The sequence below is a fragment of the Azomonas macrocytogenes genome, assembly GCF_014191985.1.
GTDB lineage: Bacteria > Pseudomonadota > Gammaproteobacteria > Pseudomonadales > Pseudomonadaceae > Azomonas > Azomonas macrocytogenes.
Genome location: NZ_JACHXI010000001.1, coordinates 1 through 115,343, shown reverse-complemented (window position 1 = coordinate 115,343; position 115,343 = coordinate 1). Strand labels below are relative to the sequence as shown.

Annotated in this window: 101 protein-coding genes, 1 tRNA gene, 2 pseudogenes and 1 CRISPR repeat array (1 of these 105 running past the window's edge); of the genes and pseudogenes, 56 read left to right on the top strand and 48 right to left on the bottom strand. The window is 57.0% G+C overall.

What is annotated here, in order from left to right; all coding sequences use genetic code 11:
- The 4 genes in view from FHR87_RS00520 to FHR87_RS00505 are tightly spaced (at most 26 nt apart) and all read left to right on the top strand, a layout consistent with a single transcriptional unit that may run on beyond the window.
- A protein-coding gene (locus FHR87_RS00520) for a TetR/AcrR family transcriptional regulator (protein ID WP_183164743.1) crosses the window boundary here: on the top strand, window positions 1-432 show its 3' portion. The gene continues 276 nt to the left of window position 1, outside the view; 432 of the gene's 708 nt are visible here — the last part of the coding sequence; its start codon lies off the left edge, out of view; the stop codon is at window positions 430-432.
- Between the two features lie 26 nt (window positions 433-458).
- Window positions 459-983, top strand: coding sequence for a L,D-transpeptidase (locus FHR87_RS00515; protein WP_183165105.1), 525 nt, complete (start codon window positions 459-461; stop codon window positions 981-983).
- A gap of 10 nt (window positions 984-993) precedes the next feature.
- Window positions 994-1,995: a beta-N-acetylhexosaminidase gene (gene nagZ / locus FHR87_RS00510; protein WP_183164742.1), complete on the top strand. Its 1,002-nt coding sequence runs from the start codon at window positions 994-996 to the stop codon at window positions 1,993-1,995.
- Between the two features lie 25 nt (window positions 1,996-2,020).
- Window positions 2,021-2,764, top strand: coding sequence for an S-methyl-5'-thioinosine phosphorylase (locus FHR87_RS00505; protein WP_183164741.1), 744 nt, complete (start codon window positions 2,021-2,023; stop codon window positions 2,762-2,764).
- 13 nt (window positions 2,765-2,777) lie between these two features.
- Here FHR87_RS00505 and FHR87_RS00500 read toward each other — a convergent pair whose 3' ends face one another.
- The 3 genes from FHR87_RS00500 to mfd are packed head-to-tail and all read right to left on the bottom strand — an operon-like array spanning window position 2,778 to window position 9,131.
- Window positions 2,778-5,141 carry a DEAD/DEAH box helicase gene (locus FHR87_RS00500; RefSeq protein ID WP_183164740.1) on the bottom strand — a complete coding sequence of 788 codons (2,364 nt, stop codon included), beginning with the start codon at window positions 5,139-5,141 and terminating at the stop codon, window positions 2,778-2,780.
- A 19-nt stretch (window positions 5,142-5,160) separates the two neighbouring features.
- The gene (locus tag FHR87_RS00495) at window positions 5,161-5,679 is read right to left on the bottom strand and encodes a CsiV family protein (protein WP_183164739.1); all 519 of its coding nucleotides are present in this window, start codon (window positions 5,677-5,679) and stop codon (window positions 5,161-5,163) included.
- Between the two features lie 5 nt (window positions 5,680-5,684).
- Window positions 5,685-9,131 carry a transcription-repair coupling factor gene (mfd, locus tag FHR87_RS00490; RefSeq protein WP_183164738.1) on the bottom strand — a complete coding sequence of 1,149 codons (3,447 nt, stop codon included), beginning with the start codon at window positions 9,129-9,131 and terminating at the stop codon, window positions 5,685-5,687.
- Between the two features lie 149 nt (window positions 9,132-9,280).
- On the opposite strand from mfd, the gene FHR87_RS00485 reads away from it, so the two are divergent.
- The 12 genes from FHR87_RS00485 to cas2e all read left to right on the top strand — a co-directional run bounded on the left by FHR87_RS00485 (window position 9,281) and on the right by cas2e (window position 23,106).
- Entirely contained in the window at window positions 9,281-10,747 is a 1,467-nt protein-coding gene (locus FHR87_RS00485; protein ID WP_183164737.1) for a glyceraldehyde-3-phosphate dehydrogenase, read from the top strand.
- 349 nt (window positions 10,748-11,096) lie between these two features.
- On the top strand, window positions 11,097-12,122 hold the full coding sequence (locus FHR87_RS00480) for an FAD:protein FMN transferase (protein WP_183164736.1): 1,026 nt from the start codon (window positions 11,097-11,099) through the stop codon (window positions 12,120-12,122).
- A complete protein-coding gene (locus FHR87_RS00475; protein ID WP_183164735.1) occupies window positions 12,119-12,460 on the top strand; it encodes a hypothetical protein in 342 nt (113 codons plus the stop codon). The genes FHR87_RS00480 and FHR87_RS00475 overlap by 4 nt, the downstream gene beginning before the upstream one ends.
- Window positions 12,461-12,470: 10 nt before the next feature.
- Window positions 12,471-13,865: a Si-specific NAD(P)(+) transhydrogenase gene (sthA, locus tag FHR87_RS00470; protein WP_183164734.1), complete on the top strand. Its 1,395-nt coding sequence runs from the start codon at window positions 12,471-12,473 to the stop codon at window positions 13,863-13,865.
- Between the two features lie 425 nt (window positions 13,866-14,290).
- A complete protein-coding gene (gene cas3, locus FHR87_RS00465) occupies window positions 14,291-17,029 on the top strand; it encodes a CRISPR-associated helicase Cas3' (RefSeq protein WP_183164733.1) in 2,739 nt (912 codons plus the stop codon).
- Window positions 17,030-17,227: 198 nt separating this feature from the next.
- On the top strand, window positions 17,228-18,802 hold the full coding sequence (casA, locus tag FHR87_RS00460) for a type I-E CRISPR-associated protein Cse1/CasA (RefSeq protein WP_183164732.1): 1,575 nt from the start codon (window positions 17,228-17,230) through the stop codon (window positions 18,800-18,802).
- Complete coding sequence (casB, locus tag FHR87_RS00455) at window positions 18,799-19,440, top strand: type I-E CRISPR-associated protein Cse2/CasB (RefSeq protein WP_183164731.1); 642 nt, start codon at window positions 18,799-18,801, stop codon at window positions 19,438-19,440. The genes casA and casB overlap by 4 nt, the downstream gene beginning before the upstream one ends.
- Window positions 19,437-20,471: a type I-E CRISPR-associated protein Cas7/Cse4/CasC gene (cas7e, locus tag FHR87_RS00450; protein ID WP_183164730.1), complete on the top strand. Its 1,035-nt coding sequence runs from the start codon at window positions 19,437-19,439 to the stop codon at window positions 20,469-20,471. Before casB ends, cas7e begins: the two co-directional genes overlap by 4 nt.
- Window positions 20,472-20,474: 3 nt before the next feature.
- Window positions 20,475-21,239 (top strand): type I-E CRISPR-associated protein Cas5/CasD, encoded by a 765-nt coding sequence (cas5e, locus tag FHR87_RS00445; protein ID WP_183164729.1) that lies wholly within the window; start codon window positions 20,475-20,477, stop codon window positions 21,237-21,239.
- Window positions 21,236-21,892: a type I-E CRISPR-associated protein Cas6/Cse3/CasE gene (gene cas6e, locus FHR87_RS00440; protein WP_183164728.1), complete on the top strand. Its 657-nt coding sequence runs from the start codon at window positions 21,236-21,238 to the stop codon at window positions 21,890-21,892. Before cas5e ends, cas6e begins: the two co-directional genes overlap by 4 nt.
- Window positions 21,892-22,806 carry a type I-E CRISPR-associated endonuclease Cas1e gene (gene cas1e / locus FHR87_RS00435; RefSeq protein WP_183165104.1) on the top strand — a complete coding sequence of 305 codons (915 nt, stop codon included), beginning with the start codon at window positions 21,892-21,894 and terminating at the stop codon, window positions 22,804-22,806. The genes cas6e and cas1e overlap by 1 nt, the downstream gene beginning before the upstream one ends.
- Window positions 22,807-23,106, top strand: a complete 300-nt coding sequence (cas2e, locus tag FHR87_RS00430; protein ID WP_183164727.1) for a type I-E CRISPR-associated endoribonuclease Cas2e — start codon at window positions 22,807-22,809, stop codon at window positions 23,104-23,106.
- Window positions 23,107-23,172: 66 nt separating this feature from the next.
- A CRISPR array of direct repeats spans window positions 23,173-25,643; the repeat unit is 29 nt; unit sequence GCGTTCCCCGCACATGCGGGGATGAAGCG.
- 367 nt (window positions 25,644-26,010) lie between these two features.
- Here the strand turns inward: cas2e and FHR87_RS00425 are convergent.
- Complete coding sequence (locus tag FHR87_RS00425; protein ID WP_183164726.1) at window positions 26,011-26,709, bottom strand: YebC/PmpR family DNA-binding transcriptional regulator; 699 nt, start codon at window positions 26,707-26,709, stop codon at window positions 26,011-26,013.
- A 195-nt stretch (window positions 26,710-26,904) separates the two neighbouring features.
- Window positions 26,905-27,189, bottom strand: a complete 285-nt coding sequence (locus tag FHR87_RS00420) for a peptidylprolyl isomerase (RefSeq protein ID WP_183164725.1) — start codon at window positions 27,187-27,189, stop codon at window positions 26,905-26,907.
- A gap of 471 nt (window positions 27,190-27,660) precedes the next feature.
- On the opposite strand from FHR87_RS00420, the gene FHR87_RS00415 reads away from it, so the two are divergent.
- Window positions 27,661-27,927, top strand: coding sequence for a hypothetical protein (locus FHR87_RS00415; RefSeq protein WP_183164724.1), 267 nt, complete (start codon window positions 27,661-27,663; stop codon window positions 27,925-27,927).
- A 141-nt stretch (window positions 27,928-28,068) separates the two neighbouring features.
- Here FHR87_RS00415 and FHR87_RS00410 read toward each other — a convergent pair whose 3' ends face one another.
- The 14 genes and pseudogenes from FHR87_RS00410 to FHR87_RS00345 all read right to left on the bottom strand — a co-directional run bounded on the left by FHR87_RS00410 (window position 28,069) and on the right by FHR87_RS00345 (window position 43,005).
- Complete coding sequence (locus FHR87_RS00410; protein ID WP_183164723.1) at window positions 28,069-28,518, bottom strand: DUF421 domain-containing protein; 450 nt, start codon at window positions 28,516-28,518, stop codon at window positions 28,069-28,071.
- A gap of 9 nt (window positions 28,519-28,527) precedes the next feature.
- A complete protein-coding gene (locus tag FHR87_RS00405; RefSeq protein ID WP_183164722.1) occupies window positions 28,528-29,082 on the bottom strand; it encodes a hypothetical protein in 555 nt (184 codons plus the stop codon).
- Window positions 29,083-29,278: 196 nt separating this feature from the next.
- Window positions 29,279-29,773: a CinA family protein gene (locus tag FHR87_RS00400; protein ID WP_183164721.1), complete on the bottom strand. Its 495-nt coding sequence runs from the start codon at window positions 29,771-29,773 to the stop codon at window positions 29,279-29,281.
- Between the two features lie 54 nt (window positions 29,774-29,827).
- Window positions 29,828-30,502, bottom strand: coding sequence for a phosphoribosyltransferase (locus FHR87_RS00395; protein WP_183164720.1), 675 nt, complete (start codon window positions 30,500-30,502; stop codon window positions 29,828-29,830).
- A 2-nt stretch (window positions 30,503-30,504) separates the two neighbouring features.
- Entirely contained in the window at window positions 30,505-31,866 is a 1,362-nt protein-coding gene (locus FHR87_RS00390; RefSeq protein WP_183164719.1) for an erythromycin esterase family protein, read from the bottom strand.
- 325 nt (window positions 31,867-32,191) lie between these two features.
- Window positions 32,192-33,124, bottom strand: coding sequence for a methyltransferase (locus tag FHR87_RS00385; protein ID WP_183164718.1), 933 nt, complete (start codon window positions 33,122-33,124; stop codon window positions 32,192-32,194).
- Entirely contained in the window at window positions 33,117-34,538 is a 1,422-nt protein-coding gene (locus FHR87_RS00380; protein ID WP_183165103.1) for an iron-containing redox enzyme family protein, read from the bottom strand. The genes FHR87_RS00385 and FHR87_RS00380 overlap by 8 nt, the downstream gene beginning before the upstream one ends.
- A gap of 202 nt (window positions 34,539-34,740) precedes the next feature.
- Window positions 34,741-35,454, bottom strand: a complete 714-nt coding sequence (locus tag FHR87_RS00375; protein ID WP_183164717.1) for a DUF3618 domain-containing protein — start codon at window positions 35,452-35,454, stop codon at window positions 34,741-34,743.
- Window positions 35,451-35,900 carry a phage holin family protein gene (locus FHR87_RS00370; protein WP_183164716.1) on the bottom strand — a complete coding sequence of 150 codons (450 nt, stop codon included), beginning with the start codon at window positions 35,898-35,900 and terminating at the stop codon, window positions 35,451-35,453. The genes FHR87_RS00375 and FHR87_RS00370 overlap by 4 nt, the downstream gene beginning before the upstream one ends.
- Window positions 35,897-36,652: a hypothetical protein gene (locus FHR87_RS00365; protein ID WP_183164715.1), complete on the bottom strand. Its 756-nt coding sequence runs from the start codon at window positions 36,650-36,652 to the stop codon at window positions 35,897-35,899. The genes FHR87_RS00370 and FHR87_RS00365 overlap by 4 nt, the downstream gene beginning before the upstream one ends.
- Before the next feature lie 263 nt (window positions 36,653-36,915).
- Window positions 36,916-38,841 (bottom strand): annotated as a pseudogene (locus FHR87_RS00360) (peptidase U32 family protein); the annotation flags it as partial.
- 192 nt (window positions 38,842-39,033) lie between these two features.
- Window positions 39,034-41,397, bottom strand: coding sequence for a TonB-dependent siderophore receptor (locus FHR87_RS00355; protein ID WP_183164713.1), 2,364 nt, complete (start codon window positions 41,395-41,397; stop codon window positions 39,034-39,036).
- A 184-nt stretch (window positions 41,398-41,581) separates the two neighbouring features.
- Window positions 41,582-42,514, bottom strand: coding sequence for a DUF4880 domain-containing protein (locus FHR87_RS00350; RefSeq protein WP_183164712.1), 933 nt, complete (start codon window positions 42,512-42,514; stop codon window positions 41,582-41,584).
- Window positions 42,511-43,005: a sigma-70 family RNA polymerase sigma factor gene (locus FHR87_RS00345; RefSeq protein WP_420826712.1), complete on the bottom strand. Its 495-nt coding sequence runs from the start codon at window positions 43,003-43,005 to the stop codon at window positions 42,511-42,513. The genes FHR87_RS00350 and FHR87_RS00345 overlap by 4 nt, the downstream gene beginning before the upstream one ends.
- 295 nt (window positions 43,006-43,300) lie before the next feature.
- Between FHR87_RS00345 and FHR87_RS00340 the strand changes: the two are divergent.
- Window positions 43,301-43,411: pseudogene (locus FHR87_RS00340) on the top strand (IS110 family transposase); the annotation flags it as partial.
- Window positions 43,412-43,708: 297 nt separating this feature from the next.
- Here the strand turns inward: FHR87_RS00340 and FHR87_RS00335 are convergent.
- The 5 genes from FHR87_RS00335 to FHR87_RS00315 form a co-directional block, all read right to left on the bottom strand.
- A complete protein-coding gene (locus tag FHR87_RS00335; RefSeq protein ID WP_183164710.1) occupies window positions 43,709-44,332 on the bottom strand; it encodes a hypothetical protein in 624 nt (207 codons plus the stop codon).
- 104 nt (window positions 44,333-44,436) lie between these two features.
- The gene (locus FHR87_RS00330) at window positions 44,437-45,690 is read right to left on the bottom strand and encodes a ribonucleotide-diphosphate reductase subunit beta (RefSeq protein WP_183164709.1); all 1,254 of its coding nucleotides are present in this window, start codon (window positions 45,688-45,690) and stop codon (window positions 44,437-44,439) included.
- Window positions 45,691-45,899: 209 nt separating this feature from the next.
- Entirely contained in the window at window positions 45,900-48,779 is a 2,880-nt protein-coding gene (locus FHR87_RS00325) for a ribonucleoside-diphosphate reductase subunit alpha (RefSeq protein ID WP_183164708.1), read from the bottom strand.
- Between the two features lie 490 nt (window positions 48,780-49,269).
- Entirely contained in the window at window positions 49,270-49,998 is a 729-nt protein-coding gene (locus tag FHR87_RS00320; protein ID WP_183164707.1) for a 4'-phosphopantetheinyl transferase family protein, read from the bottom strand.
- A 108-nt stretch (window positions 49,999-50,106) separates the two neighbouring features.
- The gene (locus tag FHR87_RS00315) at window positions 50,107-52,842 is read right to left on the bottom strand and encodes an ATP-binding protein (RefSeq protein ID WP_183164706.1); all 2,736 of its coding nucleotides are present in this window, start codon (window positions 52,840-52,842) and stop codon (window positions 50,107-50,109) included.
- A gap of 172 nt (window positions 52,843-53,014) precedes the next feature.
- On the opposite strand from FHR87_RS00315, the gene cysM reads away from it, so the two are divergent.
- The 8 genes from cysM (at window position 53,015) to FHR87_RS00275 (ending at window position 65,908) form a co-directional block, all read left to right on the top strand.
- Entirely contained in the window at window positions 53,015-53,917 is a 903-nt protein-coding gene (gene cysM / locus FHR87_RS00310; RefSeq protein WP_183164705.1) for a cysteine synthase CysM, read from the top strand.
- 93 nt (window positions 53,918-54,010) lie between these two features.
- Window positions 54,011-55,363: a 23S rRNA (uracil(1939)-C(5))-methyltransferase RlmD gene (rlmD, locus tag FHR87_RS00305; RefSeq protein WP_183164704.1), complete on the top strand. Its 1,353-nt coding sequence runs from the start codon at window positions 54,011-54,013 to the stop codon at window positions 55,361-55,363.
- Between the two features lie 83 nt (window positions 55,364-55,446).
- On the top strand, window positions 55,447-57,705 hold the full coding sequence (gene relA / locus FHR87_RS00300) for a GTP diphosphokinase (RefSeq protein ID WP_183164703.1): 2,259 nt from the start codon (window positions 55,447-55,449) through the stop codon (window positions 57,703-57,705).
- Window positions 57,706-57,859: 154 nt separating this feature from the next.
- Window positions 57,860-58,567 (top strand): response regulator transcription factor, encoded by a 708-nt coding sequence (locus tag FHR87_RS00295; protein ID WP_183164702.1) that lies wholly within the window; start codon window positions 57,860-57,862, stop codon window positions 58,565-58,567.
- 52 nt (window positions 58,568-58,619) lie between these two features.
- Window positions 58,620-59,960 (top strand): histidine kinase sensor domain-containing protein, encoded by a 1,341-nt coding sequence (locus FHR87_RS00290; RefSeq protein ID WP_183164701.1) that lies wholly within the window; start codon window positions 58,620-58,622, stop codon window positions 59,958-59,960.
- A 235-nt stretch (window positions 59,961-60,195) separates the two neighbouring features.
- Window positions 60,196-61,575, top strand: a complete 1,380-nt coding sequence (locus FHR87_RS00285) for an efflux transporter outer membrane subunit (RefSeq protein ID WP_183164700.1) — start codon at window positions 60,196-60,198, stop codon at window positions 61,573-61,575.
- Window positions 61,572-62,774, top strand: coding sequence for an efflux RND transporter periplasmic adaptor subunit (locus FHR87_RS00280; protein ID WP_183164699.1), 1,203 nt, complete (start codon window positions 61,572-61,574; stop codon window positions 62,772-62,774). The genes FHR87_RS00285 and FHR87_RS00280 overlap by 4 nt, the downstream gene beginning before the upstream one ends.
- On the top strand, window positions 62,771-65,908 hold the full coding sequence (locus FHR87_RS00275; RefSeq protein WP_183164698.1) for an efflux RND transporter permease subunit: 3,138 nt from the start codon (window positions 62,771-62,773) through the stop codon (window positions 65,906-65,908). Before FHR87_RS00280 ends, FHR87_RS00275 begins: the two co-directional genes overlap by 4 nt.
- An 84-nt stretch (window positions 65,909-65,992) precedes the next feature.
- Here FHR87_RS00275 and FHR87_RS00270 read toward each other — a convergent pair whose 3' ends face one another.
- On the bottom strand, window positions 65,993-66,388 hold the full coding sequence (locus tag FHR87_RS00270) for a diacylglycerol kinase (protein WP_183164697.1): 396 nt from the start codon (window positions 66,386-66,388) through the stop codon (window positions 65,993-65,995).
- 488 nt (window positions 66,389-66,876) lie between these two features.
- Here FHR87_RS00270 and mazG point away from each other — a divergent pair, with 488 nt between their 5' ends.
- The 3 genes from mazG (at window position 66,877) to FHR87_RS00255 (ending at window position 68,614) form a co-directional block, all read left to right on the top strand.
- Window positions 66,877-67,704, top strand: coding sequence for a nucleoside triphosphate pyrophosphohydrolase (gene mazG / locus FHR87_RS00265; RefSeq protein WP_183164696.1), 828 nt, complete (start codon window positions 66,877-66,879; stop codon window positions 67,702-67,704).
- A 106-nt stretch (window positions 67,705-67,810) separates the two neighbouring features.
- Window positions 67,811-68,350: a DUF2058 domain-containing protein gene (locus FHR87_RS00260; RefSeq protein WP_183164695.1), complete on the top strand. Its 540-nt coding sequence runs from the start codon at window positions 67,811-67,813 to the stop codon at window positions 68,348-68,350.
- Window positions 68,351-68,464: 114 nt separating this feature from the next.
- Window positions 68,465-68,614 carry a hypothetical protein gene (locus FHR87_RS00255; RefSeq protein WP_183165152.1) on the top strand — a complete coding sequence of 50 codons (150 nt, stop codon included), beginning with the start codon at window positions 68,465-68,467 and terminating at the stop codon, window positions 68,612-68,614.
- Window positions 68,615-68,640: 26 nt separating this feature from the next.
- Here the strand turns inward: FHR87_RS00255 and folX are convergent, their stop codons facing one another.
- The 6 genes from folX to FHR87_RS00225 form a co-directional block, all read right to left on the bottom strand.
- Window positions 68,641-69,015, bottom strand: a complete 375-nt coding sequence (folX, locus tag FHR87_RS00250; protein ID WP_183164694.1) for a dihydroneopterin triphosphate 2'-epimerase — start codon at window positions 69,013-69,015, stop codon at window positions 68,641-68,643.
- Between the two features lie 19 nt (window positions 69,016-69,034).
- Window positions 69,035-69,745, bottom strand: a complete 711-nt coding sequence (gene folM, locus FHR87_RS00245) for a dihydromonapterin reductase (RefSeq protein ID WP_183164693.1) — start codon at window positions 69,743-69,745, stop codon at window positions 69,035-69,037.
- Between the two features lie 39 nt (window positions 69,746-69,784).
- Entirely contained in the window at window positions 69,785-70,408 is a 624-nt protein-coding gene (locus tag FHR87_RS00240) for a PilZ domain-containing protein (RefSeq protein WP_183164692.1), read from the bottom strand.
- Between the two features lie 225 nt (window positions 70,409-70,633).
- A complete protein-coding gene (locus FHR87_RS00235; protein ID WP_183164691.1) occupies window positions 70,634-71,203 on the bottom strand; it encodes an acyl carrier protein phosphodiesterase in 570 nt (189 codons plus the stop codon).
- A gap of 34 nt (window positions 71,204-71,237) precedes the next feature.
- Window positions 71,238-72,014, bottom strand: coding sequence for a lysophospholipid acyltransferase family protein (locus FHR87_RS00230; protein WP_183164690.1), 777 nt, complete (start codon window positions 72,012-72,014; stop codon window positions 71,238-71,240).
- Between the two features lie 11 nt (window positions 72,015-72,025).
- Entirely contained in the window at window positions 72,026-72,775 is a 750-nt protein-coding gene (locus FHR87_RS00225) for a GNAT family N-acetyltransferase (RefSeq protein ID WP_183164689.1), read from the bottom strand.
- 404 nt (window positions 72,776-73,179) lie between these two features.
- On the opposite strand from FHR87_RS00225, the gene FHR87_RS00220 reads away from it, so the two are divergent.
- Complete coding sequence (locus tag FHR87_RS00220; RefSeq protein WP_183164688.1) at window positions 73,180-74,343, top strand: phospholipase D-like domain-containing protein; 1,164 nt, start codon at window positions 73,180-73,182, stop codon at window positions 74,341-74,343.
- A 142-nt stretch (window positions 74,344-74,485) separates the two neighbouring features.
- Window positions 74,486-75,067 carry a DJ-1/PfpI family protein gene (locus tag FHR87_RS00215; RefSeq protein WP_183164687.1) on the top strand — a complete coding sequence of 194 codons (582 nt, stop codon included), beginning with the start codon at window positions 74,486-74,488 and terminating at the stop codon, window positions 75,065-75,067.
- Between the two features lie 62 nt (window positions 75,068-75,129).
- Here the strand turns inward: FHR87_RS00215 and FHR87_RS00210 are convergent, their stop codons facing one another.
- A complete protein-coding gene (locus FHR87_RS00210; RefSeq protein WP_183164686.1) occupies window positions 75,130-76,653 on the bottom strand; it encodes a fumarate hydratase in 1,524 nt (507 codons plus the stop codon).
- Window positions 76,654-76,979: 326 nt separating this feature from the next.
- On the opposite strand from FHR87_RS00210, the gene FHR87_RS00205 reads away from it, so the two are divergent.
- Window positions 76,980-77,357 (top strand): tetratricopeptide repeat protein, encoded by a 378-nt coding sequence (locus FHR87_RS00205; RefSeq protein WP_183164685.1) that lies wholly within the window; start codon window positions 76,980-76,982, stop codon window positions 77,355-77,357.
- Between the two features lie 11 nt (window positions 77,358-77,368).
- Here the strand turns inward: FHR87_RS00205 and FHR87_RS00200 are convergent, their stop codons facing one another.
- Window positions 77,369-77,872, bottom strand: a complete 504-nt coding sequence (locus FHR87_RS00200; protein ID WP_183164684.1) for a L,D-transpeptidase family protein — start codon at window positions 77,870-77,872, stop codon at window positions 77,369-77,371.
- 293 nt (window positions 77,873-78,165) lie between these two features.
- Here FHR87_RS00200 and FHR87_RS00195 point away from each other — a divergent pair, with 293 nt between their 5' ends.
- Together FHR87_RS00195 and FHR87_RS00190 are read left to right on the top strand one after the other, a co-directional pair.
- On the top strand, window positions 78,166-78,771 hold the full coding sequence (locus FHR87_RS00195) for a CoA pyrophosphatase (protein WP_183164683.1): 606 nt from the start codon (window positions 78,166-78,168) through the stop codon (window positions 78,769-78,771).
- Window positions 78,772-78,773: 2 nt separating this feature from the next.
- Window positions 78,774-79,298: a DapH/DapD/GlmU-related protein gene (locus FHR87_RS00190; protein ID WP_183165101.1), complete on the top strand. Its 525-nt coding sequence runs from the start codon at window positions 78,774-78,776 to the stop codon at window positions 79,296-79,298.
- A 240-nt stretch (window positions 79,299-79,538) separates the two neighbouring features.
- Here FHR87_RS00190 and FHR87_RS00185 read toward each other — a convergent pair whose 3' ends face one another.
- Window positions 79,539-80,339 carry a cytochrome C assembly family protein gene (locus tag FHR87_RS00185; protein ID WP_183164682.1) on the bottom strand — a complete coding sequence of 267 codons (801 nt, stop codon included), beginning with the start codon at window positions 80,337-80,339 and terminating at the stop codon, window positions 79,539-79,541.
- Window positions 80,340-80,500: 161 nt separating this feature from the next.
- On the opposite strand from FHR87_RS00185, the gene ffh reads away from it, so the two are divergent.
- The 10 genes from ffh to FHR87_RS00135 all read left to right on the top strand — a co-directional run bounded on the left by ffh (window position 80,501) and on the right by FHR87_RS00135 (window position 89,919).
- Window positions 80,501-81,877, top strand: coding sequence for a signal recognition particle protein (ffh, locus tag FHR87_RS00180; RefSeq protein WP_183164681.1), 1,377 nt, complete (start codon window positions 80,501-80,503; stop codon window positions 81,875-81,877).
- Window positions 81,878-82,053: 176 nt separating this feature from the next.
- Window positions 82,054-82,308: a 30S ribosomal protein S16 gene (rpsP, locus tag FHR87_RS00175; RefSeq protein ID WP_183164680.1), complete on the top strand. Its 255-nt coding sequence runs from the start codon at window positions 82,054-82,056 to the stop codon at window positions 82,306-82,308.
- A 5-nt stretch (window positions 82,309-82,313) separates the two neighbouring features.
- A complete protein-coding gene (rimM, locus tag FHR87_RS00170; protein WP_183164679.1) occupies window positions 82,314-82,847 on the top strand; it encodes a ribosome maturation factor RimM in 534 nt (177 codons plus the stop codon).
- Window positions 82,848-82,860: 13 nt separating this feature from the next.
- The gene (gene trmD / locus FHR87_RS00165; RefSeq protein ID WP_183164678.1) at window positions 82,861-83,604 is read left to right on the top strand and encodes a tRNA (guanosine(37)-N1)-methyltransferase TrmD; all 744 of its coding nucleotides are present in this window, start codon (window positions 82,861-82,863) and stop codon (window positions 83,602-83,604) included.
- 42 nt (window positions 83,605-83,646) lie between these two features.
- Window positions 83,647-83,997: a 50S ribosomal protein L19 gene (gene rplS / locus FHR87_RS00160; protein ID WP_183164677.1), complete on the top strand. Its 351-nt coding sequence runs from the start codon at window positions 83,647-83,649 to the stop codon at window positions 83,995-83,997.
- Between the two features lie 88 nt (window positions 83,998-84,085).
- On the top strand, window positions 84,086-84,982 hold the full coding sequence (xerD, locus tag FHR87_RS00155; RefSeq protein WP_183164676.1) for a site-specific tyrosine recombinase XerD: 897 nt from the start codon (window positions 84,086-84,088) through the stop codon (window positions 84,980-84,982).
- A 75-nt stretch (window positions 84,983-85,057) separates the two neighbouring features.
- Window positions 85,058-85,789 carry a DsbC family protein gene (locus FHR87_RS00150; RefSeq protein WP_183164675.1) on the top strand — a complete coding sequence of 244 codons (732 nt, stop codon included), beginning with the start codon at window positions 85,058-85,060 and terminating at the stop codon, window positions 85,787-85,789.
- Window positions 85,790-85,933: 144 nt separating this feature from the next.
- On the top strand, window positions 85,934-87,235 hold the full coding sequence (locus FHR87_RS00145; protein ID WP_183164674.1) for a homoserine dehydrogenase: 1,302 nt from the start codon (window positions 85,934-85,936) through the stop codon (window positions 87,233-87,235).
- Between the two features lie 53 nt (window positions 87,236-87,288).
- Window positions 87,289-88,713: a threonine synthase gene (gene thrC, locus FHR87_RS00140; RefSeq protein ID WP_183164673.1), complete on the top strand. Its 1,425-nt coding sequence runs from the start codon at window positions 87,289-87,291 to the stop codon at window positions 88,711-88,713.
- 147 nt (window positions 88,714-88,860) lie between these two features.
- Window positions 88,861-89,919, top strand: a complete 1,059-nt coding sequence (locus FHR87_RS00135) for a quinone-dependent dihydroorotate dehydrogenase (RefSeq protein ID WP_183164672.1) — start codon at window positions 88,861-88,863, stop codon at window positions 89,917-89,919.
- A 64-nt stretch (window positions 89,920-89,983) separates the two neighbouring features.
- Here FHR87_RS00135 and rmf read toward each other — a convergent pair whose 3' ends face one another.
- Window positions 89,984-90,199 (bottom strand): ribosome modulation factor, encoded by a 216-nt coding sequence (gene rmf, locus FHR87_RS00130; protein WP_183164671.1) that lies wholly within the window; start codon window positions 90,197-90,199, stop codon window positions 89,984-89,986.
- A gap of 270 nt (window positions 90,200-90,469) precedes the next feature.
- On the opposite strand from rmf, the gene rlmKL reads away from it, so the two are divergent.
- Entirely contained in the window at window positions 90,470-92,647 is a 2,178-nt protein-coding gene (gene rlmKL, locus FHR87_RS00125) for a bifunctional 23S rRNA (guanine(2069)-N(7))-methyltransferase RlmK/23S rRNA (guanine(2445)-N(2))-methyltransferase RlmL (RefSeq protein WP_183164670.1), read from the top strand.
- A 36-nt stretch (window positions 92,648-92,683) separates the two neighbouring features.
- Here rlmKL and dacB read toward each other — a convergent pair whose 3' ends face one another.
- From dacB to FHR87_RS00090, 7 genes are all read right to left on the bottom strand, one after another.
- Window positions 92,684-94,126 (bottom strand): D-alanyl-D-alanine carboxypeptidase/D-alanyl-D-alanine endopeptidase, encoded by a 1,443-nt coding sequence (gene dacB, locus FHR87_RS00120; RefSeq protein WP_183164669.1) that lies wholly within the window; start codon window positions 94,124-94,126, stop codon window positions 92,684-92,686.
- Window positions 94,127-94,289: 163 nt separating this feature from the next.
- Complete coding sequence (locus FHR87_RS00115; protein ID WP_183164668.1) at window positions 94,290-95,372, bottom strand: FUSC family protein; 1,083 nt, start codon at window positions 95,370-95,372, stop codon at window positions 94,290-94,292.
- Between the two features lie 5 nt (window positions 95,373-95,377).
- Window positions 95,378-96,709, bottom strand: coding sequence for a deoxyguanosinetriphosphate triphosphohydrolase (locus FHR87_RS00110; protein WP_183165099.1), 1,332 nt, complete (start codon window positions 96,707-96,709; stop codon window positions 95,378-95,380).
- A gap of 190 nt (window positions 96,710-96,899) precedes the next feature.
- On the bottom strand, window positions 96,900-97,214 hold the full coding sequence (locus FHR87_RS00105; protein WP_183164667.1) for a hypothetical protein: 315 nt from the start codon (window positions 97,212-97,214) through the stop codon (window positions 96,900-96,902).
- Window positions 97,211-97,591, bottom strand: a complete 381-nt coding sequence (locus FHR87_RS00100; RefSeq protein WP_183164666.1) for a phage holin family protein — start codon at window positions 97,589-97,591, stop codon at window positions 97,211-97,213. Before FHR87_RS00100 ends, FHR87_RS00105 begins: the two co-directional genes overlap by 4 nt.
- 17 nt (window positions 97,592-97,608) lie before the next feature.
- On the bottom strand, window positions 97,609-98,010 hold the full coding sequence (locus FHR87_RS00095; RefSeq protein WP_183164665.1) for an ElaB/YgaM/YqjD family protein: 402 nt from the start codon (window positions 98,008-98,010) through the stop codon (window positions 97,609-97,611).
- Entirely contained in the window at window positions 98,007-98,249 is a 243-nt protein-coding gene (locus FHR87_RS00090) for a hypothetical protein (RefSeq protein WP_183164664.1), read from the bottom strand. Before FHR87_RS00090 ends, FHR87_RS00095 begins: the two co-directional genes overlap by 4 nt.
- 394 nt (window positions 98,250-98,643) lie before the next feature.
- Between FHR87_RS00090 and FHR87_RS00085 the strand changes: the two genes are divergently transcribed.
- The 10 genes from FHR87_RS00085 (at window position 98,644) to FHR87_RS00040 (ending at window position 111,089) form a co-directional block, all read left to right on the top strand.
- Window positions 98,644-99,921: an OprD family porin gene (locus FHR87_RS00085; RefSeq protein WP_246335750.1), complete on the top strand. Its 1,278-nt coding sequence runs from the start codon at window positions 98,644-98,646 to the stop codon at window positions 99,919-99,921.
- 527 nt (window positions 99,922-100,448) lie between these two features.
- A complete protein-coding gene (locus FHR87_RS00080) occupies window positions 100,449-102,677 on the top strand; it encodes an NADP-dependent isocitrate dehydrogenase (RefSeq protein WP_183164662.1) in 2,229 nt (742 codons plus the stop codon).
- Window positions 102,678-102,841: 164 nt separating this feature from the next.
- Entirely contained in the window at window positions 102,842-103,282 is a 441-nt protein-coding gene (locus FHR87_RS00075) for an NUDIX hydrolase (protein WP_183164661.1), read from the top strand.
- 15 nt (window positions 103,283-103,297) lie between these two features.
- Entirely contained in the window at window positions 103,298-104,407 is a 1,110-nt protein-coding gene (gene mnmA / locus FHR87_RS00070; RefSeq protein ID WP_275944054.1) for a tRNA 2-thiouridine(34) synthase MnmA, read from the top strand.
- Window positions 104,404-105,030, top strand: coding sequence for a high frequency lysogenization protein HflD (gene hflD / locus FHR87_RS00065; RefSeq protein ID WP_183164660.1), 627 nt, complete (start codon window positions 104,404-104,406; stop codon window positions 105,028-105,030). The genes mnmA and hflD overlap by 4 nt, the downstream gene beginning before the upstream one ends.
- Before the next feature lie 73 nt (window positions 105,031-105,103).
- Window positions 105,104-106,474 carry an adenylosuccinate lyase gene (purB, locus tag FHR87_RS00060; protein ID WP_183164659.1) on the top strand — a complete coding sequence of 457 codons (1,371 nt, stop codon included), beginning with the start codon at window positions 105,104-105,106 and terminating at the stop codon, window positions 106,472-106,474.
- 76 nt (window positions 106,475-106,550) lie between these two features.
- On the top strand, window positions 106,551-107,714 hold the full coding sequence (locus FHR87_RS00055) for a ribosomal protein uL16 3-hydroxylase (RefSeq protein WP_183164658.1): 1,164 nt from the start codon (window positions 106,551-106,553) through the stop codon (window positions 107,712-107,714).
- Window positions 107,707-108,147 carry a GNAT family N-acetyltransferase gene (locus FHR87_RS00050; protein ID WP_183164657.1) on the top strand — a complete coding sequence of 147 codons (441 nt, stop codon included), beginning with the start codon at window positions 107,707-107,709 and terminating at the stop codon, window positions 108,145-108,147. Before FHR87_RS00055 ends, FHR87_RS00050 begins: the two co-directional genes overlap by 8 nt.
- A 132-nt stretch (window positions 108,148-108,279) precedes the next feature.
- Window positions 108,280-109,086, top strand: coding sequence for a secretin N-terminal domain-containing protein (locus tag FHR87_RS00045; RefSeq protein WP_183164656.1), 807 nt, complete (start codon window positions 108,280-108,282; stop codon window positions 109,084-109,086).
- A 407-nt stretch (window positions 109,087-109,493) separates the two neighbouring features.
- Window positions 109,494-111,089, top strand: a complete 1,596-nt coding sequence (locus FHR87_RS00040; RefSeq protein WP_183164655.1) for an isocitrate lyase — start codon at window positions 109,494-109,496, stop codon at window positions 111,087-111,089.
- A gap of 213 nt (window positions 111,090-111,302) precedes the next feature.
- On the opposite strand, the gene FHR87_RS00035 is transcribed toward FHR87_RS00040, so the two are convergent.
- The 6 genes from FHR87_RS00035 to FHR87_RS00010 form a co-directional block, all read right to left on the bottom strand.
- Window positions 111,303-112,280, bottom strand: coding sequence for a glycosyl transferase family protein (locus FHR87_RS00035; RefSeq protein WP_183164654.1), 978 nt, complete (start codon window positions 112,278-112,280; stop codon window positions 111,303-111,305).
- The gene (locus FHR87_RS00030) at window positions 112,277-112,612 is read right to left on the bottom strand and encodes a TusE/DsrC/DsvC family sulfur relay protein (protein WP_183164653.1); all 336 of its coding nucleotides are present in this window, start codon (window positions 112,610-112,612) and stop codon (window positions 112,277-112,279) included. The genes FHR87_RS00035 and FHR87_RS00030 overlap by 4 nt, the downstream gene beginning before the upstream one ends.
- Window positions 112,609-112,914, bottom strand: a complete 306-nt coding sequence (gene tusB / locus FHR87_RS00025) for a sulfurtransferase complex subunit TusB (RefSeq protein WP_183164652.1) — start codon at window positions 112,912-112,914, stop codon at window positions 112,609-112,611. The genes FHR87_RS00030 and tusB overlap by 4 nt, the downstream gene beginning before the upstream one ends.
- On the bottom strand, window positions 112,914-113,273 hold the full coding sequence (gene tusC / locus FHR87_RS00020) for a sulfurtransferase complex subunit TusC (protein ID WP_183164651.1): 360 nt from the start codon (window positions 113,271-113,273) through the stop codon (window positions 112,914-112,916). Before tusC ends, tusB begins: the two co-directional genes overlap by 1 nt.
- The gene (gene tusD, locus FHR87_RS00015) at window positions 113,273-113,671 is read right to left on the bottom strand and encodes a sulfurtransferase complex subunit TusD (RefSeq protein WP_183165097.1); all 399 of its coding nucleotides are present in this window, start codon (window positions 113,669-113,671) and stop codon (window positions 113,273-113,275) included. Before tusD ends, tusC begins: the two co-directional genes overlap by 1 nt.
- A gap of 203 nt (window positions 113,672-113,874) precedes the next feature.
- Complete coding sequence (locus FHR87_RS00010; RefSeq protein ID WP_183164650.1) at window positions 113,875-114,543, bottom strand: Bax inhibitor-1/YccA family protein; 669 nt, start codon at window positions 114,541-114,543, stop codon at window positions 113,875-113,877.
- 159 nt (window positions 114,544-114,702) lie between these two features.
- On the opposite strand from FHR87_RS00010, the gene FHR87_RS00005 reads away from it, so the two are divergent.
- Window positions 114,703-114,790 (top strand) — tRNA-Ser (locus FHR87_RS00005).
- The last annotated feature ends 553 nt before the right edge of the window (window positions 114,791-115,343 follow it).

Sequence of the window (115,343 nt, the reverse complement as noted above, 5' to 3'; positions counted from 1 at the left end):
CTGGTCGAGCAAGCGCTGGTCGCCAGACTCGGCCGAGACGACGATCTTTCGACCTTCATGCGCTTGGTTGGGCTGGCTTTCAGCGAAAGCCAGGGCCACCTGCGCTATTACCTTAATGATATGTATGGCAGGGTTTTCCGACGATACATGGCGCTAGTTCAAGAAGCAGCCCCGCAGATACCGCCGGTCGAACTGTTCTGGCGAGTATATTTCATGCTGGGAGCCTCGGCTTTCAGCATGTCCGGCAGTAAAGCCTTGCAGGCGATGATGCAAAGCGATTTCGGTATCGATATTTCTATCGATAAGGTAATTAAAATGATGGTGCCTTTCCTGGCCGCAGGTATGCGAGCGCCGAGCAGTTTGCTGGAATCGTCGCTGATCGACGCACAAGCGTGCCTGTGCAAGTCGCCTTCACGGTCGACCAAGCCTTGATATCCCCCTATGAAGCCAGGTTGCGCATGAATTTTCTCGATCTGCTGCATATTTCCCTTACCGATCAGGTGCTCTACGGTTTTTCTGCCGGCAGGTTGGTGGTGCGCTTGCCGGTATCGACTGCTCTGAATGGAGCCGGCGAGCTCAATGGCTCCAATTGCACGCCGCGTGGTTTGCACCAGGTGCGCGCGTGTATTGGTGCCGGGCTGCCTACCGGTGCAGTGCTGCGCGGGCGGCGCTGGACCGGCGAGATCTGGTCTAGCGAGTTGCACGAAGCCTTTCCCGGTCGCGACTGGATTCTCTCCCGTATTCTCTGGCTCAGCGGTTGCGAGCCAGGGTTCAATCGTATGGGCAAGGTGGATACCTTTCGCCGTTATATCTATTTGCACGGCACGGCAGATGTCGAGCCGATGGGCGTGCCGCTTTCGCATGGGTGCATTCGGCTGCGTAACAGCGATCTGATCGAGCTTTTCCCGAAGGTTCCGGTACATTGCCCGGTGCGTATCGAGCAAGCATCCTGCCCGACGTGGTTGCAAGCTGTCATCGAATAAGGATTTAGCAATGCAAGGCTCTTTGATGCTGGATATCGCCGGCACCTGGCTGACTGCCGAAGATCGTCATCTGTTGCGTCAGCCGGAAGTAGGAGGACTGATTCTCTTTGCCCGCAACGTCGAGCACCCGTTGCAGGTTCTTGATTTGTGCCGCTCGATTCATGCCATACGGCCAGATTTGCTGTTGGCGGTGGATCAGGAGGGCGGGCGTGTCCAGCGCTTGCGCCAGGGATTCGTCAGGCTACCGCCCATGTGCAGTTTTGCCGGACGGTCGAACGCCGCGGAACTGGCCAGAGCCTGTGGCTGGCTGATGGCAACCGAGGTGCTGGCAGTCGGGCTGGATTTCAGCTTTGCACCGGTGCTGGATCTGGATCACCAGCGCAGTGCGGTAATCGGGACGCGGGCCTTCGAGGCCAATCCTGAGCGAGCCATAGCGTTGATCAGTGCCTTTATCGAGGGGATGCATGCCGCTGGTATGGCTTCGACCGGCAAGCACTTTCCGGGGCATGGTTGGGCTGAGGCAGATTCGCATGTGGCGATTCCAGTGGATGAGCGCAGCCTCGAAACCATTCGTGGCCACGACTTGCTGCCTTTCGCCAGGCTCGCCCACCAACTCGATGGCGTGATGCCGGCCCATGTAATTTTCCCGCAGGTCGACGCACAGCCGGCCGGCTTTTCCAGACGCTGGTTGCAGGACATCCTGCGTAGCGAGCTGGGTTTTACCGGAGTGATTTTCAGCGACGATCTATCCATGGCTGGCGCGCATGTCGCTGGCGATGCCGGGGAGCGTATTCAGGCAGCCTTGCAGGCCGGTTGCGACATGGGGCTGGTCTGCAACGACCGGGCCGCCGCCGAGCTGGCATTGAGCCGCCTGCAAAAGTTGGGCGTCACCCCTTCGCCGACACTGGCGAGCATGGCTTGCCGCGCTCGGGTCGGGCGTGATTACAAGCAGAATCCACGTTGGCTGGAAGCGCTTGGCCTGCTGCGTGCCGCCGATCTGATCGATCCGTGAACCCACTGTTTTTCAGGAGTTTTTCATGACTGTCCACGCCATCATCGGCGGTACCGGGCTGACCGAGCTGAACGGTCTTTCCCTGCGCGATGCGTTTTTTCAGGAAACCCCCTACGGCCCGCCGTCCGCCAATATCCTGCGGGGAGAGTATGCCGGGCATGAGGTGCTGTTTCTTGCCCGGCATGGGCATCCACACCGGATTCCGCCGCATCAGGTCAACTATCGGGCCAATCTCTGGGCGCTCAAGCAAGCCGGAGCTCAGGCCGTGCTGGCCGTGAATGCGGTGGGTGGTATTCATGCCGCAATGGGAGCCGGGCATTTCTGCGTGCCACACCAGTTGATCGATTACACCTACGGGCGCGAGCACACGTTTTTCGCTGGTGACCTGGAGCATGTCACCCATATCGATTTCAGCTATCCTTACGATGAAGCGCTGCGCAAATACTTGATTGCTGCCCTGGCGGCCGAAGGTTATGACTTCAGCGGGCATGGCGTGTATGGCTGCACCCAGGGGCCGCGTCTGGAAACCGCGGCGGAAGTGGTGCGGCTCGAGCGTGATGGGTGCGATATCGTGGGGATGACCGGTATGCCGGAGGCAGCCCTGGCACGCGAGCTGGAGTTGCCCTATGCCTGTCTGGCTTTGGTGGTCAACCCGGCGGCAGGTAAAGCGACTGGCGTGATCACCATGGCCGAGATCGAGGCTGCTTTGGCCGAAGGCATTGGCAAGGCGCGCAAGGTTCTGGCGCGAGTATTGGCCGGATCGGCCTGATTTGCTGAAATATTCAGGGCAACGGTGCCAATAGTGCATCGATGTCGCTCTGTTCCAGTTGCCAGTCGCTGCTGCCGTCCTGTTCCAGTACGTTAGCGGCGAGCGCTGCCTTGCGTTTCTGCAACTGCTGGATCTTTTCTTCCACCGTGCCGCGCGCGATCAACTTGTAGACGAACACAGGCTTGTCCTGCCCAATACGGTAAGCGCGGTCGGTCGCCTGGTCCTGGGCTGCCGGATTCCACCAGGGGTCATAGTGGATGACGGTGTCGGCGGCGGTCAGGTTGAGCCCGGTCCCGCCGGCCTTGAGGCTGATCAGAAACAGCTGCACTTCGCCGTTCTGGAAGCGTTTCACGGGGGTGCGGCGGTCACTGGTCTTGCCGGTGATCTGGACATAGTGCAGGCCGCGTTGCTCCAGTTCCTCGCCGATCAGGGCCAGCATCGAGGTGAATTGCGAAAACAGCAGTACGCGACGCCCCTCGGCCAGTAGTTCTTCGAGCATTTCCAGCAGGCTGTCCAGCTTGCCAGAGCTGCCACCGCTCGGCCGCTTGGTCATTGTCTTGATCAGGCGCAGATCACAGCAAACCTGCCGTAATCGCAGCAGGGCATCGAAGATGACGAGCTGGCTGCGGGCCAGCCCCTTGTGTTCGATTTCGTCGCGAACCTTGCGGTCCATGGCCAAGCGCACGGTCTCGTAGAGATCGCGTTGCGCCGGACTGAGTTCGACCCAGTGCACGATTTCGTTTTTTGGTGGCAATTCGCTGGCCACGTCTTCCTTCCTGCGTCTGAGCAGGAAGGGTTTGATCCGTGCGCTGAGGTGCTGCAAGCGGGTATTGTCGCCGTGCTTTTCGATCGGGGTGCGATAGTCGCGCTTGAAGGTGGCCGTGTCGCCCAGCCAGCCTGGCATGAGGAAGTGGAATAGCGACCAGAGTTCGCCCAGGTGATTTTCCAGGGGGGTGCCGGTCAGGCACAGGCGATGTCGTGTAGGAAGCCGACTGACAGCCAGGGCCGCTTTGCTGGAGGCGTTCTTGATGTTCTGCGCCTCGTCGAGAATCAGCAGGTGCAGGGGATGTTCGGCCAGCTTTTCGATATCTCTGGGCAGTAGGGCATAGGTGGTCAGCAGCAGGTCGTAGCTGGCGAGCTGGCCGAAATATTGCTGCCTGGCCGGACCATGCAGGGTGAGTAGCTTGAGTTGCGGGGCGAAACGGGCGGCCTCGTCTTCCCAATTAGGAATCAGGCTGGTGGGCATGACCACCAATGCCGGTCGGTCGAGCCTGCCGGCCTGTTTTTCCGTCAGCAGGTGAGCCAGTGTCTGCAGCGTTTTACCCAGCCCCATGTCGTCGGCGAGGATGCCGCCGATTTCCAGGGTGCGCAGGGTTTGCATCCAGCGCAGGCCTTCCAGTTGATAGGGCCGCAGCTCGGCCTGCAAGCCTGCCGGTGTTGTCACTGCCTGCTGGCGGTAGTCGCGCAGGCGGCGGGCAAAGTCGAGCAGCTGTTCACCGCCCCGCCAGTGCAGATCGAGCCTGTCGAGCTGGGCGAGGCGCGCGGCATCGGCGCGGCGCATGCGTAGTGTCGGTTCGCTTGATTGTTCGCGCAGGTGGAACTCGGCAAGCAGGCCCAGGATAGGTTTCAGGCGCCCGAAAGGCAGTGCTACCTGTGGTGCGTGAGCGTCATCGGCGCGTTTGTGCAGTTGCAAGCGCAGCGGTTCGTCATCGTTTTTGCGAGCAAGAAAGGTAGGGTCGAGCAAGGTCGGTGTGGAGCGGATCACCTTGAGCAGGATCGGCAGCAGACTGAGACGTTCGCCTTTCACCACGATGCCTACTTCCAGATCGAACCAACTCGATTCGCTGGATTCCGTCACGTCCGCATACCAGTCATCCACCGTCAGCAGCTCGAAATTGAAGCCGGGCTGGATATCGATCCGCCAGCCCTGGCTGCGCAGAAGAGGCAACTGTTCCTGGGCGAAGCGCAGCCAGGCCGCGTCGTTGGGCAGCTCGTACATTTCTGCCGAGTCTTTGGGCAAGGCCTGGCTCTGGCGCAAGGCAGGGCTGAAACCGAGCGCCTGCAGCTCCTGGCGCAAGGCCTGCTCGCTTTTTGGCTGGCGAGCGATGCTCAGAGAGTGCTCATCCGTTCTGTAGCGGATTTGTTCACCGGCCTTGGCCTTGCCCCAGACACGAATGTCGGCATATAGAAAACTGAGGCCGGCCCGATGCTGCTGTTCATTGACCATGCGCCTGTTACCGGGCTGGTAATTGATGAAACGATGGGTACCAAGGCTGAGTTGGGCAGTCGGTTGCAGATCGTCGAGAGACGTTTCTTCGGTTGCGTCAGCTGCCGATTGACTGGCTGGTGGCGAATGCTGCTTGGAAGCGTCGGACATTTCGCGGGCCTGTGTTTGCTTAAAGTCGGGTTACCTGGATCAGCAAGCCCAGGCTGCCATGATCCAGGTAATACAGCTCGCCCGAATGTAGCAGGCGCATTTTCTGGATCAGGCTTTCGGTACCGATGAGCCGACCCTGGGTATCAAAACGATTGACCCAGAAACTGGCGTCGGCATCGATCTGTTTCGTTACATTGAGGCGCAGTTTGCCCTGCACCGGAAAAAGCTCGAGCCGGGGATTTGTGCCATGTACGGCAATATTCACCGGTATCTCGGACAATTCTTGCCGCCAGGCCTTGTGCAGCAGGATCGTGTAGCCCTTTTCGGCGGTCAGGCCCAGGGTTTTCTGCACCAGCCTGGGGGCTTGAAGATTGCTTGCAGCGAGCGGCTCGGTACCCTGCGCCCAGTCGTCAGGTGCCGGCTGGCCGTTGTCCAGTGGGGCATGCGTATACCGGAAAAAGACCAGCTCGACGTGAAAAAACTGCTCGGCCTGCGCCAGTGGACTGCCCAACGTTAGAAGAGCAAGAAAAAGGCGCATCCCTTTCATTCGTTTTTGTCCGCAGGATTAAGGCGTTCCACGAGAGCTTCGAGGATATCGAAGCGATCTTCCGGACGCTCCATGGGTACCTGGAACTTGAATAGCGTAGCGCCTTCCAGTCGATAGCGGTTGGGCTGTGTCTGGATCAGTTTGACCAGAACCAGCGGATCAACGCAGGTGTTGCCGGTGAATTCGATGCGCCCACCCTGCGGCCCGGCATCGATTTTGGCGATTCCCAGTCGTTCGGCATGCTGTTTCAATGCCGTCAGGCGCATCAGGTTCTTGGTCGGTTCGGGCAACAGGCCGAAACGGTCGATCATCTCGACCTGCAGTTCTTTCAGTGAATCTGTGCTTTCTGCCGAAGCGATGCGTTTGTAAAGAATCAGTCGGGCATGCACATCTGGCAGGTAGTCCTCGGGAATCAGTGCCGGCACGCGTAGATTGATGTCCACGCCGCTACCCAGTGGCTGCTCCAGGTTCGGCTCCTCGCCCTTGCGGATGGCCTTGACCGCGCGTTCCAGCATTTCCATGTAAAGCGTGAAGCCGACGGCCTGGATCTGTCCGCTCTGACCTTCGCCGAGCAACTCGCCAGCACCGCGAATTTCCAGATCGTGAGTAGCGAGGATGAAACCGGCACCCAGGTCCTGGGCACCAGCGATAGCCTCTAGGCGCTTTTGCGCATCGTCGGTCATCTGCTTTTTCGGTGGCGTGAGCAGATAGGCGTAGGCCTGGTGGTGGCTACGACCGACACGACCACGCAGTTGATGCAACTGGGCCAGGCCGAACTTGTCGGCGCGCTCGATGATGATGGTGTTGGCGCTGGGCACGTCGATGCCGGTCTCGATGATGGTCGAGGCCACCAGCACGTTGAAGCGTTTGTGGTAGAAGTCGCTCATCACGTGCTCGAGGTCGCGCTCGCGCATCTGCCCGTGGCCGATGGCGATGCGTGCTTCGGGCACCAGTTCGGCCAGATCGCGGGCGCATTTCTCGATGCTTTTGACTTCGTTGTGCAGATAATAGACCTGGCCGCCGCGCAGCAGCTCGCGCAGCAGCGCTTCCTTGATCACGGCGTTTTGCTGTTCCATGACGAAGGTGCGTACCGATAACCGGCGCGCGGGCGGCGTGGCGATGATCGACAGGTCACGCATGCCGGAAACCGCCATGTTCAGGGTACGCGGGATCGGTGTGGCAGTCAGCGTAAGGATATCCACCTCGCTGCGCAGAGCTTTTAGCTGCTCCTTGTGGCGTACGCCGAAACGGTGCTCTTCGTCGATGATCGCCAGGCCCAAATTCTTGAACTTCACATCGCCTTGCAGCAGCTTGTGCGTGCCGATGACGATATCGATCTTGCCTTCGGCCAACTCGGCGATGGCCTTGTCTACATCTTTGGCCGATTTGAAGCGGCTCATGACCTCGACCGTCACCGGCCAGTCGGCAAAGCGGTCGCGAAAGCTGTTGTAGTGCTGTTGGGCGAGCAGGGTGGTGGGTACCAGCACGGCAACCTGGCGGCCGCTGTGGACAGCGATGAACGCGGCGCGCATGGCAACTTCGGTCTTGCCGAAGCCGACATCGCCGCAGACCAGGCGATCCATGGGCTTGGCGGCAAGCATATCGGTGCGTACTGCCTCGATGGCCGTTTGTTGGTCGGGGGTTTCCTCAAAGGGGAAACCGGCACTGAAGGTTTCGTAGTCGGCTGTCGGATCCATGAAGGCGAAGCCCTTGCGGGCGGCGCGGCGGGCATAGATATCGAGCAGTTCGGCGGCTACGTCGCGCACCTGTTCAGCGGCCTTGCGGCGGGCTTTCTGCCATTGCTCGGAACCGAGGCGGTGCAGCGGGGCGAGGGCGTCATCGCTGCCGGTGTAGCGGGCGATCAAGTGCAGATTGGCGACCGGAACGTAGAGCTTGGCCTCTTCGGCATATTGCAGCATGAGAAATTCTGCCGCCTGCCCCTCGACCTCCAGGGTCACCAGGCCCAGGTAACGTCCTACGCCATGATCCAGATGCACCACCGGGGCGCCTTCGCGCAGCTCGGTGAGGTTCTTGACGACATTGTCGCCGCTGTCGCGACTCTTTTCCCGGCGGCGGCGCTGCATTACCCGTTGGCCGAACAGCTGGCTTTCGGCGATGACCGCCAGCTCTTCGAACTGCAGTCCCTGCGCTGGAGCGGCAATGGTAATCGCCAGGCGTTCGGGGCTGGCCAGAAAGCCCGGCCAGCCGTCGACTTCCTGCGGGCGGATCTTCAGGCGTGCCAGCAGTTCCAGCAGCACTTCGCGGCGACCGGCCGATTCAGCGGTAAACAGGACCCGGCCGGGAAAGCTGTCCAGATAGCGGCGCAAGGCACCGAGCGGCTCACTGGCTTTGCCCTCGATAGAGAGCTCCGGCAGGGTACTGGCCGGAAAGCGTTCGCACCCGACGCCGGGTTCCACGTCGCCTTGGTCGGCTACCACGCGCGGCCAGCGTTTGAGGCGGGCGAAGCAATCCTCCACCGGGACGAACAGGTCTGCCGGCGGCAGCAGCGGGCGTTCCAGATCGTAGCGGCGTTCCTCGTAGCGATTGCGTACGTCGCTCCAGAAGTTTTCGGCAGCCTGCTCTATGCCCGGCAGGGAAAACACCTGGGTATCGGCCGGTAGATAATCGAACAGGGTCGAGGTTTCGTCGAAGAACAGCGGCAGGTAATACTCGATACCGGCAGGCGTGATCCCGCTGGTTAGATCCTGGTAGATCGGGCAGCGGCGAAAGTCCACATCGAAGCGCTCGCGGAAGCGGGCCCGGAATCCGGTGATCGATTCCTTGTGCAGCGGAAATTCCCGAGCCGGCAGCAGGCGCACTGATTCGACCTTGTCGATCGAGCGCTGGGTTTCCGGTTCGAAGGTACGCAAGGTTTCTATTTCGTCGTCGAACAAGTCGATCCGGAAAGGCAAGTCGCTACCCATAGGGAATAGATCGACCAGCGCACCGCGTACAGCGAATTCGCCATGTTCGTAGACGGTTTCCACGCAGCGGTAGCCGGCCGCCTCCAATTGCGCGCGCATCTGCTCGACATCCAGCCGCTGGCCGATATCCAGAACCAGGCTCGAGCCCAATAGAAAGCGTGCGGGCGCCAGGCGATGCAGCGCCGTGGTGATCGGTACCACCAGCACACCGTTGCGCAGGCCGGGTAGCTTGTAGAGGGTATCGACGCGCTGGGAAATGATGTCCTGGTGTGGCGAAAACAGATCGTAGGGCAGGGTTTCCCGGTCGGGAAAATGCAGGACAGGCAATTCCGGAGCGAAGAACGCCAACTCTTCTTCGAGACGTTCGGCGCTCTGGCTATCCGGAGTGAGCAACAGCGTGAAGCGTTCAGCAGCACTGGCTGCCTCGGCGATGGCCAGGCTGAGCGTGGCTCCGGACAGATTTCCCCAGTGTTGTTTGCCACTGGCGGCGGGCATAGGCGGAAGGCGCAATACGGACACGAGGCGGCATGGCTCCGGATAATAGGTGAATCGGTGATTGTAACTATCGCGGCTCTCGGCTGTCAGTGTCCGGGATAGCTGGTCCTGATTGCGGATTGCCGGCGACACGAGGGAATGTCATGATGTAGTCCCTTTTCATAAGCCACTACATGTGGAAGGAACTGCCTGTGACTCAGACGACCGACCAGTGCCTTGGAGAATGGATCGACCGCGAAGCCCAAGCCGAGGCGATGATCCCGCTGATAGGCCAATTGTATCGTAACAACAATGTAGTCACTTCGATTTACGGTCGTGGCCTGATCAATCGCTCGGTGATCGCCATCCTCAAGGCGCATCGCTTTGCTCGTCATCGTGTCAGCGATCACGAAGAGCTGTCGGTACACGATACCTTCCAGATACTCAAGACCATGAGCGACATGGCGCTGGGAGCGGCCTCGGTGGATCTGGGCAAGTTGGTGGGCAAGTTCAGGGCAGAGGGCAACGGCCGCAATCTCGACCAGTTCGTGCGTGAAGAGCTGGCCGAGATTGCTGGCAAACGCAACACCAACCCACGCAAGGGAACCGATGTGGTGCTGTACGGCTTCGGCCGTATCGGTCGCTTGCTGGCCCGCATCCTGGTCGAGAAGACCGGCGGCGGTGACGGGTTGCGCCTGCGGGCCATCGTTGTACGCAAGGGCTCGGACGACGATCTGGTCAAGCGCGCCAGCCTGTTGCGTCGCGATTCCGTGCATGGCCCATTCGACGGTACCATCACCGTTGACGGAGAGCGCAATACGCTTACGGTCAACGGTAATCTGGTCCAGGTCATCTATTCCAACGACCCGTCCTCAGTGGACTACACCCAGTATGGTATCGAGCAGGCCTTGCTAGTGGACAACACCGGCAAGTGGCGCGACGCCGAAGGGCTCAGCCTGCATCTGAAATGTCCTGGCGTCGACCGGGTGGTGCTCACTGCACCGGGCAAGGGTGCGTTGAAGAATATCGTACATGGTATCAACCATGGCGAAATCACCGCCGACGACAAGATCATCACTGCCGCTTCCTGTACCACCAACGCCATCGTTCCGGTGCTCAAGGCCATCTACGATAAATTCGGTATCGTCCATGGGCATGTGGAAACCGTGCATTCCTACACCAATGATCAGAATTTGATCGACAACTTCCACAAAGGCAGTCGTCGTGGCCGCAGCGCACCATTGAACATGGTCATTACCGAAACCGGTGCTGCCACTGCCGCCGCCAAGGCGCTACCCGTGCTGAAGGGCAAGCTGACCGGCAATGCCATCCGCGTGCCCACGCCGAACGTTTCCATGGCCATCCTCAACCTGACCCTGGAAAAAGCCACCGACCGCGATGAAGTCAACGAATACTTGCGCCAGATGGCCATGCATTCGGATTTGCAGAAGCAGATCGATTTCGTCAATTCGCCGGAAGTGGTTTCTACCGACTTCGTCGGGTCCCGGCATGCCGGTGTGGTCGATGCCGAAGCGACTATCTGTAACGACAACCGGGTTGTCTTGTATGTCTGGTACGACAACGAGTTTGGTTACAGTCACCAGGTGGTTCGCGTCATGGAGGAAATGGCTGGCGTGAATCCGCCGGTTTTCCCACACTGACGTAGTGCCTGCGCGTAAAAAAAACCGCTTCTTCAAGAGGCGGTTTTTTTGTTTTCTGCTTTCCAATTCCAGAATTTCGGCATTATTCGGGCCCTTTTTTAGGGTGATGATGCTGGATCGTAAAACATTTCCATTTTTTTTCATCGCGTAAAGAATAAGCACGCCGGGTGGTTTCTGTTGCTGTGCGACCTCTATAATCGGGCGGATTTTCTTTTCGCTTGCTGCAAGTACCGTGAGTTCAAAGCGTATGGCCTATGCATGAAAAGCGTCCTGATAACCACAATTACACTATCGAAGCGGTCCGGTACGCGGCTGGAGCGATTCCTGCTCGATGGCTTCGGTGGCTGACATGAACAAGACCCGGTGGCGGCCCGTCACCATTCTCGTCCTGGCGACGCTAGTGGTGGGTTGTTTTCGTCAGGACAAGGTCGAGGAATTCGTTGGCCTGACCATGGGCAGTACCTATTCGATCAAGTATGTCCGCACCGAGGCTACGCCCGAGCCAACTCTGCTGAAGCGCGAAACCGAGGCGATACTGGCCGGAATCGACAAGGATCTGTCTACCTACCGCCCTGATTCCGCCATCCAGAAATTCAACGCTTTGCCGGCAGGTAGCTGCGAGAACATGCCTGAAAGCGTTCTCAAGCTGGTTACCGTGGGTGAACAACTGGCAATCGAAAGCGATGGGGCACTGGATTTGACGGTCGAACCCCTGCTCGAACTCTGGGGATTCGGCCCCCATGGCCGCGTCGAACGGTTGCCGACTGCAGAGCAGATCGCCAAGGTACGCCAGCGGGTCGATCATCGCTATCTGCACATCGACCATGGGCGTTTGTGCAAGGACATCGAGCTACAGGTGGATTTCAACAGCATCGCTGCCGGCTACGCCGTCGACCTGGTGGTGGCGCATCTCGAGGCGCTGGGGGTGAAAAGCTATCTGGTGGAAATCACCGGTGAGCTGCGTGCTCAAGGCAAGAAACCGGATGGTTCCTCATGGCGAGTTGCTATCGAAGCTCCCAGGGAAAACGAGCGCTCGCTCCAGGAAGTCATCGAGCTGGACGGCTATTCGATTTCCACCTCTGGCGATTACCGCAACTATTACGAGGAAAATGGCAAACGCTACTCGCATACGCTGGACCCGCAGACCGGTGCACCGATTACGCATAAGCTCGCTGCCGTCACGGTTGCGGAGCCGTCGGCAATGCGGGCAGACGGCCTGTCGACCACGCTGATGGTCATGGGGCCCGAACGTGGTTTCGATTTTGCCACCCAAAAAGGTATTGCAGCGCTCTTCGTAACCCATGGCGACCAGGGATTCGTTGCGCAGCATACTGAAGCGTTCGACCGGCTGTTCGCCATCAAGGATAAAAAATGACCGGTTCGCCGGTTTTTTTCGTCATGCCGTCGATGGTTTTCGGCATGGCAGATACCGTCATTGCCATTCATGGTTCTGGCGATGGCCCGAATGACGACAAGAGTGATCGCTCCAGCAAGGATCACCGGGCCAAGCAGCAAAAACGTACACAGAGTCGACGAAACAGGCTTCATCAACGCTTGAAATTCCAGCGAAATCAGTGCTCGTGCCAGACTTTTTGCCAACAGCCCGTCAAGGGATTTGCTGGCATCATGAGGCTAAACGAAGCGGGGCGGATTGAGCTGGCCTTCGATGGATTCGTCAACCGCAGCAGACTGAGAGGTTGCCTGCTGCGTTAAAGGAGTGATTATGGCTGTCTATAACTATGACGTAGTGATACTGGGCTCCGGCCCGGCAGGTGAAGGCGCTGCAATGAATGCCTCAAAGGCAGGGCGCAAGGTTGCCGTAGTTGAAAACTACAGCCAGCTCGGCGGTGGTTGCACCCATCTGGGGACCATTCCATCCAAAGCGCTGCGCCATTCGGTGCGGCAGATCCTGCAGTACAACACCAATCCGCTGTTCCGTCAGATCGGCGAACCTCGTTGGTTTTCCTTTCCCGATGTGCTGAAAAGCGCGGAAAGAGTCATCGCCAAACAGGTGACTTCACGCACCAGCTACTATGCGCGCAACCGCATCGATATTTTCTTCGGTACCGCCAGCTTTGCCGATGAGAACACCGTGGAAGTGTTTTCCCATAACGGCGTCCTTGAGCGTCTGACGGCCAAGCAGGTCATTATTGCCACCGGTTCCCGGCCTTATCGTCCGGCTGATGTCGATTTCAATCATCCACGGATCTATGACAGCGACACCATTCTCAACCTTGGCCATACGCCGCGCCGTCTGATCATCTACGGAGCTGGTGTTATCGGTACCGAATACGCGTCGATCTTCAGTGGGCTGGGCGTTCTGGTCGACCTGATCGACAACCGCGACCAGTTGCTCAGCTTCCTCGATGACGAAATCTCTGACGCACTCAGCTACCACTTGCGCTACAACAACGTACTGATTCGCCATAACGAGGAATACGAGCGGGTCGAAGGCATCACCAACGGGGTGATTCTCCACCTCAAGTCGGGCAAGAAGATCAAGGCCGATGCCTTCCTCTGGTGTAACGGCCGTACCGGTAATACCGACAGCCTGAAGCTCGAAAACATCGGTCTCAAAGCCAATAGCCGTGGGCAGATCCAGGTCGATCAGCAATATCGTACCGAGGTCCCGAACATCTATGCGGCGGGCGATGTGATCGGCTGGCCATCCTTGGCCAGTGCCGCCTACGACCAGGGTCGTTCCGCTGCCGGTAGCATCGTCGAGAACGACAGCTGCCGCTTCGTCGACGATGTGCCGACCGGTATCTACACCATTCCCGAGATCAGCTCCATCGGCAAGAACGAGCGCGAACTGACTCAGGCCAAGATCCCTTACGAAGTCGGCAAAGCGTTCTTCAAAGGCATGGCGCGCGCGCAGATTTCCGGTGAGGAAGTCGGCATGCTGAAGATCCTCTTCCATCGCGAGACCCTGGAGATTCTGGGTGTGCATTGTTTCGGCTACCAGGCTTCGGAAATCGTGCATATCGGCCAGGCGATCATGAACCAGCCGGGAGAAGGCAATACTCTCAAGTTCTTCGTCAACACCACCTTCAACTATCCAACCATGGCCGAAGCCTACCGAGTCGCGGCGTTCGATGGGCTCAACCGGCTTTTTTGAGCGGCTCCGCCCGGTGGCCTGAGCCGGGCGGGGAAGATGCCCTCACCGATTCGGCAGCCTGGCGCTGGCCGAATCGGGAAAGCTTCTAATCAGGCAGCAGGTCTGGTTTTTACGAATACCCTGGTGGTAAACGTTTTATTCGAGGGAGAACATGCGTGTTCTCCCTCTCTACTTCGTGTGGCTAACTCTCGTACAGTACCTGGCTGGTTCTTTATCGGCTGATTCGGGATAAAGCTTTCAGCGCATCCGCATTTTCCACTGCGCAAGGATGTGTCCTGGCGTTTACCGCGAGGGCATTCAGCGGTTGTCAGAATGGTTTCTTGGGCAATGGCATCTGGTTATTTCAAGAAAGAAACATATATGCATTGGAACATGCCTGTCAGCAGGCCCAATCGAATATCGTTCAGCCGGACCGAGGCTGAGCCATGAGTCAGATCACCTGCTTTTCCTATTGGGGCAAGGCATCGCCTGAACAGGCCGGTTCGGCGAAATTTCATTTACTGGTTTTCCATGCCTTGGATGTCGCCGCATGTGGTCGGGCCTTGCTGGCGCTACCGCAGTTTTCGTTGGAGAACCTGGCCAACGAGTTGAATTGGCCTCTTGAGGTAGTGGATGGCTTGTTCGTCTTCTTTCTTGTGTTGCATGACTTGGGCAAGTTTGCCCGCGGCTTCCAGGCGTTGGTACCCGATCTTTCTCCCCACCTGGTTCCTGCCTTGGGCAAGCCGTACCTGAAACGGCACGACACACTCAGCTGGCTGTTCTGGCGCGATATATTGGCCGAAGGCTTTCCTGCCGATGCCTTGCCAGGTTCGGACAGCGAGTTCTGGGCTGTGTGGATGCGCACTGCTGCCGGACATCATGGCAGGCCACCGGAGGACGCTGAAGGCGGCGGATTGATTGCACTGGCAGCCGAGGATTATTTCCTGCGGGAGGACCGGCGAGCGGCGTGGGAATTTGTCGAGCACGTCGTCGCCTGGTTGCTGCCTGGGGGTATTCCAAAGCCTGGGCGCGGACAGGATAAGATTCTGTGCCGCCATGCCTGGCGCCTGGCCGGACTAGCCGTGCTGGCAGATTGGCTAGGCTCCAATCAGGCGTTTTTTTCGTATCGCAGTACGCCGCTGGAGCTGGTCGAATACTGGCAAGCCCAGGCGCTCCCCCAAGCAACGCGGGCCGTGACGCACGCCGGACTCGAAGCGCAGCCGATTCGTCACTGGGAGCGGCCCGAGGCCGTTTTTGATTATCTGCACAAACCAACGCCGCTCCAGCGCTACGCGGCTGAGGTACCGCTCGAAACCGGGCCGCAGCTGTTCCTGCTGGAAGATGTGACCGGTGCCGGCAAGACCGAGGCGGCACTTATCCTCACTCAGCGCCTGATGCAGGCTGGCTTGGGTGGTGGGTTGTATTTCGCGCTGCCGAGCATGGCAACCGCCAACCAGATGTATCAGCGGGTCGGCCAGGTCTACCGGCACCTGTACGGTGAGGCGGCGAATCCTTCTCTGATTCTCGCCCATGGTGCTCGTGGGCTGATCGAAGGCTTCCGGCAGAGCGTGTTGCAACCGAGCGAGCAGCCAGCAGACCGCAGCTACGCCTGCGAAGACATCTCTGCCACGGCACAATGCAATGCCTGGCTGGCCGATAGTCGCAAGAAAGCGCTACTCGCCGAGATCGGCGTCGGTACGCTGGATCAGGCGTTACTGGCCGTGTTGCCGGTGCGGCACCAATCGCTACGCCTACTTGGATTGGTCGGCAAGGTACTGCTGGTGGATGAAGTGCATGCCTACGATCCTTACCTGATGACGCTGCTGAAACTGCTGCTGACAGCCCATGCACGTCAGGGCGGCTGTGCCATTCTGCTGTCGGCTACCTTGCCGTTGGCGATACGTGACGAATTGCTGGCTGCCTACCGCTGCGGTCGGGGCGCATCGGCTGAGCCTTTGCCGGACGACCGCCGTTATCCGCTGGCAACGCAGGTTGGGCCGCGCGTGGACCACTACGGTTGCGAAACTCGCCCGCAGTTGAAGCGCCGCGTACAGGTGCAGGGTCTGCATGACGAAACGGCTGCATTTGTCCTGGTTATCGAACAGGCGCGAGCAGGACACTGTGTCTGTTGGATTCGCAACACCGTGGAAGATGCACGGCGTGCCTACGAGTCCTTGGGCAAAACCTTGCCTCCCGAGGATCTGTTGTTGTTCCACAGCCGTTTCGCAATGGGTGATCGGCTGGATATCGAGGACCGGGTACTGGCATGTTTCGGTAAGCATTCCACCGGTGCGGAGCGTCGCGGCAAGGTACTGATCGGCACCCAGGTCTTGGAGCAAAGTCTGGACTTCTGCGTGGACGCAATGATCAGTGATTTGGCACCCATCGACCTCTTGATCCAGCGGGCTGGGCGTTTGCAGCGCCATGCCCGCCTGGCCAATGGGGCTCCGGCACCCGATGGCGTCGAGCGACGCGAGCCACCGGTGCTCCATGTGTTCGGTCCCGAGCCGGTCGATAAGCCGGCCGGGGATTGGTATTGCGCGCTGTTTCCCAAAGCCTGCTTCGTCTATCCAGATGCCGGACAGCTCTGGCTCGGGGCAAGAGCGCTCGCGCGGGCCGGTTGTATCGCCAGTCCGGGACAACCGGGAGAGGTCGGGGCTGTGCGCGGGCTGGTCGAGGCGGTCTATGGCGAAGAAACCGAAACTATCCCGGACAGTTTGCAACGCGCTTCGCTGGAGCAAAAAGGTAAGGATCTCGCGCTGGAAAGCCAGGCCTGGTTTAACGCACTGAAGCTGGACAAGGGCTATTGTGCCGACAGCAGTGGTCGCTGGTACGAAGACACCCGCATCCCGACCCGCTTGGGCGATGAAACCCTGACGCTATATCTGGCTCGTGACGTGAATGGTGAGCTGCGGCCGCTGCGTGAGGGGGGAAGCCATCCCTGGGAGCAATCGGCAGTCCGTATCGATGCGCGCCGCGCGGAAAAGCTCGCACCTGACTGGGAAGCGCGCTTCGCCACTGCCTTGCAGACACTGCGGGAACGCTGCCGGTTGCTGGCGGAGCCGGCGTTTGTTCTGCCATTGGCGCAGGGGGCTGGCGCTGTGTTGAGCGGCAAGGTCGTGGACAAGCGGGGACATGTCCTGGAAATGCGCTATGACCCGGTTATCGGGCTGCGCTGGCATTAGCTGAACAGGCACTTAAATAAAATCCCCGCCAGGGCGGGGAACAGAGCACACCGCATTTTTCATACGGTTCATCCCTGGCTTGCCAGGGAACTGCATTTATATTATGTATGAGGAATGGGGTAAGGGGTTAATTTTTGCCTTGACCAAGGCAGGCTATTGGTAATAGCCTGAGGACGTTTGCTTAAGGAGTGAGTAGCTATGGACCTGTTGACCAGCCGCTGGCTGGAGGTCAAGGGCAACGGATGCCGTGAAAGGATTTCTCCCGTTCATATCGGCGACCTGGCTTGGGTCGATCTTTATGGCCATCGCCCCGACTTCCACGCTGCGCTCTACCAATTCCTGATTGGCCTGCTCCAGACCGCCTACGCTCCGATCAATCTGGAGGAATGGCGGGATCGCTGGAGTAACCCACCCAGCGCCAAAGAGCTGGAAGCCGTCTTTGCTCCCTACCGGGATGCCTTTCTGCTGGAAAACGATGGTCCAGCCTTTATGCAGGATTTGCACCTGTCCGAAGAGAGCAACCAACTACCGGTCGTGGATCTGCTGATCGATGCCGGCTCGGACTGCAACCGTTTCTTCAACAAACCGGCTGCCGAGCATGGGTTGTGCGAATGCTGTTTCGTTCAGGCGCTGCTGACGCTGCAACTGAACGCACCGGCGGGTGGGCGAGGGGTGCGTACCTCCGCGCGTGGCGGCGGTCCCTTGACTACCTTGCTGCTGCCCGCCGATGAGCATGCCACGCTGTGGCAGAAACTCTGGCTGAATGTGCTGCCGCTCGATGCGCTCGACTATCCAGCGTTTACCAAGCCTGACGAGGTGTTGCCTTGGCTGCTGCCGACCCGCACCAGCGACGGTCCAGGTGCACTGGACACGCAGCCGGGAATGATGCCTCCGTTCAAGACCCAGCATGTCCATCCACTGCAGGTCTACTGGAGCATGTCACGGCGTATCCGCCTGGATGCGTCCACCGTTGGGCAAGGCGATTGTGCCATTTGCGGTGCCCAGGACGTTCGCCTGATTCGCCATTACCGAACCCGCCACGGCGGCACCAACTACACTGGCGCCTGGGTGCATCCACTGACGCCTTACAGTCTCGATCCCAAGGGCGAAAAGCCTCCCTTGTCGATTAAAGGTCGCCAGGCCGGTCGAGGATATCGCGACTGGCTCGGACTCGTGCTGAGCAACGACGACCATCAGCCGGCGGCGGCCCGGGTAGTCGCCTACTTCACGGTCAAGGTGAAAACTCCTCGAGTGCGCTTGTGGTGTTTCGGCTACGACATGTCGAATATGAAAGCCCTCTGTTGGTACGACAGCACGCTGCCGGTGCACACCGTGGCAGCTGATCAACAGCGCCGGTTCATTCGCTGCGTCAAGGCGCTGCTGGATGTTGCCAACGACACGGCCAATGCTCTGCACAAGCAGGTCAAGGCTGCCTGGTTCCGCCGTCCCGGCGAGGCCAAACCGCAACCTGCCGTCGAGCAGAGCTTCTGGCAAGGCTCCGAAGCGGACTTCTATCGCTTGCTGGAAGGACTCGAAGCACTGGATTTCGAAGTGGAAGTGCAACTGGCCGAGGTTTATCGCGATTGGCTGCTGCGCTCCCGTTGTCTGGCTCTGGGGCTGTTCGATCAGTGGGTACTGGCCGGCCCCAGCGAGGATATGGATATGCAGCGCGTGGTTCGGGCGCGGGCAGCTCTGGGCAAGGAGCTCAGCGGTGGCAAGGCGATGAAACCGTTGTGGAAGATCGTCAATTCCCAGCACAAGGAGCGGGTATGAAGCCAGGGAGCAAGTACTTGAATGAAGCGCAGCGCAAATGGGTGCAGCAGTGGTGGCGGGCCTTGCAGCCGCGCGAGCCGGAAGAGGCTCCCTTGCCACCCGAACTGGCATGTCTCAAGCGTGGCGACCGCGCCGAGCTGCGCCGTTGCAGCAATACCGATGAATTGCTGGGAAAGTCCGCTACCTTTCTGCTGGCCGACCGGTTGATCGCCCTGGATGGCGAGAAAGGCTGGCTCAAGGATACACCCCGAACCTACGAGTACCTGGCGCTGATCGCCGGTGTGCTGGCCGGAATCAAGGAGGACCGCCGTGACGGCCTCAGCCTGTCGCATCATCTTGGTAGCCTGCCGGGTCGCGAGCGCCCGGTGATGAGCGAGCTGCGCTTCAAGCGCCTGCAGCGCAGCAAGGATTCCGCAGATCTCTATCGGCAATGGCAGCGTGCCGTACAACTTGCCGGCGGCAAGGCCGATGTGGCCCAGCTCGCCGCCGACCTGTTCGCCTGGCTACATGAGCTTGGCCAGTCTCCGCTGCACGCCAGCGATAGTGTGAAGTTCCGCTGGGCTTACGACTACTACCTGAGCGCTCGGGAGCGAGTCGCTGCTACTGACCCCATGACCGACAAGGAAGCCAACGCATGACCCGTTTCGTACAGCTGCATCTGTTGATCTCCTATCCCCCAGCCAACCTTAATCGCGATGATTCGGGCCAGCCCAAGACCGCCCGCCTGGGTGGCGTGGAGCGTTTGCGCATCTCTTCCCAGAGCCTCAAGCGTGCCTGGCGTACTTGCGAGCTATTCCAGCAGCAATTGGCCGGGACCATCGGGACTCGCACCAAGCGCCTTGGCCGTGAAGCTTTCGATTCGCTGGTGGCGGCCGGTATTGGCGAGAAACAGGCCACCGAATGGGCGGGGCAGATCGCCAAGGTCTATGGCGCGGTGAAGAAAGATAATCCGCTGGAAATAGAGCAACTGGTGCATATCGCCCCGCAAGAGCGAGCCTCGCTGGATGCACTGGTCGCTACGCTGGCGAGCGAAAAACGGGCACCGACTGACGAGGAACTGAATGCGCTGCTGCACCGGCAGACTGCCGTGGATATCGCCATGTTTGGCCGGATGCTGGCTGCTAAAATCGAACACAATGGTGAAGCAGCCGTGCAGGTGGCCCATGCTATCGGCGTTCATGCTTCGTCCATTGAAGACGATTACTTCACTGCCGTGGACGACTTGAACGTGAGTGATCCGGGCGCAGCCCATATTGGCGAATCTGGCTTCGCCGCCGCCGTGTTCTACCAATACCTCTGCATCGACCGCGACCTGCTGAAGAAAAACCTCGGTGCAGACGAGGAGTTGACTCAGAAGGCGTTGATTGCCCTGACCGAGGCTGCGCTGAAAGTTGGCCCCAGTGGCAAGCAGAACAGTTTCGCCAGTCGTGCCTACGCCCACTACGTGCTGGCAGAAAAGGGTGAGCAGCAACCGCGCTCCTTGTCCCTGGCGTTCGTCAAGCCAGTCAGTGGCGGCGACTATGCGAGCGAATCCATCGACGTCTTGCAGCGGTTACGCGACAACCTGGACAAGGTCTATGGCGCTTGTGCCGATAGCCGCTACCAACTCGATGTGCTGAAAGGCGAAGGCACGTTGGCCGAACTGCTCGATTTTGTCGCGCAGGAGTAGGCCATGACCCACTATCTGCTGCTGCGCCTCTACGGCCCGCTGGCTAGCTGGGGTGAGATCGCGGTGGGTGAGTCCCGGCATTCTGCGGTGCATCCCTCACGTTCGGCACTGCTGGGCCTGCTGGGGGCGGCGCTGGGAATCGAGCGTGACGATGAGCCCGGCCAGCAGGCTCTAATAGCTGGTTACCGCTTCGGTATCAAGCTCGAAAGCGCCGGGTTACCTCTGCGTGACTACCACACTGTGCAAACAGGCGTGCTACCACGCAAATTTAGCTTCCGCTCGCGTCGCCAGGAGCTGGCTGCCGACAAGGTCGATACTTATCTGTCCGCCCGCGAATACCGTTGCGACAGCCTGGCACTGGTGGCTGTCGAGGCACTGGCGGATGCACCACATGATTTGCCCGCATTGGCTGCGGCCCTCAAGCGCCCGCGTTTCACGTTGTACTTGGGACGCAAATCCTGTCCGCTGGCCTTGCCGCTCACACCAACGCTTACCCAGGCCGCAACGCTGCGCGAAGCACTGGACGGCACCAGCTTGAATTCGCTACTGGCACTGAGTGGCTACAAACCGGAGCAAAGCTGGCCGACTGTGGCGGATCGTCGGGCGTTTCGTCTCCAACAGACTCGCTACTACTGGGAAGACGGCATGGAAGCCGGTATGACCGCAAGCTTCGACAACTGGCGTCACGACCAACCTCTTTCGCGTAGCCGATGGCAGTTTTCGCCACGCCGGGAATGGGTAGCGTTGAGCGAAGGAGAGCAAGGATGACCTATTACTTTTCCCGTGTGCGATTAGTCGCCCAGCTCACCCGGAACGAATGGCTACGCGATCTGGCACGGCATGGCGAACCTTATCGGGATCATGCGTTGATTTGGCGATTGTTCCCCGGCGATGGCCTGCCGAGGGATTTCATCTTTCGTAGCCTGGACGAGCGCACTTATTACGTCGTCTCGGCTCGCCTTCCCCAGACCCAGGACGGTCTATTCGAAGTACAAAGCAAGTCGTACCAGCCGAGGCTGCAGATGGGCGAATGGTTGCGTTTCGACTTGCGTGCCAACCCGACCGTCAGCCGGCGTGAACCGGGCAAGGCGTCGCAGCGCCACGATGTACTCATGGACGCCAAGCGCCGGGCGAAGCATCTTGACGAGGTTCCGCTCGCCCAGGAAGCGGCTGGGCGCGAGTGGCTGATGAAAAGAGCCGAGAATTGGGGCCTGGCCGTTCAGCCGCAGTCGCTTATGCAGGACGGCTACCGCCAGCACCGCCTCAACCGCAAGGGTTATGGCATAGGATATTCCACACTCGATTACCAGGGAGTGGCCCAGGTTATTGAGCCGGATCGCTTGTGCAAGGCATTGCAGGAAGGCGTAGGTCATAGCAAGGGTTTCGGCTGCGGACTGCTGCTGATCAAGAGGCTCGAATGATGTTGCCACCGCTCAAGCCTTTGCCCATGAAAGACCGGGTCTCGATGATCTTCGTCCAATATGGCCAGATCGATGTGCGGGATGGAGCCTTCGTTGTAATCGATCAGAATGGCGTGCGCATGCATATTCCGGTCGGCTCGGTGGCTTGCATCATGCTCGAACCCGGCACTCGGATTTCCCACGCTGCGGTGAACCTGGCGGCAACCGTGGGAACTTTGCTGGTGTGGGTCGGCGAGTCCGGTGTACGGCTGTACGCCAGCGGCCAGCCGGGCGGTGCACGGGCTGACCGGCTGCTTTATCAGGCGAAGCTGGCACTGGACGATGACCTACGACTAAAGGTTGTGCGCAAGATGTACGAGCTGCGCTTTCAGGAACCGGCGCCGACCCGGCGCAGTGTCGAGCAATTGCGCGGTATCGAAGGTGCTCGGGTGCGTGAAACCTATAAGCTGCTGGCTAAACAGTACGGAGTTGATTGGCGTGCGCGAAACTATGACCGACAGCGCTGGGATGCTGCTGACATTCCCAATCGTTGCCTATCGGCAGCTACTTCCTGCCTGTATGGCATTACCGAGGCAGCTGTATTAGCTGCTGGATATGCACCAGCCGTCGGTTTTATCCATACCGGCAAGCCGTTGTCGTTTGTCTACGATATCGCTGACCTGTTCAAGTTCGACACGGTAGTTCCCTTAGCCTTCCGTATTGCCGCCAAAGCTCCGATTAACCCAGAGCGCGACGTTCGTCTGGGCTGTCGAGACCTGTTTCGCTCCAGCAAACTACTGGGCAGGATTATTCCCACTATCGAAGACGTTCTGACTGCTGGTGGTATCTCGCCTCCTGAAGCACCACCTGAATCGGTACCACCGGCAATTCCCAACCCGCAGACCCTGGGCGATGCTGGCCACAGGACGCAGTAGATGACTTTTCTGGTCGTAGTCACCGAAAACGTCCCACCTCATTTGCGTGGGCGCATGGCTATCTGGCTACTGGAGGTTCGTGCTGGCGTTTACATCGGTGATGTTTCCAGACGAACTCGTGAAATGATCTGGGAACAATTACGCGAAGGTTATGAAGATGGCAACGTAGTCATGGCCTGGGCCAGTAACCATGAGTCCGGTTATGAATTCCAGACCCTCGGTCCCAATCGCCGCCTGCCTGTAGAATTCGACGGCCTGCATTTGGTAGCTTTTCACCCTGTCGATAACCCTGATCTTTAACAAGAAAAAATCGGTAGATTTTTAGCGTGACCTTTTTTCTTTTAGGGTCAATTGGTTACGCTAAGTGCGTTCCCCGCACATGCGGGGATGAAGCATTCGTGCGCAGCGCCATGTTGGTTTTGTTGCCGCGTTCCCCGCACATGCGGGGATGAAGCGGCACTGGACTATACTGCTTCGAGCCAAGCTCAGCGTTCCCCGCACATGCGGGGATGAAGCGCGTTTTTGATGTACACGTCGTCAACGCTACCCGCGTTCCCCGCACATGCGGGGATGAAGCGATAGGCGAGATTTACAATCATCAATGCTTGAAGCGTTCCCCGCACATGCGGGGATGAAGCGTTCGTTCGATCCGAAATGTATCTTGAAAGCAAGCGTTCCCCGCACATGCGGGGATGAAGCGTTCGTTCGATCCGAAATGTATCTTGAAAGCAAGCGTTCCCCGCACATGCGGGGATGAAGCGGCTTTAGCATGTTGCATATCGATACCGCCGGAGCGTTCCCCGCACATGCGGGGATGAAGCGCGCAATGATTGCAGACTCTCGATCTTGGATGAGCGTTCCCCGCACATGCGGGGATGAAGCTGCGCTATGAACGTATGTAGGGGTGTGTGTCGCGCGTTCCCCGCACATGCGGGGATGAAGCGGCCAGGTTAATCATGGCGTTCGCCTCCTCTAGGCGTTCCCCGCACATGCGGGGATGAAGCGCGCATATTTTGACGACATTTATCAAGGCGCGGGCGTTCCCCGCACATGCGGGGATGAAGCGGCTCAGACCATCCAGACTGTCGCCCATAGTACGCGTTCCCCGCACATGCGGGGATGAAGCGAATTGAATCGGTCCCAGTCGGCTTGCGTTTGGGCGTTCCCCGCACATGCGGGGATGAAGCGGCTATTCATGAACTGCAGTTGATCCTGCAGTAGCGTTCCCCGCACATGCGGGGATGAAGCGCTATCGATAGTCTGCAGAGACGGCTTGAGCTGGCGTTCCCCGCACATGCGGGGATGAAGCGTTTAGATAGTTGCAGATGCAATAGTTGAATATGGCGTTCCCCGCACATGCGGGGATGAAGCGAACGCCAGTTTAATAAGTTCGCGCACCAGCGCCGCGTTCCCCGCACATGCGGGGATGAAGCGCTGGATGGTGACAAGGGGGTCTCTGATTATGGGCGTTCCCCGCACATGCGGGGATGAAGCGTCGTCTCTAAATCCCAGCTCTCCGGGCAGGTTGCGTTCCCCGCACATGCGGGGATGAAGCGTTCTAGCTGCGTTCAACTCGTGCCGATTTATCGCGTTCCCCGCACATGCGGGGATGAAGCGCATTTGCCGGAAATGCCGGCCCAAGAACGCGCGCGTTCCCCGCACATGCGGGGATGAAGCGTACGCATTCGGTTTCCTTGAAACTCCACTCGAGCGTTCCCCGCACATGCGGGGATGAAGCGATCGAGAATCGGCAATCGTTGCGCTTATTCAGGCGTTCCCCGCACATGCGGGGATGAAGCGCCGGCGCTTATGAGTTTTCTTACATCAGGCATGCGTTCCCCGCACATGCGGGGATGAAGCGGCGGCTTGCCAGTCCGCCAGGACGCCGGTCAGGCGTTCCCCGCACATGCGGGGATGAAGCGCAAATGCTAATTTCACGGCTTTGAATAATCGAGCGTTCCCCGCACATGCGGGGATGAAGCGGCCCTGGGGTCGACATCAACATAGCCTACATCGCGTTCCCCGCACATGCGGGGATGAAGCGGGGGGAGATCCTGAATTCTCCGGAATACTGAGGCGTTCCCCGCACATGCGGGGATGAAGCATCCAGCGCAGAAAGACCGAGCCGTCTACCTGCGCGTTCCCCGCACATGCGGGGATGAAGCGGGAAGCCTTTGTATCCTATAGGGAAAGCTCTGGCGTTCCCCGCACATGCGGGGATGAAGCGCATGGCGAGGGCTTTCTTAATCGCATCAGTCAGCGTTCCCCGCACATGCGGGGATGAAGCGCCCTCTCCTCCGCTACATCCAGCCCTACAGCTGCGTTCCCCGCACATGCGGGGATGAAGCGAGTTTGTGGTGGCTGTGGCGAAATGGATTTTCGCGTTCCCCGCACATGCGGGGATGAAGCGGCCACCATTTCCTTGATTGGCCCGATCAACGCGCGTTCCCCGCACATGCGGGGATGAAGCCATCGAAGGGTAGCAGCCCGGCCGGCGCCTCGCGCGTTCCCCGCACATGCGGGGATGAAGCGAGATATTCGTCGGGTTTCGCAGCTACGAAAACGCGTTCCCCGCACATGCGGGGATGAAGCGCGCTCTCAAACAAAGCGCTGCTGATACGCCGCGCGTTCCCCGCACATGCGGGGATGAAGCTAATGCCGTATCTGACCGCTCTGCTGAATCCGAGCGTTCCCCGCACTCGCGGGAATGAACCAACTCCTTGCGCGTGATATCATTTTGATGTCTCGCGTTCCCTGCACACGCGGGGATGAACCGTTCATGACACGCTCTAACGTCACCCTCGATACGCGTTCCCCGCATACGCGGGGATGAACTGGCTGAGTCGCCAATGAAAAGCCTCTGGCGCTGCCACACCAGAGGAACTGCGAGCGTAGGATTGGAGGCCCTGGCAGGGGCTGCTCGCTCGATCAGTTGAGTTCAGCATTATAGCTGCGTCACACTCGAATTCGGCGCCACTCAGAGCCTGTTCAAAGTCTGCTGCGCGTTGGCCATACCGCGTTGAAAATGGCCTGGATCGCCAGCCCGGTCGAAATGCTCATTTACTCCTTTTTCGCCTTGTCTGGCCTTAGCTCGCGAGACTTTGAAAACAGGCTCTCAGGGGCAATTCGGCAAGACTGTGCGCGACTCTATCCCTTGGGGAGCAAGCCTGGGCCAGGTGCGTCCTTCCTCCGTGCCGACCGGATTCAGCTGCTCAGGCCGACATAGACATTCTGTACGTCATCATGACCATCGATGGCTTCGAGAAAGGCTTCGACTTCCTCAAGTTCGGCACCGGTCAGGTTCACCGGGTTCTTCGCCTTATAACCCAGTTGAGCGGACTGTACGGTAAAACCATGCTCCGGCAGAGCGCGGCAGACGGCGTCCAGATCGGTTAGCTCGGTATAGAAGAGCGTGGCACCGTCTTCGGCGGGCTCGAAATCCTGGGCGCCGGCTTCGATAGCGGCGAGCTCTGGATCGGCGTCACCCTCTGGGGTCGCCTCGATCATACCCAGGTGGTCAAAATCCCAGCTCACCGAACCGGAGGTGCCCAACTGGCCTTTGCGAAACAGCACGCGGATTTCCGCTACGGTTCGGTTCACGTTATCGGTCAGGCATTCGACGATCACCGGTACGCGATGCGGGGCAAAGCCTTCATAAAGGGTGCGTTCGTAGTTGACCGACTCACCGCTCAGCCCGGCGCCTTTCTTGATGGCGCGCTCCAGTGTGTCCTTGGGCATGGAGGCTTTTTTAGCTTGATGCACGGCCAGACGCAGCTTGGGGTTCATATCCGGATCGGCGCCATTGCGTGCGGCAATCATGATTTCCTTGACCAGCTTGCCAAAAATCTTGCCCTTGGCATTGGCGGCAATTTCCTTGGGTCTGGCTTTCCATTGAGCGCCCATATCGGTTCTCTCGCTATATACAGGTGAGTCCCGGTCGGTGCCGGGAGCGGAAAGTGCCGATTCTAGCGAGTGGCGGGCCGGGCGGCACCTGCGAGCGCATTCCAGTGATCGCTTCGAAAGCCAACTGGCGAGGCATTCGGATAAAAAGCCGAATGCCGGGAGAAGATAGCGAAAGCCAGATCTGCGCGTAGAGGATCAGTCTTGACGGCTGGTGACTTCCAGCAGGTGATAGCCGAACTGGGTTTTTACCGGACCCTGAACGACATTGAGCGGAGCACTGAACACCACCGTGTCGAATTCCCTGACCATCTGGCCTGGGCCGAACGAGCCGAGGTTACCGCCGTCGCGGCTGGAAGGGCAGGTCGAGTTCTCCTTGGCGACCTGGGCGAAATCGGCACCGCCCTCGATGGCGGCCTTTAGTTCGTTGCACCTGGCTTCGGTATCGACCAGGATGTGACGGGCAGTTGCTTTTTTAGCCATGGGAGTTACTCCTTGCAAAGAAGTCGCTGAGCCTACCGCAATTGGTGGGGTCAAAACGATAGTCTGGTGGCCTGTTTGGTTGATTCGATTGGTCAATGCCGGTGCCCGAGGCTCCGATACTGTGTGGCTATATTCTCAGCATAGCCCTGCCATGACTCGTCGTGGTGCCTGATCTCGCTAAACGCACAGGCCAGTAGAAGAAGCACGAGGATGAATGAGGCCAGTTTACAAGGTGCGCTGGATGAAACAGCGCGAACCGTTCTCCACTGGAGTACTTTGGCTGTTTGACGGCAAAGCCTGGATAAGTACTTGAAAGTTTGTCCGCGAAAGGAACACGGACAATCGTCTAAGTAGCAATCGCTCAGTGATGCTTTCAATATTAGGGCAAAATTCGGCCGCCCATCCTGCCTGTTGATTCACTGGCTGGATCGGATCTTGACGAAACTTTTTGGCACGAGAAAGGAGTGCAGCATGATACTGATTAATGTCGTGAGGTTTATTTCCGAACGGTTATCGAAAAAACAGGCTCCACAGTTGCAGAAAACTGCTGGAACGCTGAATGACTTCGGCAGCCGCTTGACTGGCCTGTCGGAAAACCAGGGAATTCTGGTCGATGTTCTGTTTTTGTTTGTTGTCAGCATCCTGGCCGCATTTTTCATAAGGTTCCTGCCACTGCTCTCTATTTTGCTGGCGGTTGCTGGATTGGTTTTCCTGTTGACTTCATGGCGTAAGAAATAGTGAGACCTGTCAGGGATGACGAAATGAGGCAAGGTGGAAAACGTGCAGAGCGATTTTCCACCCAGGGATACCGAGCTATTTTGGTGGTCTGAAACACCTTGTTGGCTGGTGTTGCACCGGTTTTCTCCGGCAGTTATCGGATCAATCCGATGAGTAGGGAATAATCGATATTTTGCCGTTCTTTTCGAGAATGGCGTATTTGATCTGCTTCATTTGTTCCAGCCCCTGGCTCAGGCGTGCCGCCAGCAGGACATCTTCTTCACGCAACCGGGCTTCGCTCAGACGCTTTTTCAAGGGGCGTCCGTTTTCGACAATCAGCGTCGATGTGCCTTCGATCAATGCAGTGATCCGGCTGAATCTGAGTTTGATCAGCGACAAGCTGATATCAATGACGATCAGCGTGGTAATGACGATGATCGCGTTGGTGATGGAGAAATCATCCCCCAATAAGGCCTGTTGGGTAGCCTCGCCGATAATCATCAAAAGCAGCAGATCGAAGTTGGTGATGTCTGCCAGAGAGCGTCTGCCGGCAATCTTGAATAGAATCAGCAAGACCATATAGATCGCGGCAGCTCGGAAAACAGCATCCATGGCGCTTCCTCAGGGATAAATGAACTGCGTGAATGACACCTTATCGTCTTCGAACCAGAGGGTGTTCCATACCAATCCGCTGTTGTCGGGACGAATCTTCAAATAAATCCTCAAGCGACCCTGGGTGTCGGCCTGGCCGGTGATTTCCAGCCCTCCCTGATGACTACGAGCAACCAATGAGTGTGGCTGCAAACCTTCGATGTTGCAGTTTTCAAGAAGCGCCCGGCCAATGCTCAGGGTTACCTGTGCCGAAGCACGGGCCTGGACTGTAAGGGTGATTCGGCTGCTTGCTCCATTGCGCAGGAAGCGCTCGTACTCCACCGTCAGGCGCTGTTCCGGACTGGTACTGCGCTGAGTGCTGAGCGGGCCGCTCGAAAATAAACCGGCGAGGGACATGCTGACGAAGGCAAGCAGCATGAAGAAGCCGACTCGTTCGCATTTCCATATTTTGCGCTGATGCGCGATCTGCTCGACGACAGGATAGCTTCGCGGGGCGAAATCATCCTTCTGTGCATTATCTGGGTGCGTATCTTGCCTTGAGTGGTCCGGCGGTCGCTCGATCATGATAGAAGCCTGTACCGCTTGCCAGCTTAATGGCTCCGACTGCCATTTTCGGAAAATGTCTCGTCGATAATGCGTGGCCAGGAATCATCGTGGTGCTTATACGTGAACAATTTTCTGCTTCATTGCCGGCTTCACTGCAAATAGTTGCCTCGTTTTGCGGGATGGGAAGGCGATATTTTCCGTTTGCTGAACGGGCTCAGTCGCCGCTCATGTAACACTTATGGAGTGCCGGAATCCGCTTTAGGGCAAATACCGATGCGGCTTTTATGACTGCCATTCGCTCCCCGTGGAAAAATTCGGTACTGGAAAACCTTCTCACTCCATTGGCCCCCGTGAATACCCAGGCGAAACAGACTGTTCCGGGTGGAATGCCATCGATCTCATCCGGTCCGGCAACGCCCGTAGTTGCCAGCACGACATTGGCGGGGCTGTCGCGTAGTGCTCCGTTTGCCATCTCAAGGGTGACTTCTTCGCTGGTCAGGCCGAATTGATCAATGGTGGCTTGTTGGACCTGAAGGAGTCTTTTCTTGGCTTCAGGGGAATACACAACGTATCCCGCATCGAGATACTGGCCGCTGCCTGGGTATGAGGCGAGCAATGCGATTATGCCGCCAGCTGTACAGGATTCTGCCGTTGCAAGCAGCAGATGGTGTTCTTTCAAGTAGTGAACCAGCGTTTCAATGTTCGACATAGGACGAGCCCTGCGACGTTTTTATTGATTGATTATGAGTACATGGAGCCACCGCTACTGATTCGTTTCCCGGGCTTTAGCTAATAGATCAATAACTTCTTGATCCGTTGTCTGATCGAAGTGCTCATAGTGCAGCCCTACCGCCCGAAACGGTTCCGGGGTAACCAGGCAGACCAGTTCATCCACCAATGGGCGCAGGGCTATGAGCGAATCTTCGGCACCGACCGGTATTGCAAAGATCAGGCGACTGGGTTGCGAATCGGCAAGCGCCATCAGTGCAACCTTGGCCGTATTGCCGGTGGCGACGCCATCGTCCACCACGATTACCTCGCGTCCGGCTACTGGAATTGGTGCTCTTTCGCCGCAGTACACAGCACGGCGGCGTTTGATTTCCTGCAGTTGGCGCGCCTTTTCCGCCTCGAACCAGTCAGTGGATAGGTGAAAATATTTGAGCAAAGCCTCATCGACGACCCAGCGCGGATCGGCGCCATCCACTACTGCGCCGATACCGAATTCCTCTCGGCCAGGCATGCCGATCTTGCGGACCAGAATGACATCCAGCGGCGCCTGGAACGCCAGGGCGATTTCATAGGCTACCGGCACTCCACCGCGTGGCAAGGCCAGGATCACCGGCCGGTCATGCAGCAATGGACGCAACACCTTGGCCAGGGCGCGACCGGCTTCGCGACGATCTTTGAACGCAGGGGTACTGGGTAAATAAGGGTTCATGTTCAGACTCCGAATGGAAAGGTGTCTTCCTCCGGGTAGCGTATTGTCGGTACCGGCAATGGTATGACTGGCCGGGTTTCTTCAACCCAGACAAACGCATCGAATTGTTCGGCGAGCACGGCTTCAAAGTAATGGCTATGACGCTCGGTTTGGGCCCGGTAAATGACCCCGATCGCCCGTTCGAGTCGTGTTTCCGAAAGCGCCTCGCGCAGGTGTTCTCGTTCCGGTTCGCGCCAGTCGGTCAGCGAGGCAGCGACTCCGGCCTCAAGAAACTGTTGCTCCCAACTGCCCGTCAGGGACGGGCGTACTTCCTTGATCTGCATTTCACCGTCCCAGTTATCGGCGGCTGCGACCTGGCCATGGTCGGTACCCATGCCGATCAGCACGGCGTTCTGCCCATAGGCAGTACGGCACAACTGGCCGATATTGAATTCGCCGCTCCAGCCCATGGCGGTGGCGGCTGCGTTACCAATATGCGAGTTGTGCGCCCAGACTATGGCTTTGGCAGCCGGGCCGCGATGCTCGAGCAAGGCTTGCAAGGTGTCGAACATATGTCGGTCACGCAGATTCCAGGATGCCACCGAGCCCCGGTACATGGCCCGGTAATACTGCTCGGCGGCACGTATCACCCGGGCATTCTGGGTTGCACTGAAAAAAGCCTCGTCGTCTTCGATAAACCGCCGCAGGCGTTCGGCCAGTAGGCTGTTCAGCTGTTCGACCACGGCTTGCTCGCACGGCATTTTGCCGTTGTGCTCGACGAAACGACCATACCGTGCCGGGTCATCCTGCCAGGGAGACAGGCAGCCATAACGCTGACGTGCCTCCTGCGCCAGAGGCGGATTGTTCTGGTCCAGATAATCCAGTACTTCGCGGATGGAGCTACCCATGCTGTAGACGTCCAGGCCACGAAATTCAGCACGCTGGGCAGGTTCCAGCGCATGGTTGTGAGCGTGCAGCCAGCGGGCGAAGGTTTCTACATCGGTGTTGCGCCACATCCAGGTCGGAAAGCGCAGAAAAGCCTTTTCCTTCCACGCCGACGGGCCCAGCTCTCGTACGCAATGATCGATCTGCCCAGCGTCCGGCCAGTCTGCCTCGACAGCGACAATGTTGAATCCGTGACGCTCAATGAGCCGCTGGGTGATAGCGGCGCGTATGCGGTAGAAATCGCTGGTGCCATGGGTCGCTTCACCGATCAATATGATACGGGCATCACCATAGCGATCGAACAATTCACCCAGGTCTGGGTCGCTCAATTCAGGCAACGGCTCGGCATATTGGCGCAGGACTGCCGGGAGATCATTCCGTGGTTTTTGGGAGCGATTTCCTGGGAGCCGTTGCCGCGATTCCCTGACTGGTGAATTCATTGGACCTGCCTCACGGAACAAGGTGGTGAGCCGGCTTGTACTTGTAATTATGGGCTTCAGTAATAAAGAGACGTTGCCTGTGAGGTCCGTGTTCCGGGCAGGCGACCAACGCGCTCCAGGCGGCTGACAGCCGCCAATGGCTACCCTCCTTAAAGTGATTCGATGCACGTGGCTGCAAATTTTTATGGTAGCAGCTGGCATGGCCAGTGGGGCAGGGCTTGGAGCTGTGGCTTAGCGGGCGCGGTTGTTCAGGGGGCGAATGCTTTTGGAGCGATAATTCTTCTGGTTTTCCAAATCCTGTTTAAACTGGCCAAGTACATGCGCGTCATGGCTTTTTAATCTCAATGACGACCGCCGCGATGCGTTCGCAGTGGGTATAGGCTCCGGCGAGCAACTCTTCGCCAAATACGTCCGGGTCCATTTCGCGGTAATTCCAGAGCATATCGCCTGCGTTCAAGCGCTCTTCGACCGCTGCCTGGAACGGGTCATGGTTGTCGATCATGGCTACGCCGGTGTAAAGCAACAGGCTGCCGCCTGGAGCGAGGCGTTCCAGAGCGCTATCAACGATAGCCAGCGACAGGCTGGCCCCCAGCGGACCACCACCATGGCGATAGGCTCGTTCGCCTGGGTCCACCAGATAAGGCGGGTTGGCCAGAATCAGATCGAAGTCACCGCTGACATTCTGTAACAGATCGCTGTGCCGAACCTCGATAGTGGAAATCCCGGCCAATTCGGCGTTGATACGCGTCAGCTGCAAGGCGTGCGAATTGATATCCACTGCCAGGACCTCTGCTTGCGGGCTTTTCCGCGCTGCCAGGATCGCTCCGGCGCCGGAACCACAGCCGATATCCACGATGCGCTGCGCCGGCCGGTCGCGTTGCTGCAGATGCGCGTCGATGGCTTGGGCAAACCGGTAGGTATCCGGGCCGAAAAATACCGCATTCGCCTGGTTGGTGGGGAAGGCGGAATGCCAGAACTGCTCGCCAGTCAGAGTCGACAGGCGCAGACGGGAGCGCCAATCCGAACCTGCAGCTTCCAGCAAGCCAGCCCTGTCCATCAAGGCGAAAAGCTCGGCCGGTAACAGCGTAGGAGAAAAAGGCCGGCTCCAGCCAAATATGCCGATCAGGTCGCGAGCCGTCTGGTTTTCCGGGCGCTGATTGACTCGTTCATGGGTCAGTGGCGTGGGTGTGACGAAGCGATAGCCCTGAGCTGTCAAGATCCGGGCCAGCTCTATGAGGGAACTGGCCTGCTCATGCATGAGCGCTACCCCGGTTGAACTGCTGGCAGAACAGCCGAGTGGCCAAGAGGCCCGCTGCACTGTCCTGGCAGCGTGGGGACAGCAGCGGAATCAGTCGATTCATATACGCCTGCCGGTCCGTCAGACCGGCAAGTTGCTGATGCAATAGGCGAGCTTCTTCATCAACGTCGCTACCGCTCAGCGGTGGTTGCGATGAGCTTGGCCGATCAGGCAGGCAGCGTGTGTCGGCTGGCCGGGTCGATGAAGCAGGCGAGACCCAATCGCCGGCAATCCAGTCATGAATCAGCTGGCGTTCGTGAGCATTGAACACGCCGAACATCGGTGCGCGTTCTCCTTCGATGAGCTGCCAGAAATGACTTTGCCTTGGATCCTGATGGCGTTTGATCCAGCCTCGTTGCTCCAGCACGGCGAGAAAAGTGGGAATGTCCGCTGGATTGGCCAGCCACTGGTTTACGGTGCGTTCGGCGAAGCGGCAGCGATTGACATGCATCAGATGGCCCAGTGCGCCTTTTTCTTGCAGGAGTTTGATCACTTCTTGCCGTGGATCGAATTCATCGATGACGGAAAGTGTGCTGGCGCCCAGTTGATTCAAGCAGTAGCCATTGCGTATGCGGCGGTAGAAGGTGTCGTCGTCGCCCAGGTGCGGCCAGGCATCGTATACCGCCTGTACGGCCCGGCGGGCATGTCCATTGTGGGCATTGTCCACGGTAATGTGCAGACTGAAATACCGGGGATCGATGCCCAACTCGGCCAGCTCATAAGTGGTGATGAGTAAATGCAGCGGCATTTGCTCGTAGCCCAGATTGAACCCGATGACTTCTGGCAGATAGTGTTCGGCATGTTCTGCCAAGGCCAGCTGGATAGCACCCTGGACAAAATACGGGTCGTCCAGGGCCTGCCAATCTTCACCCACGTGGTTGGCCAGGAGCTGCCGATAAAGCACTACATGGTTCTGTTCTGCCAGGCCTTCTCCCAACTCTTCGAGATAAGTCCGGACCAGGGTGTTGAAACGGGCATCGTTCCAGTGCGCCAGCAAGCCGTAGAGCCAGGCGCCATCGACCAGCTTGGTAGGCGCCACGCCTTTGAGAAAATACTGGGCGTGTGCCTTGTTGTGAAAATAACGCCTTGCAGTTCCATTCTGCCGGCTTTCCAGATAAGCCTGATAACGATGACCGACCTGTGCGGCCTGCTGGCTGCTCCAGGTGGCCAATTGCAGCGGATCGTCCGGCAGGTCGCAGGGGCTATTGGCTGCGGTTTTCAATTGTTCATCCAGATAACTGGCGGCAGCGTTACGTGCTTGTTCGGCAGGCTTGCAAGCAAGCAGGGCGAAATACAAGGCTTTTGCACTTCTGGTCGGAGTTGCTGTGATCGACAAAGCATTCTTTATAGATAGTGCGTGACTGGTCATCGGCAGGCTTCACGAAATGGCGAGAAATATCCTCTGTTCTTCATTCGGTGCAGGGCAGGGCGATAAGTTCGGCGATTACGACGAGATCGGCCAGCGTGGCGGTGACCGGTCATGATAAGGACAAGTGATTCGGATGATGGCCAGGCAGTCGAGGATCCGTACCGCTCGAAGGATTCAGCCGTCGAGCGGTTCTACGTGGTAGGACGGATCAATGCGGGAGAGACGTATATTGGCTGCCGTCGGTGCCTTTCTTCAGCTCATTGCTGTACGGCCGGTTTTGGGTGGCATCCCGATCATCGTGCTTGCGGGCTTCCTGGGCTTCCTGCTGCAGGTTGTTCAACTGATCCCGCGCTTTATCCATCAGTTTTTCTTCCTGACGAGTCGGTGGGAACGCCGCGGCCAGCAGCGCACCGATGGCGATTCCGGTTGCTCCAATCGCCATCGGTTGTTCCCGAAGCATTTTATCGAAGCCTTCTCGGGTACGCTCTGCCCCGTGGCGCAGATGGTCTGCCGCATGATGACCCGATTCGCCGAGCTCATGGCCCATTTGGCTAAGCTTGCTTTTGAGCTCGTTGCTTTTATTGTGGAGCGAGTTTTGTTTATCGGCTTTATCAGTTTTATTGGCATAAGCGGAACTGCCATTGGCCTGATGCTGCTGACCCAGCATCAGCCAGGCCATGCCGATTCCTGTCAGCAAGGTCGGAACCGGATTTTCCTTCACTGTCGTGGTGAGATTGTTGAAAAAATCGCCGCCATTGCCTTTGGCATAACCCAGCACCCTGTCGATGATTTCGCCGGGCGACAGTCTGCTTTCCAGCGCTTCGACTATATGGCTTATTGCAGCGCGCTGCTGGTCGATTTCCCGTTCGAGCGTGGCTGGGTCCTTTTGCGATTCGATATCGATCTGGCTGCGGGTGCTCATGATCCATGCCTCTTGATGGCTTCTTTATCTTTATGAAGCGTATTCATGGTGTGGCTGGGACGTAATGAAGAGGCTTCGAACTTCTTCTTGCCGGCCGACACCATGCTCAGGCCAATGACGGTGACTACCGCGCCGACAATCAAGGCCGCCAGCCACGGTTGCATGACCAGGCTCAAGCCATAGACAGCGGCCATCAGCACCACGATGAAGCCGGCTAGCGCTACCGCTCCACCGACTGCCACGCTGGCCAGACCGGCCTTGGTCGCCTGCAGCGATTCACTGAACTCGGCCTTGAGCAACGCCAGTTCCTTGGTGAACAGCATGGGCACTTCGCGGGTCAGTTGGCGCAGCAGACCGGTGACGGAGTTGTCATGCTCATGCACGGTGCTTGCTGGCGGAGGCGGGAGCTCATTGGCTGGAGTGTCGATTTTACGTTGCTGGCTCATGGACGTATTCCTCCATTCTCCTGGATACCCTGGTTGCTACCGTCCCGATGTAGCGGGCCGTTCGCCCGAGTATCGGTCGCAGAGACACCACTGCTGCCGGTAATGCCTGACCGTTCGCGCAAACCTGGGTCCCCCTCGCGGGTGCTATTCCAGTCAGTAGAGCCGGTATCCATTGCGGTTGTTTGCCCGACAGATGCTGTGGACGGCCAGCTATCCGTGGTGGCAGTAGAAGCGCTGTGGCCACTGGAATATTGGCTGGAAGCCTTGGCGAAGCGGGTCAGGCCGAACCCCAGCGCGATACTACCGGCGATAAACAGCCCCGGATTTTCACGAGCCATGCGCTCTGCATCGTGATAGAGATCGTCTGCTTTTTTGTTGCGCAGGTTCTCTGCCATTTTCACCATGCCCTGCGCTATATCGGATACATACTGCGAAAGGCCGGGGCGATCCTGCTCGAGATCGGCTGCTGCTGCTCTGGCACTTTGCGCGACTCGTTCAAGTTCGCTGGCAGCGCCGCTTCGATAATTATCGAGATTGACTTTATCGTCGTTTTGTTGCTGACCATCTGTCGCCTGGCTTCCTGGGTTTAGTGACTCTTTACGTTGTGTTTCTCCATAACCTTTTGATCGTTCATCGTTTCTTGAACTTGCCAGATCCTGCTCACGATCAAGCGGTTCGGTAGGCAGAGGGTTGTAGTAATCGGTCCCTGATGGCGCTACATAACCCGGAAAATTCTTGTCTTGTTCAGCCATTTTTCCACCTCTTTCATATAGTTATGGAAAAAACACAGTAAAGCGAAACAGTGTTCACGGCCTGTGATTTTCATGCTGTACAAGACAGGTGACCTGACCCTCATCGACCGAGTTCAATGTGGTCCGATGTGCTGTGGCGTCGGCTGAAATAAAAGAAAAAGTGGCGATTGTCTGGAGACCGCCGTGAACAGTCTCCGGGTTGCTTGGCGACTCTCAGGCGGAGAGAAGAGAGATAGTTATGGCCGATTTGCAGCCTACTGTCTGCCAGGTTGCGGCAGGTTGAGGATGTGGCCCTTGATCTTGCCCATGACGTGCATTTCACAGGCATTGCAGTCGAAGGTCAGGGTCAGCACTTCATCCTGATGCACCAATTGCATCGGCGCGACCTTGTTTTGTACGCCCTGCACACCCTTGGCCTGTTTCGGACACAGGTTGAAAGAAAAGCGCAAGCAGTGCTTGGTGATCATCACCGGTACTTCGCCGATTTCCTCATGTGCCTCGTAGGCGGCATCGATCAGTTGCACACCGTAGCGCTGATAAAACGCGCGGGCCTTTTCGTTATACACGTTCGCCAGAAAAGTAAGGTGCGCTTGCGGATATACCGGCGGCGGTACGCTGACGGGCTTGCGACTGCTTCGCGGATAGACTGCCGTACGTGCTGCTGTCAGCGCATCGATGGCTTCGCGGCGCAAGGACTTGAGCTGCGAGTTGGGCACGAAATACACCTGTGGCGCTTCGATTTCTACCGCGTGCGCATAATAAAGGGTGGTCCCCAGCTTGCTCAGCAGATCGCTTAGCTGGGCGTGTGCCTGTTCCGGCTTGTTCGCCAGGCCAAAGGGACCAGCCAGACTGGCCGAGGCGCTGATGCCTTCCTCGCTGGTCACGCTCAGCACCAGTTGCGCTTCGCTCAGCTGGGCATGCCAGCGTACTGCCACCCGGCGTTCGGCCGAGGTTTTCAGCAATGCCTGTTGCCAATTGTGGTCCAGGTTACGGTTCAGCGTCTGTGGCAGCCGCAACTGCTTCAGCGCGGCTGGCATTTCATTCGGTTCGATGCGGTACTGCCAGTGAGGCTTGCCGTCTTCCTCGAACTGAGCGAGCGACTCGACGACACTGGCGCGAAACCCCATCACTTCGCGTTTGTACAATACATTCAGGCCATCGCCATTGCTGAGCGGTTCGCTGGTATGAGCAATGACATCCTTCCTGTTGACCTTGACAATTTCGCCCACCGGCAGGCCGGTAAAGGTCGGTGAATCGAACGCACCAATATTGATCTTGCGCTCACTGACGAAGTAATCCGTGTTGCCACGATGGAAGGTCTTGTCCGGATTCGGCACGAAGAAGTGCTCAGTCAGGCCGCTGGAGGCGCGGGCGAGCTCGGGGCATTCGGTCAGGATGGCATCGAGCTGCTGGCGATAATAGGCCGTGATGTTTTTCACGTAGCCCATGTCCTTGTAGCGGCCTTCGATCTTGAAGGAACGCACGCCAGCATCGACCAGCGCCCGCAGATTGTCGCTCTGGTTGTTGTCCTTCAGCGACAGCAAATGCTTGTCGTAAGCCACCACGCGCCCTTCGTTATCCTTCAGCGTGTAGGGCAGGCGACAGGCTTGCGAGCAGTCCCCCCGGTTGGCGCTGCGCCCGGTCTGCGCATGAGAGATATAGCATTGCCCGGAAAACGCCACGCATAACGCACCATGAATGAAGAACTCGATGGTCGAGTCCACCTGCTCACAGATGGCGCGGACTTCCTGCAGGCCGAGTTCGCGTGCCACGACCAATTGGGAAAAACCGGCATCCGCCAGAAATCTGGCTTTTTCCAGGGTGCGAATGTCAGTCTGCGTACTGGCATGCAGCTCGATGGGCGGAATATCCAGCTCCAGGATGCCCATATCCTGCACGATCAGTGCATCGATCCCGGCCTCGTAAAGCTGCCAGATCAGCGCTCGGGCCGGCTCCAATTCATCGTCATGCAGGATGGTATTGAGGGTGACGAACACGCGGGCGCGAAACAAGTGGGCAAATTCCACCAGCTCGGCAATCTCCGCCACGCTGTTGCCGGCATTGTGCCGCGCACCAAAGCTGGGGCCACCGATATACACGGCATCCGCTCCATGCAGAATGGCTTCCCTGGCAATGGCGACATCGCGGGCGGGGCTGAGCAGTTCCAGATGAGGCTTGGGCAGAGACATGGCGTTGATATCGAAGTGGCACGAGGTCGGCCATTGTAACGGCCTGGGGCTGCTGTGGAGCGTTTACATGACGTGCGTGGTGATTGCCGTAGGGTGGAAAACTCGCGGAGCGATTTTCCACCGGGGGTATCTGGGCATGAAGGATTAGCCTTTGGCTAATCCGTCCTAAGGCCTGCTCGATAGCCTGTTTTTTTAGAAATCCCAGCGGGTGGTCAACATCATGCTGCGGGGTTCACCATAAGCCTTGGTAGAATAATAACCAATATTTGTATAGTAATACTTATCGAACAAATTATTGATGTTGAGTGTAGCGGAAAGTTTATCGGTAAATTGATATTTACTCATTAAGTTGACTAGCCAAAAAGCTTCCTGATGATTCTGTACAGTTCCCTTGACAGGATTGGAAACATCCATCCAGGTTGTCCCCTGATAATTAGCTCCTCCGCCAACTGTTAACTTATTGAAAATACCCGGTAGTCGATAAGTCGTATACAGTTTGAATTGATGCTCAGGCTGTTCTGTCGTTATTTTCTTATTATCGTCATCACGCCGAATGGTCATCCATGTATAACCTGTCTGGATATTCCAACCAGGAGCTATTTCTCCCGAAAGCTCAAGTTCTAATCCTTTGGTTTTAGCTTTTATTCCTTCATAATAGGATTCATTTCTTTCCACATTAAAACCGGCATATTCGGCGCGATTATCTTCGCGAATTTCAAAATAAGCTAGGCTGGCATTCAGACGACCATGAAACCATTCTCCCTTGATACCACCCTCGTAACTATCACCTTCATCCGGCTGGAGTACGCTGCCATTCTGATCTTTATTGCTTGAGGGCAGGAAGATACTGGTATAGCTGGCATACAGTGAAAAATTATCGTTGAGATCGTAAACCACACCGGCAAAAGGCGTAACTTCACCGGTCTTTTTGGCGTAGACATTTCTGCTCAAGCGGTAATTGGTAACCCTGGCGCCCAGTGTAAAGGCAAGGTTATCAGTGGGCTTGAAATGAGCCGTGGAGTATACCGCGCGTTGTAGCGTAAGTTGATCGTTATCACGAACAGGCGATCCCCAATCAGGTCTACGAATATCTCCCGTCCAGTCATAAAAACTTTGATTTTCGACAGGAATTGACCGATAGCGAAAATCATTACCTTGCCAATGGTTACGATAAGCACTAGCACCTACAACCAACTCATGCTGACGTCCAAACAGTTCAAAGGGCCCGCTTGCGTAAATTTCTAACGCTTGGCTTCTGGTTTTACCTCTATATCTTGCTGCATCAAGAGTATTGTCTTCGGGAGACCAAAGCCCAACTGACCCTAATTGAGCATCGTAACCATTAGTTTGATAGGTGTAATAAGTTCTATTAACCCAGCCATTATCAAAGTAATGGTCTAATTGAGTAAAGAATGAGCGGCTGAACTGTTTCCAGGCACTCCAACTAGCTCCGGGGTTAAAAGAACGTGATGTATGGACGTCGTTACCCTCTGCATCAAAAATAGGAACACCTCCCCAACTAGAGCCTGTCGGAATACTTTTGTTGTAGTCAGCACCAAAAGTAAGCATCGTACTGGGCGAAAGATCAACCTCCAAGATTCCATAATAGGCTTTTGTTTGTGTTTTATAGTGATCTTGGAAAGAATGCCTATCTTGAAACGCCCCGACAGCCCGGCCCCGAATAGTAGCACTCTCATTTAAAGGACCACCCATATCCCATTCGGTGCGGTAATTATCCCAACGGCCAGCCTCTGCCGTGGCATGTCCTGAAAATTCATGGGTGGGTTTTTTACGTACCAGGTTGAGGGTTGCTCCAGGTCCACCACTTCCGGTAGTGATACCGCTAGCACCTTTGATGATTTCGATACGATCATAGGCAATCATGTCACTCATGGTATTGCCTGAGGAATATTGAGCTTGTCGCTGAATGGGAATGCCATCATATTGAAAGTTGGTGATACCAAAGCCCCGTGCATAATATTCGGACCGTTCGCTGTCCCGTGAAGTGACTGTGATACCCGGCGTATGCTGCATCACCTTGTCGATGCTGGTGAGGTTGAAGTCATCCATATGTTGGCGGGTAATGACCGTGACAGTCTGGGGCGTCTCTCTAGGAGTCAGTACCAGCTTGGTGGCTGAAGCGATAACGCCGGGCGTATAGGACTTGGTGTTTTCGGTGATGGTGCCGAGCTGGTTATCCACTACGGTCATGGCGTCCAGGCTCATCGTTCCCGCCGACTCGGTCGGTGCCGACGGCTGAATGCTCAGGGCGCCGTTGCTGGTGATGTGTAGCGTCAGGCCGGTACCGCGCAAGGCTTGCTGTATCGCCTGGCTGGCGCTGAGCCGGCCTTGTACGGGGGCAGCTTGGCTACTGTCGACATCGGCCGGGATGAACAGGACCTGCTGGCCGCTCTGTTGGCCGATCCGGATGAGGGTGTTGGCCAGTGGTGCGGCGGGTAGCGCGAAGTCATAGGTCGCATCGGCGGCCTGGAGCGGGCTGTGGATGGCCGCCAGGCTACAGGCGATGGCAAGGGGGCAAGCAATGAAATGGCGCATGGTTTGAACGGGCTCCGGGTCGCAAGTAATGGCGCTCGTTCGAGCGCCTTTATCCGTTGTGTGCGATGAGCCTCTGGATTTTTCAGGGGGCAAGGGAAAATTTTCAAAAAGCAGTCGGGCGCCGGGCAGCCGTTGACGGAATGCCAGCCCCTATCGCGCGTTATGGAAGAGAACCGGGCCTGGTTCAGGCGTGCTCGATGCGAGTCCACCACCCCAGGTAACGTGCTATGCGCAGGGGCAGGATATCCGCCAGAGCCTGTAGGGCTTTTTCGCTATCGTCCAGGTTGAACACGCCGGAAATCCGCAACTCGGCTGCATTCTCGGCGACTTGCAGTACGCCTGGGTGATAGGGGCGCAGGCGCTCGATGACGGTTTTCAACGACTGGTCGTGGACTTCCAGCAAGCCACGGCTCCAGGCGGCAGGATCGACCGGCGAGGCCGGCAGGATATGCAAGCCGTTCGCATCCAGTTGCGCGCCCTGGCCAGCCATGAGTTGCACGTCCTCCCCAAGGGAATATAGGGTACTTTCACCTTCCAGCATCCACAGGTGTGCGGCTTTGTCCCGTATCTCCAGCAGGCAGCGACCCGCCGACAGCCGCGCCTCGCCATAACGGCACGCCAGGCGGAACGGTCGTTCCTGTGCCGGCGCTTCGGCTATCAGGCTACCTTCGATCAGGGTCACGCTGCGCATGGTTTCGCTGAGCTCGACGTCAATGGCCGTTTCGGCGTTCAGCAGCAGGCGGGAACCATCGGCAAGCACAAGGTGCTGACGTTCGGCGGTGGCTGTCCGGAAATCGGCGTTCCAACCGGACAACGGCATCCCCGGCCGGCTCAGCAGGTGCGCGCAGGTCGCCATGCCGCCCAGGGCGAGCGCTCCGCGCAGCAAGCTCCGTCGGCTGGTACGTGGCGCTTGCAACGCTTGGCGCGTGGCCGGGCCGGAAAGGGGCGACAATCTTTGTTGCAGGCGTTGCTGAAGGCTGTTCCAGGCTTCGCCATGGCCGGGGTCCGCTTCCAGCCAGCGTTGGAAACGCTGCTGGTCGACCGTATCGAAAGCCCCCGAACTGCGGCGGGCATGCCACTCGATGGCTTGCTCGATAGCGGCTGGTAGCGGGCTCATGTGTCCATCCGGTAGCACGCCTTCAGCCCCTGCACCACGTATTGATGTACTCGCGTGACCGAAACGCCTAGTTCTTCGGCAATCGATGCATAGGTGCGGCCATCGATCTGGCTGTAGAGAAAGGCGGCTCGCGCCTTGCTCGAAAGCCCGCCGAGCAGGCGGTCCACCTCCAGCAGGCTCTCCATCACCAGATAATGTTCCTCGGCCGAAGGCGCCACGGGATAGTCCTCGGCGGCCAGGGCGTCGAGGTAGGCCTGCTCCAGGTCGCGGCGGCGCCAACTGGCGAAAATCAGTCGCTTGGCGATGGTGGTGAGCAAGGCGCGTGGCTCGCGAATGGACTGCGGGTTGGGCAAGGCAACGACCTGAGCGAATGTTTCCGCCGCCATGTCGGCCGCGTCGTGCCGGCAGCCAAGCCGTCTGCGCAGACGTTCGAACAGCCAACCATGGTGCTCGCCAAACAGGCGGTGCAATAGCTGATTGTGCAGGCTCAAATGTTTGTCTACGGGCGGGATGGAGGGCATCGATGGACGTTCAGATGTTAATTCTGGTTAACAATAATTATTCTCATCGATGTTGGCAATGGCATGCTGTCGAGCAGAAACGGTGGCGGATGAGCAAGGCGTTATCCACTCTACGGAAACCAAACTTCGGGGTAGGGTGGAAAACTCGCGGAGCGATTTTCCACCGGGGATATCCGGGCTACCTTGCTTGAATGCTGTAATGGACTCTCCCCGCGCCACAGTTCTATACCGAGAGCAGTGGTGACTGATTGTTGGGAGAGGCTTTATGAAGCGTATCGCAGTTGATCTGGCCAAGTCCGTTTACCAGGTTGCCGAGAGTGTCCGTGTCGGTCAGGTGGTGCAGCGCAAGCGGCTGAACCGAGCGGCGTTTCAGCGGTGACTGGCAGAGCGTAAGGCCCGTCTGACGGCGGGGTAATCAGTAGGTTGTGATGGTTTTCTTGTGGTTGTGGTGAGTAGCAACACTGTCGGAACAGGCGAGTCCTGCAACGGAACAAGGCCGATAATAATCATGATCCGTGCGATCGGTTGAACGCTTGGCTCCCGCTGCGCGAACTACAGAATGGCCAGGGCGGCAATGCCCACGGAAGGCCGGATATACGAATGCAACCGCACTGGCGACAGGGTTGGAAAAGCTATTTCTCACTACTTGTGGGGAGAGTCCATATATGAATTGTTATATTTCACACCACGACCATGAGATTCCGCCAGTTATTTGACGGCTCAAGATGCTGCCGTTTACATAGATGCGCAAATGAGTGGTTACGTCGTGATGATCGTAATTGTTGTTGGCGACATGAATTACGACCGATTTGACTGATAAGTTACGCAACTTCTCACCTAGATGATTCCACCTGCCACGGGTGGTGTGAGTTGGATTTATAAGTATTTCGTAAGGGAGCTGCCGCCCGCCTTTAACTTTTCCATTCTTGGAAAAGGCGTCAATCTCGCCACAGAGGGCAAATGAAACTTTGTGGCCGTGTATGTTGTGTGTCCGCTCGGGCCACGCGCTTTGCAATGAATCAATGTCGTTGGTCGTTGGTTTTTGTCCAAAGATTTGACTTGGCATCCGAACCTGTCTATCTGCGGAGACAAGCCACGGCACGGTATTTCCTTTGCCCGACCCATCTTCAACGAACGCAGAAATCCCTGGTTTAAGGGTTTTTGCAATCTTTCTATAACCGGGATGGTTTCTTGCGTGCCCAGGCAGTACGACAAGATCATGCTCACATTCACGGATGAATTCCAGAATTTCCGATTCACTTGTGGAACACAATGGTGAGATCGCGCAAATCTTCATGGTGAGATATAACTTCTATTAGGCACCAAATAGCATAGACAATTACCCCATTTGGTGCAGAACATCCTTTGATTGAGCGCGTCAGAACATCAACGCCATATATATCAATCCCAGCTCAACGCCCCTCCCGTCTGATACTCGATTACCCGTGTCTCGAAGAAGTTCTTTTCCTTCTTCAAATCCATCATTTCGCTCATCCAGGGGAAGGGGTTGGTAGTACCGGGATACTCTTCCTTGAGGCCGATTTGCATCAGGCGGCGGTTGGCGATGAATTTGAGGTAGTCCTCCATCATCGCGGCGTTCATGCCGAGTACGCCTCTGGGCATGGTGTCGCGGGCGTATTCGATTTCCAGTTGGGTGCCCTGGAGGATCATCTGGGTGGCTTCGTCTTTCATGTCGGCATCCCATAGGTGCGGGTTTTCGATCTTGATCTGGTTGATCATGTCGATGCCGAAGTTCAGGTGCATGGATTCGTCGCGCAGGATGTATTGGAACTGCTCGGCGGTGCCGGTCATTTTGTTGCGGCGGCCCATGGAGAGGATCTGGGTGAAGCCGCAGTAGAAGAAGACGCCTTCCAGCACGCAGTAGTAGGCGATCAGGTTTTTCAGGAACTGCTTGTCGGTTTCGACGGTGCCGGTGTTGAAGGTCGGATCGGAGATGGAGCGGGTGTACTTGAGGCCCCAACTGGCTTTTTTCGCGACGCTTGGAATCTCGTGGTACATGTTGAAGATTTCACCCTCATCCATGCCCAGCGATTCGATGATGTATTGGTAGGCGTGGGTGTGGATGGCTTCCTCGAAGGCTTGGCGCAGGATGTACTGGCGGCATTCGGGGTTGGTGATCAGGCGGTAAGTGGCCAGCACCAGGTTGTTGGCGACCAGTGAGTCGGCGGTGGAGAAGAAGCCGAGGTTGCGCTTGATGATGCGGCGTTCGTCCTCGGTCAGGCCATCCTGGCTTTTCCACAGGGCGATGTCCGTGGTCATGCTGACTTCCTGCGGCATCCAGTGGTTGGCGCAGCCGTCCAGGTATTTCTGCCAGGCCCAGTCGTATTTGAAGGGCACCAGTTGGTTGAGGTCGGCGCGGCAGTTGATCATGCGCTTTTCGTCGACCCGCACGCGGGCGGAGGTGCCTTCGAGTTCTTCCAGCCCTTCCTGCACATCCAGATCGTTCAATGCAGCCTTGGCACGGGCGATGGCATCGGAGTCTTCGGCGACGACAGCGCGGGCATCATGCGCGGCGGCATCGCCGACACTGTCGAGTTTTTCCAGGCTCATTTCGGCGGTGGCCTGCGTCGGCGCGGCGGCAGCCGGTTGGGTGAGGGTGGTTTCGTCTTCGTCGAATTCGTCCCAGCTGAGCATGGGCTTTTCCTCCTGTCGGGACCGCTGCAAGGCGGTCGGAGATACGTTTTTGATCTGCGCGAGGGGCGCAAAAACCAGCAATCGGTCGGAAGGGCCTCGCGGGAGAGCCCTGAAATCTGCATTAGGGTTGGCTCAACGCTGAGCTCAACAAGGCGGACGGCCAGCCACCATTTGGTGGACGAGCAAAGCGTCGTCCACCCTACGGTTATTTACTGGCAGGCTTCGCAGTCAGGGTTATCGATACTGCACGCCTGCGGCACCTCTGCCGGCGTTTCGAATTCCTCCGTCTTGTGTGCCACTTGCTGCGACTGGCTGTCCTTGCCGCCCGCTGACACGGCATTGAGCTTGCCGGTGGTGATGGTGGATTTTTCGGTGCTGGTCGCGGCCAGGGCGCGGAGGTAGTAGGTGGTCTTCAGACCACGGAACCAGGCCATGCGATAGGTCACGTCGAGTTTCTTGCCGCTGGCGCCGGCGATGTAGAGGTTGAGCGACTGTGACTGGTCGATCCACTTCTGGCGGCGGCTGGCGGCTTCGACGATCCACTTGGTTTCGACTTCGAAGGCGGTTGCGTAGAGGTCTTTCAGATCCTGCGGGATACGTTCGATCTGCTGCACGGAGCCATCGAAGTATTTGAGATCGTTGACCATTACCGGGTCCCATAGGTCCCGGGCCTTGAGATCGTGGACCAGATAAGGGTTGATCACGGTGAATTCGCCGGAGAGGTTCGATTTCACGTAGAGGTTCTGGTAGGTCGGCTCGATGGACTGCGATACGCCGGTGATATTGGCGATGGTCGCGGTCGGGGCGATGGCCATGATGTTGGAGTTGCGGATGCCTTTCTGGACGCGCTCGCGCAGTGGCGTCCAGTCCAGGCTCTGGCTACGGTCGACGTCGATGTATTGGTTGCCGCGCTCTTCGGTGAGGATGTCCAGCGAATCCAGCGGCAGGATGCCTTTGGACCAGAGCGAGCCGGTGAAGGTGGAATAGGCGCCGCGCTCGTCTGCCAGGTCGCAGGAGGCCTGGATGGCGAAGTAGCTGATGGCTTCCATCGACTGGTCGGCAAAGGCTACGGCGGCGTCCGAGCCATAGGGCAGGTGTTGCAGGTACAGCGCGTCCTGGAAGCCCATGATGCCAAGCCCGACCGGGCGGTGCTTGAGGTTGGAGTTCTTCGCTTGCGGCACCGAGTAGTAGTTGATGTCGATGACGTTATCGAGCATGCGCACGGCGGTGTGGACAGTGCGTTCCAGCTTGGCCAGGTCCAGCTTGCCATCGGTGATGTGATTCACCAGGTTCACCGAACCCAGGTTGCACACGGCGATTTCTTCCTGGCTGGTGTTCAGGGTGATTTCGGTGCAGAGGTTGGATGAATGCACTACGCCAACGTGCTGCTGCGGGCTGCGCAGGTTGCACGGGTCCTTGAAGGTCAGCCACGGGTGGCCGGTCTCGAACAGCATGGAGAGCATCTTGCGCCACAGATCCTTGGCCGGCAGGGTCTTGAATAGCTTGATCTGGCCGGACCGGGCCTGGGCTTCGTATTGGCTATAACGCGCTTCGAAGGCGCGGCCGGTCAGGTCGTGCAAGTCGGGTGTGTCGGAAGGCGAGAAGAGGGTCCAGGGGCCGTCTTCGAACACGCGCTTCATGAACAGGTCAGGAATCCAGTTGGCGGTGTTCATGTCGTGGGTGCGGCGGCGGTCGTCACCGGTGTTCTTGCGCAGTTCGAGGAATTCCTCGATGTCCAGGTGCCAGGTTTCCAGGTAGGAGCAGACTGCGCCCTTGCGCTTGCCACCCTGGTTGACCGCGACGGCGGTGTCGTTCACGACCTTGAGGAAGGGCACGACGCCCTGGCTCTTGCCGTTGGTACCCTTGATGTAGGAGCCCAGTGCCCGCACCGGCGTCCAGTCATTGCCCAGGCCGCCCGCGAATTTGGAGAGCATGGCGTTGTCGTGGATGGCGCCGTAGATGCCGGAAAGGTCGTCCGGTACGGTGGTCAGGTAGCAGGAGGAAAGCTGTGAGCGCAAGGTGCCGGCGTTGAACAGGGTTGGCGTGGAGGCCATGTAGTCGAAGGACGAGAGCAGGTGGTAGAACTCGATGGCGCGCTCGTTCTTACGTGGCTCTTCCAGGGCCAGGCCCATGGCGACGCGCATGAAAAAGATCTGCGGCAGCTCGAAGCGCACATTGTCCTTGTGGATGAAATAGCGGTCGTAGAGGGTTTGCAGGCCCAGGTAGGTGAACTGCTGGTCACGCTCGTGATTGATCGCAGCGCCCAGCTTGGCCAGGTCGAAGCCTTGCAGTTGCGGGTCGAGCAATTCGAATTCGATGCCCTTGGCAACGTAGACGGGCAGGGCCTTGGCGTAGAGGTCGGCCATCTCGTGATGGGTGGCGTTCTCGGCAATGGCGAGAACACCCAGGGCTTCGCTGCGCAGGGTATCCATCAAGAGGCGGGCGGTGACCTGGCTATAGTTCGGCTCGCGCTCGACCAGGGTGCGGGCGGTCATCACCAGGGCGGTGTTGACATCCTTCTCGGCCACGCCGTCGTAGAGATTCTTCAGGCTCTCCTTCTCGATCAGCGCGCCGTCGACTTCGGCCAGCCCTTCGCAGGCTTCGCGGATGATGGTCTGCAGGCGTCCCATGTCCAGCGGGCTGAGCTGGCCGTCAAGCTTGGTGACCCGGATGCTTGGGTGCGGCTGGAGCACGTCGCCGCTGCTGCGCTTGCGCTCCTGGGCACGGGCTTCGCGGTAGATCACGTAACTGCGGGCGATCTTGTGCTCGCCGGTACGCATCAGGGCCAGTTCGACCTGATCCTGGATTTCCTCGATATGGATCACGCCGCCTGATGGCATGCGGCGTTTGAAGATGGCCGTGACCTGGTCGGTCAGGCGGCGCACGGTGTCGTGGATGCGCGACGAAGCAGAGGCAGAAGTGCCTTCCACAGCGAGGAACGCCTTGCTGATGGCCACCGTGATCTTGTCGTCGGTATAGGGCACGACTGTCCCGTTGCGCTTGATTACACGCAGCTGGCCGGGAGCAATGGTGGTCAGATCGTGAAGATCGGTGACCTGGTGTCTCTCGCGGTTGCTTTCTGTCTCCATCGCTCTCTGCTCCTCTGCAATAGCTGGAAAATCGTCGGGGCGATCACAAGGATCGCTCCAGGGAATTCGTTCTCTTCTTGACCACAAGATGTAGTGTCATGTTCGCCAGCTTGTCAGGCTTTCGTGGTGCTGCTCGGCCGGCTTTTTCCATCGCTCGCTGCGGCAAAGCAGGCAGGGCAAGGACGCGATTGATTCTCGTCAAAGTCGGACGATGAATGCCATGACGCTCTTCACAAGTCAGTGTGTCAATAGGGATTGGTAAATAAAAAACCCCATATATTGGGGTTTGTGTTTACTTTAAACACAATAGACAGGCTTTCCGGCCTGTGCAAGATAGAACAAGCTGTGGATAAAGTGTGGGTGGGCTTGGGATGGAGGGCTGCAGAGCTTGTGGCTTCTAGGTTGCCTGTCATTCCTGGCGGACGAGGTAAAAAAGTGAATTTTCCGATTGAAATGCAAAACACTATATGTTGTGTCTGTACTCGTGAGTTCAGGCTGTCGGCCGGTTGGTGGGAACGGCAATCAGGCTGAGCAGGCGCTCATCCTGCAGGGCGAACTGTCCTGTGAGTTCGCTTCCGGTGCGCCATTGTGCGGATAAATCGAGTAAAAGCCGCATGCGGGCCTGGCCGTCCAATGTGTGGGTGAGCAGTTCGGCGTCCTGGAAATAGAAGTGCTTGCCTACCAGCGGGTAGAGCGCCTTGAACAGGCTTTCCTTTAAAGAAAAGGTGAGCGTCGCGAGAAATCCACGCTGGCTCTCCGGTTGGTTCCTGTAGTGTGCGTATTCGCCGGGGGTGAGGATTTCCCGGGCCAGATGATCGGCTCGGGCGGTACTCATCAGGATTTCTGCATCCAGGCCGAGGGCTTGCCAGTCGCTGGCCCAGGCCGTCATGGCCGCTGCCCAGCCATGTGTATGGGTGATCGAACCGACTACGCCTGGTGGCCAGCACGGCGCACGGTCTGCGGTTTTGCCGGGAATAGTCGGCTGGCCGGTGAGCTGCAGGAGCGATTCCCGTGCGCAGCAGCGCCCGGCGAGGTATTCGGCTTGCCGCTTGGGGACGCCCCGTGGCACAGCAATGCCCAGGCGTTCGAAGTCCCGCAGGTCCAGTTGGGTGGGTTCGAAGTCCGTACTCGACAGCCAGATCCCCGGGAGCGGACAGGGCAAGGGCCAATCAGTCTGTAGCTGTATGCCGCAGGACAGGGCGAGCGCTTGGGTGCTCATGATCGATTACCGTAGGCGGAAGATTGATGAAATACCGTGCCTCCATGAGGCACGGCAGGATCGCCGTCTGTCCGGGAACAGCGGCACAGCTGGCACCGGGCCGGCGCTTCAGGCATCTACACCGGTTTCCCGAGCCAGCCGGGCAATGGCTGTGTCGAGTTCGTCCAGCGCCAGCTGGGCATCGATATGGTCCTGTTTGAGCAGGGTTTCGCTGCGCTGGCAGGCGGTGCGCAGTTGGGGAACGCCGCAATAGCGTGTTGCTCCATGCAGGCGGTGGACGTGGTCGATCAGCGTCTGGTGATTACCCGCTGCCCGGGCCTGGCGAATGGCCTGGCGGTCGGCCGGTAGCGATGCCAGCAGCATACCCAGCATGTCCTTGGCCAGATCCGCCTTGCCGGCAGCCAGGCGCAGGCCTTCTTCGGCATCCAGCACGCTGTGGCTGTTGTCCGACAGCGCCTGTTGCTCCGGTTGCGACGAATCCTTCTGCTGCAAGGAAAGGCCGGTCCATTTCAGCACCACTTGTGCCAGTTGACGTTCGTTGATCGGCTTGGTCATGTAATCGTCGAGACCATCCTGCAACAGCAGGCGCTTTTCGCTGGCCAGCGCATGTGCAGTCAGTGCGACGATGGGCAATGGCAGGTTGTTGTGCTCGTTCTCCCATTGGCGGATCGCCTCGGTAGTCTGGCGGCCGTCCATGCCGGGCATCTGCATGTCCATGAATACCAGGTCGAAAGTCTTGTGTTTCACAGCTTCGAAGGCATCCATGCCGTTGTCGATAGCTTCCACTTCGGCACCCATGTCACTCAAGAGCGTCTCGACCAGTAGCAGGTTGGCGGCATTGTCGTCCACGCACAGTATCCGTGGTGCATGGGGAATGATGAGCTTTTCCAGCGCCGGCAAGTGCCTGCCGACGAGGTTGGTCAACTCCTCCTGCAGTTTGCGGGTGCAGACCGGTTTGGCCAGCAGGCGGGCCGGGTAATCCAGCAGGCTCTTCTGGTGCGGTGCCTGTTCACAGAGTAAGAGTACTTTGCAGCCAAAGGCTTCCAACTGCTTCAGGTATTGGGGCAGATCGGTCAGGCATTCCTGCTGGCGGGCGAAATCGAGCAGCGCGAAATCGATCGGGCTGTTCGCCTGGTGTGCGGTGCTGACCGCTTCGTAGAGAATTTCCAGGGTCTCGAAGTGCATGACCTGCAAGTTCAGGTCTTCCAGTTGATGCTGCAGGGCCTGGCGAGTCAGCAAGTTCGGTTCCAGCAGCGCTACGCGGCCACCGGGAAGCGGCGAACGGTGATGGTCCACGGCGTCGTCGTAGGCCTTGTCCAGGTTCAGGCAGATCCAGAAGGTCGAACCCTCGCCGGGCGAGCTGCTGACGCCGATCTCACCGCCCATCTGCTCGATCAGGCGCTTGGAGATCACCAGGCCCAGGCCGGTGCCTCCTGGCTGGCGGGAAAGTGAGTTGTCGGTTTGGGTAAAAGCCTGGAACAGCATGCGGATTTCCTGTTCGTCCAGGCCGATGCCGGTATCTTGCACGCTGATGCGCAGTTGGGCGTGCTGGTTGCTTTCTTCTTCCACCATGGCGCGGACCACGATATCGCCCTGGCTGGTGAATTTGACGGCATTACTGATCAGGTTGGTAAGAACCTGCTTCAGACGCAGCGGATCGCCGATCAGCTGTAGCGGCGTGTCGCGATAGATCAGGCAGATCAGCTCCAGCTGTTTGGTATGCGCCGTAGGCGCCAGCATGGTCATGGCATCTTCGATGACGTCGCGTAGATTGAATGGAATGTTTTCCAGAACCAGCTTGCCGGCTTCGATTTTCGAGAAATCGAGGATTTCGTTGATGATATCGAGCAGGTTGTCAGCCGATTTTTCGATAGTGGCGAGATAGTCCTGCTGACGCGGTACGAGTTCGCTTTTCTGCAGCAGGCGGGTGAAACCCAGGATGCTGTTGAGCGGTGTCCGTATTTCGTGGCTGATGTTAGCGAGAAATTCGGATTTGATCCGGCTCGCTTCCAGGGCTTCCTTGCGCGCCAGATCCAGTTCGATGTTCTGGATCTCGATGGTTTCCAGGTTCTGGCGGACATCCTCGGTGGCTTGGTCGATGCTCTGCTGCAATTCTTCCCGGCCACTGAACAAGGCTTCGGCCATGCTGTTGATGCCGGAGGCAAGCTCGTCCATCTCATGGCTGCCAAGCGGCGGCAGGCGGGTTTCCAGGTGGCCTTCCTTGAGCTGCGCCACGGCCAGCTTGATGCGCAGCAGCGGCAGGGTGATGGTGCGGCTCATGCGGATGGCGAGTAGGCCCGTGATGAGCAGGCTGGCGCCGACCAGCATCAGGCTGGTGAAGAGCCGGCGATAGCCGCGCAGCAAGGTTCCTTCATGGGACATTTCGAGTTCGAGCCAGCCGATCAGGCGAGTGTCTATGCCGTTGCGGTCGTCGGCCAGGTGCAGATGGCGACCGAGTACCGGCATCAGGATGCGCGTGGTATCCGTGCCGCTGGCCTGGGTCAGATCCAGTGGGTCGCTATGCGGCGAAGGCGTGAGCATGTTCGGCCCGGAGTGGGCGCGCAGGGTCCGATCGGGGTTGAGCAGGATAATGGTGCGCACATCGGGTTGGTTGAGTACGTCATTGAGGATGCGCTGCAGACGCCGATCCTGGCTGCGGTCCAGGGCCGGGGCGACCAGCGGGGCGAGCTGTCTGGCGATCAGTTCGCCGCGCACATGCAATTGGTCGCGCATATCCAGCAGCTGTGCGCGGGTGAAATACACGCCCAGTACCAGAGCCAGCAAGGTGCTGGGCAGCAGCGTGAGCATCAGCACACGACCTTTGATTCCGAGGTCATTCAGCACGAACCCGATCCTCTGCGATTTAGCCAGCAGGCTAGTGTAGCGGTTCGCCGGCGGCCCTGCCGAATGACAAATCGGACCGGTATCTCGTTTCTGACACGGCTGAACGCAGCTGGGGTATCTCTTCGTTTTGTTGCGTTATGATGTATAGCTTCATTGCCAGGACCGAGCTGCCATGACTATCCAATATCCGACCGTCGCCGAGTGCATTGGCAACACGCCACTGGTTCGTCTGCAACGCTTGCCAGGCGAGACCAGCAACACGCTGCTGGTCAAGCTCGAAGGCAATAATCCGGCGGGCTCGGTGAAGGATCGTCCGGCCCTGTCGATGATCAGCCGCGCCGAATTGCGCGGCGATATCCAGCCGGGCGATACCTTGATCGAAGCCACGTCCGGCAATACCGGAATCGCGCTGGCCATGGCAGCGGCGATCAAGGGCTACCGGATGATCCTGATCATGCCCGACAATTCCAGCGCCGAGCGCAAAGTATCGATGACCGCTTATGGTGCTGAACTGATCCTGGTCAGCAAGGAAGAGGGCATGGAGGGCGCCCGGGACCTGGCATTGAAGATGCAGTCCGAAGGGCGGGGCAAAGTGCTTGACCAGTTTGCCAATGGCGATAATCCCGAAGCGCACTACCAGGGCACCGGCCCGGAAATCTGGCGGCAGACTGGCGGCAGCATTACCCATTTCGTCAGCTCCATGGGCACGACTGGAACCATCATGGGCGTCTCGCGTTATCTCAAGGAGCAAAACCCCGCGATCAGGATCGTCGGCCTGCAGCCGATGGAAGGCGCAGCGATTCCCGGCATCCGGCGCTGGCCGCAGGAATATCTGCCGAAGATCTATCAGTCGGAGCGGGTCGATCAGGTCGTCGATATGTCCCAGGCCGAAGCCGAGGAAACCATGCGTCGTCTGGCCCGGGAAGAGGGCATCTTCTGTGGCGTGTCGTCGGGCGGCGCGGTAGCGGCCTCGCTGCGTCTGTCGCGCGAGCTTGAAAATGCGGTGATCGTGGCGATCATCTGCGATCGCGGCGACCGTTATCTGTCTACGGGCGTCTTCGAGTCGAGTCGGTAGAGCTGGGCTTCGTTCCAGGTAGCGGATTCATCGTCGTGCAGCCCTCTCTCGCCCCGAGGAGCGTTGCGAACCACTTTTTCGCAGGTGTCGAGCATGGCTAAACGGACCTCCGCTTTGCGTTTCCAGCCTGGCAGCGGCGAGCGCGCCATCCAGGTGCCGGTCGGCAAGAAGCAGCGGTTGGTGATCGAACGCCTGGCCCATGACGGGCGCGGTATCGCGTTTCTCGAAGGGCGTAGCTGGTTCGTTGCCGGTGCGTTGCCGGACGAGCAGGTCGAAGCCAGGGTTCTGGGGGCTCGCGGCAAGATCGTCGAAGCCCGTTGCGAGCAGGTATTTTCCGCCAGCCCGGCACGCCGTGAAGAAGCCTGTCCGCATGCACGGGAGTGCGGTGGTTGCAGCCTGCAGCATGTCTCGCAGGCTGATCAACTGGTCTTGAAACAGCGCTCTTTGGCCGAGCAATTAGCTCGGCTTGCCGATCTGGCACCGAACGTTTGGGCAGCGCCGTTGACAGGCCCGGAATGGGGATACCGGCGGCGGGCGCGTCTGGCTGTGCGCTGGGATGCCAATTCCAGGCGCTTGGCCGTAGGATTCCGCGCGGCCGCCAGTCAGGCGATTGTGCCGATCGAGCAATGTCCCGTACTGGTTCAATCCTTGCGTAGGTTGTTTCCCGATCTGCCGAGGTTTCTGCAGGGCTTCGACAGGCCCCGTTCCATTGGTCATGTAGAGCTGTTCAGCGGTACTGCGGATGCGCTCCTTGTGCGTCATCTGGGGCCATTGGCGCAAAGCGATGCCAAGCGCATGGCGGTATTCTGTCACGAGCGGGGCGTACAGCTCTGGTTGCAGGATGAAGGTGAACCGGAGCCGGCCGATCCCCGGCAGAAGCTGGCATATCGCCTCGATCCATGGGGGCTCGAGGTAAATTACCGGCCTGGCGATTTTGTCCAGGTCAACGAGTCGGTGAATCTGGCGATGGTTTCCCAGGCGCTCGCCTGGCTGGCACCGCAGCCGGACGAACGTATCCTCGATCTGTTTTGCGGCCTGGGGAATTTCGCCTTGCCGCTAGCACGTCGGGCGCAGGCAGTAGTCGGAGTCGAAGGAGTCGAGGCGATGGTGGCCCGGGCGCGTCTCAATGCGGAGGATAATGGGCTGAAGATGGCGCACTTTCATCAGGCCGATCTGTCGAACTCGCTTGTCCGGATGCCGTGGGCGGCTGGCGGCTTCCCTGCGGTTGTGCTGGATCCGCCGCGCGACGGTGCGTTGGCGGTAGTGCGGCAGATGCAAGCCCTGGGCGCGCAGCGGGTGCTGTACATATCCTGCAATCCAGCGACTCTGGCGCGTGATGCGGCTGAATTGAATCGCCAGGGCTATCGTCTTGAACGGGCCGGTGTGCTGGACATGTTTCCCCAGACCGCGCATGTCGAGGCAATGGCTTTGTTCAAGAAAGATTGAAATTGTCGGTTGACCGCTTGATATATCGGCTTTATCGGTTTTTCGACGTTTTTCGCACAAGATTTGTGCAGAGGAAGAAGTAGATGGTACAGGTTAGATCGCCTCAACCGGTCAATACCGATGGCAGCATCGACCTCGGTCGTTGGCTCGATCACCTACAGACAATGGTCCCAGCACTGGATCGCAAGGTACTCCTGGAAGCCTGTGAATATGCCCGCAGTGCCGATGAGCGCGTGAAGACGCCGGAAGGCTCCTGGGGCAATGGTGCGAGCAGCCATATCATCGGACTCGAAATTGCCGAGATCCTTGCCAGCCTCAAGCTCGATCAGGACAGCCTGGTGGCGGCTGTGCTCTATCGCAGCGTCCGCGAGGACAAGATCACCCTGGCCGATGTGCGCCAGCGTTTCGGTCCGGTGGTCGGCAAGCTGATCGAAGGCGTGTTGCGCATGGCCGCGATCAGCGCCAGCCTGAATCCGCGTGAATCCCTGGTGTTGGGTACTCAGGTCCAGGTGGAAAACCTGCGTAAGATGTTGATTGCGATGGTCGACGATGTGCGCGTGGCGCTGATCAAGCTGGCCGAACGCACTTGCGCCATCCGCGCGGTGAAGAACGCCAGTGGCGAGCGGCGGCGCAAGGTCGCGCGTGAAGTTTTCGATATCTATGCGCCGCTGGCCCATCGCCTCGGAATCGGTCATATCAAGTGGGAACTGGAGGACGTGTCCTTCCGCTACCTGGAGCCGGAGCAGTACAAGCAGATTGCCAACTTGCTGCACGAGCGGCGGGTGGATCGCGATCTGTACATTACCCATGTCGTCCAGCAGCTCAAGAATGCGCTTGCCGACAGCGATATCAAGGCAGAGGTCAAGGGACGGGCCAAGCATATCTATTCGATCTGGCGGAAAATGCAGAAGAAGGGCCTGCAATTCAGCCAGATCCACGATGTGCGGGCCGTGCGCGTGATGGTGCCGGAGGTGCGTGATTGCTACACCACGCTTGGTACTGTGCACTCGCTCTGGCGGCATATTCCCAAGGAATTCGACGACTATATCGCCAACCCCAAGGAAAACGGCTATCGCTCGCTGCATACCGCGGTGATCGGCCCGGAAGGCAAGGTTCTCGAAGTGCAGATTCGTACCCACGACATGCACGAGGAGGCCGAACTGGGCGTCTGCGCGCACTGGCGTTACAAGGGCGCAGACGTCAGTAACGGGCCATCTCATTATGAAGAGAAGATTTCCTGGCTGCGGCAGGTTCTGGAATGGCACGAGGAGTTGGGCGATATCGGCGGATTGGCCGAGCAACTGCGCGTGGATATCGAGCCGGACCGGGTCTATGTCTTCACCCCGGACGGACACGCCATCGATCTGCCGAAGGGAGCAACGCCGCTGGATTTCGCCTATCGCGTGCATACCGAAATCGGCCATGGCTGCCGTGGCGCCAAGGTCAACGGCCGCATCGTACCGCTGAGCTATAGTCTGCAAACCGGTGAGCAGGTCGAGATTATCGCCAGCAAGCAGGGCACGCCCAGTCGCGACTGGCTCAACTCCAACCTGGGCTATGTCACCACTTCGCGTGCGCGGGCGAAAATCGTCCACTGGTTCAAACTGCAGGCCCGCGACCAGAACGTGGCAGCCGGCAAGATCATGCTGGAGCGTGAACTGGCGCGGCTGGATACGCCATCGGTGGATTACGAGCGGCTGGCGGAAAAGGCCAACCTGAAAACTGCCGAGGATCTTTTTGCCGCCCTTGGTGCGGCGGACTTGCGCCTGACGCATGTCGTGAATCTGGCGCAGCAGTTGGTCGAGCCAGCGGAGCGCGGCACCGATCAATTCGAGTTCATTCCACGCAGATCGTCGACCACTACTACCTCACGGCCTGGCAGGCGTGATGATATCCAGATCCAGGGTGTCGGTAATTTGCTCACGCAGATTGCTCGCTGCTGCCAGCCGCTGCCGGGTGATCCGATCGTCGGCTACATCACGTTGGGGCGCGGTGTCACCATCCATCGCCAGGATTGTGCCAATGCGCTGCAACTGGCTGGCCGCGAGCCAGAGCGGATGATCCAGGTCAACTGGGGGCCGGTGCCGGAGAAGACGTATCCCGTGGAAATCTTCATTCGCGCCTACGACCGTGCCGGCCTGCTGCGAGACATTTCGCAGGTGCTGCTCAACGAAAAAATCAACGTGATCACGGTGAATACCCAATCGAACAAGGAAGACAGTACCGCGACCATGGCCTTGACCATCGAAATTCCGGGGTTGGATGCATTGGGTCGCCTGCTGGGAAGAATCTCCCAGCTACCCAACATCATCGACGCTCGTCGACATCGTACGGCCTCCTGAGGGTCGATTCACTGAAAGGCCTGTCCCTGGGCCTTTTTAATATATTCAGGCTAATAATTAGCAGCCTTATAAAGTTATTCGAAGTGTATCCAGAGGCTACAAATGTGAAGGAATTGAAATAGAATTCTTCTCATTAACTCTTGGAGCATGATCGATGCCTCCCTACAGTGACCGGCAGATTCTGGCTATAGAAGACGATCCTTTGTTGAGCGCCCACTTGAACGATCATCTCGGGCGCCAGGGATTTAACGTGACTCACTGTAACGATGGGCTTGACGGGCTCTCATTGGTGCTGACCAGGCAGGGTGATTTTGACCTGATCCTGCTGGATATCCTGCTACCGGGAATCAGCGGACTCGAAGTCCTTGCCCGGCTACGCCGGTATGAGCGGGTTCCGATCATTTTGATGTCGGCGTTGGGTGATGAGCAGGATCGCATCACGGGGTTCAGTCAGGGGGCCGATGACTATCTGCCCAAGCCTTTCAGCATGAGCGAGCTACAGGTCCGCATTGAAGCCATTTTCCGCCGGGTCGCTTACGAACGCGAACAGTCTCCGCCGCGTAGCGATTTTCCGCTGATATTGGAGGATGCCCGCTGTGACGTGTTTTACAACGGCAATTGGGTCGGGTTGACTCCTACCGAATACCGCTTGCTGGAATTGTTTGCGCAACATACCGGTGAGGTGTTGAGCAAGCCTTTTCTATACCAACAAGTGTTGCGGCGTGGTTATTCGCGGCATGACCGCAGCCTGGATATGCATGTGAGCAATATTCGCCGCAAGCTGACCAAGGCTGGTAATCGCTGTGTTCGCTTGGAGGCCGTCTGGGGCAAAGGATATTTGCTGAGCCTGCAGGACGAATAAGGCACAATCGGGGCATTAGCGAGAATCGTCACCTGCTGCGAGACTATCTCAAGTGCCTCACCGCCATTCGTTATTTTGGAAACTCGCTGCGTTGTTGATCGCCTTTTGTCTACTGGTGATTTCGCTGAGTGGTTTTTGGACCCGCCGCATCGAGCTGGAAACATCCTATCTTTCCGCTGAAGCCCAGCAGGTACTGAAGGAATATGCCGAAGAAGGGCGGCAGGCCGCTCTCGAAGGGCCGGCTGCGGTCGATGCCTTTCTCCTGGCGTTACAAGCTCGCGAACCCGGCTGGAGTACCTTGCTGGACAAGAACCTGCAAACCTTGTCCAGCCAGGCTCTTGATGCAAAAGGGCGCGAAAACCTGATTCGCATGCGCCATCTCGACGGCCCCATGAGTCGGCGGGGCGTCGGGCTGCCGATCATTGGCGTGCCGTTCGCCGATGGAAGCGGAAGGTTGGCGATACGTTTGCCGGAGCGTTACCGGCCCTGGCGCTATACGGCTATGCTGGTCGCTCTGGTGCAGTTCGTTATTCCTGCCTTGCTCGCCTTATTATTTTGTGTCGGCCTGTATCGGGTTTTGATTTCGCCACTGGCGCGCCTGTGTAAGCAGGCGGATGCGGTACGCGCAGGGCAATTCGCTGCCCGTCTGGCTCCTGAAGTCATCCGCCGTAAAGATGAAATGGGAGAACTGGGGCGTGCCTTGCAGCACATGACCGAGCGGATGCAGGAATCGGTATTCCTGCAACGCCAGATGCTGCGCGACCTATCACATGAGCTGCGCACGCCGCTGAGTCGCTTGCAAGTGGCATGCGAAAGCAATCTGAGCCACGCGGATTATCAAGGTAGAGTCCGCCGCGAAATCAAGGTTATGCGTGATCTGGTCGACAGCACGCTGGAACTGGCCTGGATGGATGCCGAACGGCCAAGCCCTGCGCTGGAGTCGGTGAGTGTCGAGGCCTTGTGGGAATTACTGCGTGAGGATGCCTGTTTTGAAACGGGGTGGAGTGCCGAACGCTTTCCCTGCGATCTGCCGGCCAATTGCCACGTCCTGGGGCACCTGAACAGCTTGGCCAGGGCGATGGAAAATATTCTGCGCAATGCGATTCGCTATTCGCCGGAAAATGGGGTAATCCACTTGGTAGGTCGGCGAGCCAATCAACACTGGCTGCTTTGGATCGAAGATCGGGGACCAGGTGTCGCCGAGCATGAGCTGGACTTGATCTTCCGGCCATTCACACGCCTCAATGAGGCCAGACCGGGTGATGATGGGTTTGGCTTGGGATTGGCGATCGCCCAGCGCATGATTCGTCTGCAGGAGGGGGAAATGTGGGCCGAAAATGCGCACCCAGGCTTGCGGCTGGTCTTGCGTTTACAGTCTTTAGAGCAGGCATGAAATGAACTCTGTCTGGTAATGCAAAACCGCCATTTACTTCCTGCGCCGGTGGGCTTACCTGAAATATTTTTTAAGTTCAGGAGAATGCTCTGCAGGGCGCTTCGCTGTTTAATTCGCTGCGTTCACGGTGGCACCCAGCCACGCAGGTTCGTGGAGAAATTCCTGGATGTCAGCTTTAACAATACTTCCTGGCCCGAGACAGAGGTTTGCCTCGTTTGGTCTGGTTCGGCGAGCAATGCTCGCTTTTATGGCCATGTTGGGGGGATGTACGCTGGTACCGACCTATCACCAGCCCGAATTGCCACTTGCCTCGAACTGGACGGGCAATGAGTCATTGCCAGCACAACCGGTGGCGGGTGGGCAGTGGTGGCGCGAATTTCACAGCACCGAACTCGATAGCCTGATCACTCGGGGGCTGACGCAGAACTATACCTTGCAGGCGGCGGCCAGCCGCATTGAGCAGGCTCGTGCAATCACCGATGTGGTGCAGGCCGGACAATGGCCGAGCGTGTCTCTGGGCGGCCTCTACCAGAAGCAGAATAATTACTCGACCCGCAAAAAACGCAGCGTCTTCGCTGAAACCACCTATGAAGCGGATTTCTGGGGCAAACACCGGGCGGCAACCGGCTCGGCGAAGGCTCTGGTCCAGGCAAGCAGCTACGACGCCCAGACCTTGCGCATGACTGTCGGCGCCAGTATTGCCGATACCTATTTTCTGGTGCTGTCCTTGGAGGAGCGGCTGCATCTGGCACAATCGATTGCCGCCGATGCACAGCAGGTGCTCAAGCTGATTCAGGTACACGCCAGTCTGGGGGCATCCTCCAACCTCGAAATCGAACAGCAGCGCAATGTTCAGCAGACGTTTGCCGCTGCAGTGCCATGGCTGGCCCAGTTGCGTAATCAGGCGTTATTCCAACTGGCAATACTGGTCGGTGCGGTGCCGGAAGGCTTTCGACTCGAGCAGAGCGGACTTGGCGGTATCCGGATGCCAAAACCAGACGTCGGTCTACCCATCGCTCTGCTGCGCCAACGTCCCGACATCCTGGCGGCCGAGGCAAGGTTGCAATCCGCTCATTTCGATGTCGGCGTCGCGCGTGCCGCGTTTTTGCCCAATGTGTCGCTGGATTTGCTGCGTGGTGTCGACACGTTGGGAAATAGCCCGATATGGAGTGTGATGGGAATACTGAGCCAGCCTGTATTCATGGGGGGGCTGCTCACAGGCCAGCTACACGCTGACCGGGCTCATGTACAGGAACTGATGGCCAGCTACCGCGAGTCGGTCATCGAAGCCTTGCAGGACGTTGAAACCCAGCTCAGTGCTACTCAACAGTTGAGCCAGGCCTACACTATCCACCGGGCAGCCGTTGACTCGGCCCGCGAGGCGGCGCGACTGGCCCAGATTCGTTATCGGCTCGGTGCCAGCGATTTCCAGACGCTGCTGATCGCCGAGCGTTCCCGGTATCAGGCTGAAGACAGCCTGTTGCAGGTTCACCTGCAATATCTACAGTCGGCCGTCGGCTTGTTCAGAGCCCTGGGCGGGGATTTCACGCCCACCGCCAGCGCCGCCACTACCGTCTCCTCTACATCCTCTGTCGTTAAGGATATTGATCCATGAACGGTGTTCTCCACGCTGCGCCTTCTCGCCGTTACGTGCGACTTGCCGTATCGGTGCTCGCTCTGCTCGGCGCTGCGCTACTGATTCACGCCTACAGGCCAGGTGGTGCGACCGCCGCACCGGCTCGTCCCGATGACAGGGTGGTCCCGGTGGTAACGCAAGCGGTCCGGCAAGAGGACCTGCAGATCTGGCTCGATGCAATCGGCAATGTCGAACCGATCAATAGTGTGAATGTGCGGGTTCGTACCGATGGGCAGTTGCAGAAGGTTCTGTTCAGTGAGGGCCATATGGTGGAGGCGGGCAGCCTCTTGGCGCAGATCGATCCGCGTTTTTACCAGGCCCAGGTGGCTCAGACCGAGGCCATGCTGGCGCGGGATCGGGCGCAACTGACGAATCTGCGCGTCAGCCTGGACCGGGCCACCAAGCTGGCAGCGGCCAAGGCCGGACCCACGCAGGATGTCGATACCTACCGGGCCCAACTCGCCGCCCAGCGCGCCACGGTCCAAGCTGATCAGGCCGCGCTCGATAATGCGCGTCTGCAACTGAGTTTTACGCGCATCACCGCGCCGCTGACCGGCCGCACCGGGCGACGCTTGCTGGATGTCGGTTCGATCGTCCATGGTTCCGATGCTACCGGGCTGGTAACCATTACCCAGATCGATCCCATTTCGGTGGCTTTTTCGGTATCCCAGGACGATCTGGCGCAGATTATCGAGGAAAATACCCGCCAGTCCCTTCAGGTTGTCGCTCTGACCCGCGATGGCAGCAAGCAGATCGCTACTGGGCAACTGAGCTTTATTGATAACCAGGTCGCTACGGCCACCGGGCAAATCCAGCTCAAGGCACAATTCGAGAACGGCAAGCAGCAACTCTGGCCGGGCCAATTGGTCAGCGTGCGCCTGCTGTTGCATACCGAGCGTGCCGCTACTGTGATTCCGGCCTCCGCCGTGCAACAGGGCCGCGAGGGTTCCTTTGTCTATGTGGTCGATGCCGGACAGCAAGTACAACCGCGGCTCGTACGCACGGCTGCCAACGTCGATGGACTGCAATGGATCGTCGCCGGCCTGCAACCGGGCGAAACCGTCGTGGCCCAGGGGCAGTACCGTATCGCCCCGGGCATCAGGGTTTCCTCCGTACAGCCGGATCACGACAGCGATCCGCATACAGTGGTGGCCACCAACAGGGAGACTGCGCCATGAATGGGTTGACCGGCTTGATCCGCCGCCGAGTCGGCCTCGGCCTGTTGGCGCTGGGAGTCATGCTGCTGGGCACTTTCGCCTATTTCCAACTGCCGGTCGCCGCGTTGCCGACAGTGGATTTTCCCACTATCCAGATCACTGCCAAGCTTTCAGGCGCCAGCGCCGAAACCATGGCCACCTCGGTAGCGACGCCTTTGGAGCGGGCACTGTCCAGCGTGCCACAGGTGGCGTCGATGAATTCGACCAGTGCGGCGGGCAAGACCCAGATCGCCTTGCAATTCGACCTGTCGCGCGATATCGACAGTGCGGCGCAGGATGTGCAGGCGGCGATCAACACCGCTATCCCCAACCTGCCCAAAACCATGACCAGCGCCCCGACTTTCCGTGAGGTCAATCCGGCCGAAGCCACCGTACTCTCACTCGCCCTGACTTCGCCAACGCGCACGCTGCCGGAACTCAATCGCTATGCGGACAATTACCTGGCCCAGCAGTTGTCGCAGATCCCGGGCGTCGGTCAGGTGGATTTCCACGGTGAACAGAAACCGGCTGTGCGGATCCAGATCGACCCGGATGCATTGGCGGCCCGGGAACTGACGCTGGAGGATATTCGCCGCGTCATAAACGTAAGCACCCAGGCTCCTCCCAAGGGCAGGCTGGATGGAGAATGGCGTTCAGTCACCCTGGATACCACCGACCAGTTGCTGACCCCGCAACAATACCGCGATCAGGTAATCGCCTACCGCAATGGCGTCCCTATCAAACTGGGCGATCTCGGCAAGGTCATCGAGGGGGCGGAGGATGTTCAACAGGCAGCCGGTATCGATGGCCAGCCGACCATTATCGTCGATATCCACAAGCAGCCGGGCTTCAACGTCCTCGAAACCATCGCCACGATCAAGGCAAAACTGCCAGCGATGACGGCGTCCTTACCCCGCGATGTTCAGGTACAGGTCATCGGCGACCGCACTCAGACCATCGAGGCATCGGTAGACGATGTGCAGTTCACGCTGGTGTTATCCATCGTGCTGGTCGTGATCGTGATCTTTCTCTTCCTGCAAAACGCCACGGCTACCTTGATTCCGACCCTGACCATTCCGTTGTCGCTGGTGGGGACTTTCATCGTGATGTATGGGCTCGATTACAGTCTCGACAACCTGTCGCTCATGGGCCTGGCCATCGCCGTGGGCTTCGTGGTCGACGATGCCATCGTGGTCATGGAAAACATTGTCCGCCACCTGGAAATGGGGAAATCCCGGCTGCAGGCGGCTGCCGACGGATTGCGCGAAGTCGCCTTCACCATCATTTCCATGACGATTTCCCTGATTGCGGTATTCCTGCCCTTGCTACTCATGGGGGGGATCGTCGGGCGGCTGATGCGCGAATTTGCCGTGACCGTAAGCGTTGCGATCCTGGTGTCCTGCCTGGTATCCCTGACGATCACGCCGATGCTGTGCGCCTGGCTGCTCAAGCACGAGGCCGGCACGCCGGCAGGCCCATTTGTGCGGGGCTGCGAGTACGTTCTCACGAGCTTGCAGCGAGGCTATGGTCGCACGCTCGATTGGGTACTCGGGCACCAGCGCTTGACTCTGGCGGTGGCCATGGCGACGTTCGTGGCGACGGCTGTGTTGTATCTCCAGATCCCCAAAGGTTTTTTCCCGCAACAGGACACTGGCTTGATCCAGGGCGTCGCTGAAGCGGCAGCGGATATCTCTCCACGCGCGATGCGCGACAAGGTTGCCCAACTGGTCGACATCGTGAGCCAGGACCCGGCGGTGGCCAAGGCGTATTTCTGGATCGGCCCGAGCCCGACGATCAGCCAGGGCCGGGTTATCGTCAATCTCAAGCCGTTCAGCGAGCGAAGCGAAAGTGCCCAGCAAGTGATCGCACGCCTACAACAGCCGTTGGAGCGGGTTCCCGGTATCAGGCTGTTCCTCTCACCCATCCAGGATATCCAACTGGGCGGCCGGGTCAGCAAGACGCAGTACCAGTACACCCTGCAAGATCCGGATAGCGCGCAGCTGAGCCATTGGAGCACGATACTGCTGGCCAAACTGAAAACCTTGCCGCAAGTGCAGCACGTCACCTCGGACCAGCAAAGCTCGGCGCCCCAGGCGACCCTGGTGATCGACCGGGCGACAGCCGCGCGGCTGGGCGTCACGGTCCAGGCTATCGACGATGTGCTTTACGATGCCTTCGGCCAGCGGCAGATTGCGACAATGTTCACCCAATTGGACCAGAATCACGTCATTCTCGAACTCGATCCAAGGTGGCAGCTGTCCCTCGAATCGCTGCGGCACCTGTATGTGCGGGCCGATAACGGCCGCCTCGTGCCGCTGAATCTGGTTGCCAGCGTGCGCCAGGAACTTGCACCGATCATCATCAACCATCAGGGCGCGTTCCCGGCTATCACCTTGTCCTTCGATCTGGCGCCCGGCCAGGCACTCAGCGATGCGGTCGATGCCATTCAGCGCGCCGCGTTGGAAGTCGGGATGCCGGATAGCCTCATCGGTAGCTTCCAGGGGACGGCCCAGGCCTTTCAGGAGTCGCTCAAATCACAGCCCTGGCTGATTCTGGCGGCGATCCTCACGGTGTATATCGTGCTGGGCGTGCTCTATGAGAGCGCCATCCATCCGCTGACCATTATTTCGACCCTGCCTTCTGCAGGTTTCGGCGCGTTGCTGGCACTGCTGGCTGCCAGGCTGGATCTTTCGGTGCTGGGTATGATCGGCATCATCTTGTTGATCGGCATCGTCAAGAAGAACGCGATCATGATTGTCGACTTCACCCTGGACGCGCAAAAGCAGGGATTGTCGGCGCACGAAGCGGTGCGTGAAGCTTGTCTGCTGCGGCTGCGGCCGATTCTGATGACCTCGCTGGCGGCCTTACTGGGCGCTATCCCTCTGGCCTTTGGTCATGGTGCCGGTTCAGAACTGCGGCAACCGTTGGGCATCGCTATCGTGGGCGGTCTGGCTTTTTCGCAATTGCTGACGCTCTATACCACACCGGTGACTTATCTCTGGTTTGAGCGCAGACGACGAGCTCAGCCAGCATCGCATACGCCCAGCCAGATTCGGCCGGTACCGGCGCCAGGTGATGTCACGCTGGACTTGCAAGCGCCCATGACAAGGCGCTAATGAATGAAGGTTCCAATGAGCGTGTTCAAGTGCTTGCGGGCCAGGGCCGCGCGGTTGAAACAGTGCGCGTTGAAGCGGAGTTCGTCACAGGAGAATGACCGCCCAGACCACCACAATGAGGATCAGGGCCAGGAACTGGGCGGCACTGCCCATATCCTTGGCGCACTTGGACAACGGATGAAGGGCCAGGGATATGCGGTCGATTGCAGCTTCGATTGCCGAGTTGAGCAACTCTACAATTAGCGCCAGGATTGCCACCATGATCAGTATGGCCCGTTCGCTCCTGCTCACATCGAGCAGACAAGCGAGTGGAATCAGCATCAGGTTCAACAGCAGCAATTGGCGGAAAGCCGCTTCCCCGGCATAAGCGGCCTTGAGCCCGGCCATGGAATAGCGCGTCGCGTGGACAATTCGCCCCAGGCCCGAGCGACCCTTGAAGGCTTGGGTGTCTGCTTTGCAATCGATCGGTTCAGTATTCATGCCGTGGGTGCCCTACATAGAGCGTTTAGTGTCTCACGATACATAGGGGGGCTGGCGGCAATTGGTAGCAGATTGCTCAGGGTGTTATTGGCGCTGGTCACTGTATCGTCGTGATCATATCGGTAAAAATGTAAGAGCCTGTTGAGGTTCCGGCACGGCTGTGACGGAGATCCGCCTGGCGCAGGCCGGCGTTATTCGCCGTTCATCTGGAAAACGACCAAGCTGCTTTCTTCGAACCTTGCCTGGTGGCCTGTGTAGTTGGTTCGATTGCTCGATTTTGGCACCCGAGACGCCGATATGGCGTTGCCACTGCTCGTCATGGCCCTGTTATGGCTCGTCGCGGCGCCTGGCCTCGAAGCCTCAGCCAGCCGAACTCGAGTCAATCCATTAACCATTCAGGCCTAGCGCCATTTGCCGCAGCAACGCAGCTTGCGACGAAATGTTAACAGGCCTGGGGCCTGCTTGCTGCAGCCGAACTTGGGGGCTTTATGTATCAACTCGACGATTTGCTTCATCTCATGGCTCGCCTGCGCGATCCGCAGCACGGTTGTCCTTGGGATCTGAAACAGGATTACGCCAGTATCGTGGCGCATACCCTCGAGGAGGCCTACGAAGTGGCTGATGCCATCGAACGAGCCGATTTCGAGCATTTGCCCGGCGAGCTTGGGGATCTCCTGTTTCAGGTCGTCTACTACAGCCAACTGGCGCAGGAGGAAGGGCGCTTCGATTTTGCCACTGTGGTCGATAGCATCACTCGCAAGCTGGTACGTCGCCATCCGCACGTATTTCCGGATGGTGATTTGTATGGTGAGCCGGACTTGCCGCGCCTGGATGAGGCTCGGATCAAGCAGCGTTGGGAGGAAATCAAGGCGCAGGAACGTGCGGAAAAAGCGCTCGAACCGGAACAATTGTCACTGCTCGACGATGTACCCACAGCGCTGCCGGCCCTGTCGCGTGCCGCCAAATTGCAGAAACGCGCGGCCCAGGTGGGATTCGACTGGCCAGATGTTCTGCCGGTGATAGACAAGGTTCAGGAAGAGCTCGACGAGATTCTAGAAGCTATGAAGGCCGGGAACCCGGCGGCTGTTCTGGAGGAGGTCGGTGACCTGTTGTTTGTGATGGTCAATCTGGCCCGTCACTTCAAGCTCGACCCGGAAACCGCATTACGGGCCGCCAATGTCAAGTTCGAGCGACGCTTTCGCTTTATCGAACAGACTCTGCGTGAGAAAGGTATATCGTTCCAGACTTGTTCGATCGACGAGCTGGATGCGCTTTGGGAACAGGCCAAGCAGATAGAAAAAGCAGGCTCTGTATGAGCATCGACAGCCTCTCATGGATTGCGTATTGTCAAAAAGCTTGACTTGTCCGGTTCATTTCCCAGACTGGCGGCTCATCCCTTAACCACAGACGGAAAGGTTGATCATGGCTCTTTCCCTTCGCGATCAGTTGCTCAATGCCGGGCTGGTCAACGAGAAGCAGGCCAAACAGGCCGGCAAGCAGAAGCAAAAACAGGAACGCCTGGAGCGCAAGGGGCAGGTCGAAAAAGACGACTCCCAACGTCAGGCTGCGTTGCAGGCACAAACCGAGAAAATAGCTCGCGACCGTGAACTGAATCGGCAGCAGCAGGAAAAGGCCGAGCAGAAGGCGCGTGTTGCCCAGATCAAGCAATTGATCGAAGCCAGCCGGTTACCCAAGCTGGATGGCGATGATTACTACAACTTCGTCGATGGCAAGAAGGTCAAGAGACTGGCTGTCAACCGGATGGTGCGGGAGAAGCTGTCCTTCGGTTCGCTGGCGATCGTTCGCCATGGCGGCGGTTACGAAATCATCCCGCGCGATGCCGCGCTGAAGGTCCAGGAACGTGACGAGCGCCGTATCGTGCTGCTTAATACGCCTACCGAAGAAGCGGATGCCGACGACCCGTACGCAGCATACAAGGTGCCAGACGACTTGATGTGGTGATTGCCCGACGAATCGCGGGAATTCACTCTGGCTGATGTCCTCCTATGACTACAGGCGATGGTTTTCGCGTGATGCGATCAAACCCTCTCGCCATGGTTCTTCATGGAGAGCGACATGATGACAACTCGTGATTCGATCCATCCGTATGCCGCAGTACAGCAGCAGAATCCGCCCGGCGAACCCCATGAACCCGTACCGCCACAACCGGGCGAACCGGGTGAGCCGACCGTTCCCGATCAACCGCCACCCGCTCCGGTTGTCTGACTCACCCATCCGGTCGGCGAGGCGTATCAGTCCCTGTGTGCAGCCAGGGTGATTGATACCGATTCGGCAAAGCGCAGGGCATGTGGCTTGTCCACTTCCACCTCGGCATAGCGCACCGCCGGATGCTGCATGACCAGATCGAGGATATCCTGGGTCAGGCGTTCGAGCAGTGCGAAGCGATTGCCTTCCACATGCTGGATGATCGTCTTGGTGATGGTGCGGTAATTCAGGGCATGCTGGATATCGTTGACCTGCACGGCGCCGCCGGCCGGATAGATCACGGTCAGGTTGATCAGCACATCCTGTTTGTTGACGATCTCTTCTTCCTTGATACCAATATAGGTGCGCAGGCTCAGATCCTTGACGCGGATGCGTGCCATTCCAGGCTCCAGTCGTGGCATAGCCTCTCCTTCAGGGTGTTCAGATCAGATGGCGGCCACCATTCAAGGTGATATGGGTGCCGGTAATGTACGGATTGTCGAGCAGATGGCGCAGGCTCAGGTAAACCACTTCCGGCCCTGGCTCCAGGCCGAGAACCGATTTGGCCAGTGCCTTGCGGCGATAAGCTTCATCGTCGCCACTATTGAACTGGATCATGGCCGGGGATATTCCGTTGACCTTGATGGTCGGCGCCAGCAGGGCCGCGAAGGATAGCGTCAGGTTTTCCAGGCCGGCCTTGCTGGCCGCGTAGGCGATATGCTTCGCGCTACCCTTGCGGGTCACATCGTCGCCGATATGGACGATATCCGCCGGACCCCCGTATTTCAGCAGTTCGGCGCACCGCAGGTTGATGAGGTAGGGCGCAAGCATGTGGACCTGGAACATTTGCTGGAATGTTTCGGCTTCGTGGCCGGGCTTCTCGGACAGCCAGTCAGATGCGTTATGGACAATAGCGCGCAACTGGCCGGTGTGTGCGTGTACTGCTTCGATGAAGGCCAGGATGCCATCCGTTGTGGAAAAATCCGCCTGCAGCGCGGTAGCGCCACGTTTGCGCAAGCGCTCGACACTTTCGCGCTCGGTACGGTAACTGATGATCACCGGATGTCCGTCGCCCAGCAGGCGTTCGGCGCAGTGCAGTCCGATTCGTTGGGCTGCACCGGTAATGAGAATGGGCGCTTCTGGATTGCTCATCGAACATTCGCCAGACAATCTGGATCGGAGTAGGGCAGCTTACACGAGATCATCCGGGATCTCCGGCTGCAATTCCGGATACAGATTCCGGTGTTGGCTGAACAGAAAGCAGCGCAGGCGCTCCGCGTCTTCTTCGCTGGAAAAATCGAATCCGTAGGCAATCATGCCGTTTTCGGTCGTGCGTACCCGATGTGCGGTAATCGGCATCGGTGTATCACCCGGAAGCGGCAGGTAAAGATAGAAACGTTCGGGAGGTTCCTGTTCCGCTACGGTGTCCACCAACAAGCCATAAGGTGAAAGTTCATGCACACGCAGCATGCTTTCGTCACCCTCGGCGTTCAGCAAGGTGAGTGGTTGCGGCAGTAGCAGGCGCCAGGCACGCAGCCTTGGCCCATGTTCGTAGATGATCGGCGAAGCCATATGCAGGTGTTGGCTGTGAAACTCGTCTTCGCTCAGTTCGAGAGGAAACGACAGGCAAAAGCGCCCGAATTCCGCTTCTAGTGAAAGTGTCGAGCGACAGGCCAGGGTAGCCAGCAGGGTTCTTGTCCGGGAGTTGCCGTCTATCCGAAAGCCAAGGGAAGGTTGTGTGACTGTTTGAGTCGTACTGTTCATCAGGGTGTTGATGAAGGCCAGTTCTTCGCTGGAAACAATGTTCGCTGCCATGCGCGCCTCTTCTTCGATGGTAGGTAGGGCGCCGGTCCTTGGCCAAGGTCACCTGCTCGACAGCGATCAGATAGCTGTCGCTAATGCCGGAATCAGGTTTGGTGAGCCGATAATGCGCCATAATTTCCACTTGGTACACCGATAGGCCATGGGGCAGTTCGTGCCAGCGACACGGTTGCCCGGGATTGCGGTGTTAGACTTGAGCTCGATGGATTTACCCGTTGCTCAAGGCTGCCTGGCGAAGGCCTGCAAGTGTGGATAGAACGCCCGGAAGTCGGCAAGCAGCGGTTGGTACAAGCGCTCCAGATCACGCATACCTTCAGCCAACGGGTGTGGCCGCGATAGGCGCCGTCCAGTGTTGACCAGCACCTGTTCCAGTACTTCGAACTGCCGATAGCTACCCAGCCAGTCGTGTGCTGCCATGCGTGGTGCAATATGGCTCAGGCGGCCAGGAAGCTCTGCCTGGGTTTGCAGCAGGTGGTAGATGCGGGCGGTGAAGTTGTCCAGTGGCTCGCTCGAGTAATCCTGCCAGTTCGCTGCCAGGCAGTGATCGAAAAACAGATCGAGCAGGATTCCGGCGAAGCGTCGCCGTTCGCTAGGAAAGCGCGAACGGGCGGCAACTATCAGCGGATGGCTGTCGGTGAATGCGTCGATCCGGCGATGCTGGCGGATGCCTTCTTCGACGGCAACAGGCCAGCGCCCTTGCAGCGGCCCTTTGATGAAATCGCCATAAAGGCCACCGAGCTGGGCGGCGGAATGGGGACCGGCCAGATGAAGATGAGCAAGATAGTTCATGTTTCAAGAATAACAGAGCGCCGGGGGGTTGCTATCAGGCGGCGACACTCGGCTTTTCTTCGCTCCCGGATGCGAATTGCAGAGCCTGTTTTATGCCTTCCCTGGCTTCCCGTGCAATACCGCTGCGATTCCGCCCCGCCGTTTCGATGAGGGGCAGTAAATGAATCTCGACATCTACCGGCTCGTGGGCAAGCAGACGCCTGAGGTGCGAGAGCAGATCGTCAGCACCGATGAATGGCGCGATGGAATCCCGCTGGCCCCGGCGCAAATAGCGAATTGCCACAGGCTGTACGGGGACGCCGGTCGCGGTGGCGCAAGAGAGCAAGCGCGAATGGAAGATGCCGACCTGGCTACCGTCGGTGGTGGTGCCTTCGGGAAAGATCAGCAAAGGGTGTCCCTGGCGCAAATAATCGGCGAGCTGACGATGGAGCCCTTCAAGGTCGCCGCTGCCCCGGCGAATAAACAGCGTACCGGATTCCTGGGCCAGCCAGCCGGCGATTGGCCACTGGCGTACATCGTCTTTGGAGAGAAACGACATGGGTAGCCATTGGCCGAGCAGCGGGATATCCGTCCAGGAAATATGATTGGCCAGCCAGAGCGCGGGGCGCTCGGGAAGTGTGCCGCTTAGCTGAACCCGTAGTGGCAGGGCTGCAACCATGCGGGCAAGAAACCAGCGAGTGGCCCGCTGGCGGCGGGCGAGGCTGACGGGAACCAGGCAAGCTACGCAATGGAACCAGATTGCCATTGCCAGCCCGGCCGCCATAAGCGCGATCAGGCGCGAATAACTTAGATAACGCTGTATTATCCGCATAACTTGTACCTTCAGACCGCTGTTTTGAAATGCCTGGCGTAGCGTGGGCTCAGTTCGTCGCGCCGGAGCAGGATCAGCACATCGGCGGATTGGAATTCGGCATCCCAGCACGGCTCGCCACAGATCCGTGCGCCCAGGCGCAGATAGGCCTTGAGCAGTGGTGGCATTTCCGCGATGACGTTACCGGGTAGGGACATTCGTGGAAGCGGATTCCTGGGTTCGGCGCGCAGCTGATCGGTAGTTGGATAACGTTCGCGCAGGCGTTGTGTGATGGCCTGGGCCTGAATACCGCCATCACGCATGGGGATGCTGACGCACCCCATCAGGTACTGATAGTTACCCTCGTTCAATATTTCGGCCAATGTGCTCCAGAGCACCGCGATGGTCGCTCCGTTGCGATAATCGGGGTCGACGCAGGTGCGCCCCACCTCGAGCAATGGTGCATTGAGACCGGCCAGGCCGTGCAGGCTGAATTCCTGCTCGCTGTAGAAGCGCCCGAGACGGCGGGCGGCGGATTGGTCGAGCAGGCGGGTTGTCGCCACCAGGCGGCCGGAAGCAAGATCGCGCACACCGATGTGCAGGCAGTGTGCATCGAATTCGTCCATATCCAGTCCGGTTTCGGTGCCGTCCAGGCGAGCCTCGAATTCGGTACTGAAGACACGATAGCGCAGACGCTGGGCTTCACGCAGAGCCTGTTCGCCATACAAGCGTCCGGCTTGCAGGATGCGGGGTGATCGGGACTGGCTGAGAGCGGTGGTCATGCTGTCTGTTCCTGTACCATCTGGGTGGGCTATTCCGGCAGCGGTACCGGAGTTGCCGCTTGCGTTCGGCAATCTCCGGCTGCCGATTCAGGCTAGGCAGAGGCAATTTCAGACTTGTGACAAACTGGTGATCGCTGGGTGACAGGTCGGATGATTGGTGATCGATGCGCGTCTGTAACGTGGAAAGGTCTATAAACCCAGGTGGAGCGAGACGAACTCTTGCGCTGGTTTTCTCGGAATTGTCTTGATTGTGACGCGATCATCAATATTTGGCGGTTGTTCGTGTTGATGCTGGATTCGAAGCTTTATCGGGAGTCATCTCGCCTTAGGAGATTCATGTCGCTTTTCCGTATTTTGTTGCTTTATCAGGTAGTTGCTCTGCCTTGCCAACTGTGGATGAATCGATGAACATCGCCGGGCCGGTGTTCCCCTGGCGCGACGGCAACCGATTCCGCTTGCTGGTCGATGGGCCGCAGTTCTTTCCTTCGATGCTCGAAGCCATCGGCAAGGCTGAATACTGGGTGGATCTGGAGTTTTATCTGGTGGAGGATGGCCGGTGCGCCGAATCGATGGTGGATGCCCTGATCGCCGCTGCCGGGCGTGGCGTGCGTGTGCGCTGCCTGTTCGATGGTTTCGGCAGCCTGAAGCTGGGCCAGGCCCGGCGGGAGCGGCTCACTAATGCCAATGTCGCGCTGCGTTTGTACAATCCGCTGGCAATAAATCTGCGTTTTCGCAACCTGCATCGCGATCACCGCAAGATTCTGCTGGTGGATGGGTGCGTCGGTTTCGTCGGCGGGGCAGGGATCACCGATGAATTCTGGAATCCCGACAAACCCGACGAGCATTGGCATGAAGTCATGGTGCAGATGGAAGGGCCATTGTTGCAGGACTGGAAAGCCCTGTTCGATGCGCAATGGGTTTATTGCCGTCGCCGGCATATCTGGCAGCTTCCCTTGCCGATCAAGACGCCCAAGCTTCCGGTGTCCCCATCAGGTGGTCCGGGTATGGGGCGAGTAGCCTATTCGGCGGCACGACAGCATCGCGATGTACTGCACAATCTCTTGCGGCATTTACATCACGCTAAACAACGCATCTATCTGGCCACACCTTACTTTCTGCCTACCGGCAAGGTGCGTCGGGCCTTGATCCGTGCCGCACATCGCGGCATCGAGGTACGCCTGTTGCTGACCAGCCAGAATACCGATAATCCACCGGTTCGCTATGCCGGTCAGCGTTTTTACCCGCGCCTGCTGCGCGCCGGCGTGCGTATCCACGAATACCTGCCGGATTTTCTTCACTTGAAGATGGTTGTGGTGGACGATTGGATGAGCGTGGGTTCATGCAATTTCGATCACTGGAATCTGCTTTGGAATCTTGAAGCCAATCTTGAAACCACCGATCCGCCGGTGATCGCTGCAGCATTGGCTACTTTCGAGCGAGATTTCGCCCTGAGTCACGAGGTGACCCTGGAGAAATGGCATGCGCGACCACTGCTGAGCCGTATCCATCAACGTTTATGGGGATTGCTCGACCGGCTGTTGATGAGCCTGTTCAATCAGCGTCAGTAGCCGGATTTGGCAACCGATATGCAGGAGGAGCGTCATCGGTTGTGTGGGCGTTGCGACGTAACCTGTTCGGGCACAAGACAAGGTAATCGGAGAAACAACCGCTGATCCAATATTCATAACCCGTTCTACGAGGAGAAAACTCATGGGTGCCAAGAAAATTCTGATGCTGGTTGGTGATTATGCAGAGGATTACGAAACCATGGTGCCGTTCCAGGCGCTATCGATGGTTGGGCATATCGTCCATTCGGTGTGCCCTGGCAAGAAAGCGGGAGACCACGTGCGCACGGCGATCCACGATTTCGAGGGTGACCAGACCTACAGCGAGAAACCAGGACATAATTTTCAGCTAAATGCTGATTTTTCTGCAGCCCGGGTCGAGAACTACGATGGCCTGCTGGTCCCAGGCGGACGTGCCCCGGAATACTTGCGTCTGAACAGTGATGTGCTGGCCTTGGTACGTGCCTTCGACCAGGCGCGCAAGCCGATCGCGGCGGTCTGTCACGGGGCCCAGCTACTGGCAGCCGCTGGCATTCTCGAAGGCCGTGAATGCAGTGCCTATCCAGCCTGCGCACCGGAAGTGAACCTGGCGGGTGGTAAATACATGGACATCGCGATGGACAAGGCTCACATCCAGGGCAATTTGGTGACTGCACCGGCCTGGCCGGCCCATCCAGCCTGGCTGGCGGGTTTTCTGGCGCTGTTGGGAACCAAGATCGTTCTGTAAACAAGTGTGCAGCGAAAAAGCCCGGCATGATGGCCGGGCTTTTCGTTCAGACAGAAAACAACTTACTTCACTTCGGCCGCCAGGCTCTCAGCGATTTTTTTCTGCCACAGAGCTGGCCCGGTGTTATGCACCGACTCGCCCTTGGCATCGACTGCGACAGTTACCGGCATGTCCTTCACGTCGAATTCGTAGATGGCTTCCATGCCCAGTTCGGCGAACGCCAGGGTTTTCGACGCCTTGATCGCCTGGGCAACCAGGTAGGCGGCACCGCCTACGGCCATCAGGTACACGGCTTTGTTGTCCTTGATCGCCTCGATGGCGATCGGACCGCGTTCGGACTTGCCGATCATGCCCAAAAGGCCAGTGCTTTCGAGAATCTGCCGGGTGAATTTATCCATCCGGGTTGCTGTAGTCGGGCCGGCTGGTCCAACCACTTCGTCGCGAACCGGATCGACCGGGCCGACGTAGTAGATGAAGCGACCTTTTAGATCCACTGGCAATTTCTCACCTTTGTTGAGCATGTCCACCATGCGCTTGTGCGCGGCGTCGCGGCCGGTGAGCATCTTGCCGTTGAGCAGCAGGGTTTCGCCCGGTTTCCAGGCCAGCACGTCTTCCGGCGTGACGGTGTTCAGGTCGACGCGGCGGGCGGAGGGGCCGGCTTCCCAGACGATTTCCGGATAGGCGTCCAGGGGTGGAGCTTCCAGGGCCGCCGGGCCGGAACCGTCGAGTACGAAGTGCGCATGGCGAGTAGCGGCGCAGTTGGGGATCATGCATACCGGTAGGGAGGCGGCGTGGGTTGGGTAGTCCTTGATCTTCACATCCAGGACGGTGGTCAGGCCACCCAGGCCCTGGGCACCGATGCCCAGTTGGTTGACCTTTTCAAACAGCTCCAGGCGCAGCTCTTCGACGCGATTTTGCGGGCCACGGGCCTTCAGTTCATGGATGTCGATTTCATCCATCAGCGCTTCCTTGGCCAGTAGCGCGGCTTTCTCGGCAGTACCGCCAATACCCAGGCCTAGCATGCCCGGCGGACACCAGCCCGCGCCCATGGTCGGTACCGTCTTCAGCACCCAGTCGACGATGGAGTCGGAAGGGTTGAGCATGGCCATTTTCGATTTGTTCTCGGAGCCGCCACCCTTGGCTGCGACGTCCACTTCCACCTTGTCGCCAGGGACGATGGAGTAGTGGATCACTGCCGGGGTGTTGTCCTTGGTGTTCTTGCGGGCACCGGCCGGGTCGGCGAGGATCGAGGCGCGCAGCACGTTTTCCGGCAGGTTGTAGGCGCGTCGCACGCCCTCATTGATCATGTCGTCGACGCTCAGCGTCGCGCCGTCCCAGCGCACGTCCATACCAACCTTGACGAAGACGGTGACGATGCCGGTGTCCTGGCAGATCGGCCGATGGCCGGTGGCGCACATACGCGAGTTGATTAAAATTTGCGCAATCGAATCGCGCGCAGAAGGCGATTCCTCGCGCAAATAGGCCTCATGCATTGCCTGGATGAAGTCCACGGGGTGGTAGTAGGAGATGAATTGAAGCGAATCGGCGACGCTTTGTATCAGGTCTTCCTGCTTGATCACGGTCATGCAACGCGTCCTCATTTATTAGAGTAGGAACAATCGATGCGCGCCGGACAAGCGGACGCGCCATTAAATAATTTGAATAATAGGGTGCGGCAGTATAGCGCGCCTGAGCGGAGGAGACACCAGAACGCCGCTATGCATAAGGCGGCAGAATGCCAAGATTAGGGCCTCTTCCGACATAGGACCATCGGAGAGATGACGGCAGCTGGCGGGCAAAATGACAGTACTACCCGATAGGCATACGGTGGATGACCGTATTCTTCTTCATGGTGGCGAAGCCTTCAGGTTTTTTCAGCCTGGCCGACAAGGCATGAGCGGAGGAGTTCACCATGCGTACCCTGATCGTTCTGATTCTCGCTTTGTCCTGTGGCGCCTGTTCGAGTCGTGGCGCCGCGGATCGCTATATGGACAGCGCCTACGAAGCCTATGCGGCCAATGACTGCCTGGGGACATTGCTGGCCCTATCTCAGGCTGAGCGACAGCGTCGTGTCGGCAGCAGCATGCAGCCCGAGATTTCGCTGTTGCGTGGAAACTGCCTGGAGCGGCAGGGGTTGTTCGTCGATGCGGCGCAGACTTATCTCTTCATTCAGTCGCGCTATCCGTCCAGCGAGTATGCTTTCCGGGCAAAGGCCAGGCTGGAAACGCTGCGCCAACTCGGTCACTACCGTGTTGGCGATACTGTGGCCATCTATCCGGCCAAACCGTAAAACCGGGTTTTTTAGGGCTTGATTTCGATCAGCGTGCCATCTTTGACCAGTTGCCAGATTTCCTGCATGTCTGCGTTGCTCAGGGCGATACAGCCTTCGGTCCAGTCCAGGCTATTGAAGTACCACTCGGGATAGTTGTTATCCAGCGGTGTGCCATGCAGCATGATCATGCCTCCCGGAGAGACATTCTCGGCCTTGGAGCGCGCCAGATCCCGGGCATTGGGGTAGGAGATGTGCATGGAGAGATTGAATTTGTCGCTGGTCTTGCGCCAGTCGATCCAGTAAAGCCCTTCGGGCGTTCGCCGGTCCCCTTCGCGCCGCTTGGCTCCTTTGGGCTGTTTGCCCAGCGAAACCTTGTAGCTCTTGAGGGTTTCCCCCTTGCTCAACAGATGCAGTTTTCGTTCGGACTTCACTACCAGCACCTTGTCTATGGACTTGCCTTGCAAAAATGGAGAGACATTGGCGTAGGTGAATACTGCGAATGGTAGGCAGAATAAGGCAAGCAACCAGCGCATCTAGTACTTCCTGGATGAAAAGGGAAATCAGGCCTGTTGGCGGGACACATATCATCGATACGATGGCTGTGTTGCGAGCGGGAAAGGTTCGCAGTGCCCGGCTGGAGATGACGTATTCTAAGATACGAGCGGTGCTCGGGAAAGCCGGCGCCTGCCAGGGAATCGAACTTTGATTGAAAAATGAGGCCGCCATACGTTGCGCGTCGAAGTGCAAGGTAGCCGAGCGCTGGTTCTGGTTTGAGTAGCGCTCTTTTTTCATGCCATGATGATGAAAAACCGGAACGGGACACTGCATGCTGAGCGATATCATGTGTCGCGTGCGCAACCACTCGCCACGACTGCTGAAGTTCGAAGCGCCTTTGCCTGAGGCCGCTGTACTGATGCCAATTGTCAAATCGCGGCGGGTACCCGAGTTGGTACTGACGCTGCGTGCCAGCAGCCTGTCGAGCCATAGTGGTGAAGTGGCTTTTCCCGGTGGCCGCAGGGACCCCAATGATGCTGACCTGGTCCAGACGGCCTTGCGTGAAACGACCGAAGAGATCGGTTTATCGCCAGGCGTAGTGGAGCTTGTCGGCTCCTTGAGCAGTCTGGTTTCCCGCCATGGCATCCATGTCATTCCTTATGTTGGCCTGATTCCCGATTGTACTGAGTACCGGGCCAACGATGCCGAGATTGCGTCGGTTTTTTCGGTACCCCTTGATTTCTTCTGCACGATGCCACGGGAAACCACACACCGGATTGATCATCTGGGTACTACCTGGCACGTGCCCTGTTACCGCTATGGCGACTACAAGATCTGGGGGTTGACTGCGATGATGATCGTCGAACTGGTCAATCTCGTATATGACGCCGGGATCAAGCTACAAAAAGCTGCCGATCCGAATCCAAGGAGCTCATGACTGTGCAATATCGTCTTGGAGAGTTCTTCATTGAGAGCCACCCGCAAAGCTGGATTGCGCCGAATGCTACGCTGGTTGGCAAAGTGAAACTGGAGGCTGGAGCCAGCGTCTGGTTCGGTGTAGTGGCGCGTGGCGACAACGAGCTGATCCATATCGGTGAAAACAGCAATGTTCAGGATGGCAGTGTGCTGCATACCGATATGGGGCATCCGCTTATCCTGGGTACAGGCGTCACTGTCGGACATAACGTCATGCTGCATGGCTGCACAGTAGGCGATTACAGCCTGATAGGTATCAATTCGGTGATCCTGAACGGAGCGAAGATCGGCAAGCATTGTCTGATCGGCGCCAATACGCTGATTCCCGAGGGGCGAGAAATCCCCGATGGCTCTCTGGTGATGGGCTCCCCCGGCAAAGTGGTGCGCGAACTTACCGAAGAACAAAAAAAGCAGCTCGAAGCCAGTGCTGCTCATTATGTCGAGAACGCTCGCCGCTATGCGCGCGAGCTGCGCAAGCAGGTCGATTGATGAGGGGCAGGGAGCCCTCGCACAGAAGAGTGGCCGTCGGGTAATCCTCGCTCAGCCGAAAAAACCGTGGCATTCCCTTGCGCCAGCATCGGCTGCTCCCGTTCGCTTGAAGGAATTACCTGCTGGGCTGGGCAATGACGAGCGTCGCCGGATACTTGCCCGCTGCGACGAGCGGGCCAGGCTGCATGGATTCTACAAGTAAATGCTCGAAAGTCGGTCCGGGCGTTTGGAGTAAGGGCTTCAGACGTGCAGGATATATTCACGCACCAGCTTGCTGCCGAAGTAAGCCAGCATCAGCAGCCAGAAGCCGGACAGCGTCCAGCGCACGGCGATAAGCCCGCGCCAGCCGAAGTAGCGGCGTCCCAGCAGTAGAAAGCCGAAAACGATCCAGGCAATGACCGAGAGAAAGGTTTTGTGCACCAGATGCTGGGCGAACATATCATTAAGAAACAGCCACCCGGACAGCAACGAGGCGAACAGCAGCACCCAGCCAGCCGCGATAAAATTGAACAGCAGGCTTTCCATGGTCTGCAAGGGTGGAAAGTTCTTGATCAGGCCGGAAGGATGCTTGTGCTTGAGATTGTAATTTTGCAACAGCAGAAGCAGAGCCTGAAGTGCAGCAATGGTGAACATGCCGTAGGCCAGGATCGATAACAGGATGTGCGCCAGAATCCCCGGTTTTTCGGTAATAGGCGGTGCAGTTCCTGATGGCGCGAACTGGGCAAGCAGTACGGTTAGCATACCCATCGGAAAAAGCAGCAACAGCAAGTTGTCGACAGGTATTCGTCGCAGCGCCAGCAGCATCAGGCATATGATCGAAGCAGCAATCAGACTGGATGCGTTGAAGAAATCCAGGTGCAGTCCTGCCGGGCTCAGCAGTTGCTGGAATAGGCTCAGACTATGGGCAAGCAGGGCGAGAATGCCGATCCCGACCAGAATCCGTCTGTCTGGCGGGGTACGTTGCGCCAGACGCAGGCCTTGGTATCCAGTAGCGCCAGCATAAAGGCAGGCGGCAGCGAGGCTGGGCAGCAGAGGGTGCATAGTTATTGAGAACTGATTCGAAAAGAACCTGAGTGTGTCATAAACATACCAGCTGAAAAAGCTTCCAGGCCTTTCTCGACTGGAAAACACTGATTGGCGGACTATCGGCATACGGTTGGCGCCTTTTATAATCGTTATCCCAGCTAAGTGTGGAATGACTCATGTTCGAAAATCTTACCGACCGTCTTTCCCAGACTCTTCGCCATGTCACCGGCAAGGCCAAGCTGACCGAAGACAACATCAGGGACACACTGCGCGAAGTGCGTATGGCCTTGCTCGAAGCCGATGTCGCATTGCCGGTGGTCAAGGACTTCGTCGGCAAGGTCAAGGAGCGGGCAGTCGGTACCGAGGTTTCGAAAAGCCTGACGCCCGGCCAGGCTTTCGTGAAGATTGTTCGTACCGAGCTTGAAGAATTGATGGGATCGGCCAACGAAGACTTGGCATTGAACGCGGTTCCGCCTGCTGTGGTGTTGATGGCTGGCCTGCAGGGCGCGGGCAAGACTACTACGGTTGGAAAGCTGGCCCGCTTCCTCAAGGAGCGTAAGAAAAAGTCCGTACTGGTGGTTTCCGCCGATATCTATCGCCCGGCTGCCATCAAGCAGTTGGAAACGCTGGCTGCTGAAGTAGGGGTGACCTTCTATCCATCCGACTCGAGCCAGAAGCCGGTCGATATCGCCCAGGCAGCAATCCGCGAAGCCAAGCTCAAGTTCATCGACGTCGTGCTGGTGGATACTGCCGGCCGCCTGCATATCGATACCGGCATGATGCAGGAAATCCAGGCTGTCCACGCTGCCATCAAGCCGGTCGAGACGCTGTTCATCGTCGATTCCATGACTGGCCAGGATGCTGCCAATACTGCCAAGGCGTTCGGCGATGCCTTGCCACTGACAGGCGTGATTCTGACCAAGGTCGATGGCGATGCGCGCGGTGGCGCGGCGCTGTCCGTGCGGGCAATTACTGGCAAGCCCATCAAGTTTCTGGGGATGGGTGAGAAAAGCGATGCACTCGATCCATTCCATCCGGACCGGGTTGCCTCACGTATTCTCGGCATGGGCGATGTGCTGAGCCTGATCGAACAGGCCGAGCAAAACCTGGATCGAGAGCGAGCGGAAAAGCTCACCAGCAAGCTGAAGAAGGGCAAGGGATTCGATCTTGAGGATTTTCGTGACCAGCTCCAGCAGATGAAAAGCATGGGCGGTTTCGGAAGTCTGATGGAAAAATTGCCGGCTATCGGTGGCATTAACCTGTCGCAGATGGGCAACGTTCAGGACACGGCAGAGAAGCAGTTTTCCCAGATGGAAGCTATTATCAACTCCATGACGCAGGCGGAACGCCGTAACCCCGATATCATCAGTGGCTCGCGCAAGCGCCGTATCGCACTGGGGTCCGGTACCCAGGTGCAGGATGTCGGCCGAGTAATCAAGCAGCACAAACAGATGCAGAAGATGATGAAAAAAGTTACCGGAAAGGGTGGTATGGCCAAGATGATGCGTGGCATGGGTAGCATGTTTCCCGGTGGCGGGATGCCCAAGTTCTGAGGCTGTATGTAGCCCAAAAGGGATATTTCCGAAGCATTTGCTCAATCGTTTCGGCCACGATGCTTCGCAAAACGGATTTGCAAAGTGACGGATAATCCTTAGAATGTGCGACCTTCCGGGCCAAAGGCCCTTATGAATTCAAGATTTGCAGTAGCAACTACAGGAACAATCTTCACATGGTAACCATCCGTCTTGCTCGTGGCGGCTCCAAGAAGCGCCCTTTCTACCACCTGACCGTGACCAACAGCCGCAATGCTCGCGATGGTCGTTTCGTTGAGCGCATCGGTTTCTTCAACCCGATCGCTGCAGGTGGCGAAGTGCGTCTTTCCGTCGACCAGGAGCGGGTTTCTTACTGGTTGAGCCAAGGCGCACAGCCGTCAGAGCGCGTTGCCCAGCTCCTCAAGGACGCTGCTAAAGGCGTTGCTGCCTGAGCGAGATGAGCACGACGCCTGCTGCCGATGAGTTGCTGATTCTCGGCAAGATCGTTTCGGTGCATGGTGTTCGCGGTGAGGTCAAGGTTTATTCCTATACCGATCCGATAGATAACCTGCTGGATTATCGTCACTGGACGCTACGGCGAGGTGAGGAAGTCAGGCAGGTGGAACTGCTCCAGGGACGCCTGCAAGGTAATATCCTGGTGGCCAGGCTCAAAGGGTTGGAGGATCGGGAAGAGGCGAGAAGTTATGCTGACTTCGAGATTTACCTGCCCAAGCAGCAACTGCCTGTGCTTGAGGATGGCGAATACTACTGGTATCAGCTCGAAGGCTTGAAAGTCACCAATCAGGCTGGCGAATTGCTGGGTAAGGTTCATCATCTGCTCGAGACGGGAGCCAACGACGTATTGGTAGTTCGGCCCTGTGAAGATAGCCTGGACGATCGCGAAAGGCTGTTGCCTTATATCGATCATTGCGTTTTGAGTATCGACTTGGCTGCAGGTGAAATGAGCGTCGATTGGGACTCAGATTTCTGAGCGGCAGCGCAGTATGCGTATTGAAGTCATTACCCTGTTTCCAGAAATGTTCGCTGCCATCCGAGAGTACGGAATCAGTAGTCGTGCAATCAAGCAAGGACTGCTGCGACTGACTTGCTGGAACCCCCGGAGCTATACCGACGATCGTCACCAGACGGTGGATGACCGGCCCTTCGGTGGTGGTCCGGGCATGGTGATGAAGATCAAGCCACTGGAAGACGCCTTGGCAGAGGCCAGGCAGGCGGCTGGCGATGCGGCAAAGGTGATCTATTTGTCGCCTCAAGGACGTCGCTTGGAGCAAGCAGGTGTCCGCGAACTGGCTACCGAGAATGCCTTGATTCTCATCGCCGGCCGTTACGAAGGAATAGACGAGCGCTTTATCGAGGCGCATGTGGATGAGGAATGGTCGGTTGGCGACTATGTATTGTCCGGCGGTGAGCTGCCGGCCATGGTGCTGATCGATGCCGTGACCCGGCTGCTTCCCGGAGCATTGGGCCATGTGGATTCGGCCGAGGAGGACTCGTTCAGCGATGGCCTGCTCGACTGCCCGCACTATACTCGACCCGAGGTATATGCGGATAAGCGTGTTCCTGAGGTGCTGCTCAGTGGTAACCATGAACACATCCGGCGCTGGCGTTTGCAGCAGTCCCTGGGTAGGACCTGGGAGCGCCGTGCCGATCTTCTGGATTGCCGCTCGCTTTCTGGAGAAGAGCAAAAGCTGCTGGCGGAATACATTCGCCAGCGGGACGATAGTTAACGTATCGATGACAAGCCACAGGCTTGTCTCAGGAGCATCAGCATGACCAACAAGATTATTCAGCAGCTCGAAGCCGAGCAGATGAACAAGGAGATTCCGGGATTCGCCCCTGGCGATACCGTAATCGTGCAAGTGAAAGTGAAGGAAGGCGACCGCCAGCGTCTGCAGGCTTTCGAAGGTGTGGTGATCGGCAAGCGTAATCGCGGCCTGAACAGCGCCTTTACCGTACGCAAGATTTCCAATGGTGTTGGTGTGGAGCGTACTTTCCAGACCTATAGTCCGTTGGTTGACAATATCAGCGTCAAGCGTCGCGGTGACGTTCGCAAGGCGAAGCTGTACTATCTGCGTGCGCTGTCCGGCAAGGCTGCCCGTATCAAGGAAAAGCTTTCCTGATAGCGGATGTATCGTCGAAAAAGCAGCCTTTTGGCTGCTTTTTTATTGTCTTGGAAAAAGATATTCACTTCCTTTGCCTGGCTTGCCCATGACTGCACAGGTTGATCCGTTGATCGACATCTTTCTCGATGCCTTGTGGTTGGAAAAAGGCCTCTCGGGTAATACCCGTGAGTCTTACGGTACCGATTTGGCCTTGTTCGATACTTGGCTGCACGAGCGTGGCTTGGAGTTGCGCCAGGCTGGGCGCGATGCCATTACCGATTACCTTGCCTGGCGCCTGGATCAGGGTTACAAGGCGCGCTCGACTTCCCGTTTCCTATCGGCTTTACGAGGTTTCTATCGTTATTTGCTGCGCGATGGACTGATCGCAGAGGACCCTACCCTGCGTATCGAGCTGCCTCGCTTGGGGCATCCTTTGCCAAAGGTGCTTTCCGAGGCAAATGTGGAAGCTCTGTTGCTAGCCCCCGATCTCGAATCGCCCCTCGGGCTGCGTGATCGCACCATGCTGGAAGTGCTGTATGCCTGCGGCTTGCGAGTAACCGAACTGGTCAGTCTGGCGCTCGATCAGATCAACCTGCGTCAAGGCGTGCTACGAGTTTTCGGTAAAGGCAGTAAGGAGCGCCTGGTACCGCTTGGCGGTGAGGCCATGTACTGGTTGGACAGGTATTTGAGCGAGGCACGCCCTGCCTTGTTGGCTGGTAAGCCGAGTGAGGTTCTGTTTCCCAGTCAGAGGGGCGAGCAGATGACTCGCCAGACGTTCTGGTACCGGGTCAAATTGCATGCGCAGGTAGCTGGAATCGATAAACCTATTTCGCCGCATACCCTGCGCCATGCCTTTGCAACCCATTTGCTCAACCACGGTGCGGATCTGCGTACTGTGCAGGTGTTGTTAGGGCATAGCGATCTCTCGACTACCCAGATTTATACTCATATTGCTCGGGCCCGTTTGCAGGAGCTGCATGCCAAGCATCATCCCAGGGGATAGGTGGGATCTGAAGGCGAAAGCCCTTATATGGTATTGTTTTGCCCTTTCCAATCGCTGGTGTCGCAAGGAGATTTCATGCGTGCAATCCATTATCTCGCTGCCATTGCTCTCGGCCTTGCAGGTTCTCTGGCCGTTGCTGCCGAGCCGGAGCAGGCGATTCGTGAGACGCTGAAATCCTTGCAGTCCGATATGGAGATTATCTCCGTATCCAGGAGCCCGATGGCCGGGCTTTATCAGGTTGAACTGAAAGGTGGGCGTCATCTGTATGCCAGCCCTGACGGACAATTCGTGATTCAGGGATATCTGTATCAATACAAGGACGGCCAGGCTGTCAATTTGACCGAACAGGCACAGGGCGAATCGGTAGTCAAGGAGATCGGATCTATTCCGGAAAAGGATATGGTGATTTTTTCACCGGATAACCCCAAAACCGAAATCACGGTATTCACCGACACCGACTGCCCTTATTGCCAGAAGTTACATGCCGAGGTGCCTGAACTGAACCGGCGTGGCGTCGCGGTACGTTATCTGGCGTTTCCACGTCAGGGATTGTCCAGCCATGGTGCCAGCGTGCTGGAGTACGTCTGGTGCGCTGGAGACAGAAAAATGGCGATGAATCGCGCCAAGTCGCAGGAGGATGTACCGAAGGCCAAGTGCGATAATCCTGTTGCCAGGCAATACGCGCTTGGGCAGCAGATCGGTATTCAGGGAACACCTGCCATTATCCTTGCCAACGGGCAGATCATTCCAGGCTACCAGCCGGCGAATGTCCTGGCAGCGGAGGCCTTGAAAGCCAAGGCTAAATAACTGAAGGCATGCTGTGCTGTTTGCCGCCCAGCATGGCGTCAGGTAGTCGTGCTTGCACATTGACTAACCTGTAGTTGCTTCGTAGTGTTCAATATTTTTGCGGCCCGTACGCGGGCCGTTTTGCTGTGTAACGGGGAGTTCAGCGTGAAACCGGTCAAAGTGGGTATCTGTGGGCTGGGAACCGTCGGTGGCGGTACCTTCAATGTGCTGAAACGCAATGCCGAGGAGATCGCTCGCCGTGCCGGACGTGGAATCGAGGTGGCACAGATCGGAGCTCGTTCGTCCAACCCTCGCTGCGATACTTCCGACACCCCTGTTACCTCTGTGCTCGAGGTAGCCGACAATCCCGATATCGATATCGTCATCGAGCTGATTGGTGGTTATACCGTTGCCCGTGAACTGGTGATGAAAGCAATTGACAACGGCAAGCATGTGGTCACCGCCAACAAGGCGCTGATAGCCGTGCACGGTAACGAGATTTTCGCCAAGGCTCGCGAAAAAGGCGTGATCGTGGCCTTCGAGGCTTCCGTGGCTGGTGGTATTCCCATCATCAAGGCCATTCGTGAAGGCTTGGCCGGTAACCAGATCAATTGGCTGGCCGGTATCATCAATGGTACTGGCAACTTCATTCTTACTGAAATGCGCGAGAAGGGCCGAACCTTCGATGACGTACTCAAGGAGGCCCAAGCATTGGGCTACGCCGAAGCCGATCCGACCTTTGATGTCGAAGGCATCGATGCTGCGCACAAGCTGACCATTTTGGCTTCCATCGCCTTCGGCGTTCCCCTGCAGTTCGATAAGGCCTACACCGAAGGAATCACCCGGCTCACCACGGCTGACGTGAATTATGCCGAAGCCCTCGGTTATCGTATCAAGCACCTTGGCATGGCACGTCGTACCGAGGCCGGTATCGAGCTGCGTGTGCACCCGACACTGATTCCGGCTGATCGTCTGATCGCCAATGTAAATGGTGTAATGAATGCTGTGATGGTCAATGGCGATGCGGTGGGCAGCACGCTTTTTTATGGCGCCGGTGCAGGCATGGAGCCGACAGCATCGGCAGTCGTGGCTGATGTAGTGGATGTGGTCCGGGCCATGACATCCGACCCGGAAAATCGCGTGCCGCATCTGGCCTTCCAACCGGACGCTTTGTCCGACCATCCAGTCCTGCCGATCAGCGCTTGCGCAAGCGCCTATTACCTGCGCATCCAGGCCAAGGATCATCCGGGTGTGCTGGCCCAGGTAGCCAGTATACTGTCCGAGCGTGGCATCAATATTGAATCCATCATGCAGAAAGAAGCCGAAGAGCACGATGGACTGGTGCCGATGATCCTGCTTACCCACCAAGTCATCGAGCAGAAGATCGACGATGCCATCGCCGCCATGGAAGGGCTGGAAGGTGTTGCCGGCAAGGTGATGCGAATCCGCGTGGAACAGCTCAATTAATCACTTGGAGCCGGGAGCTTCAGGCTTCAGGTTCGAACCGAAGGTTTGCATACATGCGCTACATCAGTACCCGCGGCCAGGCGCCAGCCCTGAATTTTGAAGAAGTACTGCTGGCCGGCCTGGCTAGCGATGGCGGTCTTTACGTACCGGAAACTCTGCCGCGCTTCACGCTGGAGGAAATCGCTTCCTGGTCTGGCTTGCCGTATCACGAGTTAGCCTTTCGGGTAATGCGTCCATTCGTAACGGGCAGTATTCCCGATGCCGATTTCAAGAAAATCCTCGAAGAGACCTATGCGGTTGGCCTGGATGGCGTATTTGCCCATGGCGCCGTAGCCCCGCTGCAGCAGCTGGATAGCAATGAATGGGTGTTGGAACTGTTCCATGGCCCGACTCTGGCCTTCAAGGATTTCGCCTTGCAGTTGCTTGGCCGTCTGCTCGATTATGTGTTGGCCAAGCGTAGCCAGCGCGTGGTGATCATGGGAGCTACTTCTGGTGATACCGGATCGGCTGCCATCGAAGGTTGTCGCCGTTGCGAGAACGTGGATATCTTTATCCTGCATCCGCACCAACGGGTATCCGAAGTTCAGCGTCGGCAGATGACCAGCACCCTTGGCGATAACATTCACAATATCGCCATCGAAGGGAATTTCGATGATTGCCAGGAGATGGTCAAAGCCAGCTTCGCTAACCAATCCTTCCTCAAAGGCACTCCACTAGTGGCGGTCAACTCGATCAATTGGGCACGAATCATGGCCCAGATCGTTTATTACTTTCACGCGGCTCTACAGCTTGGCGCACCGCATCGCTCGATAGCCTTCTCCGTACCCACCGGGAATTTCGGCGATATCTTCGCCGGCTATCTGGCGCGCAACATGGGCTTGCCTATCAACCAACTGATCGTTGCGACCAACCGCAACGATATCCTGCATCGATTCATGAGTGGCAACCGTTACGAGAAAGATACTTTGCATCCATCTCTGTCGCCGTCGATGGATATCATGGTGTCGTCCAATTTCGAGCGCCTGTTGTTCGACCTGCATGGACGCAATGGTGTTGCAGTGGCTGCACTGATGGATACATTCAAGGCTACCGGTAAACTCTCGGTCGAGGACGAGCGCTGGACCGAAGCGCGCAAGCTGTTCGATTCCTTGGCTGTAGATGACGAACAGACATGCCAGACTATCGTTGATGTATTCAAGGCTTGTGCGCAAGTGCTCGATCCGCATACGGCCATCGGCGTGCGGGCTGCTCGCGAATGCCGGCGCAGCCTGGATGTACCCATGGTCATCCTGGGCACGGCACATCCGGTCAAATTCCCCGAAGCGGTAGAGAAAGCTGGCATTGGCAAGGCGCTGGGGTTGCCGCTGCATCTTGCCGATCTGCTCCAGCGTCCCGAGCGTTGCACGGTGCTGGCCAACGATTTGAAAGTGGTACAAAGCTTCGTCAGCCAGCACGGCAATCGTGGAAAGCCGTTATAGGCGGGATCTGATAAAGATGAAATCGCCAGGCTCGGCGGATGACTGTCGGATTTCGCTGACAGCATTCAGGCTGGCTGATCCCGGGACAGCGTCTGGCGGGATCGTTATACTTTGCTTCTTTCATTCGTACAGAAACTTAGGCTGCACATGTATAACCTGGTCCGTGAGCTTCTGTTCAAGCTTTCTCCGGAAACCGCCCATAATCTTTCTCTCGACCTGATCGGCGCAAGTGGTCGACTCGGGCTCGATACGCTGCTCTACAAGGAGCCACCGCGTTTGCCCGTGCGGGTTATGGGGTTGGAATTCCCCAATCCGGTCGGGCTTGCTGCTGGACTGGACAAGAACGGCGTGGCAATCGACGGCTTGTCGAAGTTGGGCTTCGGTTTTGTCGAGGTGGGGACGGTGACGCCGCGTCCGCAGCCGGGCAACCCTAAGCCTCGTGTGTTCCGTTTGCCGGAAGCCCAGGCGATCATCAATCGCATGGGCTTCAATAATCTCGGCGTCGATGCCTTGCTGGCCCGGGTTGAGGCTTCGCACTTCAAAGGCGTGCTAGGAATCAATATTGGCAAGAATTTCGATACGCCGGTCGAACGTGCCGAAGACGATTACCTGTTATGTCTGGAAAAGGTCTACCACCACGCCAGCTATGTCACGGTCAACGTCAGCTCGCCGAATACCCCGGGACTGCGCAGCTTGCAGTTTGGCGACTCGCTCAAATCGTTGTTGGAAGCTCTGCGGTCGCGACGGCGAGATCTTGAAATCCGTCATGGCCGGCGTGTGCCTCTAGCGATCAAGATTGCTCCGGACATGAGCGATGAGGAAACCGAGCTGGTGGCCAATACGGTGCTGCAGGCTGGTATGGATGCCATCATTGCCACCAATACGACTCTGGGTCGCGAAGGCGTCCGGGGATTGGCTCAGGCTGATGAAACGGGGGGACTTTCCGGTGCTCCAGTGTTGGAGAAAAGCACGCATACGGTAAAAGTCCTGGCCGAGACGCTGGGCGGCCGTTTACCCATTATCGCGGTGGGTGGTATCACCGAGGGGCGGCATGCAGCCGAAAAGATCCGTGCCGGCGCGAGCCTGGTTCAGCTTTATACGGGATTCATCTATAAGGGGCCGCGGTTGATTCGCGAGTCTGTGGATGCCGTTGCTGCGCTGCGAGCTGGACATGTATCTGAAGCACTTGGGCGAAGGGCTCCCTGAGAGGAGCCCTATATCCGAGCCTGAGTCGGATGATGCGTGCGGGGAAGTTTTCGGTGATCCGCCGTCAGCTTACGGCATTGAATTGATTTAAACGGTGTAGGCCGGCGGTGCCGGTCAGACCATCCCAGTTATCGTTACGCCCCTCTCGCCAACCGTTGATCCAGGCTTGTCGGGTATCTGGATGGGTGAAAGGACAGAGATCCCGGGATTTGCCGTTGATGCCGTTTTGGTAGCCGCGTTGGAAAGCTCTTTCCATCGGATCACGCTTGAGTCTTCTCATTGGGTATAGCCCTCAGTGGTTGACTTTTTTCCCGTTGGTCCCGTTGCAGGACCAGGCAGATTGCCTGCCGCATTAAGGCCTGGCGCCAGTGTGGCGGGCCTTGATCGCACCAGCGGTGCGACTGGTTTCAGTTCTACCCGATTGTGACAGTTGCTGGAACGACCGATTTTTCATAAGCATGTAGGGCTAAGGTTCTTAGCTCTATAAGCTTCCGTTATTTTCAGTGAGCGATTTTCGATCATTGTGTATTCATCTTTTTCTGGAACGATCATGAGCGAGCATCACGAACTGATCCTGACCTGTCCCAAGGGACTGGAGTCACTGCTTGCCGAAGAGGCTGGCGGGCTGGGCCTCGAAGATGTTCGCGAGCATACCGCTGCGATTGTTGGGCATGCCGCTCTGGAGGTGGCTTATCGGATGTGCCTGTGGTCGCGTCTGGCCAATCGGGTCTTGCTGGTCATCGGGCGTTTTCCGGTAACCGACGCCGAATCGCTCTATGCACAGGTTCATGCGGTGGACTGGCGTGAGCATCTGGAGGTGGCAGGTACTCTGGCGGTCGAGTTCAGTGGCAGGGGAAGTGGGATCGACAATACTCACTTCGGTGCCCTCAAGGTAAAGGATGCCATCGTCGACCGCCTGCGCGATGCGGGTGGTCTGCGTCCTGGCATCGATAAACTCAATCCCGATTTGCGCGTGCATTTGCGTCTGGATCGCGGGCAGGCAGTGCTTTCACTGGATTTGTCCGGGCACAGCCTGCATCAACGTGGCTATCGCTTGCAGCAGGGTGTCGCACCGCTGAAGGAAAACCTGGCGGCGGCAATTCTGCTCCGGGCCGGCTGGCCGCGAATTGCTGCCGAGGGTGGCGCCTTGGCCGATCCGATGTGTGGTGTCGGTACTTTTCTCGTTGAGGCCGGCATGATGGCAGCCGATATGGCACCCAATCTCAGACGCGAGCACTGGGGCTTCAGCGGCTGGCTCGGGCATGTGCCTGCACTCTGGAATCGGCTGCTGGCTGAGGCACAGGAGCGGGCTGCCATAGGACTGGCTCGACCGCCGCTGTGGTTGCGCGGCTATGAAGCCGATCCACGGCTGGTCCAGCCAGCGCGCAACAATATCGAACGAGCTGGCCTGAGTAGCTGGGTTCGCGTCTATCAAGGCGAACTGGCGACCTTCGAACCGCATCCTGATCGTAATCAGCGTGGCCTGGTGATCTGTAATCCGCCCTATGGCGAGCGCCTGGGCGATGAGGCCAGTTTGCTCTATCTTTACCAGCATCTGGGCGAGCGCTTGCGTCAGGTCTGTCTGGGCTGGGAGGCGGGAGTCTTCACTGGAGCACCTGAGCTGGGCAAGCGCATGGGCTTGCGCAGCCACAAGCAATACGCTTTCTGGAATGGCGCGTTACCTTGCAAGTTGCTGTTGTTCAAGGTTGATGCCGGGCAGTTCGTTACCGGTGAGCGACAGCCTGTAGCCAGGGATACCGGGCAAGCGACACCAGCCCGGCTTAGCGAAGGTGGCCAGATGTTTGCCAATCGCTTGCGCAAGAACCTCAAGCAACTGAGTAAATGGTCCGTTCGTGAAGGCGTTGGTTGTTATCGCCTCTACGATGCGGACATGCCCGAATACGCATTGGCCATCGATATCTATCAGGATTGGGTACATGTACAGGAATATGCTGCACCGCGCACGATAGATCCAGCCAAGGCCCAGACTCGCTTGCTCGATGCCTTGGCCGCCATTCCCTTGGCGCTGGAGGTGATGCCGGAGAAGGTGGTGGTCAAGCGGCGCGAGCGGCAGAGTGGCAAGCGTCAATACGAACGGCAGGGCAGTGAAGGGCATTTTTTAGAGGTACGTGAAGGGGGTGCCAGGTTGCTGGTGAACCTGACCGACTATCTGGATACAGGGCTATTTCTCGATCATCGGCCGATGCGTCGACGAATCCAGCGCGAGGCCTCAGGAAAGCGTTTTCTCAATTTGTTCTGCTATACGGCTACAGTGACAGTACATGCGGCCTTGGGGGGAGCACGCCAGACGACCAGCGTCGATTTGTCGAAAACCTATCTGGACTGGGCGCGCCGCAATCTGGCGTTGAATGGTTATTCCGAGCGGCAATCGCTGGTCCAGGCCGATGTCATGGAATGGCTGGAAAAGGATTCCGGGGAGTACGACCTGATCTTCATCGACCCGCCGACTTTTTCTAATTCCAAACGTATGGAAGGTGTATTCGATGTCCAGCGTGACCACGTGCGCCTGATCGACCTGGCCATGGCCCGCCTGGCTGCAGGCGGTACGCTGTATTTTTCCAATAACTTCCGCCGGTTTGCTCTTGATTGCCGACTGCTGGAGCGTTATACGGCGGAAGAAATCAGTGCTGCGACCATCGATGAGGATTTCCGGCGCAACGAGCGCATTCACCGGACCTGGCGGTTGCAGGCCGGGAAGACTCGTTGAGCCAAGAGGCGGATCGCATGGCGATCCACCGTTCGCCTATCTGGCTGAGTTGTACAGGCTGATCAGTACCTGATCCAGGATGGATGAGGCGCCCCAGGGTTGTGCATGGTTCAGAATGGCCACGACAACCCAGTTATTGCCATTGCTATCCTGGCTGTAGCCGGCAATGGCACGTACGTTGTTCAAGGTGCCAGTCTTGATATGAGCCTTGCCGACTACCGCGGTGTTGTTCAGGCGTTTGCGCATGGTGCCATCCATGGCTGCCAGTGGCATCGAGGAAATGAACTCGGCGGAGTAGGGGCTATGCCAGGCTGCTTGCAGCAGAGTGGCCATTTCCCGGGCACTGATCCGTTCTTCGCGAGAAAGTCCAGAACCGTTGTCCATGACCAGGCGTGATGCGTTGATGCTTTTTTTGGCCAACCAGCTACGGATAGCCCGTTGTGCAGCCAGAGCGTCGTTAGCGTCAACCTTGGAGCGAAAGCGGGCACCGATACTCAGGAACAACTGGCGAGCCATGGTGTTGTTACTGTACTTGTTGATGTCCCGGATGATCTCCACCAGGTCCGGAGAAAAGGCCCTGGCCAGCAGGCGTGTATTCTTTGGTATCGGGCCGGTGCGGTCGCCGCCACGGATAGTACCTCCCAGCTCTTTCCAGATAGCCCGGACTGCGCCAGCCGCATAGTGTTGATGATCCAGCAAGGCCAGGTAGGTCTGGCTACTGCAGCCTTCGGGCAATTTTCCGGTAACGGTAATGGTCACGTCATTCGCTGTTGGGACCGGGTTGAAACGCACCTCGGGCACAGCAGGGCATTTTGCCGCCTTGAGCGCCTGCATCTGGTTGTCGATCCGGATGCTTTCGATGGGCGGCTCGACGGCAACATTGACCCGTCCACCGTCATTGCGTACCACGAAGCGTAGTGACTTGAGGTTGACCAGTAGGGAATCGGGCATTACCAGGAATGGCTGGTTCGTATCGTTGCCATCGTCATCGAAGGCGACCAGTTCCGGCGTGATGAAATAGCTGTGATCCAGAACCAGGTCACCGTTGACCTGATGCACCCCGTTGGCACGTAGATCACGTAGCAGCAGCCAGAGCTTTTCCATATTCAGCTTCGGGTCGCCGCCACCTTTGAGGTAGAGGTTGCCGTTGAGAATTCCGTTTTTCAGCGAGCCATCGGTATAGAACTCGGTTTTCCACTGGTAGGTGGGACCGAGCAGTTCCAATGCTGCATAGGTCGTCACCAGTTTCATGGTTGAAGCAGGGCTTACCGAAATGTCTGCATTGAACAGGGTCGGTGTGCCATTTCCATTGAGCGGTAGCATGACCAGCGAAAGCGCACTATCGGGAATCTTGTTGGTCTTGAGCAGTTTTTTCACCTGCTCGGGAAGCTGCTGGGCGATGGTCTGAGCCTGTGCGGGTAGCAGAGAGCAAGACAAGGCCAAGGAGGTAAAAAAGATACCGCAAAAAAAAATTTTCATCGATTGAAAGCGCCTCCCGTTCTGGCGCGGCAGGCTGTTGGACATCAGGCATTGCATGAGGAAATTCCCAGCTGTATCAAGGGAAAAGCGAGGCCATTATGCCCGAGCCCGAGGCGACCATGTGCTCGTAAAGAGGCCATACACTAAAAAGCGCTCGCAGGCTCTAACGATCCGCCGACATTCTGCCTGTCTTGCCGGGAGATTTGCTGGAAGCGGAGATGCGCAGATACAGACGCCAGAACGTATGCACTGTCAGCGTCACCAGCAGGCTGATGCCGGCACCGATACAGACATTGATCAGCCTTGACTGTGGGTCGTCCCAGTCCTGGGCGAGGCTTTCGGTCAGCAGCAGAAAGCAGAGGCTGGTCTGAATAGCGAAAAAGCCATAGGGTTGTGCCTGGTAGGCTCGGCATAACAGGATCAGCGGAAGCAGGATAAGCATGCTCAATAATGGCGTATTCGCCAGGTTATAGCCTGCGAAAATCAGTAGAAAGGCGAGAGCAAGCATGCTGAGGCCTGTCCTCAGAATGCGCAGCATACTGCGTTGCAAGCTCAGATGAAGGCCGGCAAATATCGGCAGGGTCAGCCAGTATCCGCGGTGCAAGGGGAACAGATTCAGGCACAGGCTACCTAGCATGCTGGCTAGCAGACAAGTCATGGCATAGATCCACCAGTGCGCAGGAGGAGTGCGCAGTGCCTGGCGTTTCAGGATTTTTCCCAACCGGCCGATGCCTGGATGCTCAGGCCACATGCGTAATCCATGTACACCGCGCAGACCGAAGCCGAGCAGCGATACCCACAATCCGCCGAGGATGAACAGAGCCGCTATCGCATAGGGATTATCGAAGTTGCCAAGCCCATATTGGCTCTGCCCCAGGCAGAAGCAGATGGCAAGGCTGATGCCCAGTTTGCCGGTTTCGTTGCCGTAGCGCTGCAACCAGGCTAACAACAGGCCGCAACAGGCAAAGAGGGCTACGCTGGAAAGCGCATCGTTGGCTGCCCAGAAGCCCAGTGCGATACTGACAGCACCAAGGCCGATCATCAGCAACATGCCAGGCATGCCAAGCCGCTGCAGCGGATGCGCCAGGCTGGCCATGAAGGCACCGATGGTCGCCCAGAAAAAACCGGGATGCCGGGTGGATATCCCCATCAACAAGGGCAGGGCACAGCCAATCGTGGCGATGACGGCAGGTGCCCAGGCCGGGCGGCCGAACCACTGAGTAAGGCGGTTTTGTAGACCTTGCATAGGATTCAGACCGGACTGGACCGGCCAGTCATTTCCCTGGCCATTTCCGTAGCATAGCTATCGGTCATGCCGGCAATGAAATCGATCATGCGCAGGAACGATTGATACAGCGACCAGCTCGAATCGGGGGCATTGCTGCCCAAAAGATCGAGGATCCGCTGGTTCTTGAAGGACAGGTCACCACCGGCATGTTGTTGCAATGCCGCGCCACAAAATGCGTTGAGCAAGATTTCCAGAGTCGTATAGGCGCCGATCTCATGCAGGGTCTTGCGCTTATCCTGGAAGATCTTCTCCCGAGCCATGGCTTTTGCTTTGAGTACGCACTCCTTGGCCGGACCGTGCATATGCTCGACCAGATCGCCTGGCAAGCTTCCTGCGAGCAAGGCTTTTTGTTGGTTGACGAATGCATGGGCCGCAGCATTGGTCAGATGCTCGATGGCTTTGCCGCGCAATATCGCCAGTTTGCGCCGGCGCGAACTATCGCGACTGAGCTGACGGTAGGTAGCTGGAAGGTCGTCTCCGACCAGATTGAGTAATAGGGATTCCACTTCAGGATAATCCAGCAAATCCATTTCCAATCCATCTTCCAGATCGATCAGGCCATAGCAGATATCGTCGGCTGCTTCCATCAGATAGACGAGTGGAGGACGGGCCCAGCGTTGCTCTTCTAGTTGCGGCAGACCCAGCCGGGTTGCAATCTGTTCCAGAATCGGTAATTCGCTTTGGTAGCAGCCGAATTTGTGTTTCTTGTAGCCCTGGGCATCGGCGTGGCGCGAGCTCCAGGGATATTTCAGATAGGCACCGAGGGTTGCGTAGGTCAGGCGGGTGCCGCCGTCAAATTGATGGTATTCGAGTTGGGTCAGTACGCGAAAACCCTGTGCGTTACCTTCGAAATTGAGAAAGTCGGCCCGTTCCATTTCGCTCATATCGTCCAGCCAGCCACGTCCGGCGGCCTGATGAAACCAGTGCCGAATGGCATCCTCGCCGGAATGACCGAATGGTGGATTGCCAATATCGTGGGCCAGGCAGGCCGACTGCACGATCATGCCGAGGTCGCTGGGCGTGCACCATTCCGGGAGCGTACCCCGGATGACTTCTCCTACGCGCATGCCTAGCGAACGGCCAACGCAACTCACTTCCAGCGAATGGGTCAGGCGTGTATGGATATGATCATTGCTGGATACCGGATGTACCTGGGTCTTGCGGCCAAGGCGGCGAAAAGCTCCGGAGAAAATGATGCGATCGTGATCCTTGTGGAACGGTGTACGACCAAGCTCCTCGGTAATCTGAACAACCTTTCCGAGCCGCTCGCGGGTAAGCAGAGTGTGCCAATCCAATGAATTCATTCTCCAGGCGGCTCTCGGCAGATGATCCGAGTTAAAGGGGCTTGACCAGCGAAACGATTCGGCGAAACCCAAATGCAGATGATGGCAGGAAACAGATCCCGGCCCGATATCGAGCGACGCGCGCCTGATGCTATTTGGGCGATCTCTTCAAGTAAAGGTGATCGTTGAGATGTAACTCAATTCAGTGCAGTTTTTGACGTAGCTTCTGCTGTCCCTTGAAGAAGGGATATAGCGTCAGCCCTATGCGTGCGAGGGTACCGATTTTTCCCAGTCGGCGGCCGAACAAGGCCAGTACCACTGTAGTAGCGATCACCAGTGGTCCCTTGGAAGCATGAGTATTCGCCTGCCTTCGTGCCCATAGGTTCTTGACTTGATTGAGCGGATTGGCCAGCGGCTGCGCGTTGTAGCGCAACTGCTGGCGTTGCATTTCCAGTCGCAACCTGACGAGCTCTTTGCGAGCGGCACGGTCGGAAGCAGAGTTCGATGGTTGGTTCATGGCAAAAGCTGTTCTCGATTGCGGGCCAGTTCTTCGAGGGTAGCCTGGAACGGGTTTGCGCATTCCCTGGCAAGTTTGATTGCGCGAGCAATACAGATGATCAATGCAATCGTGTAGACCGCACAGAGGCCAAGAATGGCACCGATGCGATAGGTATCCCAAAAAAAGATGATCACTGCAGTCGAGAGCCCTACCAATATCAGTAGAGCCAGAACCAGGCCGAGGCCAGCCACTAGAAAGAGTTGCAGGGATCGTGCTTTCTCTTCCTGGAACTCGATGCCAAGCAGTTCGAAATGCCCCTCGAGCAAACCCACCAATGCGCCGCCAAGCTTTTTTAGCGAGGGCTTGGGTGGTTCGTCATGCGGGGCGGTATTCATAGATCGATTCTCTGACATCAGCGGCGGGTGATCAGGCCAAACAAAAATCCGACACCCGCTGCAATACCGATGGATTGCCAGGGATTGCCATGGATGTAGTCCTCTGTCTGCCGGATTGTATTTTCGTATTGGTCGCGTACCTGGCTCTCGCGCTCTTTGAGCAGACCCTTGGCACGGGTGAGGTTGGCGTTAACCTTGTTGCGTAATTCTTCAGTCTGGCTACCAGCTGTGTCCTGAGTGTATTTCAACAAGCGTTCAGTGTCGCCGATCAGGACATGGAATTCATCGATCAGAGCGTCTTGAGCAGCCTGCAGATTACGGCGATGAGCTTCTTTGTCGAAAATGGATGCCCCGTCCTTGCCGAGCTGGCCATTTTTCAGAATGTCATCGGACAAGTTCCCGGTAGATTCGATAGTCATAAGCTGCTCCATGGAGAATATGAAAATAAGAAGGCGAGTTTATTGATGCTGAGGGTTTCGAGCCCAGACTGAAAGCAAGGTTCCGCCATTTTTTGTTCGCATTCTAGATAGAAATACTTCCCTGATGCGGGCTTTTGAATCATCAGAAACAGGCATGTGCTAGAGCGGTAAACATTGGCACAACAAACGGTGTGAGCCGCCATTAGCCAATTTTCTGCCGTGCCGTTGTCGGTGAGCATGATATTGCTGCGGACTGGAGCGCTTAAAAGTGCAGCTCTACTTTCCCCTGTTCTTCACATAAAGCTTTCCTGAAAAAGTTCCCATCTTGCCGAATATTCTTTGCTCTTGAAGCTTTTTTGAAACAAATCTTTGCCAGCATCCTGCTCCATTCCAGCAAGACAAGCACTCATGTGTTTTCAAGTCCGATGAAAAGGAGAAATACCGGATGATCCGCAAGCACTTTGTTGTCAGTGTCCAGGCACTGGCCGCCTTGGCTTTGGTTTTTGCAGATGCTGACGTATCCATTGGTGTGGTCAAGGCCAATCTCAGAGAGGTTGTCCGATGAGTCGCCAGGTGAATAGAGCAACACGCAAGTCCACCCTGAGTCTGGCGGTGATAGCGAGTGCCTTGGCGATGCAGGAGGCCGGTGCTGCCGGTTTCATCGAGGACAGCAAGGGTTCGATCAATCTCAAGAATTTCTATGTCAACCAGGATACCCGTAACCAGTCTGCTCCCAGATCCGAGGAATGGGGACAGGGTTTCTTCTTCGATTTCAAATCCGGCTTTACCGAAGGCCCGGTTGGTTTCGGGCTTGATGTGCTGGCCATGCATGCCATTCGCCTGGACGGCGGTGGTCGCGCTGGCAAGGCAGGTATCGAGCGTTCGCCTGGAACCATGTTCCCGTTGGAAAGCAACGGCAAGGCGAAAAATGACTTTGGTCGTGTCGGTGTAACCGGCAAGATGCGCTTTTCCAAGACGGTGGTTCAGGTGGGCACCCTGTTGCCCAAGATGCCGATCCTGACTTACAACGATGGACGTCTGTTGCCGCAAATGTTCCAGGGAGGACAGATCACTTCCAAGGAGCTCGACGATTTTACTTTTACGGCAGGCAAGATCGAGCATTCTTACGAGCGTAACTCCAGTGACAGTTATGGGCTATCCATCTCCGGTGCCAATAGCGGCAATCAAGCCCAGTTCAGTAACAAATTCTACTATGGTGGTGTTGACTATAAAGTCACCAAAGACCTCTTGTTGCAGTATTACTATGGCAACCTGCGTGACTTCTACAAGCAACACTTCGTTGGTCTGATCCACAACTGGCAATTGCCAGTGGGTTCATTGAAGACTGACTTGCGCTATTTCAACAGCGACTCCGATGGCAAGAACGAAAGTACTTCCGGGCGTGCCAGAGGCTACGTCAGCAGTGGTTATTGGAGCTCGGGCTCATCCAGCCGCGGCGAGGTTGATAACAATCTGTGGAGCGCCTTGTTCACCTACAGTCTGGGTGGTCACGCCTTAGGTATTGGCTACCAGAGAGTTACTGGTAACAGCGACTTTCCCCACATCTTCCAGGGTAATGGCCGTACGCTGTACCTGATTACCGACTCGCAGATGAACAAATTTACCAGTGCTGGTGAAAATTCCTGGGTGGCCAAGTATGACTACGATTTTGCTGCGATTGGTGTGCCGGGTTTGAAGGCCAGCCTGCAGTATGTCAGCGGTGATGATATCGATGCTGACGGCAGCGACAATAAAGAGTGGGAGCGCAACTTCCGCCTGGACTACGTAATCCAGAGCGGTACGCTCAAAGGGCTCGGTTTCTCCTGGCGAACTGCTGCACTGCGTGGCAACGATAGCCGGGATCAGGACGAGAACCGCCTGATTGCCAGCTACAGCATTCCGCTGTTCTGATTTCGGCAAGGGCAGCAGGGTTACCTTTACCCGATGCCCTGCATACTGCATCCAACATGATGTTCTTGCCCCGCTTTGCGGGGTTTTCGATTTTTGGTAAAGCTGAGGAAAGTGGCAGGTATGCTGCACGATCCCTGGCTCCGGGCATGTGCTACAAGCGCATTTACCATCCTGATTGCCCCCTGTTGGCGAGAGCCAGCGTCTCGGGCTGCAATTGATTCGGCTCCCGGCAGGCCAGGCAGAAAATCATCGATTCAATCAGGGGGTTGAACGCTATAAAGCTCCTTAAAAGGAGCTGAATCCGACTGCTCTGGATGACTTCACACCCTTCAGGCTTGATATATTCAAGGGTATCACTTGTATAATCGCCTGATTTTCCATCTTGATCTGGCCACTCCAAGCTCCCGAAATTGCCTCAGAGTCTCGACTTTCATCTTAGGTTCATTGATGCCCTTGGGCGAGTTCGCCTAATCTGTCTCGATTAAAGATTTGTGCAATTGCAGCAATAGAAAGGAGTTAACGTAAAAATGTCCAACACCCCGAAAATCATCTACACACTCACGGATGAAGCGCCTGCTCTGGCGACTTATTCTCTGCTTCCAATCGTCAAAGCCTTTACGCAATCCGCTGGTATTTCGGTCGAAACTCGTGACATCTCCCTCGCTGGTCGAATCATTGCAAGCTTTCCTGAAGGACTGACCGAAAATCAGAAGATTTCCGATCACCTGGCCGAGCTGGGTGCGCTAGCTACCACTCCCGAAGCCAATATCATCAAGCTACCCAACATCAGTGCCTCGGTTCCGCAGCTCAAAGCCGCTATCAAAGAACTGCAGCAACAGGGCTACAAGGTCCCGGATTATCCGGATGAGCCTAAAAGCGATGCAGAAAAAGATATCAAGACGCGTTATGACAAAATCAAGGGTAGCGCTGTGAACCCTGTTCTGCGCGAAGGTAACTCTGATCGTCGCGCGCCGCTCTCGGTAAAGAACTATGCGAAAAAGCATCCCCATAAAATGGGTGCCTGGGCAGCCGACTCCAAGTCGCATGTCGCTCACATGAGCAACGGTGATTTCTACGGAAGTGAAAAATCGGCCCTGATCGACCAAGATGGTGCAGTAAAGATCGAGCTGGTCGGCAAGGATGGCAAAACCACAGTCCTGAAAGAAAAGACCACGGTCAAGGCAGCTGAAATCATCGATGCATCGGTGATGAGCAAGAAAGCCCTGAGCAGCTTCATCGACGCTGAAATTGCCGATGCCAAGAAAACCGGCGTGCTGCTTTCCGTTCACCTGAAAGCCACCATGATGAAGGTTTCCGACCCCATCATGTTCGGTGTGATCGTCTCCGAGTACTACAAGGACGTGCTGACCAAGCATGCCGATACGCTCAAGCAGGCAGGTCTCGATGTCAAGAATGGTATCGGTGACCTGTACGCGAAGCTGAAAAATCTTCCTGCCGAGAAGCAGGCAGAAATCGAAGCTGACATCAAGGCTGAATATGCCATTCGTCCGCCACTGGCAATGGTGAACTCCGACAAGGGCATCACCAACCTGCACGTGCCGAGCGATGTGATCGTCGATGCCTCGATGCCTGCGATGATTCGTGATTCCGGCAAGATGTGGGGCGCGGACGGCAAGCTGCATGACACCAAGGCAGTTATCCCTGACCGTTGCTACGCTGGTGTCTATCAGGTGGTCATCGAGGACTGTAAAAAGAATGGTGCTTTCGACCCTACTACCATGGGTAGCGTGCCTAACGTCGGCCTCATGGCGCAGAAAGCTGAAGAATACGGCTCGCACGACAAAACCTTCCAGATTCCTGTCGATGGTACTGTGCGTGTAACCGATGGCAGCGGCAAGGTACTGCTTGAGCATGCAGTGGAAGCTGGTGATATCTGGCGCATGTGTCAGGCCAAGGATGCACCAATTCAGGATTGGGTAAAACTTGCGGTCAATCGTGCCCGTGCCTCCAATACTCCAGCGGTGTTTTGGTTGGATCCCGCACGCTCCCACGATGCAGAAGTGATCAAGAAGGTAGAAAAATACCTGAAGGACCACGATACCAGCGGTCTGGACATTCGCATCATGTCTCCGGCCGATGCGACCCGTTTCTCTCTCGATCGTATTCGTGAAGGTAAAGACACCATCTCGGTTACCGGTAACGTTCTTCGCGATTATCTGACCGACCTGTTCCCGATCATGGAACTGGGTACCAGTGCGAAGATGTTGTCTATCGTTCCGCTGATGAGTGGTGGTGGTCTGTTTGAAACCGGAGCTGGCGGCTCGGCACCCAAGCATGTCCAGCAGCTCCTGGAAGAGAATCACCTGCGCTGGGATTCCTTGGGCGAGTTCCTGGCTCTGGCTGCATCCCTTGAGCACCTGGGCACAACCTATAACAACGCAAAAGCCAAGGTGCTGGCCAAAACTCTGGACAAAGCCAACGGTGAGTTCCTCGACAGCGACAAGTCTCCGTCGCGTAAAGTCGGTGAGCTCGATAACCGCGGCAGCCATTTTTACCTGGCTCTCTACTGGGCCCAGGCACTGGCCGAGCAAACCGAAGACAAGGCTCTCCAGAGCCAATTTACCAGCCTTGCAAAAAACCTTGCCGACAACGAAGCAAAAATCGTTAGTGAATTGACTCAGATCCAGGGCAAGCCCGTGGATATCGGTGGCTACTACCATCCGAATACCGATCTGGCCGACAAGGCCATGCGCCCAAGTGCTACCTTGAATACAGCTCTGGCGTCACTGGCCTGAGTGCACATCGAATCAGTGACTTCTCACTGATTTGAGTCGAAAAGAACCCCGGTATCAGCCGGGGTTCTTTTTTATGAAGCGAACCGCTCGGGCTTCATCGGCCATCAGCGATTCGTACTCCGTATAATGAATAACCATTGCCTGGTGAAACCCGGAACATCTCTATGAACTGGCATGCACACGTTACTGTCGCAACTGTAGTGGAGAGCGAAGGCCGTTTTCTGCTAGTGGAAGAGTGTGAGGAAGGGCGCCTGGTTCTGAATCAGCCGGCTGGGCATCTTGAGCAAGGTGAAACACTGATCGAGGCGGCCAAGCGCGAAACCCTGGAAGAAACCGGCTGGAGTGTAGAAATTCAAGGTATTGTCGGGATAGCTCTATACACGGCGCCAGCCAACGGCATTACCTATTACCGCACCACCTTTTATGGTCAGGCTATCGCACATGATCCGGCTCGTGCGCTGGATGAAGGTATCACCCAGGCACTCTGGCTTGCGCCGGATGAAATTCGCCATGAGTCTGCCCGGCTGCGCAGCCATATGGTCATAGGTGTCATTGAGCAATATCTGGCCGGGCACCGCTATCCACTCTCAATGATTCTGGCTTAGCTGAAGGAATTTTTCTTGAACGGCAAACACGTCATTGTCGGCATGTCCGGAGGTGTCGATTCTTCGGTTTCTGCTCTTTTGCTCATGCAGCAGGGTTATCAGGTAGAAGGCCTGTTCATGAAAAACTGGGAAGAAGATGACGGTACTGAATATTGTACGGCCAAGGCCGATCTCGCCGATGCCCAGGCTGTATGCGAGCGGATCGGGATCAAACTGCATACGGCAAATTTTGCCGCAGAGTACTGGGATAATGTGTTCGAGCACTTCCTGGCCGAATACAAGGCAGGACGAACACCGAATCCGGATATCCTCTGCAATAGAGAAATCAAGTTCAAAGCATTCCTGGATTACGCCCTGATGCTTGGCGCCGATCTGATAGCCACAGGGCATTATGTCCGTCGCAGGGATGTTGCAGGTCATAGCGAATTATTGAAAGGCCGCGATCCCAACAAGGATCAAAGTTATTTCCTGCATGCGGTCGGTGGTGAACAGATTGCCCGCACTCTCTTTCCGGTAGGGGAGCTTGAAAAACCCAAGGTCAGAGCAATTGCCGATGAATTCGGTCTAGCCATAGCCAAAAAAAAGGACTCGACCGGAATCTGTTTTATCGGCGAGCGACGTTTCAGCGATTTCCTCAAGCAATATCTGCCAGCCCAACCGGGCAACATCGAAACTACCGAAGGAAAGGTGATCGGCCAGCATCAGGGATTGATGTATCACACGATAGGGCAGCGCCAGGGGTTGGGTATTGGCGGGCTAAAGAATGCAGGTGAGGCTCCCTGGTATGTACTGACCAAGGATCTGCAGCGCAATGTTTTGGTTGTCGGTCAGAGTAACGATCATCCATGGCTATTTTCGCGAGCCTTGCGTGCTTCGGTAATTCATTGGGTCAACCCCGTGGAGTTGGATAAGCCTCGTCGGCTGGCAGCAAAAGTGCGTTACCGCCAGGGCGACCAACCTTGCACGATAAGTAAAACATCCGAAGGCTATATCGTGACCTTCGATGAACCGCAGCGCGCAGTAACCGCAGGTCAATCGGTCGTTCTCTACGATGGCGAAATATGCTTGGGAGGCGGTGTTATAGACAGTGCCATACCTTGGACGACCCTGGAGAATCTGTCATGAGCACTCGGCAAGAACAGTTGATCGCGCTGGGGGCCATATTCCAGGCTGCCGTGCTTGCAGACCAGGTAGCTCGGACAGGGCAGTTACCGGCTGCGCAATTGGGTTGCCTGCTTGGCAGTCTGTTGGTGCGTAACCCGGAAACCACGCAGGAAATATATGGCGGTTCGGATATCCAACTGCAGGAGGGATATCGTGCCCTGGTCGGAGCACTGGAACGTGATGCGAGTACTTTGCAGCGGGAACCTTTGAAGTATGCCTTGGCGATGATCGGCTTGGAGCGGCGCCTGGCCAAGCGGGACGATATGTTGCAACTGATTAGCAAGCGTCTTGACCAGATCCAGCAGCAGGTTGAGCATTTCGGTATCACACACGAAAATGTGATTGCCTCGTTCGGCAGCTTGTATCAGGACACACTCAGCAACTTTCGCCAGCGTATTCAGGTGCATGGCGATATGCGCTACCTGCAGCAATCGGACAAGGCGGCCATGATCCGAGCGTTACTGCTTGCCGGCATACGGGCTGCGCGCTTATGGCGCCAGCTTGGCGGACATCGTTGGCAATTGATCTTCAGTCGAGCCAAGTTGCTCGATACACTTTATCCGTTAATACGCCGGACCGAGTGAAACAACAGGTATCGAGATGCTTGCTCATGTATCCTATGTGCCCTTTTTTATCCCGACTGCCTGAGATTGCCCTATGCAGCTATCTTCACTCACCGCGGTTTCTCCCGTAGATGGCCGCTACGCCGGCAAGACCGCAGCTCTGCGGCCGATCTTCAGTGAATACGGACTGATCCGCTTTCGTGCGATGGTCGAGATACGTTGGCTGCAGCGCTTGGCTTCGCACAGCGGGATTGCCGAAGTTGCTCCTTTTTCCGCCGATGCCAACCGTCTACTCGATACGCTTGCCGAAAATTTCACCGTTACGCACGCAGAACGCATCAAGCAGATCGAACGCACCACCAATCATGATGTGAAGGCAGTGGAGTATCTGCTGAAAGAAGAGGTTGCCAACCTGCCGGAACTGGCCAAGGTCGGCGAATTCATCCACTTCGCCTGCACCAGTGAAGACATCAACAACCTTTCCCATGCACTGATGCTACGCGAGGGGCGCGATAGTGTCCTGCTGCCGCTCATGCAGCAGTTGGCCAATGCCATACGTGCCCTGGCTCACCAATTCGCCGATGTACCCATGCTGTCGCGCACCCATGGCCAACCGGCATCACCCACTACATTGGGTAAAGAATTGGCCAACGTGGTCTATCGACTGGAGCGCCAGATATCCCAGGTTGCCAGCGTTCCTCTGTTGGGCAAGATCAATGGTGCCGTCGGCAATTACAATGCTCATCTGTCCGCTTATCCCCAGGTAGACTGGGAAGCCAATGCCCGGGACTTCATCGAGAAAGACCTCGGTCTGGCCTGGAATCCCTACACGACCCAGATCGAGCCGCATGACTATATTGCCGAGCTGTTCGATGCAATTGCCCGCTTCAATACCATCCTGATCGACTTCGACCGGGATGTGTGGGGCTACATCTCCCTGGGTTATTTCAAGCAGAGAACCGTAGCAGGCGAAATCGGCTCCTCGACCATGCCACACAAGGTCAACCCGATCGATTTCGAAAATTCGGAAGGCAACCTGGGTATCGCCAATGCTCTGTTGCAGCATCTGGCCGCCAAGCTACCCATATCCCGCTGGCAGCGCGACCTGACCGACTCGACCGTCTTGCGTAACCTCGGGGTAGGCTTTGCCCATAGTGTCATTGCCTATGAAGCCACCTTGAAAGGCATCGGTAAGCTGGAGCTGAACGCTCAACGGATTTCCGAGGACCTGGATGCCTGCTGGGAAGTGCTGGCCGAACCGATCCAGACGGTCATGCGCCGCTACGGGGTAGAAAACCCCTATGAAAAACTCAAGGAATTGACCCGCGGAAAAGGTATCGGCCCGGAGGCGCTGCAAACTTTTATCGATAGCTTGTCGATTCCGGACCAAGCCAAGAAGGAATTACATCAGCTTACCCCTGCCAGCTATATCGGTAATGCCGCGGCCCAGGCCAGGCGAATCTGATATCGCCCCTTCGCTATACGCCCGGTAAAGCCGGGCGTTTTTTATTTACATAACCAATTCAGTCAGGGTCTTGTCGATGTCTGAAAAACCGCTTCGGCTTCTCGGTGGTCTCAGTGCCCACCAGTTCATGCGCGATTACTGGCAGAAAAAACCTTTATTGATTCGTCAGGCCATTCCCGGATTCCAAAGTCTCATTTCAGCCGATGAACTGGCGGGTCTTTCTCTGGAAGAGGAAGTTGAATCCCGGCTAGTTATCGAACATGGCGAGCATCCATGGGAGCTTCGTCGTGGACCGTTCGATGAAACTACTTACCAGAAGCTTCCGGAGAGGGACTGGACACTCCTGGTCCAGGCGGTCGATCAATGGGTACCGGAGGTTGCAGAGCTTATTGAAGATTTCCGGTTTCTTCCCAATTGGCGCATCGATGATGTGATGATCAGCTATGCAGCTCCGGGAGGCGGAGTAGGTCCGCATTACGACAACTACGATGTCTTTCTGCTGCAAGCCCAGGGGCGGAGGCGTTGGTGTCTGGGTCAATCCTGCGATAGCGACAGTCCTCTCATCGATCATGGAGATTTGCGCATACTTGCTGAATTCCAGGGAACCGATGAATGGATTCTGGAACCTGGCGATATGCTTTACTTACCCCCCCGTCTTGCCCACTTCGGCACGGCAGAAGACGAATGCATGACCTATTCCCTTGGCTTCAGAGCGCCCAGTGCGGCTGAAGTGCTGACCCACTTCACCGACTTCCTGAGTGAGTTTCTACCTGACGAAGAGCGCTATGGAGACCCGGACCTGATGCCGGTCGACGATCCTTACCAGATTCAGCTGGATTCAATAAAGCGGCTCAAGAACCTGATTGACGAGCATATGGGCGATGAGCGCCTGCTATTGACCTGGTTTGGCCAATTCATGACAGAACCGCGTTACCCGGAACAGGTGGTGGGGTTGGATCTGGAGGAAAGCGAATTCGTCCAGACGCTCAATGACGGTGCGGTACTGACACGCAACTCCTTCTCTCGCATGGCCTGGAGCGAAACAGATATCGGCTTACTGTTGTTTGCCAGCGGGCAGAGCCGCTTACTGCCACTGCATCTGCGCGATTTGCTCAAACTGATCTGCTCTGCAAACGCCCTGCATGCGGAAAACCTGCGCAACTGGCTCAGTGACGAAGATGCCTGCACTTTATTGCTGGAATTGCTGAAACAAGGAAGCCTGGAGTTTGCCGATGAGTGAGATCGAGGTTCGAATTGCCGATTGGTATGGGGACAATATCGATCTGCGTCGTATTCGAGAGGCAGTTTTTATTGCAGAGCAATCGGTCCCGCCCGAATTGGAATGGGATGCCGAAGATGTCGATGCGATCCATTTTCTGGCACTTGAAGACGAATATGCCGTTGGTACTGCGCGTCTGCTGCGTGATGGCCACATAGGCCGGGTTGCGGTGCTGCGCGATTGGCGCGGCATGCAGATAGGCGGTGCACTCATGCGCGCGTCCATCCACAAGGCTGAAAGCATGGGGTTGAAAGAGCTGAAGCTAGCCGCTCAGGTGCAGGCTGTTCCATTCTATGAGCGCCTGGGGTTTCACGTCATAAGTGACGAATTTCTTGAAGCGGGAATCCCCCATGTGGAAATGCTTCGGGTCAGCCGGCCAGAACAGGGCGCTTGAAGTAGCCGGCACAATGACAAACAGGAAATCCATCGCCTAAACGCACGGCTTTTTCCGCTCCAGCAGCTTGTAAGAAAATCGCTGTATTCATGCTCAAGTATAGTGCTGGCTACTTGATTGCGGAGCTTTGTCATGACGATCTCGCGTAGCTTTTTAGCTGTCTTGCTGATGGCTTTCAGCTGGCCTTTGTTCGCTGCAACCGAAGTGCTGAATTTGAATTATCAGTTGGCCGAAGATGTTCTTCCGGTCGCGCAAGCGGTTGTTGGCGATCAGGGGCGCGTGACGGCTTATGGGAACCAATTGATCGTCAATGCTCCCGATGGCGTAATCGAGCAGTTGCGCCAGACATTGGCGCAACTCGACAAGCAACCCAGGCAATTGTTGATCAGTATCGATAGGCAGGATTCTGCCAACGCCAGGAATTCCGGATATCGTGTGGATGGCTTATCCAGCCCCGGGGAGGCCGGTTATCAGCCAGGGTATCCAGGAGAGCGTGATCAGGTGCGCATCATTCGCCGCAATACAAGCAGCCAGGATAGCGGTGTCCAGCAAGTGCAGGCTACGGAAGGCTATCCGGCGCTTATTCAGGTAGGTCAGCGTGTGCCCTTGAATAACACCAGCTCGGATGTTTACGGGCAGTATTACAGCGACACGCAATACCATGATGTCATGCGTGGTTTCTACGCAACGGCAGTCATTACCGGCGATGCGGTGCAGGTCACGCTCAGCAGCCAGAATGATCGGGTTAACCGGAATCACCGAAATGTCCTCGATCTGCAAAACACCGAGACGCGGGTATCAGGCAAGTTGGGCGAGTGGATCGATTTCGCTGGAAACAATGAAAACTCAAGCAATGACCGTAGCGGTATTCTCAATCACTACTCATCCCAAGGCCAGCAAAGCTATTCCTTAAGACTAAAGGTTGATGTTTTGGACTGAACTTTCAGGAGCCACCGAAAGATTTGTAGTGAATTATTTAATTCACTACAAAATCGTTGACGAGCCCTGAACGGCAAAGCATGATGAGCTCACTCCCACCAACAAGGGGGCCTGGCGAAAGGGTTTCCGGAATGTGTTTCAGCCAATCAGCCGACTCATTCCGCGGTTGTACTGCCCACAAGGTAGAACTGACGAGTTGATGGCCGGTACGAATCGTTCAGAAGACGGCAGAAAACGTTCATATCCATGGTTTATAGCCATTTTGCTGCCGGTTTTCTCTGCTTCTGCATACTTGCTGCCTCGACGCTCTGCCGCGTGTTGCTCGCATTGATCAGCGCTACACGTAGGTTCCAGGTTGGAAATTCGGTGCTCAACCAATACTCTCAACTTAGAAGGATTGACCATCCATGTCCGCTTATCAAAACGACATCAAGGCCATTGCTGCTCTCAAGGAAAAAGCCGGTAATAGCTGGGCTGCCATCAACCCGGAATACGCTGCTCGTATGCGCGTTCAGAACCGTTTCCGGACAGGCCTGGATATCGCCAAATACACAGCCGCCATCATGCGCAAGGATATGGCTGAGTACGATGCCGACAGCAGTGTCTACACTCAGTCTCTCGGCTGTTGGCATGGCTTTGTTGGCCAACAGAAGCTTATTTCCATCAAAAAGCATCTGAAAACGACCAACAAGCGTTACCTGTATCTGTCTGGCTGGATGATCGCGGCGCTGCGCTCCGAGTTCGGACCACTACCGGACCAATCCATGCACGAAAAAACGGCGGTGCCTTCCTTGATCGAGGAGCTGTACACCTTCTTGCGCCAGGCCGATGCCCGCGAGTTGGACCTGCTATTCACCGATCTGGACGCGGCTCGCAGTGCCGGTGACAGAACCAGAGAGGCTGAAATCCAAGCCAGGATTGATGATTACGAGACCCACATCGTGCCAATCATCGCCGATATCGATGCAGGATTCGGCAATGCCGAAGCTACCTATCTGCTGGCCAAGAAAATGATCGAGGCGGGCGCCTGCTGTATCCAGATCGAAAACCAGGTTTCCGACGAAAAACAATGCGGCCACCAGGACGGCAAGGTAACTGTTCCGCACGAGGATTTTCTTGCCAAGATCAATGCGGTTCGCTATGCCTTCCTCGAATTGGGTGTAGACGATGGCGTTATCGTCGCTCGGACCGACTCCCTGGGAGCAGGTTTGACCAAGCAGATCGCCGTGACCAAGCAACCTGGCGATCTGGGTGATCAGTACAATGCTTTTTTGGATTGTGAAGAAATCACCACGGCGGAAATGCAAAACGGTGATGTCGTGATCAATCGTAACGGTAAGCTGCTGCGTCCCAAACGTCTGGCTAGCGGACTCTTCCAGTTCCGCACCGGCAGCGGCGAAGATCGCGTAGTGCTGGACTGCATTACCTCTTTGCAGAATGGCGCGGACCTGCTTTGGATCGAAACGGAGAAACCCCACGTTGGCCAGATCGCCAATATGGTCAAACGTATTCGCCAGGCTGTCCCGAATGCCAAGCTGGTTTACAACAACAGCCCGTCATTCAACTGGACGTTGAGCTTCCGCCAACAGGTATTTGACGCCATGGTGGCAGAAGGCAAAGACGTCTCTTCCTATGATCGCGCCAAGCTCATGAGCGTTGAATACGATGAAACGGAATTGGCCAAAGTCGCTGACGGGAAGATCCGTTCCTTCCAGAAAGACGGTTCTCGCGACGCGGGCATCTTCCACCACTTGATTACCTTGCCGACTTACCATACTGCTGCCTTGTCCACCGATAATCTGGCCAAGGGGTATTTCGGCGAAGACGGTATGCTGGCCTACGTCAAGGGTGTTCAGCGCCAGGAGCTTCGCCAGGGCATCGCCTGCGTGAAACACCAGAACATGGCGGGTTCCGATATTGGCGATAACCATAAAGAATACTTTGCTGGCGAGGCGGCTCTCAAGGCCAGCGGCAAGGACAATACGATGAACCAGTTCCACTAGGTCATTTTGTTCCAGGGCATTGCTGATCATTGTGGCGCAATTATCGAGTTTTCAGCAGTTGGTTTGCTCTCTGGATGAGATTTGCAATGCTCTGTGCTGATTGAGATATCGCTCCAGTAGCGACCTTCTTCGGTGAAACCTGCTTGGAAAAGCCATCCTGCTTTGTGGGATGGCTGGTAGTGCCAGTAACGACAGTAACTATTGTCGCTCATTTTAGCGATGGCGCTGCTGCCACCAGCCTTGTGAAGTCTCCAGAGCCTGCTCACGCGGATATCCCAGCCCGCGCAGGCCCAAGGCCATGGTTCCGATTACTGCTAATTCTCCATAGGCGTCTGCCTTGCGGCCGTTCCAGACGGCCAGCAGATGTTGCAGATCCAGCATTTCCGGTTTGACATGGCGTTGCTCCGAAAGCGCTTTCCATTCCTCTGTCCAGGTTTGGCCCCGTTCGGTTCCAAGCAGGAGAGAATCAGTATCCGGGTTGATTTCGATTTCACCGCCTTCTCCTTTGATGACAATGGCGGTATCACCCAGTAGCCGGCTAGCTTCCTGATGAACAGGCTGGTAACCGGGGTGAAAAATGCTTTGCAATGTGCAGCGAGCCGAAAGGGGATTGAGCATCCGGGCCAGGGAGTGGATCGGGGAACGCAAGCCGAACAGCTGCCGCAGTCCGATCATTTCCTGCAGGCGTGGCATCCAGATGCCCAATGAAATGAAAGCGAGATGGTTTTTATCCAGAGCGTTGGCAACCATCTGCCAATCCTGGCAATCCGGTATTTCCAACAGATCGAGTTGCTGCTCCGTATAGATTCTGCCAGCGGTGTGCATTCCACCCCCGTGCAGCAGGATCCGCACCCCGTTCCGGGCAAGGCATTTCGCTGCCAGCAGATACCAGGGTAGATGACGCTTCTTGCCGGCATAGCTTGGCCAGTCCAGGTCCACGGCAATGGACGGAGTCTGGAGGCGTTCGCGGACTGCCTCGGTAAACCCGGCTAATTCCTCGGCACTTTCTTCCTTGTGCCGCAATAGCATCAGAAAAGCGCCAAGCTGGGCTTCTTCGACTTTGCCGTCGAGCAGCATGCCCATTGCTTTGCGTGATTCTTCCTGGGTAAGGCTACGAGCGCCTCGTTTACCTTTACCCAGGATTCTTATGAAACAAGCGAATAGGTGTTCTTCTTGAGTGGTAATTGTCACAGGCAGTTGCTCGGTTTTGGTAACCCTGCCAGTTTGGCTGCCAGCTTGGCCGGGGTCCCCTTGAAAAGACGATTCAGATGCAGGCTGTTTCCCTTGTCCGTGCCGAGTTTCAAGGCAACATATTTGACAAGTGGCCGAGTGGCAGGGGAAAGCTGAAATTCCTGGTAAAACTCGCGTAGCAGCAAAAGAATTTCCCAGTGCTCGGGTTGCAGGATCAATCCTTCTCCTTGAGCAAGCGCCGAGGCGATCGATTCGCTCCAATCATCCAGGCTTTGCAAATAACCTTCCGGGTCAAGCTGGATAAGCTTGCCCTCGACAAGGAGGCTTTTCATAACCAGCTATTGATGCGCAAGTAGTGGCAGGAAAGCTTTACGAACTCTGGGTAGCCTATCGATTTGACCCGAATAGGAAGAGTCTGGGTTAGATCGCGGGCCTGTAGGTCTTCAGTTAACGCAAAGACGGAGATGCTGGCAGCCAGGGATTCCAGTTCTTCACGAAAAGACGTTCCATTGCACAAGGCATAGACCGCATCCCCCATCAATAGCAAGGCATCGTCGCTATCCAGAAGACGAAGACAACTTGCCAGACGGCTATCGGTAAAGGGGGAGTGAGAAACCAGATGCAGGGTAGCCATTAGATCGTTATCACATGGTCATAGCGTTTGATAAGAGCGGTCAACTCATCGTCCTGCATTATTTTGACTGGCAAGCTGAGTGAGTCCGCCGCAATACCTCGTTCGGCAAGGCTGCGGTTTGAAGCATATAGCTCATCTATGCCAAACAATGATAAGGCTTGAAGGTTGGCTGTGAGGTCTTTTTGCTGAATGGAGGAAGGGTGCTGAGGAGAGATGAGTTGAAAAACTCCATCATCCAGGAACAGCAGACCCAACGGCAGCTCGAAAGCACCTCCTGCCAAGACCACGTCCAGAGCCTCACGGGCAGACGTTCCGGACCAGGGAGAATGACGCGTGATAATGAGCATGGAGCGAGCCATCAATGGCCTCCGAAGCAGATCAGGCGGTCAGCCTGTTGGGCTGCCTCATGAAATTGACCTAGCCCGGATAATGACCAGCCTTCACTCAGGTTGGGAGTGGAAGTAGGGCGATTGTGGCGCTGTACTTCTTGCTCGTCCAATATGCCTCGGCGCAATGCTGCAGCAATGCATACCACGCCATCGAGGCGATGCTGCTTGATGAATTCTCGCCATTCATTTGTCAGGTCGCATTCATCCTGCGACATGACAATATTTGCCGATGCGTTGTAAACACCATCTTGATAGAAAAAGATTCTGATAATGTCATGCCCACCGGACAACAGTGCCTCGGAAAATCGCAAGGCACGACGTGACGAAGGGGAGTGCGGTGGAGAGAACAGGGCTATTGCGAATTTCATGACTAATCGTCCTGCCATAGTCTCCATATCATAAGGCAGCAAGTGGTTTTTAGCAGGGCTGTCAGGCTTTCAGTCGCGAACGTCCGTTGATTCGGCCGAAATACGAGGCTTCAAGGTGAGCAAAAAACTCATGATAAGTCTGCAGTAACTGGAACTAGACAGCCCGCTACAAAAAGCGGGCTGTCTGGCGTTTCCCGTATCGATCAGTCGTCGCTGCCAAAGATACCCAGCAGTTGAAGCAGGCTGATGAAGAGGTTGTACAGCGATACATACAGGCCAATGGTCGCCATGATGTAATTGCGCTCACCGCCATGGATGATGGCGCTGGTCTGGAACAGGATGCAGGCAGACGAGAACAATACGAAGCCAGCGCTTATAGCGAGTTGCAATCCATTAATCTGGAAGAAAAGATTAACCAGAACCGCGCCTAGCAGAACGAAAAAGCCCGCCGTGATGAAGCCGCTGAGAAAGCTCATGTCCTTGCGAGTCGTCAGCACGTAAGCCGATAACCCGAAGAAGACCAATGCGGTCATGCCCATGGCTGAAGCAATCAGTTCGCCACCGTTTGCCAAGCCCAGATACATGTTGAGGACCGGGCCAAGGGTATATCCCATGAAGCCGGTCAAGGCAAAAGTGCAAAGCAAGCCCCATCCCGAATCCCGGAGCTTGGCCGTCAGGAAGAATAGGCCATAGAAACCAATCAGTACGACAAAAATATTCGGATAGGCCACTTTCATCTGCATGGCCAGATAAGCTACCAGGCCACTGAAGGCAAGCGTCATGGCCAGCAAGCCATAAGTATTGCGCAGTACCTTACTAACTACCTGCTGTTCGGCTTGCGCATGGTTAAGCTGATATTCATGTTCGTGCATAGCGACACTCCTGATTATGCGAGCTCATAAAACTCAGAACCGTACCTTATCAAAGCTTTCAATAAAATCAGTAAAATCGACTTGCAAGAGTTTGACAGTGTATTTCGATCCTGTACCATGTCGACCGCTTCCGCAAGGAAGCCTAAAGCGCAACATTATGGAAGGGTGGCCGAGTGGTTTAAGGCAGCGGTCTTGAAAACCGCCGATGGGCGACTATCCGTGAGTTCGAATCTCACCCCTTCCGCCATCTCAAGTTGATCGAACAATCGTTTTCCTCTCCTTAATATCGCCTCATTACCTTCGACTTGAATCCATTTCATTATTCGAATGAGTCAATGAGCGGCTTCCAGCTAGTGCTGATTCCCTACCTTCTCCAGGTGTGGACAGATCATCTGTCCAGATTTCTGCAGCCAGTTGAGCGTATCAGGTATCAGACTGAAATGTCGGTAAAGCGGATTCGGCATCGGTCACGCTTCGATCCTGGAAGCTTGAATATTCTGAAAGGATCTGGCTTTAAACCGCATAATCACCTTGGTTTCAGATGTTCCATCGAGACCATGGCAAGCAACAGGGCGCACCAAGTTTATTCTGACAAACGCACTTTGTTGGGTAGTTGCTAAAACTAGTTTTTTGCGAGATATGCAAAGTAAAAAAGTATTTTTACGGATTTTGTTGTTTTAATTACAAAAAATATGAAATTTTATAGTGACTTTTTCTTGTTTCATTGATAGTTTCCAGGCAAAACAAATCCAACGCCGTGGAGCCCGCCATGCATTCTCGCATCATCGAAGTAACCGAGC

Excerpts from the sequence above, each read along its gene's own strand:
- FHR87_RS00515 (WP_183165105.1), top strand. The coding sequence starts at position 459 with ATGAATTTTCTCGATCTGCTGCATATTTCCCTTACCGATCAGGTGCTC.
- nagZ (WP_183164742.1), top strand. The coding sequence starts at position 994 with ATGCAAGGCTCTTTGATGCTGGATATCGCCGGCACCTGGCTGACTGCC.
- FHR87_RS00505 (WP_183164741.1), top strand. The coding sequence starts at position 2,021 with ATGACTGTCCACGCCATCATCGGCGGTACCGGGCTGACCGAGCTGAAC.
- FHR87_RS00500 (WP_183164740.1), bottom strand. The coding sequence starts at position 5,141 with ATGTCCGACGCTTCCAAGCAGCATTCGCCACCAGCCAGTCAATCGGCA.
- FHR87_RS00495 (WP_183164739.1), bottom strand. The coding sequence starts at position 5,679 with ATGCGCCTTTTTCTTGCTCTTCTAACGTTGGGCAGTCCACTGGCGCAG.
- FHR87_RS00485 (WP_183164737.1), top strand. The coding sequence starts at position 9,281 with ATGTGGAAGGAACTGCCTGTGACTCAGACGACCGACCAGTGCCTTGGA.
- FHR87_RS00480 (WP_183164736.1), top strand. The coding sequence starts at position 11,097 with ATGAACAAGACCCGGTGGCGGCCCGTCACCATTCTCGTCCTGGCGACG.
- FHR87_RS00475 (WP_183164735.1), top strand. The coding sequence starts at position 12,119 with ATGACCGGTTCGCCGGTTTTTTTCGTCATGCCGTCGATGGTTTTCGGC.
- sthA (WP_183164734.1), top strand. The coding sequence starts at position 12,471 with ATGGCTGTCTATAACTATGACGTAGTGATACTGGGCTCCGGCCCGGCA.
- cas3 (WP_183164733.1), top strand. The coding sequence starts at position 14,291 with ATGAGTCAGATCACCTGCTTTTCCTATTGGGGCAAGGCATCGCCTGAA.
- casA (WP_183164732.1), top strand. The coding sequence starts at position 17,228 with ATGGACCTGTTGACCAGCCGCTGGCTGGAGGTCAAGGGCAACGGATGC.
- casB (WP_183164731.1), top strand. The coding sequence starts at position 18,799 with ATGAAGCCAGGGAGCAAGTACTTGAATGAAGCGCAGCGCAAATGGGTG.
- cas7e (WP_183164730.1), top strand. The coding sequence starts at position 19,437 with ATGACCCGTTTCGTACAGCTGCATCTGTTGATCTCCTATCCCCCAGCC.
- cas5e (WP_183164729.1), top strand. The coding sequence starts at position 20,475 with ATGACCCACTATCTGCTGCTGCGCCTCTACGGCCCGCTGGCTAGCTGG.
- cas6e (WP_183164728.1), top strand. The coding sequence starts at position 21,236 with ATGACCTATTACTTTTCCCGTGTGCGATTAGTCGCCCAGCTCACCCGG.
- cas1e (WP_183165104.1), top strand. The coding sequence starts at position 21,892 with ATGTTGCCACCGCTCAAGCCTTTGCCCATGAAAGACCGGGTCTCGATG.
- cas2e (WP_183164727.1), top strand. The coding sequence starts at position 22,807 with ATGACTTTTCTGGTCGTAGTCACCGAAAACGTCCCACCTCATTTGCGT.
- FHR87_RS00425 (WP_183164726.1), bottom strand. The coding sequence starts at position 26,709 with ATGGGCGCTCAATGGAAAGCCAGACCCAAGGAAATTGCCGCCAATGCC.
- FHR87_RS00420 (WP_183164725.1), bottom strand. The coding sequence starts at position 27,189 with ATGGCTAAAAAAGCAACTGCCCGTCACATCCTGGTCGATACCGAAGCC.
- FHR87_RS00415 (WP_183164724.1), top strand. The coding sequence starts at position 27,661 with ATGATACTGATTAATGTCGTGAGGTTTATTTCCGAACGGTTATCGAAA.
- FHR87_RS00410 (WP_183164723.1), bottom strand. The coding sequence starts at position 28,518 with ATGGATGCTGTTTTCCGAGCTGCCGCGATCTATATGGTCTTGCTGATT.
- FHR87_RS00405 (WP_183164722.1), bottom strand. The coding sequence starts at position 29,082 with ATGATCGAGCGACCGCCGGACCACTCAAGGCAAGATACGCACCCAGAT.
- FHR87_RS00400 (WP_183164721.1), bottom strand. The coding sequence starts at position 29,773 with ATGTCGAACATTGAAACGCTGGTTCACTACTTGAAAGAACACCATCTG.
- FHR87_RS00395 (WP_183164720.1), bottom strand. The coding sequence starts at position 30,502 with ATGAACCCTTATTTACCCAGTACCCCTGCGTTCAAAGATCGTCGCGAA.
- FHR87_RS00390 (WP_183164719.1), bottom strand. The coding sequence starts at position 31,866 with ATGAATTCACCAGTCAGGGAATCGCGGCAACGGCTCCCAGGAAATCGC.
- FHR87_RS00385 (WP_183164718.1), bottom strand. The coding sequence starts at position 33,124 with ATGCATGAGCAGGCCAGTTCCCTCATAGAGCTGGCCCGGATCTTGACA.
- FHR87_RS00375 (WP_183164717.1), bottom strand. The coding sequence starts at position 35,454 with ATGAGCACCCGCAGCCAGATCGATATCGAATCGCAAAAGGACCCAGCC.
- FHR87_RS00370 (WP_183164716.1), bottom strand. The coding sequence starts at position 35,900 with ATGAGCCAGCAACGTAAAATCGACACTCCAGCCAATGAGCTCCCGCCT.
- FHR87_RS00365 (WP_183164715.1), bottom strand. The coding sequence starts at position 36,652 with ATGGCTGAACAAGACAAGAATTTTCCGGGTTATGTAGCGCCATCAGGG.
- FHR87_RS00355 (WP_183164713.1), bottom strand. The coding sequence starts at position 41,397 with ATGCGCCATTTCATTGCTTGCCCCCTTGCCATCGCCTGTAGCCTGGCG.
- FHR87_RS00350 (WP_183164712.1), bottom strand. The coding sequence starts at position 42,514 with ATGAGCCCGCTACCAGCCGCTATCGAGCAAGCCATCGAGTGGCATGCC.
- FHR87_RS00335 (WP_183164710.1), bottom strand. The coding sequence starts at position 44,332 with ATGAAGATTTGCGCGATCTCACCATTGTGTTCCACAAGTGAATCGGAA.
- FHR87_RS00330 (WP_183164709.1), bottom strand. The coding sequence starts at position 45,690 with ATGCTCAGCTGGGACGAATTCGACGAAGACGAAACCACCCTCACCCAA.
- FHR87_RS00325 (WP_183164708.1), bottom strand. The coding sequence starts at position 48,779 with ATGGAGACAGAAAGCAACCGCGAGAGACACCAGGTCACCGATCTTCAC.
- FHR87_RS00320 (WP_183164707.1), bottom strand. The coding sequence starts at position 49,998 with ATGAGCACCCAAGCGCTCGCCCTGTCCTGCGGCATACAGCTACAGACT.
- cysM (WP_183164705.1), top strand. The coding sequence starts at position 53,015 with ATGACTATCCAATATCCGACCGTCGCCGAGTGCATTGGCAACACGCCA.
- rlmD (WP_183164704.1), top strand. The coding sequence starts at position 54,011 with ATGGCTAAACGGACCTCCGCTTTGCGTTTCCAGCCTGGCAGCGGCGAG.
- relA (WP_183164703.1), top strand. The coding sequence starts at position 55,447 with ATGGTACAGGTTAGATCGCCTCAACCGGTCAATACCGATGGCAGCATC.
- FHR87_RS00295 (WP_183164702.1), top strand. The coding sequence starts at position 57,860 with ATGCCTCCCTACAGTGACCGGCAGATTCTGGCTATAGAAGACGATCCT.
- FHR87_RS00285 (WP_183164700.1), top strand. The coding sequence starts at position 60,196 with ATGCTCGCTTTTATGGCCATGTTGGGGGGATGTACGCTGGTACCGACC.
- FHR87_RS00280 (WP_183164699.1), top strand. The coding sequence starts at position 61,572 with ATGAACGGTGTTCTCCACGCTGCGCCTTCTCGCCGTTACGTGCGACTT.
- FHR87_RS00275 (WP_183164698.1), top strand. The coding sequence starts at position 62,771 with ATGAATGGGTTGACCGGCTTGATCCGCCGCCGAGTCGGCCTCGGCCTG.
- FHR87_RS00270 (WP_183164697.1), bottom strand. The coding sequence starts at position 66,388 with ATGAATACTGAACCGATCGATTGCAAAGCAGACACCCAAGCCTTCAAG.
- mazG (WP_183164696.1), top strand. The coding sequence starts at position 66,877 with ATGTATCAACTCGACGATTTGCTTCATCTCATGGCTCGCCTGCGCGAT.
- FHR87_RS00260 (WP_183164695.1), top strand. The coding sequence starts at position 67,811 with ATGGCTCTTTCCCTTCGCGATCAGTTGCTCAATGCCGGGCTGGTCAAC.
- FHR87_RS00255 (WP_183165152.1), top strand. The coding sequence starts at position 68,465 with ATGATGACAACTCGTGATTCGATCCATCCGTATGCCGCAGTACAGCAG.
- folX (WP_183164694.1), bottom strand. The coding sequence starts at position 69,015 with ATGCCACGACTGGAGCCTGGAATGGCACGCATCCGCGTCAAGGATCTG.
- folM (WP_183164693.1), bottom strand. The coding sequence starts at position 69,745 with ATGAGCAATCCAGAAGCGCCCATTCTCATTACCGGTGCAGCCCAACGA.
- FHR87_RS00240 (WP_183164692.1), bottom strand. The coding sequence starts at position 70,408 with ATGGCAGCGAACATTGTTTCCAGCGAAGAACTGGCCTTCATCAACACC.
- FHR87_RS00235 (WP_183164691.1), bottom strand. The coding sequence starts at position 71,203 with ATGAACTATCTTGCTCATCTTCATCTGGCCGGTCCCCATTCCGCCGCC.
- FHR87_RS00230 (WP_183164690.1), bottom strand. The coding sequence starts at position 72,014 with ATGCGGATAATACAGCGTTATCTAAGTTATTCGCGCCTGATCGCGCTT.
- FHR87_RS00225 (WP_183164689.1), bottom strand. The coding sequence starts at position 72,775 with ATGACCACCGCTCTCAGCCAGTCCCGATCACCCCGCATCCTGCAAGCC.
- FHR87_RS00220 (WP_183164688.1), top strand. The coding sequence starts at position 73,180 with ATGAACATCGCCGGGCCGGTGTTCCCCTGGCGCGACGGCAACCGATTC.
- FHR87_RS00215 (WP_183164687.1), top strand. The coding sequence starts at position 74,486 with ATGGGTGCCAAGAAAATTCTGATGCTGGTTGGTGATTATGCAGAGGAT.
- FHR87_RS00210 (WP_183164686.1), bottom strand. The coding sequence starts at position 76,653 with ATGACCGTGATCAAGCAGGAAGACCTGATACAAAGCGTCGCCGATTCG.
- FHR87_RS00205 (WP_183164685.1), top strand. The coding sequence starts at position 76,980 with ATGCGTACCCTGATCGTTCTGATTCTCGCTTTGTCCTGTGGCGCCTGT.
- FHR87_RS00200 (WP_183164684.1), bottom strand. The coding sequence starts at position 77,872 with ATGCGCTGGTTGCTTGCCTTATTCTGCCTACCATTCGCAGTATTCACC.
- FHR87_RS00195 (WP_183164683.1), top strand. The coding sequence starts at position 78,166 with ATGCTGAGCGATATCATGTGTCGCGTGCGCAACCACTCGCCACGACTG.
- FHR87_RS00185 (WP_183164682.1), bottom strand. The coding sequence starts at position 80,339 with ATGCACCCTCTGCTGCCCAGCCTCGCTGCCGCCTGCCTTTATGCTGGC.
- ffh (WP_183164681.1), top strand. The coding sequence starts at position 80,501 with ATGTTCGAAAATCTTACCGACCGTCTTTCCCAGACTCTTCGCCATGTC.
- rpsP (WP_183164680.1), top strand. The coding sequence starts at position 82,054 with ATGGTAACCATCCGTCTTGCTCGTGGCGGCTCCAAGAAGCGCCCTTTC.
- rimM (WP_183164679.1), top strand. The coding sequence starts at position 82,314 with ATGAGCACGACGCCTGCTGCCGATGAGTTGCTGATTCTCGGCAAGATC.
- trmD (WP_183164678.1), top strand. The coding sequence starts at position 82,861 with ATGCGTATTGAAGTCATTACCCTGTTTCCAGAAATGTTCGCTGCCATC.
- rplS (WP_183164677.1), top strand. The coding sequence starts at position 83,647 with ATGACCAACAAGATTATTCAGCAGCTCGAAGCCGAGCAGATGAACAAG.
- xerD (WP_183164676.1), top strand. The coding sequence starts at position 84,086 with ATGACTGCACAGGTTGATCCGTTGATCGACATCTTTCTCGATGCCTTG.
- FHR87_RS00150 (WP_183164675.1), top strand. The coding sequence starts at position 85,058 with ATGCGTGCAATCCATTATCTCGCTGCCATTGCTCTCGGCCTTGCAGGT.
- thrC (WP_183164673.1), top strand. The coding sequence starts at position 87,289 with ATGCGCTACATCAGTACCCGCGGCCAGGCGCCAGCCCTGAATTTTGAA.
- FHR87_RS00135 (WP_183164672.1), top strand. The coding sequence starts at position 88,861 with ATGTATAACCTGGTCCGTGAGCTTCTGTTCAAGCTTTCTCCGGAAACC.
- rmf (WP_183164671.1), bottom strand. The coding sequence starts at position 90,199 with ATGAGAAGACTCAAGCGTGATCCGATGGAAAGAGCTTTCCAACGCGGC.
- rlmKL (WP_183164670.1), top strand. The coding sequence starts at position 90,470 with ATGAGCGAGCATCACGAACTGATCCTGACCTGTCCCAAGGGACTGGAG.
- dacB (WP_183164669.1), bottom strand. The coding sequence starts at position 94,126 with ATGAAAATTTTTTTTTGCGGTATCTTTTTTACCTCCTTGGCCTTGTCT.
- FHR87_RS00115 (WP_183164668.1), bottom strand. The coding sequence starts at position 95,372 with ATGCAAGGTCTACAAAACCGCCTTACTCAGTGGTTCGGCCGCCCGGCC.
- FHR87_RS00105 (WP_183164667.1), bottom strand. The coding sequence starts at position 97,214 with ATGAACCAACCATCGAACTCTGCTTCCGACCGTGCCGCTCGCAAAGAG.
- FHR87_RS00100 (WP_183164666.1), bottom strand. The coding sequence starts at position 97,591 with ATGAATACCGCCCCGCATGACGAACCACCCAAGCCCTCGCTAAAAAAG.
- FHR87_RS00095 (WP_183164665.1), bottom strand. The coding sequence starts at position 98,010 with ATGACTATCGAATCTACCGGGAACTTGTCCGATGACATTCTGAAAAAT.
- FHR87_RS00090 (WP_183164664.1), bottom strand. The coding sequence starts at position 98,249 with ATGCTCACCGACAACGGCACGGCAGAAAATTGGCTAATGGCGGCTCAC.
- FHR87_RS00085 (WP_246335750.1), top strand. The coding sequence starts at position 98,644 with ATGCAGGAGGCCGGTGCTGCCGGTTTCATCGAGGACAGCAAGGGTTCG.
- FHR87_RS00080 (WP_183164662.1), top strand. The coding sequence starts at position 100,449 with ATGTCCAACACCCCGAAAATCATCTACACACTCACGGATGAAGCGCCT.
- FHR87_RS00075 (WP_183164661.1), top strand. The coding sequence starts at position 102,842 with ATGAACTGGCATGCACACGTTACTGTCGCAACTGTAGTGGAGAGCGAA.
- hflD (WP_183164660.1), top strand. The coding sequence starts at position 104,404 with ATGAGCACTCGGCAAGAACAGTTGATCGCGCTGGGGGCCATATTCCAG.
- purB (WP_183164659.1), top strand. The coding sequence starts at position 105,104 with ATGCAGCTATCTTCACTCACCGCGGTTTCTCCCGTAGATGGCCGCTAC.
- FHR87_RS00055 (WP_183164658.1), top strand. The coding sequence starts at position 106,551 with ATGTCTGAAAAACCGCTTCGGCTTCTCGGTGGTCTCAGTGCCCACCAG.
- FHR87_RS00050 (WP_183164657.1), top strand. The coding sequence starts at position 107,707 with ATGAGTGAGATCGAGGTTCGAATTGCCGATTGGTATGGGGACAATATC.
- FHR87_RS00045 (WP_183164656.1), top strand. The coding sequence starts at position 108,280 with ATGACGATCTCGCGTAGCTTTTTAGCTGTCTTGCTGATGGCTTTCAGC.
- FHR87_RS00040 (WP_183164655.1), top strand. The coding sequence starts at position 109,494 with ATGTCCGCTTATCAAAACGACATCAAGGCCATTGCTGCTCTCAAGGAA.
- FHR87_RS00030 (WP_183164653.1), bottom strand. The coding sequence starts at position 112,612 with ATGAAAAGCCTCCTTGTCGAGGGCAAGCTTATCCAGCTTGACCCGGAA.
- tusB (WP_183164652.1), bottom strand. The coding sequence starts at position 112,914 with ATGGCTACCCTGCATCTGGTTTCTCACTCCCCCTTTACCGATAGCCGT.
- tusC (WP_183164651.1), bottom strand. The coding sequence starts at position 113,273 with ATGGCTCGCTCCATGCTCATTATCACGCGTCATTCTCCCTGGTCCGGA.
- tusD (WP_183165097.1), bottom strand. The coding sequence starts at position 113,671 with ATGAAATTCGCAATAGCCCTGTTCTCTCCACCGCACTCCCCTTCGTCA.
- FHR87_RS00010 (WP_183164650.1), bottom strand. The coding sequence starts at position 114,543 with ATGCACGAACATGAATATCAGCTTAACCATGCGCAAGCCGAACAGCAG.